General features: G+C 69.6%; 106 protein-coding genes and 1 tRNA gene (2 of these 107 cut by a window edge). 51 read left to right on the top strand and 56 right to left on the bottom strand.

All coding sequences use genetic code 11. The features are described from left to right. Positions 1-1,552 carry the 3' portion of a dipeptide ABC transporter ATP-binding protein gene (locus tag BLT43_RS02405; RefSeq protein ID WP_165612524.1) on the top strand. It extends 158 nt beyond the left edge of the window, so only the last 1,552 of its 1,710 coding nucleotides appear in the window; its start codon lies off the left edge, out of view; it ends in the stop codon at positions 1,550-1,552. A 49-nt stretch (positions 1,553-1,601) separates the two neighbouring features. On the opposite strand, the gene BLT43_RS02400 is transcribed toward BLT43_RS02405, so the two are convergent. Both BLT43_RS02400 and BLT43_RS02395 read right to left on the bottom strand, forming a co-directional pair. Next, positions 1,602-3,710, bottom strand: coding sequence for a S9 family peptidase (locus BLT43_RS02400; protein WP_090109740.1), 2,109 nt, complete (start codon positions 3,708-3,710; stop codon positions 1,602-1,604). Between the two features lie 158 nt (positions 3,711-3,868). Then, complete coding sequence (locus BLT43_RS02395) at positions 3,869-4,303, bottom strand: universal stress protein (RefSeq protein ID WP_090109738.1); 435 nt, start codon at positions 4,301-4,303, stop codon at positions 3,869-3,871. 365 nt (positions 4,304-4,668) lie between these two features. Here BLT43_RS02395 and BLT43_RS18825 point away from each other — a divergent pair, with 365 nt between their 5' ends. Further along, the gene (locus tag BLT43_RS18825; RefSeq protein WP_131802610.1) at positions 4,669-5,022 is read left to right on the top strand and encodes a hypothetical protein; all 354 of its coding nucleotides are present in this window, start codon (positions 4,669-4,671) and stop codon (positions 5,020-5,022) included. A 304-nt stretch (positions 5,023-5,326) separates the two neighbouring features. On the opposite strand, the gene BLT43_RS02390 is transcribed toward BLT43_RS18825, so the two are convergent. Next, a tRNA-Ile gene (locus BLT43_RS02390) sits at positions 5,327-5,402 on the bottom strand. 108 nt (positions 5,403-5,510) lie between these two features. On the opposite strand from BLT43_RS02390, the gene purM reads away from it, so the two are divergent. From purM to BLT43_RS02370, 4 genes are all read left to right on the top strand, one after another. Further along, a complete protein-coding gene (gene purM, locus BLT43_RS02385; RefSeq protein WP_090109736.1) occupies positions 5,511-6,551 on the top strand; it encodes a phosphoribosylformylglycinamidine cyclo-ligase in 1,041 nt (346 codons plus the stop codon). Then, positions 6,548-7,144, top strand: coding sequence for a phosphoribosylglycinamide formyltransferase (gene purN / locus BLT43_RS02380; RefSeq protein WP_090109735.1), 597 nt, complete (start codon positions 6,548-6,550; stop codon positions 7,142-7,144). The genes purM and purN overlap by 4 nt, the downstream gene beginning before the upstream one ends. Before the next feature lie 89 nt (positions 7,145-7,233). Beyond that, positions 7,234-8,406: a ribonuclease D gene (rnd, locus tag BLT43_RS02375; protein WP_090109733.1), complete on the top strand. Its 1,173-nt coding sequence runs from the start codon at positions 7,234-7,236 to the stop codon at positions 8,404-8,406. 95 nt (positions 8,407-8,501) lie between these two features. Further along, positions 8,502-8,912, top strand: a complete 411-nt coding sequence (locus BLT43_RS02370) for a SufE family protein (RefSeq protein ID WP_090109731.1) — start codon at positions 8,502-8,504, stop codon at positions 8,910-8,912. Here the strand turns inward: BLT43_RS02370 and BLT43_RS02365 are convergent, their stop codons facing one another. Both BLT43_RS02365 and BLT43_RS02360 read right to left on the bottom strand, forming a co-directional pair. Continuing rightward, positions 8,913-9,545 (bottom strand): DUF1638 domain-containing protein, encoded by a 633-nt coding sequence (locus BLT43_RS02365; RefSeq protein WP_090109729.1) that lies wholly within the window; start codon positions 9,543-9,545, stop codon positions 8,913-8,915. It lies immediately after the preceding gene. Positions 9,546-9,586: 41 nt separating this feature from the next. Then, positions 9,587-10,288, bottom strand: a complete 702-nt coding sequence (locus BLT43_RS02360) for a corrinoid protein (protein ID WP_090109727.1) — start codon at positions 10,286-10,288, stop codon at positions 9,587-9,589. Between the two features lie 216 nt (positions 10,289-10,504). Between BLT43_RS02360 and BLT43_RS02355 the strand changes: the two genes are divergently transcribed. Beyond that, entirely contained in the window at positions 10,505-10,933 is a 429-nt protein-coding gene (locus BLT43_RS02355; RefSeq protein ID WP_242652189.1) for a PaaI family thioesterase, read from the top strand. Between the two features lie 49 nt (positions 10,934-10,982). Here BLT43_RS02355 and BLT43_RS02350 read toward each other — a convergent pair whose 3' ends face one another. After that, entirely contained in the window at positions 10,983-11,210 is a 228-nt protein-coding gene (locus BLT43_RS02350) for a DUF1127 domain-containing protein (RefSeq protein ID WP_090109725.1), read from the bottom strand. Positions 11,211-11,299: 89 nt separating this feature from the next. Here BLT43_RS02350 and BLT43_RS02345 point away from each other — a divergent pair, with 89 nt between their 5' ends. From BLT43_RS02345 to BLT43_RS02320, 6 genes are all read left to right on the top strand, one after another. After that, a complete protein-coding gene (locus tag BLT43_RS02345; protein WP_090109723.1) occupies positions 11,300-12,697 on the top strand; it encodes an aminotransferase-like domain-containing protein in 1,398 nt (465 codons plus the stop codon). Between the two features lie 162 nt (positions 12,698-12,859). Further along, positions 12,860-13,321, top strand: a complete 462-nt coding sequence (gene rplM, locus BLT43_RS02340) for a 50S ribosomal protein L13 (protein ID WP_090110238.1) — start codon at positions 12,860-12,862, stop codon at positions 13,319-13,321. Beyond that, positions 13,321-13,812 (top strand): 30S ribosomal protein S9, encoded by a 492-nt coding sequence (gene rpsI, locus BLT43_RS02335; RefSeq protein ID WP_090109721.1) that lies wholly within the window; start codon positions 13,321-13,323, stop codon positions 13,810-13,812. The genes rplM and rpsI overlap by 1 nt, the downstream gene beginning before the upstream one ends. A 205-nt stretch (positions 13,813-14,017) precedes the next feature. After that, on the top strand, positions 14,018-14,890 hold the full coding sequence (locus tag BLT43_RS02330; RefSeq protein WP_090109720.1) for an ABC transporter permease: 873 nt from the start codon (positions 14,018-14,020) through the stop codon (positions 14,888-14,890). Beyond that, positions 14,890-15,702, top strand: coding sequence for an ABC transporter permease (locus tag BLT43_RS02325; protein WP_090109718.1), 813 nt, complete (start codon positions 14,890-14,892; stop codon positions 15,700-15,702). Before BLT43_RS02330 ends, BLT43_RS02325 begins: the two co-directional genes overlap by 1 nt. Then, positions 15,699-16,784: an ABC transporter ATP-binding protein gene (locus BLT43_RS02320; protein WP_090109716.1), complete on the top strand. Its 1,086-nt coding sequence runs from the start codon at positions 15,699-15,701 to the stop codon at positions 16,782-16,784. Before BLT43_RS02325 ends, BLT43_RS02320 begins: the two co-directional genes overlap by 4 nt. A 12-nt stretch (positions 16,785-16,796) precedes the next feature. On the opposite strand, the gene BLT43_RS02315 is transcribed toward BLT43_RS02320, so the two are convergent. The 11 genes from BLT43_RS02315 to guaA all read right to left on the bottom strand — a co-directional run bounded on the left by BLT43_RS02315 (position 16,797) and on the right by guaA (position 28,032). Further along, positions 16,797-17,306, bottom strand: a complete 510-nt coding sequence (locus BLT43_RS02315) for an acyloxyacyl hydrolase (RefSeq protein ID WP_090109714.1) — start codon at positions 17,304-17,306, stop codon at positions 16,797-16,799. Between the two features lie 64 nt (positions 17,307-17,370). Beyond that, positions 17,371-18,504, bottom strand: coding sequence for a helix-turn-helix transcriptional regulator (locus tag BLT43_RS02310; RefSeq protein WP_090109712.1), 1,134 nt, complete (start codon positions 18,502-18,504; stop codon positions 17,371-17,373). A gap of 145 nt (positions 18,505-18,649) precedes the next feature. Next, complete coding sequence (locus tag BLT43_RS02305) at positions 18,650-19,267, bottom strand: TetR/AcrR family transcriptional regulator (protein WP_090109710.1); 618 nt, start codon at positions 19,265-19,267, stop codon at positions 18,650-18,652. A gap of 1 nt (position 19,268) precedes the next feature. Next, positions 19,269-20,141 (bottom strand): polyphosphate kinase 2, encoded by an 873-nt coding sequence (ppk2, locus tag BLT43_RS02300; RefSeq protein ID WP_090109708.1) that lies wholly within the window; start codon positions 20,139-20,141, stop codon positions 19,269-19,271. 39 nt (positions 20,142-20,180) lie between these two features. Beyond that, on the bottom strand, positions 20,181-21,158 hold the full coding sequence (locus BLT43_RS02295) for an alpha/beta fold hydrolase (RefSeq protein WP_090109707.1): 978 nt from the start codon (positions 21,156-21,158) through the stop codon (positions 20,181-20,183). Next, positions 21,148-22,071: a homoserine O-acetyltransferase MetA gene (gene metA, locus BLT43_RS02290; protein ID WP_090109705.1), complete on the bottom strand. Its 924-nt coding sequence runs from the start codon at positions 22,069-22,071 to the stop codon at positions 21,148-21,150. Before metA ends, BLT43_RS02295 begins: the two co-directional genes overlap by 11 nt. A gap of 29 nt (positions 22,072-22,100) precedes the next feature. Further along, positions 22,101-22,985: an ATPase gene (locus BLT43_RS02285; protein WP_090109703.1), complete on the bottom strand. Its 885-nt coding sequence runs from the start codon at positions 22,983-22,985 to the stop codon at positions 22,101-22,103. Positions 22,986-23,022: 37 nt separating this feature from the next. Continuing rightward, the gene (locus BLT43_RS02280; protein WP_090109701.1) at positions 23,023-23,925 is read right to left on the bottom strand and encodes a DMT family transporter; all 903 of its coding nucleotides are present in this window, start codon (positions 23,923-23,925) and stop codon (positions 23,023-23,025) included. Positions 23,926-24,049: 124 nt separating this feature from the next. Further along, complete coding sequence (locus BLT43_RS02275; RefSeq protein ID WP_090109699.1) at positions 24,050-25,228, bottom strand: outer membrane protein transport protein; 1,179 nt, start codon at positions 25,226-25,228, stop codon at positions 24,050-24,052. Positions 25,229-25,333: 105 nt separating this feature from the next. Next, the gene (locus BLT43_RS02270; protein ID WP_090109696.1) at positions 25,334-26,218 is read right to left on the bottom strand and encodes a DMT family transporter; all 885 of its coding nucleotides are present in this window, start codon (positions 26,216-26,218) and stop codon (positions 25,334-25,336) included. Between the two features lie 245 nt (positions 26,219-26,463). Continuing rightward, positions 26,464-28,032 carry a glutamine-hydrolyzing GMP synthase gene (guaA, locus tag BLT43_RS02265; protein WP_090109694.1) on the bottom strand — a complete coding sequence of 523 codons (1,569 nt, stop codon included), beginning with the start codon at positions 28,030-28,032 and terminating at the stop codon, positions 26,464-26,466. A gap of 169 nt (positions 28,033-28,201) precedes the next feature. Here guaA and BLT43_RS02260 point away from each other — a divergent pair, with 169 nt between their 5' ends. Further along, positions 28,202-29,764 (top strand): trimethylamine methyltransferase family protein, encoded by a 1,563-nt coding sequence (locus BLT43_RS02260; RefSeq protein ID WP_090109692.1) that lies wholly within the window; start codon positions 28,202-28,204, stop codon positions 29,762-29,764. Here BLT43_RS02260 and BLT43_RS02255 read toward each other — a convergent pair. After that, complete coding sequence (locus tag BLT43_RS02255; protein ID WP_090109690.1) at positions 29,757-30,047, bottom strand: DUF6477 family protein; 291 nt, start codon at positions 30,045-30,047, stop codon at positions 29,757-29,759. The genes BLT43_RS02260 and BLT43_RS02255 overlap by 8 nt on opposite strands. 243 nt (positions 30,048-30,290) lie before the next feature. Between BLT43_RS02255 and BLT43_RS02250 the strand changes: the two genes are divergently transcribed. Continuing rightward, positions 30,291-31,316, top strand: a complete 1,026-nt coding sequence (locus BLT43_RS02250) for a DUF6456 domain-containing protein (RefSeq protein ID WP_090110237.1) — start codon at positions 30,291-30,293, stop codon at positions 31,314-31,316. A 54-nt stretch (positions 31,317-31,370) separates the two neighbouring features. Here BLT43_RS02250 and BLT43_RS02245 read toward each other — a convergent pair whose 3' ends face one another. Next, a complete protein-coding gene (locus tag BLT43_RS02245) occupies positions 31,371-32,876 on the bottom strand; it encodes a catalase (RefSeq protein WP_090109688.1) in 1,506 nt (501 codons plus the stop codon). A 101-nt stretch (positions 32,877-32,977) separates the two neighbouring features. Here BLT43_RS02245 and BLT43_RS02240 point away from each other — a divergent pair, with 101 nt between their 5' ends. Continuing rightward, positions 32,978-33,907, top strand: a complete 930-nt coding sequence (locus BLT43_RS02240; protein WP_090109686.1) for a hydrogen peroxide-inducible genes activator — start codon at positions 32,978-32,980, stop codon at positions 33,905-33,907. A gap of 4 nt (positions 33,908-33,911) precedes the next feature. Here BLT43_RS02240 and BLT43_RS02235 read toward each other — a convergent pair whose 3' ends face one another. Beyond that, positions 33,912-34,460: a peroxiredoxin gene (locus BLT43_RS02235; protein WP_090109684.1), complete on the bottom strand. Its 549-nt coding sequence runs from the start codon at positions 34,458-34,460 to the stop codon at positions 33,912-33,914. A gap of 190 nt (positions 34,461-34,650) precedes the next feature. Between BLT43_RS02235 and lipA the strand changes: the two genes are divergently transcribed. After that, on the top strand, positions 34,651-35,607 hold the full coding sequence (gene lipA, locus BLT43_RS02230; RefSeq protein ID WP_090110236.1) for a lipoyl synthase: 957 nt from the start codon (positions 34,651-34,653) through the stop codon (positions 35,605-35,607). A 22-nt stretch (positions 35,608-35,629) separates the two neighbouring features. Here lipA and BLT43_RS02225 read toward each other — a convergent pair whose 3' ends face one another. The 3 genes from BLT43_RS02225 to BLT43_RS02215 all read right to left on the bottom strand — a co-directional run bounded on the left by BLT43_RS02225 (position 35,630) and on the right by BLT43_RS02215 (position 37,254). Continuing rightward, complete coding sequence (locus BLT43_RS02225; RefSeq protein WP_090109682.1) at positions 35,630-36,514, bottom strand: c-type cytochrome; 885 nt, start codon at positions 36,512-36,514, stop codon at positions 35,630-35,632. Next, positions 36,514-36,984: a c-type cytochrome gene (locus tag BLT43_RS02220; RefSeq protein ID WP_090109681.1), complete on the bottom strand. Its 471-nt coding sequence runs from the start codon at positions 36,982-36,984 to the stop codon at positions 36,514-36,516. The genes BLT43_RS02225 and BLT43_RS02220 overlap by 1 nt, the downstream gene beginning before the upstream one ends. An 87-nt stretch (positions 36,985-37,071) precedes the next feature. Then, entirely contained in the window at positions 37,072-37,254 is a 183-nt protein-coding gene (locus BLT43_RS02215) for a hypothetical protein (RefSeq protein ID WP_090109679.1), read from the bottom strand. A gap of 96 nt (positions 37,255-37,350) precedes the next feature. On the opposite strand from BLT43_RS02215, the gene BLT43_RS02210 reads away from it, so the two are divergent. After that, on the top strand, positions 37,351-37,815 hold the full coding sequence (locus BLT43_RS02210; protein ID WP_090110235.1) for a type II toxin-antitoxin system RatA family toxin: 465 nt from the start codon (positions 37,351-37,353) through the stop codon (positions 37,813-37,815). Here BLT43_RS02210 and BLT43_RS02205 read toward each other — a convergent pair. From BLT43_RS02205 to BLT43_RS02195, 3 genes are read right to left on the bottom strand one after another with little or no spacing between them, the layout of a single operon-like run. After that, the gene (locus BLT43_RS02205; protein ID WP_090109677.1) at positions 37,812-38,279 is read right to left on the bottom strand and encodes a CinA family protein; all 468 of its coding nucleotides are present in this window, start codon (positions 38,277-38,279) and stop codon (positions 37,812-37,814) included. The genes BLT43_RS02210 and BLT43_RS02205 overlap by 4 nt on opposite strands. 1 nt (position 38,280) lies before the next feature. Next, positions 38,281-38,778 (bottom strand): phosphatidylglycerophosphatase A family protein, encoded by a 498-nt coding sequence (locus BLT43_RS02200; protein ID WP_090109675.1) that lies wholly within the window; start codon positions 38,776-38,778, stop codon positions 38,281-38,283. After that, positions 38,775-39,914 carry a bifunctional 2-C-methyl-D-erythritol 4-phosphate cytidylyltransferase/2-C-methyl-D-erythritol 2,4-cyclodiphosphate synthase gene (locus BLT43_RS02195; RefSeq protein WP_090109673.1) on the bottom strand — a complete coding sequence of 380 codons (1,140 nt, stop codon included), beginning with the start codon at positions 39,912-39,914 and terminating at the stop codon, positions 38,775-38,777. Before BLT43_RS02195 ends, BLT43_RS02200 begins: the two co-directional genes overlap by 4 nt. A 189-nt stretch (positions 39,915-40,103) precedes the next feature. Between BLT43_RS02195 and dusB the strand changes: the two genes are divergently transcribed. The 9 genes from dusB to hflX all read left to right on the top strand — a co-directional run bounded on the left by dusB (position 40,104) and on the right by hflX (position 51,906). Then, positions 40,104-41,102 (top strand): tRNA dihydrouridine synthase DusB, encoded by a 999-nt coding sequence (gene dusB, locus BLT43_RS02190; RefSeq protein WP_090109671.1) that lies wholly within the window; start codon positions 40,104-40,106, stop codon positions 41,100-41,102. Continuing rightward, positions 41,099-42,169 (top strand): two-component system sensor histidine kinase NtrB, encoded by a 1,071-nt coding sequence (locus BLT43_RS02185; RefSeq protein ID WP_090109669.1) that lies wholly within the window; start codon positions 41,099-41,101, stop codon positions 42,167-42,169. Before dusB ends, BLT43_RS02185 begins: the two co-directional genes overlap by 4 nt. Beyond that, positions 42,169-43,533 carry a response regulator gene (locus BLT43_RS02180; protein ID WP_165612521.1) on the top strand — a complete coding sequence of 455 codons (1,365 nt, stop codon included), beginning with the start codon at positions 42,169-42,171 and terminating at the stop codon, positions 43,531-43,533. The genes BLT43_RS02185 and BLT43_RS02180 overlap by 1 nt, the downstream gene beginning before the upstream one ends. Before the next feature lie 55 nt (positions 43,534-43,588). Continuing rightward, on the top strand, positions 43,589-45,907 hold the full coding sequence (locus tag BLT43_RS02175; protein ID WP_207497391.1) for a sensor histidine kinase NtrY-like: 2,319 nt from the start codon (positions 43,589-43,591) through the stop codon (positions 45,905-45,907). 8 nt (positions 45,908-45,915) lie between these two features. Continuing rightward, positions 45,916-47,310, top strand: a complete 1,395-nt coding sequence (gene ntrX, locus BLT43_RS02170; RefSeq protein WP_090109663.1) for a nitrogen assimilation response regulator NtrX — start codon at positions 45,916-45,918, stop codon at positions 47,308-47,310. A gap of 80 nt (positions 47,311-47,390) precedes the next feature. Next, complete coding sequence (gene trkA / locus BLT43_RS02165) at positions 47,391-48,767, top strand: Trk system potassium transporter TrkA (protein WP_090109661.1); 1,377 nt, start codon at positions 47,391-47,393, stop codon at positions 48,765-48,767. 4 nt (positions 48,768-48,771) lie between these two features. Next, complete coding sequence (locus BLT43_RS02160) at positions 48,772-50,292, top strand: TrkH family potassium uptake protein (RefSeq protein ID WP_090109659.1); 1,521 nt, start codon at positions 48,772-48,774, stop codon at positions 50,290-50,292. A gap of 100 nt (positions 50,293-50,392) precedes the next feature. Continuing rightward, positions 50,393-50,626 carry an RNA chaperone Hfq gene (gene hfq, locus BLT43_RS02155; RefSeq protein ID WP_017928544.1) on the top strand — a complete coding sequence of 78 codons (234 nt, stop codon included), beginning with the start codon at positions 50,393-50,395 and terminating at the stop codon, positions 50,624-50,626. Then, positions 50,623-51,906: a GTPase HflX gene (gene hflX, locus BLT43_RS02150; protein ID WP_090109657.1), complete on the top strand. Its 1,284-nt coding sequence runs from the start codon at positions 50,623-50,625 to the stop codon at positions 51,904-51,906. The genes hfq and hflX overlap by 4 nt, the downstream gene beginning before the upstream one ends. Positions 51,907-51,925: 19 nt before the next feature. On the opposite strand, the gene BLT43_RS02145 is transcribed toward hflX, so the two are convergent. Beyond that, positions 51,926-52,537, bottom strand: coding sequence for a class I SAM-dependent methyltransferase (locus BLT43_RS02145; protein WP_090109655.1), 612 nt, complete (start codon positions 52,535-52,537; stop codon positions 51,926-51,928). A gap of 108 nt (positions 52,538-52,645) precedes the next feature. Here BLT43_RS02145 and BLT43_RS02140 point away from each other — a divergent pair, with 108 nt between their 5' ends. Continuing rightward, positions 52,646-53,005: a VOC family protein gene (locus BLT43_RS02140; protein ID WP_090109653.1), complete on the top strand. Its 360-nt coding sequence runs from the start codon at positions 52,646-52,648 to the stop codon at positions 53,003-53,005. 4 nt (positions 53,006-53,009) lie between these two features. Here the strand turns inward: BLT43_RS02140 and BLT43_RS02135 are convergent, their stop codons facing one another. Further along, a complete protein-coding gene (locus BLT43_RS02135; protein WP_090109651.1) occupies positions 53,010-53,342 on the bottom strand; it encodes a DUF3140 domain-containing protein in 333 nt (110 codons plus the stop codon). Positions 53,343-53,401: 59 nt separating this feature from the next. Then, complete coding sequence (locus BLT43_RS02130; protein ID WP_090109649.1) at positions 53,402-55,867, bottom strand: penicillin acylase family protein; 2,466 nt, start codon at positions 55,865-55,867, stop codon at positions 53,402-53,404. Positions 55,868-55,979: 112 nt separating this feature from the next. On the opposite strand from BLT43_RS02130, the gene BLT43_RS02125 reads away from it, so the two are divergent. The 3 genes from BLT43_RS02125 (at position 55,980) to tsf (ending at position 58,750) form a co-directional block, all read left to right on the top strand. After that, the gene (locus tag BLT43_RS02125; protein ID WP_090109647.1) at positions 55,980-56,849 is read left to right on the top strand and encodes an NAD(P)-dependent oxidoreductase; all 870 of its coding nucleotides are present in this window, start codon (positions 55,980-55,982) and stop codon (positions 56,847-56,849) included. 174 nt (positions 56,850-57,023) lie between these two features. Then, positions 57,024-57,797: a 30S ribosomal protein S2 gene (gene rpsB, locus BLT43_RS02120; RefSeq protein WP_090109645.1), complete on the top strand. Its 774-nt coding sequence runs from the start codon at positions 57,024-57,026 to the stop codon at positions 57,795-57,797. Between the two features lie 77 nt (positions 57,798-57,874). After that, the gene (gene tsf / locus BLT43_RS02115; RefSeq protein ID WP_090109643.1) at positions 57,875-58,750 is read left to right on the top strand and encodes a translation elongation factor Ts; all 876 of its coding nucleotides are present in this window, start codon (positions 57,875-57,877) and stop codon (positions 58,748-58,750) included. A gap of 278 nt (positions 58,751-59,028) precedes the next feature. On the opposite strand, the gene BLT43_RS02110 is transcribed toward tsf, so the two are convergent. The 5 genes from BLT43_RS02110 to BLT43_RS19430 all read right to left on the bottom strand — a co-directional run bounded on the left by BLT43_RS02110 (position 59,029) and on the right by BLT43_RS19430 (position 68,804). Beyond that, positions 59,029-59,733, bottom strand: coding sequence for a helix-turn-helix transcriptional regulator (locus BLT43_RS02110; protein WP_242652186.1), 705 nt, complete (start codon positions 59,731-59,733; stop codon positions 59,029-59,031). A gap of 182 nt (positions 59,734-59,915) precedes the next feature. After that, positions 59,916-61,250 (bottom strand): HlyD family type I secretion periplasmic adaptor subunit, encoded by a 1,335-nt coding sequence (locus tag BLT43_RS02105; RefSeq protein ID WP_090109640.1) that lies wholly within the window; start codon positions 61,248-61,250, stop codon positions 59,916-59,918. Then, positions 61,247-63,283 carry a type I secretion system permease/ATPase gene (locus BLT43_RS02100; protein WP_207497403.1) on the bottom strand — a complete coding sequence of 679 codons (2,037 nt, stop codon included), beginning with the start codon at positions 63,281-63,283 and terminating at the stop codon, positions 61,247-61,249. Before BLT43_RS02100 ends, BLT43_RS02105 begins: the two co-directional genes overlap by 4 nt. A 116-nt stretch (positions 63,284-63,399) precedes the next feature. Continuing rightward, on the bottom strand, positions 63,400-65,706 hold the full coding sequence (locus BLT43_RS02095) for a hypothetical protein (RefSeq protein ID WP_090109636.1): 2,307 nt from the start codon (positions 65,704-65,706) through the stop codon (positions 63,400-63,402). Positions 65,707-65,843: 137 nt separating this feature from the next. Next, the gene (locus tag BLT43_RS19430; RefSeq protein WP_090109635.1) at positions 65,844-68,804 is read right to left on the bottom strand and encodes a beta strand repeat-containing protein; all 2,961 of its coding nucleotides are present in this window, start codon (positions 68,802-68,804) and stop codon (positions 65,844-65,846) included. A gap of 748 nt (positions 68,805-69,552) precedes the next feature. Here BLT43_RS19430 and BLT43_RS02085 point away from each other — a divergent pair. Continuing rightward, the gene (locus BLT43_RS02085) at positions 69,553-70,209 is read left to right on the top strand and encodes a response regulator transcription factor (RefSeq protein ID WP_165612520.1); all 657 of its coding nucleotides are present in this window, start codon (positions 69,553-69,555) and stop codon (positions 70,207-70,209) included. After that, positions 70,206-70,730 carry a hypothetical protein gene (locus tag BLT43_RS02080; RefSeq protein ID WP_090109631.1) on the top strand — a complete coding sequence of 175 codons (525 nt, stop codon included), beginning with the start codon at positions 70,206-70,208 and terminating at the stop codon, positions 70,728-70,730. The genes BLT43_RS02085 and BLT43_RS02080 overlap by 4 nt, the downstream gene beginning before the upstream one ends. A 3-nt stretch (positions 70,731-70,733) precedes the next feature. Here the strand turns inward: BLT43_RS02080 and phoB are convergent, their stop codons facing one another. From phoB to BLT43_RS02045, 7 genes are all read right to left on the bottom strand, one after another. Next, on the bottom strand, positions 70,734-71,423 hold the full coding sequence (phoB, locus tag BLT43_RS02075) for a phosphate regulon transcriptional regulator PhoB (protein WP_090109630.1): 690 nt from the start codon (positions 71,421-71,423) through the stop codon (positions 70,734-70,736). A gap of 4 nt (positions 71,424-71,427) precedes the next feature. Continuing rightward, positions 71,428-72,141 (bottom strand): phosphate signaling complex protein PhoU, encoded by a 714-nt coding sequence (gene phoU, locus BLT43_RS02070; protein WP_090109628.1) that lies wholly within the window; start codon positions 72,139-72,141, stop codon positions 71,428-71,430. A gap of 11 nt (positions 72,142-72,152) precedes the next feature. Then, positions 72,153-72,947, bottom strand: coding sequence for a phosphate ABC transporter ATP-binding protein PstB (gene pstB / locus BLT43_RS02065; protein WP_090109627.1), 795 nt, complete (start codon positions 72,945-72,947; stop codon positions 72,153-72,155). 19 nt (positions 72,948-72,966) lie between these two features. Beyond that, positions 72,967-74,325, bottom strand: a complete 1,359-nt coding sequence (gene pstA / locus BLT43_RS02060; protein WP_090109626.1) for a phosphate ABC transporter permease PstA — start codon at positions 74,323-74,325, stop codon at positions 72,967-72,969. Next, complete coding sequence (gene pstC, locus BLT43_RS02055) at positions 74,322-75,785, bottom strand: phosphate ABC transporter permease subunit PstC (RefSeq protein ID WP_090109625.1); 1,464 nt, start codon at positions 75,783-75,785, stop codon at positions 74,322-74,324. The genes pstA and pstC overlap by 4 nt, the downstream gene beginning before the upstream one ends. Before the next feature lie 159 nt (positions 75,786-75,944). Beyond that, entirely contained in the window at positions 75,945-76,985 is a 1,041-nt protein-coding gene (locus tag BLT43_RS02050; protein WP_090109624.1) for a substrate-binding domain-containing protein, read from the bottom strand. A gap of 165 nt (positions 76,986-77,150) precedes the next feature. Then, positions 77,151-78,191: a sensor histidine kinase gene (locus BLT43_RS02045; RefSeq protein ID WP_090110234.1), complete on the bottom strand. Its 1,041-nt coding sequence runs from the start codon at positions 78,189-78,191 to the stop codon at positions 77,151-77,153. Between the two features lie 179 nt (positions 78,192-78,370). Here BLT43_RS02045 and BLT43_RS02040 point away from each other — a divergent pair, with 179 nt between their 5' ends. After that, complete coding sequence (locus BLT43_RS02040) at positions 78,371-78,739, top strand: hypothetical protein (protein WP_090109622.1); 369 nt, start codon at positions 78,371-78,373, stop codon at positions 78,737-78,739. On the opposite strand, the gene BLT43_RS02035 is transcribed toward BLT43_RS02040, so the two are convergent. From BLT43_RS02035 to BLT43_RS02025, 3 genes are read right to left on the bottom strand one after another with little or no spacing between them, the layout of a single operon-like run. Further along, entirely contained in the window at positions 78,736-79,257 is a 522-nt protein-coding gene (locus tag BLT43_RS02035) for a gamma carbonic anhydrase family protein (RefSeq protein WP_090109620.1), read from the bottom strand. The two genes, BLT43_RS02040 and BLT43_RS02035, sit on opposite strands and share 4 nt — an antisense overlap. Further along, complete coding sequence (gmk, locus tag BLT43_RS02030) at positions 79,254-79,892, bottom strand: guanylate kinase (protein WP_423222112.1); 639 nt, start codon at positions 79,890-79,892, stop codon at positions 79,254-79,256. The genes BLT43_RS02035 and gmk overlap by 4 nt, the downstream gene beginning before the upstream one ends. Before the next feature lie 5 nt (positions 79,893-79,897). Continuing rightward, positions 79,898-80,788: a YicC/YloC family endoribonuclease gene (locus BLT43_RS02025; RefSeq protein WP_165612519.1), complete on the bottom strand. Its 891-nt coding sequence runs from the start codon at positions 80,786-80,788 to the stop codon at positions 79,898-79,900. 167 nt (positions 80,789-80,955) lie between these two features. On the opposite strand from BLT43_RS02025, the gene BLT43_RS02020 reads away from it, so the two are divergent. Further along, a complete protein-coding gene (locus BLT43_RS02020; RefSeq protein ID WP_090109616.1) occupies positions 80,956-81,540 on the top strand; it encodes a PAS domain-containing protein in 585 nt (194 codons plus the stop codon). An 85-nt stretch (positions 81,541-81,625) separates the two neighbouring features. Here BLT43_RS02020 and BLT43_RS02015 read toward each other — a convergent pair whose 3' ends face one another. Continuing rightward, positions 81,626-82,996 (bottom strand): class II 3-deoxy-7-phosphoheptulonate synthase, encoded by a 1,371-nt coding sequence (locus BLT43_RS02015; protein WP_090109614.1) that lies wholly within the window; start codon positions 82,994-82,996, stop codon positions 81,626-81,628. Positions 82,997-83,196: 200 nt separating this feature from the next. Between BLT43_RS02015 and BLT43_RS02010 the strand changes: the two genes are divergently transcribed. The 6 genes from BLT43_RS02010 (at position 83,197) to BLT43_RS01985 (ending at position 89,600) form a co-directional block, all read left to right on the top strand. Beyond that, positions 83,197-84,201 carry a GlxA family transcriptional regulator gene (locus BLT43_RS02010; protein WP_090110232.1) on the top strand — a complete coding sequence of 335 codons (1,005 nt, stop codon included), beginning with the start codon at positions 83,197-83,199 and terminating at the stop codon, positions 84,199-84,201. 255 nt (positions 84,202-84,456) lie between these two features. Then, complete coding sequence (locus BLT43_RS02005) at positions 84,457-85,653, top strand: ABC transporter substrate-binding protein (RefSeq protein ID WP_090109612.1); 1,197 nt, start codon at positions 84,457-84,459, stop codon at positions 85,651-85,653. A 99-nt stretch (positions 85,654-85,752) separates the two neighbouring features. Then, positions 85,753-86,538, top strand: coding sequence for an ABC transporter ATP-binding protein (locus BLT43_RS02000; protein WP_090109610.1), 786 nt, complete (start codon positions 85,753-85,755; stop codon positions 86,536-86,538). A 36-nt stretch (positions 86,539-86,574) separates the two neighbouring features. After that, positions 86,575-87,288 (top strand): ABC transporter ATP-binding protein, encoded by a 714-nt coding sequence (locus tag BLT43_RS01995; protein WP_090109608.1) that lies wholly within the window; start codon positions 86,575-86,577, stop codon positions 87,286-87,288. Between the two features lie 3 nt (positions 87,289-87,291). Next, entirely contained in the window at positions 87,292-88,305 is a 1,014-nt protein-coding gene (locus BLT43_RS01990) for a branched-chain amino acid ABC transporter permease (protein ID WP_090109605.1), read from the top strand. Then, the gene (locus BLT43_RS01985; RefSeq protein ID WP_207497389.1) at positions 88,302-89,600 is read left to right on the top strand and encodes a branched-chain amino acid ABC transporter permease; all 1,299 of its coding nucleotides are present in this window, start codon (positions 88,302-88,304) and stop codon (positions 89,598-89,600) included. Before BLT43_RS01990 ends, BLT43_RS01985 begins: the two co-directional genes overlap by 4 nt. A 76-nt stretch (positions 89,601-89,676) precedes the next feature. Here BLT43_RS01985 and BLT43_RS01980 read toward each other — a convergent pair whose 3' ends face one another. After that, a complete protein-coding gene (locus BLT43_RS01980) occupies positions 89,677-90,825 on the bottom strand; it encodes a HupE/UreJ family protein (protein ID WP_165612518.1) in 1,149 nt (382 codons plus the stop codon). Here BLT43_RS01980 and BLT43_RS01975 point away from each other — a divergent pair. The 4 genes from BLT43_RS01975 (at position 90,815) to BLT43_RS01960 (ending at position 94,255) form a co-directional block, all read left to right on the top strand. Next, a complete protein-coding gene (locus BLT43_RS01975) occupies positions 90,815-91,615 on the top strand; it encodes a DUF4198 domain-containing protein (RefSeq protein ID WP_090109600.1) in 801 nt (266 codons plus the stop codon). The genes BLT43_RS01980 and BLT43_RS01975 overlap by 11 nt on opposite strands. A gap of 31 nt (positions 91,616-91,646) precedes the next feature. Next, positions 91,647-92,543, top strand: a complete 897-nt coding sequence (locus BLT43_RS01970) for a PfkB family carbohydrate kinase (RefSeq protein ID WP_090109598.1) — start codon at positions 91,647-91,649, stop codon at positions 92,541-92,543. Next, the gene (locus BLT43_RS01965) at positions 92,540-93,448 is read left to right on the top strand and encodes a pseudouridine-5'-phosphate glycosidase (RefSeq protein WP_090109596.1); all 909 of its coding nucleotides are present in this window, start codon (positions 92,540-92,542) and stop codon (positions 93,446-93,448) included. The genes BLT43_RS01970 and BLT43_RS01965 overlap by 4 nt, the downstream gene beginning before the upstream one ends. Before the next feature lie 87 nt (positions 93,449-93,535). Next, positions 93,536-94,255 (top strand): DUF502 domain-containing protein, encoded by a 720-nt coding sequence (locus tag BLT43_RS01960; RefSeq protein ID WP_207497387.1) that lies wholly within the window; start codon positions 93,536-93,538, stop codon positions 94,253-94,255. Here the strand turns inward: BLT43_RS01960 and BLT43_RS01955 are convergent. Together BLT43_RS01955 and BLT43_RS01950 are read right to left on the bottom strand one after the other, a co-directional pair. Continuing rightward, positions 94,252-95,283 carry a patatin-like phospholipase family protein gene (locus tag BLT43_RS01955; RefSeq protein WP_090109595.1) on the bottom strand — a complete coding sequence of 344 codons (1,032 nt, stop codon included), beginning with the start codon at positions 95,281-95,283 and terminating at the stop codon, positions 94,252-94,254. The two genes, BLT43_RS01960 and BLT43_RS01955, sit on opposite strands and share 4 nt — an antisense overlap. Further along, positions 95,280-96,053, bottom strand: coding sequence for a 3-hydroxybutyrate dehydrogenase (locus tag BLT43_RS01950; RefSeq protein WP_090109593.1), 774 nt, complete (start codon positions 96,051-96,053; stop codon positions 95,280-95,282). The genes BLT43_RS01955 and BLT43_RS01950 overlap by 4 nt, the downstream gene beginning before the upstream one ends. A 364-nt stretch (positions 96,054-96,417) precedes the next feature. Between BLT43_RS01950 and BLT43_RS01945 the strand changes: the two genes are divergently transcribed. The 3 genes from BLT43_RS01945 (at position 96,418) to BLT43_RS01940 (ending at position 98,857) form a co-directional block, all read left to right on the top strand. Next, positions 96,418-98,289, top strand: coding sequence for an extracellular solute-binding protein (locus BLT43_RS01945; RefSeq protein ID WP_423222106.1), 1,872 nt, complete (start codon positions 96,418-96,420; stop codon positions 98,287-98,289). Then, positions 98,286-98,426, top strand: coding sequence for a hypothetical protein (locus BLT43_RS19065; RefSeq protein ID WP_165612517.1), 141 nt, complete (start codon positions 98,286-98,288; stop codon positions 98,424-98,426). Before BLT43_RS01945 ends, BLT43_RS19065 begins: the two co-directional genes overlap by 4 nt. 89 nt (positions 98,427-98,515) lie before the next feature. Next, positions 98,516-98,857, top strand: coding sequence for a hypothetical protein (locus BLT43_RS01940; RefSeq protein WP_090109589.1), 342 nt, complete (start codon positions 98,516-98,518; stop codon positions 98,855-98,857). A gap of 4 nt (positions 98,858-98,861) precedes the next feature. Here BLT43_RS01940 and BLT43_RS01935 read toward each other — a convergent pair whose 3' ends face one another. Then, positions 98,862-99,491: a helix-turn-helix domain-containing protein gene (locus BLT43_RS01935; RefSeq protein ID WP_090109587.1), complete on the bottom strand. Its 630-nt coding sequence runs from the start codon at positions 99,489-99,491 to the stop codon at positions 98,862-98,864. 100 nt (positions 99,492-99,591) lie between these two features. Between BLT43_RS01935 and BLT43_RS01930 the strand changes: the two genes are divergently transcribed. Continuing rightward, positions 99,592-100,242, top strand: coding sequence for a DsbA family oxidoreductase (locus BLT43_RS01930; RefSeq protein WP_090109585.1), 651 nt, complete (start codon positions 99,592-99,594; stop codon positions 100,240-100,242). Positions 100,243-100,244: 2 nt separating this feature from the next. Here BLT43_RS01930 and BLT43_RS01925 read toward each other — a convergent pair whose 3' ends face one another. From BLT43_RS01925 to BLT43_RS01905, 5 genes are read right to left on the bottom strand one after another with little or no spacing between them, the layout of a single operon-like run. Beyond that, a complete protein-coding gene (locus tag BLT43_RS01925) occupies positions 100,245-101,627 on the bottom strand; it encodes a glycosyltransferase family 39 protein (RefSeq protein ID WP_165612516.1) in 1,383 nt (460 codons plus the stop codon). Continuing rightward, positions 101,617-101,937: a lipid-A-disaccharide synthase N-terminal domain-containing protein gene (locus BLT43_RS01920; protein WP_090110228.1), complete on the bottom strand. Its 321-nt coding sequence runs from the start codon at positions 101,935-101,937 to the stop codon at positions 101,617-101,619. The genes BLT43_RS01925 and BLT43_RS01920 overlap by 11 nt, the downstream gene beginning before the upstream one ends. Next, the gene (locus tag BLT43_RS01915) at positions 101,934-102,641 is read right to left on the bottom strand and encodes a glycosyltransferase family 2 protein (RefSeq protein WP_090109581.1); all 708 of its coding nucleotides are present in this window, start codon (positions 102,639-102,641) and stop codon (positions 101,934-101,936) included. The genes BLT43_RS01920 and BLT43_RS01915 overlap by 4 nt, the downstream gene beginning before the upstream one ends. Before the next feature lie 29 nt (positions 102,642-102,670). Beyond that, positions 102,671-106,135 carry a transcription-repair coupling factor gene (mfd, locus tag BLT43_RS01910; RefSeq protein ID WP_090109579.1) on the bottom strand — a complete coding sequence of 1,155 codons (3,465 nt, stop codon included), beginning with the start codon at positions 106,133-106,135 and terminating at the stop codon, positions 102,671-102,673. Positions 106,136-106,181: 46 nt separating this feature from the next. Further along, positions 106,182-106,706: a component of SufBCD complex gene (locus tag BLT43_RS01905; protein ID WP_090109577.1), complete on the bottom strand. Its 525-nt coding sequence runs from the start codon at positions 106,704-106,706 to the stop codon at positions 106,182-106,184. A gap of 136 nt (positions 106,707-106,842) precedes the next feature. Between BLT43_RS01905 and hemB the strand changes: the two genes are divergently transcribed. Together hemB and BLT43_RS01895 are read left to right on the top strand one after the other, a co-directional pair. Continuing rightward, positions 106,843-107,844 carry a porphobilinogen synthase gene (gene hemB, locus BLT43_RS01900; RefSeq protein WP_090109575.1) on the top strand — a complete coding sequence of 334 codons (1,002 nt, stop codon included), beginning with the start codon at positions 106,843-106,845 and terminating at the stop codon, positions 107,842-107,844. A 119-nt stretch (positions 107,845-107,963) separates the two neighbouring features. After that, the gene (locus tag BLT43_RS01895; protein ID WP_090109573.1) at positions 107,964-108,521 is read left to right on the top strand and encodes a lipid-binding SYLF domain-containing protein; all 558 of its coding nucleotides are present in this window, start codon (positions 107,964-107,966) and stop codon (positions 108,519-108,521) included. On the opposite strand, the gene BLT43_RS01890 is transcribed toward BLT43_RS01895, so the two are convergent. Further along, positions 108,511-109,776 (bottom strand): DUF2254 domain-containing protein, encoded by a 1,266-nt coding sequence (locus BLT43_RS01890; protein ID WP_090109571.1) that lies wholly within the window; start codon positions 109,774-109,776, stop codon positions 108,511-108,513. The two genes, BLT43_RS01895 and BLT43_RS01890, sit on opposite strands and share 11 nt — an antisense overlap. Before the next feature lie 164 nt (positions 109,777-109,940). Further along, positions 109,941-111,766: the 3' portion of a Hint domain-containing protein gene (locus tag BLT43_RS01885; RefSeq protein ID WP_090109569.1), read on the bottom strand. Its footprint extends 559 nt past the window's final position; the window shows 1,826 of its 2,385 coding nt (coding positions 560-2,385); its start codon lies off the right edge, out of view; it ends in the stop codon at positions 109,941-109,943.

The raw sequence follows: 111,766 nt of genomic DNA, 5'->3' as shown, positions 1-111,766 counted from the left end.
GATCGGGCTTTTGCCGCATCCGGGCTACGTGGCCGAGGGCCGCCTGCGGCTGGGCGAGACCGACCTGCGCGCGCTGTCGCCGCGCGCCGCGCACCGGCTGCGCGGCGACCGGATCTCCATGATCTTCCAGGACCCGCAGACCAGCCTCGACCCGCTGATGACGGTCGAGGAACAGCTGATCGAGACCATGCAGGCGCATTCCGACATCTCGCGCCGCGCCGCGCGCGAGCGCGCCGTCGACCTTCTGGAAGAGATCGGCATCCGCGACGCCGAGAGCCGCATCTCCTCCTACCCGCACCAGTTCTCGGGCGGGATGCGGCAGCGCGTGGTGATCGCCCTGGCGCTGTGCACCGACCCGGAGCTGATCATCGCCGACGAACCGACCACCGCGCTCGACGTGGCGGTCCAGAGCCAGGTGCTGGCGCTGATCCGGCGCCTGGCCGACGAGCGCGGCATCGGCTTTTTGCTGATCACCCACGACATCGGCGTCATCGCCCAGGTCGCCGACCGCGTGACCGTGCTGCGCGGCGGCAAGGTGATGGAGAGCGGCGCGACGCGGCAGGTGCTCGGCCAGCCGGCGCATGACTACACCCGCGACCTGATGGATTCGGTGCCGCCGATCGACCGCCGGCTCGAGCGCTTCCGCGTGCCGGGCGAGGGCGGGGGCGGGGCGCGACACGCGCAGGACGACCGCCCGGCCGCCCAGGCCCGGCGCTGGCTGACCGCGGAAGGCGAAACAGAGCCGGTGGGTCTGTCGCTCGACGAGGTGACGGTGCGCTTCGCCGGGGCGCGGCGCGGCCTCTGGACCCGCGAGGCGCCCTTCGTCGCGCTCGACGGCGTGTCGCTCTCGGTGCGGCCCGGATCGGTGCTGGGTCTCGTGGGCGAAAGCGGGTCGGGCAAGTCGACGCTCGCCAAGGTGATCACCGGGCTGGTCTCGCCCGCCTCGGGCCAAATGTCCCTGGGCGGCGAGGCGCTGCCCGCCGCCAAGGCCCGGCCGCGCGGCCACGCGGCGCGGCGGCTGATCCAGATGATCTTCCAGGATCCGTTCTCGAGCCTGAACGCGCGTCACGACGTCGGCCGCATCCTGGGCGAGCCGCTCTGGCTCTACGGACTCGAACCCGATGCGAAACGGCGGCGCGCGCTGAGCGCGGCGATGCTCGACCTCGTGGGCCTGCCGGCGGACGCGATCGACAAGTACCCGCACCAGTTCTCGGGCGGGCAGCGCCAGCGCATCGCCATCGCCCGCGCGCTTCTGGCGCGGCCGCGCTTCCTGATCTGCGACGAGCCGACCTCGGCGCTCGACGTGTCGATCCAGGCGCAGGTGCTGAACCTGCTGAAGGACCTGCAGTCGCTGTTCGGCCTGACGGTGCTGTTCATCAGCCACGACCTCGCCGTGGTCCGCCAGCTCGCCGACGAGGTCGCCGTCATGCAGAGCGGCAAGCTGGTCGAGGCCGGGCCGACCGACCAGATCTTCGAGCGGCCGCGCGCGGATTACACGCGCGACCTGCTGCGGCTGACGCCGGTGATGCCGGCGGAATGGCGCGCCGCCTGACGGCGGAGGGGCGCGCCGGGCCACACCCGGCCGCGCGCCCGACCGGATCTCAGGCCGTCGCGGGATCCGCGCCCGTGACCTTCAGCGCAAAGGCATAGCTGCGCGCCGCGTCCTCCAGCGCCGCGAAGCGCCCCGACTTGCCGAAATGGCCGGAGGTCATGTTGGTCCGCAGCATCAGGATGTTGTCGTCGGTCTTGCTGGCGCGCAGGCGGGCCACCCACTTGGCGGGCTCCCAGTAGGTCACGCGCGGGTCCGAGACGCCGGCGGTCACCAGCATCGGCGGGTAGTCCTGCGCCGCGACGTTGTCATATGGCGAATAGCCCCGGATGTCTTCGAAGGCCTCGCGGCTCTCGATCGGGTTGCCCCATTGCGACCACTCGCCCGGGGTCAGCGGCAGGCTGTCGTCGAGGATGGTCGCCAGCACGTCGACGAAGGGCACGTCGGCGATCGCCCCGGCCCAGAGGTCCGGGCGCATGTTCAGCACCGCGCCCACCAGCAGCCCGCCGGCCGAGCCGCCCTGGATGACGATCCGGCCCGCGGCGCTGTAGCCGCCGCCGATCAGCGTCTCGGCCGCGGCGATGAAGTCGTGGAAGGTGTTGGGCTTGCCGCCGAACTTCGCGGCCTCGTACCAGCCGCGCCCCAGCTCCTCGCCGCCGCGCACATGCGCGATGGCATGGACGAAGCCGCGATTCACCAGCGACAGCCGGTTGGCCGAGAAGGCCGCCGGCATGCTCGCGCCATAGGAGCCGTAGCCGTAGAGCAGGCAGGGCGCGCTGCCGTCGAGCGGCGTGTCCTTGTGATGCAGGATCGTCACCGGCACCTCGGCGCCGTCATGCGACGGTGCCGTGATACGGAGGGTGACGTAGTCCGCCGGGTCGTGGCCCGACGGGATCTCCTGCGTCTTGCGCAGCACGCGCTCGCCGCTCGACAGGTCGTAGTCGAACACCTGCGGCGGCGTGGTGGGCGAGGAATAGGTGAAGCGGAAGACGTCGGTGGCGTATTCGGGGCCGGGATCGGCGGCCAGCGCATAGGCCTGCTCCTCGAAGCCGATCACCTGCGCCTCTTCCGGCGGGCGGCCGGCGGCGACGTAGCAGATGCGGGGCAGGGCGTTGCGCCGCTCGGTCCAGACCGTCCAGCCCTCGAAGGCGGCGAGGCCCACGATCATGCGGCCCGGCTCGTGCGGGATCAGGTCGCTCCAGTTGTCGCGCGAGGGCTGCGCGACCGGGGCGGAGACGACCTTGAAGTCGACCGCGTCGTCGGCATTGGTCAGGATCAGCAGCCTGTCGCCCTGGTGCTCGACCTCGTATTCGAGGCCGGTGCTGCGCGGCTCGACCACGTGCGGCACGGCCTCCGGGTCGGCCGTGGGGATCAGGTGGACCTCGTTCTCGTCGTTCATGCCCGTGGAGATCGCCACATAGGCACCCGAGCGCAGCCGCTCGACGCCGACGCCGTAGCGCGTGTCGCTCTCGGTGAAGACCAGCACGTCCTCCGCCGGGTCGCTGCCCAGCACGTGCTGGTACACCTTGTTGGGGTGGTGCCGCGCATCGACGCGCACGTAGAACAGCGTCCGCGCATCGGCCCAGGCCATCGAGGCCACGTCCGGGATCTCCTCGTCGAGATCCGCGCCGGAGGCGATGTCGCGAAAGCGCAGCCGGAAGAACTCGGAGCCGTTGACGTCGGCGCTCCAGGCCAGCGTCCGGTGATCCGGCGAGATCTGCGTCCGGCCGAGCTGGAAGTAGTCCTGCGCCTCAGCCTCGACATCGACGTCGAGCAGGACGTGCTCGTCGCCGCCCTCGCGCGGTGTGCGGACGACCCGGGGGTATTCGGCCCCGTCGGCGAAGCGCACGGCATAGGCGAAGGGACCGTTGCGGCGGGGCACGCTGCTGTCGTCCTCCTTGATGCGGCCGCGCATCTCCCGGACGAGGCGTTCCTGCAGCGCCGCGGTGTCGGCCATCGCCGCCTCGTAATAGTCGTTCTCGGCGGTCAGGTAGGCGGCGATGTCGGCCGGCAGCTGCCGCGGATCGCGCATCGCCTCCTGCCAGTTTTCGGCGCGCAGCCACGCATAGTCGTCATGGAGCGCCACGCCATGGACGCGTGTCGAAGTGGGGCGGCGCTCGGCCACCGGAGCGTCGGGCAAGGCCTTGAAGGGGTTCGGCATGTTGGTCCTTTGGATCCTGTCCCCCTCAGTGTGGGGACGGAGGGGCCGAATGACAACGTGCCGGTGCGGCCCGTGACCGGCAGGGCCGCGTTCGATTGGTCGGCACGCGCGACGCACCATCGCACGAGGTCGCTGCCGGCTCCGCGCGACCGGTCCGCTCAGCCGGAGAGTTCCACGTCCTCCCGCACCAGCATGACGGTCGCGGGCGCGTGGCTGGCGATGCGGCCGCCATGCGAGGGCCAGAAATAGTCCCCCACGCCCGGCCGATGGCTCGCCATGATGACGAGGTCGGGGTCGAGCGTCCTGATCTCCTCGAGCAGCGCGTGGTCGAGATCGCCGGTGGGGTCGTTCACGATGAAGCTGTGCGTCTCGGTCCGGACCGCGCCGTCGGGGAACTGCTCGGCGGCGAAGGCCTGCAGCTTCTGGGCGAACTGCTCCGGCGTCCGGGCGACCGAGCTGGGCGCCGAAGGCGTGGCCGACAGGTAGGTGATCGTCGCGCCGAAATGGCGCGCGAGATCGGCCCCCACGGCCAGCGCGCGCTGCATCTGGTCCAGATGCCTCAGATCGATCGGGATCGCTATGGACTTGAACATCTCGACGGCTCCTGTGCGGCTGCTGCAGCGATCATAACATGGTCGCGCCTTGCTCGACCGTGTCATGTTCTCACGGTCTACCGCCATTTCCCTCGAAACGGGTTCGAAGCCCGCTCGGATTGAACGCGTAGTCCCAACTTACAGACCAATGCCCGTGTGCAGCTTCGATCCGCATGTCGAAGAAGGAGGGCCAGTTCATTGCGAAAAATGTTGCCTGGCGGGCGAGGAGGGGTTTCTTCCAGCTTTGCCATATTTGCTCATATTGCGTTATGCGTACAAGCGACGGCGCTAGTTCATCTTCGGGTAGAGCTATTTGCGCCTTGTCAGCACGACACTAAGCAAGTGATCTGCTACAGGAGCAGGCGATGTATCAAGCCATGACCAGCCTACTTCTCTGCATCACCTCCACCGCGGTCTGCGCTGATGAGCTGACGTTCCGATGCAATTGGGGGCAAGGCGATCCGTTCGAAATTGTCATCGACCAAAGCAGTTCATCGGCAACACGTAGCGATGGCGGAAGCACCTATGACGTTCTGAAAATCCATCCTGAAGCAGTTTGGCTCAGGGTGCGGGCGCCGTTCTCTAACGATCTCGCCGTGCAAGTGATCGAACGCCGCGAATACGGTGCTGGTCGATGGGCAGATGTGGTGATTGCCGCTGACGGGACCGTTTCGTCGGTATCGGATGGGCAATGCCGAGAGGTAGCCTCCAGCAAATAAGTCAGGTGCTGTGACCAGACTTGGAGATTGTCCCCGCATGGATGGTACGCGAATAACGAGATTAGGACACGACGGCCGAGTGAGACGGATCACTGAATGGGATAAGGTAATACGTGTCGGTGTTTAGCGCTTTCGGGACCGCTCAGCCTCGCCCTCGGCGTGATATCTTTCTACCGTTGCCGCGCATCGCATCAGCACCGAAATCGTGTGTGGTCGGCCCGGCATGACATTATTACCGTTAGTAACGCATCTTACCCCGTGCGGGGCATGATGCGCTTTGAGTTCAGCGAATTAGATGTTGTTCTGGTAGGCCCGGAGGGATTCGAACCCCCAACCAAACCGTTATGAGCGGTCTGCTCTGACCGTTGAGCTACGGGCCCCCGCGCTCCTCCTAGCAGGTCAGGCCCCCCGGTCAAGTTGGCGCTGGCCCTTTGCCGGGTCCTGCGGTATCGCGGCGGCAATCTGGCAGACGGCATGCGGGGGACGCGATGACGAAGGACGGGCTGACCTACGCCCAGGCGGGCGTGGACATCGATGCGGGCAACGCGCTCGTGGAGCGGATCAAGCCCGCGGCCAAGCGCACCGACCGGCCCGGCACCATGTCCGGCCTCGGCGGCTTCGGGGCGCTGTTCGACCTCAAGGGCGCGGGCTTCACCGACCCGGTGCTGGTCGCCGCGACCGACGGCGTCGGCACCAAGCTGCGCATCGCGATCGACACCGGCCATCTCGACGGCGTCGGCATCGACCTCGTGGCGATGTGCGTCAACGACCTCGTCTGCCAGGGCGCCGAGCCGCTGTTCTTCCTCGACTACTTCGCCACCGGCAAGCTGTCGCTCGATCACGCCGCGCGGGTGATCGAGGGGATCGCGGCGGGCTGCGAGGCTTCGGGCGCGGCGCTGATCGGCGGCGAGACGGCGGAGATGCCCGGCATGTACCCGGCCGGCGATTTCGACCTCGCGGGCTTCGCCGTGGGCGCGATGGAGCGCGGCACCGCGCTGCCCGACGGCGTGGCCGAGGGCGACGTGCTCCTGGGCCTCGCCTCGGACGGCGTGCATTCCAACGGCTACAGCCTCGTGCGCCGCATCGTCGAGCGCGCGGGCCTCGGCTGGGACGACGCCGCGCCCTTCGCGGACGAGACGCTCGGCGCGGCGCTGCTCGCGCCGACCCGGCTCTACGTGAAGCCGGTTCTGGCGGCGATCCGTTCGGGCGGCGTGCATGCGCTCGCGCACATCACAGGTGGCGGGCTGACCGAGAACCTGCCGCGCGTGCTGCCCGACGGGCTGGGCGCGAAGATCGACCTCGGCGCATGGTCGCTGCCGCCGGTGTTCGACTGGCTGAAGCGCGAAGGCGGGCTCGATCAGGCCGAGATGCTCAAGACCTTCAACTCCGGCATCGGCATGGTCGTGGTGGTCGACGCCGCGCGCGCCGAAGCGCTGGAGACGCTGCTGAAAGGCGCGGGCGAGACGGTGCACCGGCTCGGCCATGTCGTGGCCGGGCAGGGCGTGGAGTACGAGGGCGCGCTGTCGTGACCGAGCCGGCCCGCGTCGCCATCCTGATCTCCGGCGGCGGCTCGAACATGCTGGCGCTGGTCCGCGACATGGCGGGCGATCACCCGGCGCGGCCGGTGCTGGTGGCCTCGAACGACCCGGCGGCGGGCGGGCTCGCCCGTGCCGCCGGTCTCGGCATCCCGACGGCCGCCGTCGATCACCGGCCCTTCGGAAAGGACCGCGCCGCCTTCGAGGCGGCGCTGACCGAGACGCTCGAGGCGGCCCGGCCCGACATCATCTGCCTCGCCGGTTTCATGCGCATCCTCACCCCGGGCTTCATCGCCCGCTGGGAGGGTCGGATGCTCAACATCCACCCCTCCTTGCTGCCGAAATACCGTGGGCTCCACACCCATGCGCGCGCCATCGAGGCGGGCGACGCCGAGCATGGCTGCTCGGTGCACGAGGTGACGGCCGAGCTCGACGGCGGGCCGGTGCTGGGGCAGGCGCGGGTGCCCGTGCGGCCGGGCGACACGCCCGACAGCCTCGCCGCGCGGGTGCTGGAGCAGGAGCACAGGCTTTACCCCATGGTGCTGCGCCGCTTCGCCCAGGGCGACCGGACGCCGATCCGGCTCTGAGCGGCGCGCTTTCCATCCCCCGGCACTTGGCCTAAGACGGACGGGACGGGCCGCCGCGCCCCCTTCCATCTCCGCAAGCCCGGGACGACATGCAGACCATCACCACCACCGAAGACCTCGCCGCCTTCTGCGAACGCGCCGCGAAATACCCCTATGTCACGGTGGACACCGAGTTCCTGCGCGAGCGGACCTACTACTCCAAGCTCTGCCTCGTGCAGATCGCCCATCCCGGCGAGGACGGCCCCGATGGCGGCGAGGGCAGCGCGGTGCTGGTCGACCCGATGGTCGAGGGGCTGAGCCTCGCGCCGCTCTACGAGCTGTTCCGCGACCCCGGCGTCATCAAGGTGTTCCACGCCGCGCGGCAGGATCTGGAGATCTTCCAGGTCGAGGCCGGGCTGATCCCGGCGCCGCTGTTCGACACGCAGGTCGCCGCGATGGTCTGCGGCTTCGGCGAGCAGGCGGGCTACGAGACGCTGGTGCGCAAGATCGCCAAGGCCGAGATCGACAAGTCCTCGCGCTTCACCGACTGGTCGCGCCGGCCGCTGTCGGAGGCGCAGAAGGCCTACGCGCTGGCCGACGTCACCCATCTGCGGGTGATCTACGAATGGCTGGCGGGCCAGCTGCAGAAATCCGGCCGCGCCCGCTGGGTGGCCGAGGAGATGGCGGTGCTGAACGACCCCGCCACCTACCGCGTCGATCCCGAGACCGCCTGGATGCGGGTCAAGACCCGCTCCAACGCGCCCAAGTTCCTCGCCGCGCTGCGCGAGCTTGCGAAGTTCCGCGAGGCCTATGCGCAGGAGCGCGACGTGCCGCGGTCGCGCGTCTTCAAGGACGACGCTCTGGTCGAGCTGGCCTCGACCCGGCCGGCCTCGGAAAAGGATCTCGGCCGCTCGCGGCTGCTCTTGCGCGAGGCCCGCAAGGGCGAGATCGCCGAGGGCATCCTCGCCGCGGTCGATCGCGCGGCCAAGACCCCGCCCGAGAAGATGCCGAAATCCGAGAAGCCGCGCGACCAGCTGCAGGTGAACCCGGCGCTGGCCGACCTCTTGCGCGTGCTGCTCAAGGCCCGCTCCGAGGCCGAGGGCGTGGCGCCGAAGCTGATCGCCAGCTCGGCCGATCTCGACATGCTGGCGGCGGGCGAGCGCGACGTGCACGCGCTCTATGGCTGGCGGCGCGAGGTGTTCGGCGAAGAGGCGCTGGCGCTCTGCGAGGGCCGGGTGGGCCTTGCCGCCAAGGGCGCGCAGGTGGTGACGGTCGAGCTCTGAGACCGCCGCCCGAGTGGCCGCAGGCGATGCCGCCCACTGGCAAATTCGCCAATGGTTCTTACCTAAGGGACACAGACCGAGCACAGGAGACGCAGATGGCCCAAGCCGCCTTCGAAGACATCGCCGACACCTTCGAGTTCCTCGACGACTGGGAGGACCGCTACCGGCATGTCATCGAGCTGGGCAAGGCGATGGCGCCGCTCGAGGACGCGCTGAAGGTGCCCGCGACCAAGGTGCATGGCTGCGCGAGCCAGGTCTGGCTGGTGCCCGCGCCCGAGAACGGCACCTTCCATTTCCGCGGCGACAGCGACGCGATGATCGTGCGCGGCCTGATCGCGGTGCTGCACGCGCTTTATGACGGCGTGCCGGTGCAGGACGTGCCGCGCATCGATGCCGGCGGCGAGCTGGCCCGGCTCGGGCTGAACGACCACCTCTCGGCGCAGCGTTCGAACGGCCTGCGCGCGATGGTCGAGCGGATCCGCGAAACCGCGATGGCCGCCGCCTGATCAGGCCCGCGCCAGCGCGCCTTCCAGCTCCCCATAGCCGGTCGCGCGGCGCTCGAATTCCAGCCCCAGACGCTCGGCGTGGCGGCGCGCCAGTTCGGTGAGCGCCTCATCGTCGGTCTGGGCCTGGTAGACCAGCGTCTCGTAATTGCCGAAATACATGTCCCGCAGATCCGGGTGCCGGTCGAGGCCGAGCGGCTGCCAGACGAAGGCGTCGAACTGCCGCACGAGGAAGTCGGTGAGGTAGAAGCTCGTCACCTCGCCGCGCGCGGCGAAGGCGTCGACGCCCTCGTAGAAGGCATAGCAATGCGGCCCCTCGACCATGCCGACGCCGAGCCGTTCGCAGGTGCGGGCGAGGTCTCCGCCGGTGCCGCAATCGGCATAGACCACGAAGACCCGGTCGTATCCCGCGCCGCGCGCCTGCACGGCGGCCTCGACCGCGGGCGCGATCTTCTCGGGGCGGTTGTGCAGGATCGCCGGCAGGCAGTGCAGGTCGAGATGGTCCCAGCCGTTGCGCCCGATCAGCGCGAGGACCTCGCGCGCCAGCGCGCCGCAGGCGATCAGCAGCACCCGGCCACGCCCCTCGGGCGCAAGGCCCGAACGCGTCAGCTGGTCGTCTGAGGGCAGGTCGGTCATGGTAGGGAAATGGTCGCGCCGCCGGGGCGGCGCAACCGGGGTCAGCCCGCGGCCATCTGATTGTGGCGGCGTGCGACGAAGTCCTTCGCCGTCTCCACCGCCACGGCGGCGTCGCGGCAATAGGCGTCGGCGCCGATCGCGCGGCCGAACTCCTCGTTCAGGGGCGCGCCGCCCACGAGAACGATGTAGTCATCGCGGATGCCCTTCTCCTTCATCGTGTCGATCACGACCTTCATGTAGGGCATGGTGGTGGTCAGCAGCGCCGACATGCCGAGGATGTCGGCCTGCTCGCGCTCCAGCGCCTCGAGGTAGTTCTCGACCGGGTTGTTGATGCCGAGATCGACGATCTCGAAGCCCGCACCCTCCATCATCATTGCCACGAGGTTCTTGCCGATGTCGTGGATGTCGCCCTTGACGGTGCCGATCACCATCTTGCCCATGCGCGGCGCGCCGGTCTCGGCCAGGAGCGGCTTCAGGATCGACATGCCGCCCTTCATGGCGTTGGCGGCCAGGAGCACCTCGGGCACGAACAGGATGCCGTCGCGGAAATCGTTGCCGACGATGGTCATGCCACCCACCAGCGCCTTGGTCAGCACCTCGTAGGGCTGCCAGCCACGCTCCAGCAGGATCTCGGTGGCCTCCATGATCTCGTCCTTCAGACCGTCGTAGAGGTCGTCGAACATCTGGGCGACGAGCTCCTCGTCGTCGAGTTCGGACAGGACGATATCGTCTTCGTCGGACATGCGGGCCTCCTCGGGCGGGCGATGCTGTATGAACCGGATCAACGCGCGGATCGGCGCGCGCGGCTCTGCCATTTCCGACACTGCCTGCCCCGCAACCGACTCTGATGCAAATGAAAAGCACGAAGGATCAGCATGAGCCGCGTTCAACTTCGCGGCTTGCGGCCGCGCGGCGGATCGGGAAGCTTACCTGCGGGGAAACGAGAGAGGGGGAAATCCATGCTGGCCATGGACCGCGGGACGCTGAACGCGTTTCTGGAGACGGACTTCGCCGAGGTGGCGCACCAGTTCCGGGTGGAGCGGGCCGACGAGGCCGGGCTGACGCTGCGGCTGCGCGCCGATCCGATGCATCTTCGCCCCGGCGGCACGGTGTCGGGCCCGGCCATGTTCGGCCTCGCCGACGTGGCGGTCTACCTCGCGATCCTGTCGCGGATCGGGCCGAGGGCCCTGACCGTGACCACCAACGCCTCGATCGATTTCATGCGCAAGCCGGCCGCCGGGGTGGACCTGCTGGCCGAGGTGCGGCTTCTGAAGCTGGGCCGGTCGCTGGCGGTGGGAGACGCGCTGATCTTCAGCGCCGGCTCGGAGGCCGCGATGGCGCGCGCCGCGCTGACCTACGCGATCCCGCCCGAGCGGCGCTCGGCATGAAAAAAGGGGCCGGACGAGGCCGGCCCCACAGGCAGGAAGAGCCGGGGAATCAACCCTTCCAGAACGGCAATGCGGCCTCGCGGCGGACATCGGCCTCGCTCAGGCCGAGATCGCGCAGGCGCGCCGGGTCGATATGCGCCAGCGTCCGGCGGGTGCGGGCCCGGCGTTCCCACAGCGCGACGCGGCGAGCCAGCGCCACCAGCGCCGCGGAGACGAGACCATGCGGCGCGAATTCGCGATCGGTCAGCGACGGGGCGGGGGCGACGAAGGTGGTCATGGCGGCACTCTTGTATTGACACAATGTGGTCGTTCAGGGATACGCAATAGATACAATCTGCGGCGAACGGCGTCGATAGGAGTTTTGTGATGGATACAACTTGGTGGCCGGAACTGGCCGAGGGCATCCCGGTCAAGCACCAGGCCATCAAGCGGTCGATCCAGCAGGCGGTGGGCACCGGGCGGATCGAGCCGGGCACGCGGCTGCCGCCGGTGCGCGAGGTGGCCTGGCGGCTCGGGGTGACGCCGGGTACCGTCGCCCGCGCCTACAAAGACCTCGTCGACCAGGGCGTGCTTTCGGCCATGGTCGGGCGCGGCACCTTCGTGGCGGTGCCCGAGACCCCGGCGCCGCTGCCGGCGCTGCTCGACCATCTCGGCCCTGGGCGCGACGGCACGATGCTGAACCTGCGCACCGCGCACGTGGCCGATGTCGGGCAGGGCGCAATGCTGCATTCGCTGTTGAAATCCCTCCCCGATCCCGGCCCGGGCGCCTATGTGACCTATCCCGGCCCGGAGCATGACCTGCGCCTTCGCGAGCTTCTGGCCGGCTGGTTCGCCGCACCCGGCCACGGCATCATCGCGCCCGAGGACGTGGTGCTCACCGCCGGGGCGCAGCACGGCATGGTGGTGCTGCTGCAAAGCCTGCTGCACGGGCCGCGGCCGGTGGTGCTGACCGAGGAGCTGGCCTATCCCGGATTTCGCCACGCCGCGGCGCTGGTGCGGGCCGAGATCAACGGCATCTCCTTCGACGGCGAGGGGCTCCTGCCCGACGCGCTGGCCCGGGCCTGCCGCGAGACCGGGGCGCAGGTGCTTTGTACCAGCCCGGAGGCGCACAATCCGACCACCATCCGCACCTCGCCGGAGCGGCGGGCGCAAATTGTGTCGGTCTGCCGCGAGTACAATCTGCAGATCATCGACGACGACTGCTTCCGTGCCGAGGGCGGCGAGGATGCCAGCTACCGCCGCCTCGCGCCCGAACGGTCCTGGGTGGTGACAACGCTGTCGAAGACGCTCAGCCCCGACCTGCGGCTCGGCGCGATCCTCGCGGCACCGGGGCAGGGCGGCCGCGCCCGACTGGCCGCGCAGCAGCAGTTCTTCGGCCTGTCGCGCCCGACCGTGGCGCTGGCCGAGGCGGCGCTGTCGAGCGGCGTCGCAGACCGGGTGCGCGACGCGGTGCTGGCGGTGCAGGCGCGCCGCGTGGCGATGGCCCGCGACCGGCTCGGCGGCTTCGCGCTGCGGCTGCGCGACGGCGTGCCCTTCGCCTGGCTCGAGATGCCGCGCGGCTGGCGGCCCTCCTCGCTCAGCGGCGCGGCCGAGGCGCGCGGCGTGCGGATCAAGCCGGCCGACGAGTTCGCGCTGATCGACGGGCGCGCGCCCTCGGCGGTGCGACTGGCCCTGACCGGGGAGCGCGACGACGCGGCCTTCGCCGCAGGGCTCGACCGTCTGGCCGAGCTGCTGGCCGCCCCGCGGCAGGAGGTGGAAGTGTGATTTGTTGGGGTATCTGGATACCTTATTTGCAAGCCACTGTTTTACATATATAAATTGCGGCACAATGCGCTTGACCTGACCGCGGCTTCGTTTAGAACCCGCCCATCGAATTTGCGCGGGCGGCCCCCGGGGCGGTGCGCGTTGCAGATCAAGGGCAAGACCATGAAAACCTTCACCGCTACTCCGGCGGATATCGAGAAGAAGTGGGTCCTGATCGACGCCGAGGGCGTCGTGCTGGGCCGCCTCGCCTCGATCATCGCCATGCGCCTGCGCGGCAAGCACAAGGCGTCCTTCACCCCGCACATGGACATGGGCGACAACGTCATCGTCATCAACGCCGACAAGGTGCAGCTGACCGGCAAGAAGCGCGAAGAGCACTTCTACTGGCACACCGGCCACCCGGGCGGGATCAAGTCGCGCACCAAGCAGCAGATCCTCGAGGGTGCGCACCCCGAGCGCGTCGTGATGCAGGCCGTCAAGCGGATGCTGCCGGGCAACCGCCTGTCGCGCACCCAGATGACCCATCTGCGCATCTTCGCCGGTGCCGAGCACGGCATGGAGGCGCAGAAGCCCGAGGTTCTGGACGTCAAGTCCATGAACAAGAAGAACACGAGGACCGCATAATGGCCGATCAGATCAATTCGCTCGAAGAGCTGGGCTCGGCCGTCTCGACCGAAGGCCAGACCGCGACCGAGACCCTGACCCCGCGTGAGCCGGTGCGCGACGAGCACGGCCGCTCCTACGCGACCGGCAAGCGCAAGGACGCCGTCGCCCGCGTCTGGATCAAGCCGGGCTCCGGCAAGGTCACCGTCAACGGCAAGGAGATGGACGTCTACTTCGCCCGCCCGGTGCTGCAGATGATCCTGCGCCAGCCGTTCCAGGTCGCCGGTGTCTCGGGCCAGTTCGACGTCTACGCCACCGTCGCCGGCGGCGGCCTCTCGGGCCAGGCCGGTGCGGTCAAGCACGGCATCTCGAAGGCTCTGCAGCTCTACGATCCCAGCCTGCGCGGCGCGCTCAAGGCCGCGGGCTTCCTGACCCGCGACAGCCGCGTCGTCGAGCGCAAGAAGTACGGCCGCCGCAAGGCCCGCCGCAGCTTCCAGTTCTCGAAGCGCTGATTTTTCGCACATCGCTGCGATCGGAAAGGGCGGCCCCTCGGGCCGCCCTTTCTGCATGCGCGCCACGGCGCCCGCGACGACACGGGCCTGCGCCGATTCCCCCTTGCGAGTCACACGGTTTGCGGAAAAAGCAGCGGCGCGTCTTCGCGGTTGATCTTTGCGTCGGCGCGGTGAAGCATCCGGTCGGGGGAACAGCGGGGCAGGCATGGGGCTGAGGGAATACGCAACCACCGAAGGGGGCCGCGCCGCGACGCTGGTCGCGCCGCCCTTCCTCTACGCGCTGGCGCTGCTGGCATTGCCGATCCTCGCGGTCGTGCTGTTCAGCTTCTGGACGCAGGACTTCATGACGGTGGACACCAGCTTCACGCTGGCCAACTACCGCGAGATCCTCGACAAGCCGATCTACACCATGCTGCTCGGCCGCTCGCTGATGGTCTCGGGCATCGTCACGCTGGTCACGGTGATCCTCGCCTTCCCGGTGGCCTATTACGTGTCGTTCCACGTCCAGCCCTCGAAGAAGTCGCTCTGGCTGTTCTTGATCACCATCCCGTTCTGGACCAGCTACCTGATCCGCGTCTTCCTGTGGAAGGTGATCCTCGGCTACAACGGCGTGATCAATTCCGGCCTCGTCGGCGCCGGCATCATCGACGAGCCGCTGAGCTTCATCCTCTACAACGTCAACGCGGTGATCATCACGCTGGCGCATGCCTTCGCGCCCTTCGCGATCCTGCCGATCTTCGTCGCGCTCGAGAAGATCGACCGCTCGCTGCTCGAGGCCAGCCAGGATCTCGGCGAGAGCCGCGTCACCACCTTCTTCCGCGTCACGCTGCCGCTGTCGATGCCGGGGCTGGTGGCCGCCGTGCTGATCGTCTTCATCCCCACGATCGGCGACTACGTCACGCCCGAGCTGATGGGCGGGGCCGGCGGCAAGCTGATCGCCAACATGATCCAGACCCAGTTCCTGCAGCTCAACAACGCGCCGCTCGGCGCGGCGCTGGCGCTCGTCGCCATGGTCTGCGTCACCGCGATCAGCCTCGTCTTCGTCGGGCTGAACCGCCGCTGGCTGAGGGGGCGGTGATGAAGAAGGGCCGTTCGCTCGGGACCTACGCGGTCCTCTACCTCGTCTTCCTCTACGCGCCGATCGTGCTGCTGCCGCTCTTCGCCTTCAACGACGCGACGATCATCGCCTTCCCGCTCAAGGGCTTCACCACCCAGTGGTTCGAGGCGCTGGCGACCAACGCGGCGCTGTTGCAGTCGCTCAGGAACTCGCTCTTCATCGCGGTGATGACCGCGATCTTCGCGACGCTTCTGGGGATGTGCGCGGCGCGCGCGGGCGCCATGGCCGAGTTTCCCGGCAAGAAGGGCATCATCGGCTTCGTCATGCTGCCCTTGGTCCTGCCCGAGATCATCGTCGCGGTGTCGCTGCTGATCGTGCTGCGACAGGTGCTGGGGCTCAACCTCAACAACTGGTCGGTGATCGCGGCGCACACGCTGATCTGCACGCCCTTCTCGATCGCCATCCTGAACGGCGCCTTCCAGAACCTCGACCCCTCGATGGAGGAGGCGGCGATGGATCTCGGCGAAAGCCGCTGGAGCGCCTTTCGCCTCGTGACCCTGCCGCTGGTGATGCCGGGGATCATCTCCTCGATGCTGATCGCCTTCACCATCAGCCTCGACGAGTTCATCATCGCCTTCTTCCTCACCGGGGCGAACCCGACCATGCCGGTCTACATCTGGGGCCTCCTGCGCTTTCCGGCGCAGCTACCCGTGGTGATGGCGCTCGGCACGATCCTCGTGACGCTCTCGGTGGTGCTCTTGGTGATCGCCGAATATTTCCGCCGCCGCGGCATGGCCCGCGCCGGCGTCAAGGATACCGGAGGCTTCCTGTGACCCCCCTCATCGAACTCAAGGGCGTCGAGAAACATTACGGCGACTACCACGCGCTGCGCGGCATCGACCTCGACATCCGGCAGGGCGAGTTCTTCTCGCTCCTGGGCCCGTCGGGCTGCGGCAAGACCACGCTGCTGCGCACCATCGCGGGCTTCGAGGCCGTCTCCTCCGGCACGATCCGCATCGACGGGCGCGACATGAAGGGCGTCGCCGCCAACCACCGGCCCACGAACATGGTGTTCCAGTCCTACGCGGTCTTCCCGCATCTTTCGGTGGCCGAGAACGTGGGCTTCGGCCTGCGCCGCGACCCGCGCTCGAAGGCCGAGAAGGCGCGCGCGGTAGAGCAGGCGCTGGAGATGGTGGGCCTGGGCGGCTACGGCCAGCGCCGGGCGCATGCGCTGTCCGGCGGCCAGCGGCAGCGCGTGGCGCTGGCCCGCGCGCTGATCCTCGAGCCGAAGGTGCTGCTTCTGGACGAGCCGCTCTCGGCGCTCGACAAGAAGATGCGCGAGCAGATGCAGGTCGAACTGATCCGCCTGCAGCGCCAGGTCGGCATCACCTTCATCCTCGTCACCCACGACCAGGAGGAGGCGCTGGTCATGTCCGACCGGATCGCGGTGATGTTCGAGGGCGAGATCGGCCAGATGGCCGACCCCGAGACGCTCTACCGCCGCCCGGCCAGCAAGCGCGTGGCCGAGTTCATCGGCAAGATGAACTTCCTGCCCGCCGATGTCCGCCGCGACGGCGGCGCGATCGAGGTCGATGTCGCGGGCCTCGGGCGCGGCGCCATCGCCGCCGAGCAGGCGCCGGGCGGCGTGCCCGTCGGGGCCGCCACGGTCGGGCTGCGCCCCGAGACGCTGGCGATCCTGTTCGAGGGCGAGGCCACCGACCGCCGCGTCGCCGAAGGCGTGGTCGACGAGGTCGTCTATTACGGCGACATGACCTATTACGACGTGCGCGTGCCCGGCGTCGACCGGCCGCTCAACATCGCGATGAAGAACCTGATCGGCCGGCCGGTGCTCGATGTCGGCACCAAGACCCGCGTCGCCTGGGACGAGCGGGCGCTGGTGCTGCTGCCGGGCTGATCGGGACGCCGCTCAGAGCGGCATGGAGAACCGGACCCCGAGGCTTTCGAGCCCGGGGTTGGTACCAGAGATGTCGGCGTTCGAGCGGTGGTCGTAATGCATCGACAGCCGCGCGCCGCCCCCGAACTCCACGCCGACGCCGATCGAGGAGCGGAACTCGACCGGGTGGCCCAGATCGGGCCCGTCGGCCTGCAGGTAGACCCCCGGCATCAGCGAGGTCTCGAGATAGCCGGGGCCGGGCAGGTCGCCGGTCCAGGCGACGCCGATCCCGGCCCAGACATCGCCATGCGAGCTAACGGAAAGGCCGGTCAGCGGCTGGAACGGGCCGTAGCGCCGCGCGAAGTGGTGCTGCAGGTAGATCTCCTCGCCGATCTCCTCTTCCTGGAACAGCAGGTTGCCGACCTGCACCGCCTGCCGCCCCTGCGCCGGCTGTAGGGCGAAGCAGCCGGCATTGGGACAATGCTCCAGCGCCATCTGGCCGAAGCCGGTGGCGGCGAAGAGAAGGGCGATTGCGGCGTCCATGCTGTGCTCCCGTGTTCCTGCCTTGGGTGAACTGGCCCGCGCGGCGGCGGTGGCAAGCGCCGCGTCAGACGCCCTGCCGGGCCAGTAGGGCCACCAGCTCGGCCTGGCGCGTGGTGCCGGTCTTGCACAGCACGCTGCGCAGCTGGTTGCGCACGGTGTTGACGCTGCAATCCCTCAGCGCCGCGATCTCGCGCAGGTTCAGCCCCTCGGCCAGCTCCTGCGCGACCGAGGTCTCGGCCGGGGTCAGCTGGAACAGCTGGCGCAGCGTCTCGGCATCCGGGCCGACCGGCGCGCGCGAATCGACCACGATCAGCGCCGCGACGGCCTCGCCGACCCCGAGCAGCCGGGTGACCGCACCGGGCGTCTCGCGTCGCGGCAGCGGCACCAGCCGCGCCAGCAGCGCGTTGCCGTCCCCGATCGCCACCCGGAAGCCGTTGCCGTTGCGGCCGCCCGAGGCGAGCTGCGCGTCGAGCGCGGCATTGGCGGGCGCGGCACGGAACCGCAGCCGGCGATCCGGCCCGAGCCGGATCGCCTCGCCGAGCGACAGAAGCGCCTCGCCGCGCGGGTCGGCCTGCAGCAGCCGCGACTTATGGTCGAGCATGAAGCAGGCGGTGCGGGAATTGAGCGCGGCGTGGATCTCGCTGCCGTGGCGCAGCGCGCTGCGTTCCGCCAGCCGGCTCAGGTCGAGTGCGCGGCGCAGATGCGGCGCGAGCCGCTGGATCAGCTCGCACGTGGTCCCAGCCAGCGCCTCTTCGTGGCGCGGCGCGAAATTGCTGGTCAGCAGCATGACCCCCTGCTCGCTGCGCTCGATCAGCGAGCCGACCGCGCATTGCATGTCGCCCAGCGGCAGCAGGAAATCGGCGTAGAAGCGGCCGCGCCGCAGGACCTCGGGGTCGAGCACGTCGGCTTCGCGCAGCAGATGCATCACCGGCGCCTGCATCAGCCGCGGCAGCCACGGGTTGATGCCGGCGAAATGCTCGGGGTAGCGCGACCACAGGTCGGGGTCGAAATTCGCGCCCTGTGCCACCGCCAGCGGCGAGGGGCCATCGCGCAGAAGCTGCAGGGCCCAGCCGCCGCCGCCCGCCGCGGCGCTGAGCCTTCCGGGCAATTCGAGCCAGAGCGACGGTTCGATCGCGCACTGATAGATCAGGTCGACAAGGGTCTCGATCGAGTGATCCAGATCATGTGAGGCGGTCACGGGCGGCCTGTTCGATGGGTCGGTTCAGTGTATCCGGACCCTCCGGGGTTGCAATGTTTTCAAACGGGATAGCCGGCCGAGGGTTCCCTAGGGTACCCACCGGCCCGTTCGATTTTTCCCGGTGCCGGTGGCCGCGGGTCCACACCTAACGGTCTGGCGGGATCAGCCCGAGGCCGCGCAGATACACCCCGATCCCGCTTTCGAGCAGGTCCTCGGGCGGAAAGGGCGCACGGGTGCCGGGCGATCCGCGGGCGAACAGCTCCACCACGCCGTGGCTCATCGCCCAGATATGCGCCGCGAACATCTGCGGCGGCGGCCGGCGGTCGGCCGGGATATGCTCCGACAACGCCTCGGCCGCGCGCTCCAGCACCCGCATCGCCCGCGACGACACGGCGGCCAGCTCGGGCGTCCGGTTGACCGAGATGCCGCTTTCGAACATCGCGACGTAATGACCGGGATGCTTGCGCGCGAAGGCGAGATAGGCCCGGCCCACCTTCTCGAAGGCCGAGAGCACGGTGGGCCGGCCCCCGTCATAGGCGAACTCCAGCAGGTCGGCGAAGATCTCGTAGCCCTGCCGCGCGGCCTCGGCGATCAGGTCCTCGCGCCCGGCGAAGTGGCGGTAGACGGCGGCCGGCGTCACGCCCGCCTCGCGCGCGGCTTCCGACAGGGTGAAGCCGGTCGGGCCCTTGGCCTCGATCAGCGCAAGGCAGGCCTCGACCAGCGCCTGGCGCAGATTGCCGTGGTGATATCCCTGCTTCGGCACGTCAGTCCCTTGGCCAGAGCGCGGTGGTGCCGGCGATCTTCGGGTCGATCCCGCCCACGGCATCGGCATCCTTGCCGTCGTAGTCGATCGCCGTCAGCACGCAGCGGATCGCGTTCACGCGCGCCCGGCGCTTGTCGTCGCCGCGCACCACCCGCCACGGCGCGAAGCCGAAATCGGTCCGATCGAACATCGTCGCGATGGCGGCGGTGTAGTCGTCCCACCTGCGCAGCCCCTCGACGTCGATCCGGCTGAGCTTCCACTGCTTGAGCGGGTCGCGCTCGCGCTTCAGCATCCGCTCCAGCTGGGTGGCGCGACCGACATTGATCCAGAGCTTGAAGAGCAGGACGCCGTCATCGGTCAGCAGCTTCTCGAACGGCTCGACCTGCGCGTAGAACCGCTCGACCTGCTCTGCGCTCGCGAAGCCGAAGACTGGCTCGACCACGGCGCGGTTGTACCACGACCGGTCGAAGAAGACGATCTCGCCGGCGGTCGGCAGCTCGCGCACGTAGCGCTGGAAGTACCACTCGCCGGCCTCGGTCTCGTCGGGCTTCGCGAGCGCCACGGTCCGCGCGCCGCGCGGGTTGAGGTTCTCGCGGAACCGCTCGATCGTGCCGCCCTTGCCAGCGGCGTCGCGGCCCTCGAACACCACCACCACGCGCTGGCCGGTGGCCTTCACCCAGGATTGCAGCTTGACCAGCTCGACCTGCAGCGCCGCCATGGCGTCGTCGTAGTCCTTGCGCTTCCATTTCGAGGGGTAGGGAAAGCGCGGATGCGCGATCTCGCCCTTGCCGTTGTCGTGCAGGATCTCGCGCAGCGCGTCGGGCGCCTCGTCGTCGTGGAACCGGCTGATCGCGCCGTCGAATGGCTTGGGCATCGTCACCTCCCGGGAACCAAGCATGGCGGGCGCGCGGGCTCAGAGCAATCCGGCGCGCCGCGCGGCCCGGTCGATCGCCGCGACGACATGCGCGGGCGCGACATGGTGCGGCATGTGCCCAACATCTTCCAGCACCGTCAGGTTCGCGCCGGGAACGAGGCCCTCGAGCCGGGCCGAATGCACCTCGAGCGGCACGATGGTGTCGATCTCGCCATGCACGATCTCGACCGGCACCGAGATCGCGCCGTAGCGCGCGCTCATCTCGGTCACCTGCGGCAGCAGCGACGTCACCTGCCGCGCGTTGACGCGCAGGCTCGACCGGCGGATCGCGAGGCCGGTGCCGACGAACTCGGCATAGCCCTCCGGGATCGGGTTGGGGCGGAAGATGGCGTCGAGCGTGTCGCCCACCGCCCGCTCAGAGGCGAAGGCGGTGATCAGCGGCGGCAGCACCGCGCCGCCCAGCGTCGTGCCGTTGAAGCGGTAGAGCGGCCCGAGACCGCTTTCCCACGGCATGGTCGCGCCCGAGAGGTTGACCAGCGCCGCGAGGTTGTCGGGCCGCTCCAGCGCCCAGGCCATCGCCACCGCGCCGCCATAGGAGTGGCCGACCACCACGGGCTTCTCGGCCCCGAGCTGCGCGGCCGCGGCCTGCAGCACCCGCGCCTGCGCCGCCGGGCTGTCGGCGCGGCTGCTCAGCCGGTCGTCGGCCCGCGGGTCGATCGGGTCGCTGTAGCCCAGGCCGGGCCGGTCGAAGGCGATGACCCGGTAGCGCTCCGACAGCCGCTCGGCGAGTTGGAAGGTCATGTCGCGCAGGTTGCCCGACGCGCCGTGGATCAGCACGAGGTCGGGGCCTTCGCCCGTCACCACGGCGTGCACCTTGCGGCCCGCGACCTCGACGAAGGCGCCGATCGGCGGATAGGCCTCGAGCGCGCGCGCCTCGCGCCGGTCGGCGCGGTGGTCGACCAGCGCGCAGCCGCCCAGGGCGGTCAGCGCGAGCAGGGCTGCGAGCTTAACGGCCAATGTCGTTCAGGTCGTAGGGGGTGGTCTGGTAGATCTCGTTGATCCAGTTGCCGTAGAGCAGATGCGCGTGGCTGCGCCAGCGGTTGGCCGGCGGCCGGGAGGGATCGTCGTCGGGGAAGTAGTTGCGCGGCACCGCGATGGCCGAGCCCGCCGCCACGTCGCGGTCGTACTCCTCCTTCAGGGTGTGGCTGTCATATTCGAGGTGGTTGAAGATGTAGAGCGTGCGCCGCTCCGGATCCTCCACGAGACAGGGGCCCACCTCGTCCGAGGCGAGAAGCGTCTTCAGCCCCGGCCGGGCGTCGATGTCCTCCTGCCGGATCTCGGTCCAGCGGCTGACCGGCACGGTGCAGTCGTCCGAGAAGCCGCGCAGATAGGGGCTGTCGGGCTTGAGGTTGCGGTGCCTAAAGCAGCCGAAGGCCTTGTCCTCGAGCAGGTGCTTGGGGATGCCGTGCTCATGCGCGATCATCGCCATGCCGCCCCAGCAGACCCCGAAGGTCGAGTGGCAATGCGTGCGGGTCCAGTCGAACACGCGGCGCAGCTCGTCCCAGTAGGTCACCTCGTCGAAGTCGAGATGCTCGACCGGCGCGCCGGTGACGAGGAAGCCGTCGAACTTCTCGCCCGTGGCCTCGACCTCGGAGAAGGGGCGGTAGAACTCCTCCATGTGCTCGGCGGCGGTGTTGCGCGCCTCGTGGTCCGACATGCGGATCAGGCTCATCTCGATCTGCAGCGGCCCCGCGCCGATCAGCCGGGCGAACTGCGTCTCGGTCTGGATCTTCTTCGGCATCAGGTTCAGAAGCCCGATCCGCAGCGGCCTTATGTCCTGCCGCGCCGCTTGGTCATCCGACATGACCATCACGCCTTCGCGCGAGAGCACGGAATAGGCGGGGAGGGTCTCTGGGATGCGGATCGGCATGGTCTGTCCTTTGCGGTGGAAGGGGTGATCTAGGCGGGCCGGGCGGCCTTGCCAAGCTTGCCGTCGAGCGCCTCGGCCACCACCGCCTCGAAACCGGCGGCCGAGGAGAGGTCCGACAGCGCCTCGGTCGGGATGCTGACGCCCCAGCGCGCGGCCATACTGGCATAGCGCGGCTGGCGATGCGCGAGCGCGCGGGCATAGGTCCAGCGGATGAAATCGTCGGGGTCGACCCGGTCGGGGGCGAGGCCGGTCTCGGCGAGGTAGCCCTCCCAGGCCTTCAGCAGGAAATCCGGGCTGTAGGCCATGGGCTTGGGCGCGCGGTCGAAGCGGCGCACCAGCTCGGCGGTGTGCGCCTCCGACCCCTCGATCCAGATCATCAGCATCTCGTCCGACAGAAGCCGCATCAACGGGTCGTCGGGGTCGTCGGGGTCGACCCATTCGCAGATCGAGCCGCCGGTGTCGCAGACGAAATGCGGGTAGCCGTAGAGCGCCTGCGCCCGCTCGATGAACCAAGGCGTGTCCTCGAGCGCGGCGATCTCGGCGCGGCGGAACTGCTCCTGCCGCTGGCGGTAGGTCTCGATCGGCAGCCCGCCCTTGGCCGGGTCGCCCGGCTTGCCGAGATAGGCCGAGACCGGGGCGAGGTTGTCGAAGGTGATGTTGGAGCCGATGTAGATCGAGTCCGACAGCAGCAACTCGCGCAGGAACGGCACCTTCATCGCCTCGCGCTTGGCGTTGTCGGCGATCAGCTCGCCCATGTGCCGCGTGCCGATCCGGTAGTCGATCGAGTAGTGGAACCAGTCGCCCGAGCCGCGCAGCAGCTTGGAGACATGGGTCTTGCCGAGGCCGGACATCCCGAAGAACAGGACGCGTTTCTGCGGAGCGGACAGCCAGTCCGAGGCGGAGCGATAGATCATGCCGGCATGGCTACAAGGCCCGTGCGGGGCGGTCCAGTCAGAACCGCTGCGCGAGCCTGCGCCGCCGGCGCAGCAGTCGCCCGTCGATCACCACCAGCCCGGCCGCGAGCAGGCCGAAGCCCGCGAAGGCCCGCGCCGGCAGCGCCTCGCCCAGCACCACGACGCCGAGCAGGATCGCCACCGGCGCCACCATCAGCGTCACCAGAAGCACGTTGCCGCTGCCCGCCACCGCGATCACCCGGTAGTAGAGGATGTAGGCCAGCGCCGTCGAGCCGAGCGAGACATAGGCCAGCCCGCTCCAGACCGGGGCCGAGAGCGTCAGGTCCGGCGCGCCCTCGAAGCCCCAGGCCAGCGGCAGCATGATCAGCGCGGCCCCCGTCGTCATGCCCGCCGAGGCGGTCAGCGGCGGCAGGCCGGTCAGCGCCTTGCGCGCCCAGACGCCCGCCAGCGCGTATGAGATGGTGGCGCCGATCACCGCGACCTGTCCCATCGCGCCGAGATCGAAGCCCGACAGCGCCGCGGGCCCGATCACCGTGACCACGCCGGCGAAGCCGCAGGCGACGCCGGTGGCCTTGCGCAGGCTCAGCCGCTCATCGGCAAAGAACAGCGCCGCGAAGAGCACGCCGAAGATCGCGGTCGAGGCGTTGAGGATCGCCACCAGACCGGTCTCGACATGCTGCTGCCCCCAGGCCAGCAGGCCGAAGGGGATGGCGTTGTTGAGCGCGCCCATGACCAGAAGCGCCGCCCAGACCCCGAGCCCGCGCGGCAGGGGCCGGCGCGCCAGGAGCGCCACCGGCCAGAGCGCCAGCGCCGCCCAGACCGCCCGGTGCCCGACGATCCACAGCGGCCCGACCTCGTCGAGCGCGACGCGGACCGAGAGGAACGAGCCGCCCCAGATCAGGGCGAGCAGGCCGAGCTGTCCCCAGGCGGCGTTGGTCATGGATTTCTGCGGTGTCATGCCCCGCACTCTGCACGCGGGCCAAGCGGGCGCAATCCGGAACCTGCGCCAAACGCGAAAGGGGCCGGCGCGGCGGCCGGCCCCTTCGATGCGGTGCAGGACGCGATCAGAAGCGCGTCGAGATGCTCATGCCGTAGGCCACGGCGGTGTTGTCGTCGAAACTCGCGCGCGCTGTGTCCGGCGTGCCGGTCTCGGGGAACGCGTCGCCGAGCCAGGTGTAGCGCACGCCACCCGAGATGGTGACCTGCTCGTTGGCCTTGTAGGCGCCGCCGAGGCTCACCCAGCGGCTGCCGTTGGTCGGCTGCAGCGGCGAGACGAGGTCGTCCTTCTCCGGCTCGTAGCCGATCGCGACCTGGCCCGAGAACATGTCGTTGAAACGACGGCCGACGCCGATCTGCGCCGAGTAGTTGTCCTCGATGTTGGTCAGGCTCTGGCCGCCGGTCGCCAGCGAGAAGAACTCGGGCGAGACCAGCGTCTCGGAGTATTCCGCGTAGCGGATGTTGGCGAAGACGAGGGTGTCCTGCGCCACGCCGGTCTGCATGTCGAGGTTCCACGCCGCCGGGGTCTCGACCTTGGTTTCGCCGATCCCGTCGAGGCCGCCGCTGGCGGTCACCGGCAGCAGGCCGATCGGCACGCCGCCGAGGGTCTCGGTGCTGTCGAAATCATGCTCGATCGAGGAGTTGTAGGTCAGCGCGACGCGCAGCGCGATCTCGGGGCGCTCATAGGCGGCCCCCAGCACGTAGCCGTAGGCGTCGTTCTCGTCGAGCATCACCTCGTAGCCGCTCAGCCCGCCATAGGCGAGGCCCTCGAGCCGGATCGAGCCTTCCAGCGTCTCGCGGCGCAAGCCGCCATGCACGCTGAAGTTCGGGTTGATCTTGTAGCGGCCGATCACGGTCGCGGCGACGCTGTCGAGCTCGGCGCTGGTGCCGCCGAGGTTGCTGCCGGGCGTCTCGGAATACATGATGTCGGCGCCGAAGGGCTGGTCGACGATCAGCGCCATCGACACGTCCGGGTTGACGTCGAACTTCAGGCTGCCCGAGGCGTTCAGGAAGTCTTCGCCGACGTCGTCATACTCCGCGTCCGAACCCGGGAAGAGCGCGAACTCGCCATCCTCGCCCGAGATGTCCGGCCAGACGCGGCCGAGGCTCAGCTCGAGGACGTTGCCCTCCTCGAAGATCGCCGTCACGTCCTGGTTCGAGCGGTCGAGGCCGACCGCTGCCGCCTGGCTGGCGGCGAGGGCGGCGGCAAGGGCGATGGCGCTGGCGGCGCCGTGGTGCAGTGTCATGTGTTCTCCCCAATCACGAAGATTTCCCTTCGGGGAAACCTGTCGAGATGCGGCGATTTGCGTCAATCTCTGACCCAACGTCAGCCGGGATACTGCGCCGGAACGTCACAAAACCGGCACGCGGCGCGGCCGGGCGCGGCGCAGGTTGATCCAGTTCGCCACGAGGATCAGCGCGCCGCCCGCCAGCGTCGCCGCCGCCAGCGGCTCGGCATAGAGCAGCCAGCCCAGCGCCGCGATCACCGGCAGGCGCAGGAAATCGACCGGCATCACCGCGCCGGCGGGCGCGAGCGACAGCGCCCGCGTCAGGCAGCCATGCGCGGCGAGGCCGCAAAAGCCGATCAGCGCGACGCCCGGCCAGTGCACGCCCGGCGCGGCGATGTCGCCGTCGAAGCCGGCGCAGGCGAAGCCGAACACCGTCTGCAGCGCGGTCAGCCAGACCAGCACCGAGACGACGCTCTCGTGCCGGGTCAGCCGCTTGGTGAAGACGGCCGTGGTGGCAAAGCAGACCGCGGCCGCGAGCGCGGCGAGGATGCCGGGCTCGATCGCCCCGGCATCGGGCCGGGCGACGAGCAGGATGCCGAGAAAGCCGAGGCTCACCGCGCCGAGCCGGCGCCGGGTTAGCGGCTCGCCCAGCGCCAGCGGCGCGATCAGGATCACCCAGAGCGGCGAGCTGAACTCGAGCGCGAAGACCTGCGCCAGCGGGATCGCGGTGATCGCCCAGAACCACAGGTTCTGCCCGGTGAAATGCGCGATGTTGCGCATCAGGTGCAGGTGCGGGCGCTGCAGGCCGACCGTGCGCCAGCGCCCGCTCGCCCCGGCGAAGGCCGCGATCAGGGCGAGGCCGACGAGGCTGCGCCAGAACATGATCTCGAAGGTGTCGAGCGCCGCGCCCACCTCGCGCCCGGCGATCGCCATGGCCGAGAAGGAAGCGACCGCGCCAAGCATCCAGAGCGCGCCCGCGAGAGGCCGGTGAGGGGGTTGGTCCGTCATGGCGCGACTGTCGCGGAGGTTGCGCGGGCTGTCCAGCGGGCGCGGGACCGCCGGGGGCGCTCAGTGTGGCAGGTCGGGCAGGGGCTTCAGGGCATGCCATTCGCCGACCGGCACAGTGACCGGCCCGCTTCGAGTGCTCGAAAGCGGAAACCTCTGCGCCGGCCCTCGGCGGGGGCCTCGGGCGTGAAAAGCTGAAAAGGCCCCACCGGGGCCTTTTCACCCCGGCCAGCGGCCGGGGTCGCTTTTCACTCCCACTCGATCGTGCCCGGCGGCTTCGAGGTCACGTCGTAGGTCACGCGGTTGATGCCGCGCACCTCGTTGATGATCCGCGTCGCGGTCTCGCCGAGGAAGTCGTGGCTGAACGGGTAGTAGTCGGCGGTCATGCCGTCGACGCTCGTCACCGCGCGCATCGCGCAGGCGTAGTCATAGGTCCGCCCGTCGCCCATCACGCCGACCGTGCGCACCGGCAGCAGCGCCACGAAGGCCTGCCAGATCTCGTCGTAGAGGCCGTGCTTGCGGATCTGGTCGATGAACACCGCGTCGGCGCGGCGCAGGATCGCCAGCTTCTCGCGGGTGATCTCGCCGGGGCAGCGGATCGCGAGGCCGGGCCCGGGGAAGGGGTGGCGGCCGATGAAGCTGTCGGGCAGGCCGAGCTCGCGGCCAAGCGCCCGCACCTCGTCCTTGAACAGCTCGCGCAGCGGCTCCACGAGCTTCAGGCCCATCTTCTCGGGCAGGCCGCCCACGTTGTGGTGGCTCTTGATCGTGACCGAGGGGCCGCCCGAGAAGCTGACGCTCTCGATCACGTCCGGATAGAGCGTGCCCTGCGCGAGGAACTCGGCGCCGCCCACTTCGCCCGCGTGCTTCTGGAACACGTCGATGAAGAGCTTGCCGATGGTCTTGCGCTTGACCTCGGGGTCCGAGACGCCCTCGAGCGCGTCGAGGAACAGGTCCTGCTCCTGCGCGTGCACCAGCGGCATGTTGTAGTGGTCGCGGAACATCGTCACGACCTGCTCGGCCTCGCCCTCGCGCAGCAGGCCGTGGTCGACGAAGACGCAGGTCAGCTGGTCGCCGATCGCCTCGTGGATCAGCACGGCGGCGACCGAGCTGTCGACGCCGCCCGACAACCCGCAAATCACCTTGGCGTCGCCCACCTGCTCGCGGATCTTGCGGATCGCCTCCTCGCGGTAGGCGCCCATGGTCCAGTCGCCGGTGAAGCCGGCGATGTGCAGGAAGTTCTCGAGGAAGGTCCGGCCGTTCGGGGTGTGGTGCACCTCGGGGTGGAACTGCACCGCGTAGAAGCGGCGGTCGAGATCGGCGGTGATGGCGAAGGGCGCGCCGGGCGAGGTGCCGCAGACCGCGAAGCCGGGCGCGAGCTTGGAGACGTGGTCGCCATGGCTCATCCAGACCTGCTCGCGCCCCTCGAGGAACCAGCCGCGCAGAAGGTCGGTGGCCTCGCCCTCGGGCTCGACATAGGCGCGGCCGAACTCGGCGGTGCCATCGCCGCGCAGCACTTCGCCGCCCAGCATCTGCATCATCACCTGCTGGCCGTAGCAGATGCCGAGAACCGGCACCTCCAACTCGAAGATCCGCATCGGCGGGCGCGGGCTGCCGGCGTCGGGCACGCTCGCGGGGCCGCCCGACAGGATCACCGCCTGCGGCTCGAAGCGGTCGAGGAAGGCCTCGTCCACGGCATTGAACGGGTGGATCTCGCAGTAGACGTTCAGCTCGCGCAGGCGGCGCGCGATCAGCTGCGTCACCTGGCTGCCGAAATCGACGATGAGAAGGCGCTGGTGGTGGGGGCTGTGCTCGGTCATGGGCAGCGAATAGGCCGGGTCCGCCCGCCGCGCAAGAGGCGCATTTCGCGAAAACCGGCCCCGGGCGGGACGCCATGTCGCTTTCGCCCCTCAGGTGGCGCAATCCATCCAATCCCGGCCGGACCGGACGGGTATCACGAGGGGCAGGCACCATGACGGGGAACGGAAGATGACGGATGCGGCAGAGGCGACGGCCGGGCGGACGGGGCGGCGCGGACGGTCTGGCGGCGGCGCGGCCCGGCGGGCGGAGCGCAGCGCGGTCAGCGTCGAGACCGCGCGCTACATCGCGCGCAACATCCCCGATTTCGAGGTGCTCGACGCCGCCGCGCTCGAGGTGATCGAGACCAATGCCGAGACCGTGCTGGAAGAGATCGGCGTGGTCTTCTCCGACAACCCCGAGGCGCTGGAGCTCTGGCGGCAGGCCGGCGCCAACGTCACCGGCGACCGGGTGCGCATTCCGCGCGGTCTGGCGCGCAAGCTCTGCGCCACCGCGCCCGCGCGCTTCACCCAGCACGCCCGCAACCCCGAGCGCAACGTCGAGATCGGCGGCCGCAACCTCGTGCTCGCCCCGGTCTACGGCCCGCCCTTCGTGCGCGACGCCTCGGGCGGCCGGCGCTACGCCACGATCGAGGATTTCCGCAACTTCGTGAAGCTGGGCTACATGTCGCGCTGGCTGCACCATTCGGGCGGCACGGTCTGCGAGCCGACCGACGTCGCGGTCAACAAGCGCCATCTCGACATGCTGCTGGCGCACATGACGCTGTCGGACAAGCCCTTCATGGGCTCGGTCACCGCGCCCGAGCGGGCGCGCGACAGCGTCGAGATGTGCGAGATCCTGTTCGGCAAGGATTTCGTCGCCGAGAACACGGTGATGACCTCGCTCATCAACATCAACTCGCCGCTCACCTTCGACGGCATCATGATGGGCGCGCTCGAGGTCTACGCCAGGGCCAACCAGGCCTGCATCATCTCGCCCTTCATTGTCGGCGGCGCGATGGCGCCGGTCACGGTCGCGGGCACGCTGACCCAGGTGCTGGCCGAGGTACTGGCGGGCGTCGCCTATTCGCAGCTGGTGCGCGAAGGCGCGCCGGTGATCGTCGGCGCCTTCGTCACCTCGATCGACATGAACTCGGGCGCGCCGACCTTCGGCACGCCGGAGGCCTCGCTGATCACCTACGGCATGGGCCAGATCGTGCGCCGCCTCGGGCTGCCCTACCGCTCGGCCGGCGGCTTCTGCGGCTCCAAGCTGCCCGACGCCCAGGCCGGCTACGAGAGCGCCAACAGCCTGCAGACCGGGCTGATGGCGGGGGTGAACTTCATGCTGCATGCCTGCGGCTGGCTCGAGGGCGGGCTGGTCGCCTCCTACGAGAAGTTCGTGATGGACGCCGACCAGCTCGGCGCGCTGCACCAGCTGGCCGGCGGCGTCGATGCCTCGACCACCGGCCAGGCGATGGACGCGATCCGCGAGGTCGGGCCGGGCGGCCATTACCTCGGCTGCGCCCACACGCAGGAGAACTTCAAGACCGCCTTCTGGCGCAGCGGCCTGTTCGACTACAAGCCGTTCGAGACCTGGGCCGAGGAGGGCGGGCGCGACACCGAGGCGCTGGCCCGCGCCAAGGTCGCGACACTGCTCGAGACCTACCGGCAGCCGCCGCTCGACCCGGAGATCGCGCAGCGGCTGACCGACTACGTCGAGGCGAAGAAGGCGTCGATGCCCGACAGCTTCAGCTAGCACGCGCCGCCCGCAGCGCCCGCGCCTCGCCCATCACGGCGATCAGAAGCTCGGTGTGGCGGGCGGCGCTGTAGTCGCCCTTGCCGCTGCGCCGCCGCCTGTCGAGCAGCGCCTCGCGCTCGAGAAGCTGCGCGAGGGCCGGCCCCGGCCGCGCCGGCGCGGCACTCCCCAGGGCCCGTCCGAGATGGCGGGCCCGGTCGTAGCCATCCACGCCGAACCGCGCCGCGCGCACCAGAAGCGCCGGGCGCGTCAGCCTCGAGACCTGCGTCAGTAGATCCTGCATCGGAAATCCCTCTGGGCCGGCATGGCCCGGCGGAGATCATCGCATGGATCAACCTGGCGTTGCGTGAGGGCCGCTTCGGGCGCACGCTGCGTTCAAGCTTGTTTCGGATTTTTCAACCAACATGAACAAGCCGTTGCGTGGTTAACGCTTCGGTAAGATGTGCAGTTGAAGGTCGATATCGTGGAACTTGGGCGAGGGGGGCGCGCGACCGGCGCGCCGGTCCGGGATGACGGGGGCGCTGGACTGCCGGGCTGGGTTCCGGACGCGGTCCTGCATTATCTGGAGCATGTCGAGCAGGGGACGGCGATCCGCGCGCTGGCGCGCCGGTCGCAGGTCCATGCCTCGACCGTGCTGCGCCAGGTCCGGCGGCTGGAAAGCCGGCGCGACGATCCGCTGGTCGATGCGGCGCTGCGACGGCTGGCCCGGCGGCTGAAGTCCGACCCGCCCGGCGAGGATGCGACCCGCGACAGGGAGGCGGAGATGCGCGAACGGGTCCGGGCCGAGGGGGCGCCCGCCGGGACCGGCAGCGAGGACGCGGCCCGGCAGGTGCTGCGGCGGCTGGCCGAGCCGGGGGCCGTGCTCGCCGTGGCCCCCGGCATGGCGCAGGCCGCCGTGGTGCATGACGATGGCGGCGGCGAGGCGCGCTGCCTGATCCGGCTCGACCGCGAACTGGCCGAGCTTCTGGCGCTGCGCGGCTGGATCGCGCCCGGGTGCGCCGCGGGCCGGGTCGGCCGGTACCGGCTCAGCCCGGCCGGGCGGGCGCAGCTGCGCCTGCCCGGTGTCGCGTCGCCCGGCGGGTTCGCCGAGGCGCCGCGCCCGTTCGCGGCCGGCGGGCCGCGACAGCCGCACGCGGCGGCCACAGACAGCCCGCTGGTGGCGCTGGCGCGCCGTCGCGACCGCGACGGGCAGCCCTTTCTCGGCCGCGAGCTGGTGGCCGCGGGCGCGCGGCTGCGGGAGGATTTCGAACTGGCGGAGGCCGGCCCGCGGCTGGCGCAGGACTGGGACCGGTTCCTGACCGGCCCGTCGCAGGGCACGGGAACGGGGCGCGCGCCGGACACGGCAAGGGACCGGCTGGCGGCGGCGCTGGCCGATCTCGGGCCGGGTCTGGGCGACGTGGCGCTGCGCTGCTGCTGCTACCTGGAGGGGCTCGAGAGTCTCGAAAAGCGCATGGGCTGGTCGGCGCGGTCGGGCAAGATCGTGCTGCGGATCGCGCTGCAGCGCCTGCGCCGGCATTACGATCACGTGGGCGGCAACGACATGATCGGATGAGCGGCGGCGGGTGATCCCGCCGCCGCAGGTCTCGTGGGTGGGCTCAGCCGTGCCTCACTCGGCGGCTTCGGTCGCCGTCTTGTCGGTGACCGGCACCGCGTTCACGTCCGAATCCATCCGTTCGTTGGCCTCGCGCACGCCGCGGGCATAGTCGGGATGCACCCGCTCCAGCACCGCGTACCAGCGCTCCTTCACCTCCTTCGAGCAGGGCCCCATCGCCGCGGCGTAGTTGGCGAAGAGCCGCGCCTTCTGGTCGGCGTCGAACATCTCGAACAGCTTGCGCGGCTGCACGAAGTCGATGTCGGACACCTCCTGCGGGTAGCGGTAGGCCTCCGGGTCGATCTTCAGCGGCGGCTCGGCCGCCGTCGCGTCCGCCACCGGCCCGCCATACTGGTTCGGCTCGTAATAGGCGTCGGGGTTGCCGAAGTCGTTCGTGAAGAACCGCATCGCCCCGTCCTTGTGGTAGTGGTTCACCTGGGCGGCGCGCGGCGCGTTGGCGGGCAGGGCCTCGTAATGGGTGCCGAGCCGGTAGCGATGCGCGTCGGCATAGGACCAGACCCGCGCCTGCAGCATCCGGTCGGGCGAGAAGCCGATGCCCGGCACGACGTTCGAGGGGCTGTAGGCCGCGTTCTCGATCATCTGGAAGTAGTTCTCGACGTTGCGGTTCATCTCCAGCTCGCCGACCTCGATCAGCGGGTAGTCGCCATGCGGCCAGACCTTGGTCAGGTCGAAGGGGTTGTAGTCCTGCTTGTCGGCGTCCTCTTCCGGCATGACCTGGATGTACATCGTCCATTTCGGGAAGCGGCCTTCCTCGATGGCGTTGTAGAGATCCTCCTGGTAGGCCTCGCGCGTCTTGCCGATCAGCGCCTCGGCCTCCTGGTTGGTGTAGTGCTTGTGGCCCTGCTGGGTCTTGAAGTGGAACTTCACCCAGAAGCGTTCGCCGTCCTTGTTCCAGAGCGAGAAGGTGTGGCTGCCATAGCCGTTCATGTGCATCGGGTTGGTCGGGATGCCGCGATCCGACATCAGGATCGTCACCTGGTGCACGCTCTCGGGCTGGGCGGCCCAGAAGTCGAACATCGCCTCGGGCGAACGCAGGTTGGTCTTGGGGTGGCGCTTCTGCGTGCGGATGAAGTCGGGAAACTTGTAGGCGTCGCGCACGAAGAAGATGGGGGTGTTGTTGCCCACCATGTCCCAGTTGCCGTCCTCGGTGTAGAACTTCAGGCTGAAGCCGCGGACGTCGCGCTCGGTGTCGGCGGCGCCGGACTCGCCGGCCACGGTCGACCAGCGCGACAGCACCTCGGTCTGCTTGCCGACCTGCGAGAAGATCTTGGCGCAGCTGTATTTCGTGATGTCGTGGGTCACGGTGAAGGTGCCGGCGGCGCCCCAGCCCTTGGCGTGCACCACCCGCTCGGGGATGCGCTCGCGGTTCTGGTGCGCCAGCTTCTCGATCAGCTGGTAGTCCTCGAGCAGGACGGGGCCGCGCGGACCGGCGGTCTTGGAGGTGTCGTTCGACGCGTAGGGCGCGCCGGCGGTGGTTGTCAGGCGGGGCTTGTCGGTCATGGTTGTCCTCCGTTGGCTCGCACCGAGATATGGAGCGCGGCGGCGAAAAGGAAAAATCGGATCTTCTGGCGCCTGCCAGTAGAAAACCTTATGGCAAGCGCATGAACCTATCACTCAAGCAGTTGCGCTACTTCGTCGCGCTGGCCGAGGCCGGCAGCTTCGGCCGCGCCGCCGAAAGCGTGCATGTCACCCAGCCGGCGCTGAGCCAGCAGATCAAGGAAATGGAGGCCGAGCTCGGCGTGCGGCTGGTCGAGCGGCTGCCGCGCGGGGCGCGGCTGACCCGGACGGGGCAGGAGGTGCTGGAGCGGGCCCGGCGGGTGCTGGCGGAGCTCGACGATCTCGAACGCGCGGCGCGGCTGTCGCGCGGGCTGTCGGGGCGGCTCAGGCTCGGGGTGATCCCGACCGTCGCGCCTTACCTGCTGCCGCTGGCCCTGACCCGGCTCAGGGCGCGCGACCTCACGCTCGACATCCGCGTGCGCGAGGCGCGGACCGAGACGCTGCTGGTGGCGCTGGAGCAGGGGCGCCTCGACGCGGTGGTGGTCGCGCTGCCGGTGCCGGGGGCGGGCTTCGCCGCCGAGCCGCTGTTCGAGGACCGCTTCGTGCTGGCGGGATCTGCCGCGCGGCTCTCCCGCTGGGCCGAGAGCGCCGAGAGCCTGAGGCCGACCGCGCTGGCGCCGGACCAGCTTTTGCTGCTCGACGAGGGGCATTGCCTGGCCGACCAGGCGCTGGAGGTCTGCGGTCTGAGGGGGCGGGGGCAGGTCGATCTCGGCGCGTCGTCGCTGGCGACGCTGACCGGTCTGGTGGCCGAGGGGTTCGGGCTGACGCTGCTGCCCGAGATCGCGCTCAGGGCCGAGACGGCGGCGGCGCCGACCCTGTCGCTGCTGCGCTTCGCCGGGCCCGAGCCGTCGCGACGGCTGGCGCTGGTCCGGCGGAAGGCCAGCGCCGACGACGGCTGGGTCGCGGCGCTGGCCTCGATCTTGCGGGACGCGGGCGCCGAGCTTCTGGGCGCGGCCCGCGCGGTAAGGCCCTAGCCGATCAGGCGGCCTGCTCGCGGGCGTCGGCCTCGAGCCACTCGAGCACGGTCTCGGGCGAGGAGACGCCGTAGGGATCCTCGGCGTGGTTGTCGCACAGGCCCGGCTCTTCGAACCACGCCTCGACGCGGCCGTCGTTGATGACGGCGGCATAGCGCCAGGAGCGCAGGCCGAAGCCGAGATTGTCCTTGCGCACCAGCATGCCGGCGCGGCGGGTGAACTCGCCCGAGCCGTCGGGGATGACTTCGACGTTCTCGAGGTTCTGGGCCTTGGCCCACTGGTTCATCACGAAGGCGTCGTTGACCGACATGCAGTAGATCGCGTCGATGCCATGCGCCTGGAAGGTCTCGAAGTTCTTCTCGAAGCCGGGCAGCTGGTAGGTCGAGCAGGTCGGCGTGAAGGCGCCGGGCAGCGAGAACAGCACGACGCGCTTGCCCGCGAAGTAGGACGCGGTGTCGCGCTCTTCCCAACGGAACGGGTTGGGGCCCTCGATGCTCTCGTCGCGCACGCGGGTGCGGAAGGTCACGTCGGGGATCTTGGCGCCGGGCTGCATGGGCAACTCCTGTCTGTTGGTGTTCGGGTCGGTTGCGGATTTAGGGGATCGACCGGCTCTTCGCAATGCTGCGTCGCGGCGCAGGCCGGAAACCGGGCGCGATTGCATGGCGGGGTTGCATGTCGCGGCAAGCCGCGTTGCGCCCGGCGGGGTGGCGGCCTATGTTCGCGGCAAGGCGACAAGGAAAGGCATCCCCGTGCGCGACCTGAAGATTCCCGGCGAGCGTCATCCCGAGAAGGCCCGCCGCGCCGACAGCGCGCCGCAGCCGAAGAAACCCGACTGGATCCGCGTCAAGGCGCCGACCTCGGAAGGCTACAAGCAGACCCGCGACATCATGCGCGAGCACAAGCTCGTCACCGTCTGCGAGGAGGCGGGCTGCCCGAACGTGGGCGAGTGCTGGAGCCAGGGTCACGCCACCATGATGATCATGGGCGAGATCTGCACCCGCGGCTGCACCTTCTGCAACGTTGCCACCGGCCGGCCCGACGCGCTCGACGTGTTCGAGCCGGGGCGCGTGGCGGATGCGGTCAAGAAGCTCGGCCTGAACCACGTGGTGATCACCTCGGTCGACCGCGACGACGTCGACGATGGCGGGGCCGCGCATTTCGCGCAGACCATCCGCGCCATCCGCCGCCAGTCGCCCGGCACCACGATCGAGATCCTGACGCCCGACTTCCTGAAGGCGAAGCCCGGCTCGCTCGAGGTGGTGGTCGAGGCCAAGCCGGACGTGTTCAACCACAACCTCGAGACCGTGCCCGGCCTCTACCCCGAGGTCCGGCCCGGCGCGCGCTACTTCCACTCGCTGCGGCTGTTGCAGCGGGTGAAGGAGCTGGACCCGTCGATGTTCACCAAGTCGGGCATCATGGTGGGCCTGGGCGAGGACAAGCAGGCCGTGCACCAGGTGATGGACGACATGCGCGCCGCCGACATCGATTTCCTGACCATCGGCCAGTACCTGCAGCCGACCAACAAGCACCACGCGGTCGACCGTTTCGTGACGCCCGAGGAGTTCGCCAGCTACGAGAAGGCGGCGCGCGGCAAGGGCTTCCTGATGGTCTCGGCGACGCCGCTGACGCGGTCGTCCTACCACGCGGGCGAGGATTTCGCGCGGCTGCGCGAGGCGCGTCTGGCCAAGCTGGGCGCCTGAGAGGGGCGCGGTGCGCCGCCGGTCACTCGGCCGGCGGCACCGCCTTGAGATAGGCCGCGATCGCGGCGCGATCGGCGGCCGGCAGCTTCGCCAGCTCGCGCACCACCACCGCCATTTCGCCCCCCGCCGTGTCGAATTCCGGCGTGAAGCCGGTCTCGAGGTAGTAGGCGATCTCGTTCTCGCTCCAGTCGAGACCCGACGGCGTGATGTCGGGGATGCGCCCGTCGCCAGAGGGGTTGGGCGCGCCGACGAGCCAGCGATCGCGGTCGAGGCCGCCCAATGGCCCGCGCGGCGTATGGCAGGCGCCGCAATGGCCGAGCGCCTCGACGAGATAGCGGCCGCGCGTCTCGGCCTCGGACAGATCGCCCGGCACGGCCCAGCCGTCCGGCATGTTCATGAGCTTCCATGCGCCGAGAGTGCGGCGGATCGAGAAGGGAAAGCCCACCTCGTTCGGCCGGTTTTCTTCCGGCGAGGGCGGCAGCGTCCGCAGGTGGGCGACCATGTCGCGCATGTCCTGCGGGTCGGCCAGCGCATAGGCCGTGTAGGGCAGGGCCGGGTAGTAATGCGCGCCGGTGGGCGAGACGCCGCGCATCACCGCCTGCACGATCTGCTCGTCGCTCCAGTCGCCCACGCCTTGCGGCGATGGCGAGATGTTGGGCGCGTAAAAGGTCCCGAAGCCCGAGACGAAGGCCCGGCCGCCGGCCAGCACCGGCGCCTCGCCCGCCTCGGTGTCGGGCGCGACGTGGCAGGAGGCGCAGCCCGCCGCGGCAAAGACCAGCGCGCCGTTCCCGGGGTCGCCGGGTGGCCCCTCGGCCACCGCGGCGAGCTGGCCGTCGGGCGCGGTCAGCACCCAGCCCGCGCCGCCGAGCGCGATGAGCGCGACCAGCCCTGCCGCGGTCCAGCGCATCACTCGTCCGGTTTGCGGAAGTCTTCGTGGCAGGTGCCGCAGGCCTTGCCGAGCGACCCCATCGCGGCGCGCAGCGCCTCGAGATCGCTGGCCGCCGCGCTTTCCATCTCGGCGGCGGCGGTGACGAGATCCTCCATCTGCCCGTCGAACTTCGCCATGTCCTCCCAGATCGCGGGCAGGGCGCGGCTGTTCTCGACCTCGTCGCTCGACGACCCCTCGACCCAGTAGAGGGGGCCCGCGGTCTGCACCGACTGCGCGAGCTCCGAGAGGGTCGCGGCGGCCGGGCCGGCGATGGCGGCGTCGAACTCCGCCTCGCCCTTGGCCATGGCGCCGAGCAGGCCGAGATGCGAGCCCATCAGATGCATGTGATGCTCGCGCGCCTCGTGCGCCTTGTCGGGGGCGAAGCCCTGCGCGGTGGCCAGCGTGGCGGTGAGGGCGAGCCCGAGGCCCATGGCGGTCGTCCGGATCATGATGTCGCTCCCTGCTGCGAATGGTCTTGCTTCACCCTAGCGACACGGCGTCGCAGGTCTACCGGATCGGCGCAGGGCGATGGTGCGTCAGCGCGGAATGACGCCGCGCCCGACCCGCTCCACGCCGAGCGCCTCGGGCCAGCCCCAGAGCCACTCGATGCCGCCGAGCAGCAGGCAGGCGGCGATCACCGCGAGGATCAGCCCGATCCGCCGGGGCGAGGGCGGGTGCCGCGCCCAATGCGTCAGCCTCAGAAGCCAGTGGACCGGCATCGCGGCTCCTTCCCGGGGGCAGTGCGAGGACACCGCGGGGTTGATCTCGCCGCCCGCGCGGACGACATGATGGGCCGGACCAAGGAAAGCGACGAGATGCCGAGCCATTCAGAGACCCGCACGCTGCCCTACAGCGCCCAGCAGATGTACGACCTCGTCGCCGATGTCGGCAACTACCCGAAATTCCTGCCCTGGACCGCCGCCGCCCGGGTCCGCTCGGTCACGCCGCAGGGCGACCACGAGGTGATGCTCGCCGACCTCGTCATCTCCTTCAAGGTGTTCCGCGAACGCTTCGGCAGCCGGGTGACGCTCTGGCCCGAGCAGAAGAGGATCCACACCGAGTACATCGACGGCCCGTTCCACTACCTCGAGAGCAACTGGACCTTCCGCGAGGTGGAGGGCGGCTCGGAGGTGCATTTCGACGTCGATTTCGAGTTCCGCAACCGCATCCTGCAAGGCGCGGCGGGGCTGTTCTTCAACGAGGCGATGCAGCGGGTGGTGCGGGCCTTCGAGCGCCGCGCGCACGAGCTCTACGACGCGCCGGGCTCCAAGCCGCGCTAGGCCAGCGCGGCGAGCAGAAGCGCGATGGCGTGGTCGCGCGACAGCGCGCGCACCGTGTCGCGGCCGCGCGCGCCGAACTCCACCGTCTCCGTGCGGCAGCCTTCCGCGGTGGCGAGGCCGAAGCAGACCCGGCCCTCGGGCTTGTGCTCCGAGCCGCCCGGCCCGGCGATGCCGGTGATCGAGACGGCGAGATCGGCGCCCGAGCGGGCGCGCGCGCCTTCGGCCATCTCGCGTGCGACCTCCTCGCTCACCGCGCCATGCGCGTCGAGCGTCGCGGCGCGGACCCCCAGAAGGTCGGTCTTGGCGCCGTTGGCGTAGGTGACGACGCCCCAGTCGAAGATGCTGGAGGCGCCGGGCACCTCGGTGATCGCGCTTGCCACCATGCCGCCGGTGCAGCTCTCGGCCGTGGCGAGCCTGAGGCCGCGTTGTCGCGCTTGCGTGACCAGCCGTGCCGCGTCGCCCATGTCAGCCTCCGAAGATCATTACGCCATGCGCCACCACCGCCAACAGCACCACGCCGATCGCGGCGAGGAAGCCGGCGGCCACGTCGTCCATCATCAGCCCCGTCGTGTCGCCGCGCCGGTCGAAGCGGCCGACGATCCAGGGCTTGGTGATGTCGAACAGCCGAAACAGCAGGAAGGCCGCGACCCAGCCCGGCCAGAGGTCGAGCACCGGCGCGCCGACCCGCGCGGCGCCGAACAATACCGGCAAAAGCGCGATCCACTGGCCGACCACCTCGTCGATCACGACATGCGAAGGATCGTGGTCGCCGCTGTCGCGCGCCTCGGCCTCGGCGGCGCGGTGGCCGATGGCGTAGGCCACGGCGATCAGCGCCACCACCAGCCACGGCCCGCCGATCCAATAGAGCGGCAGCGCCACGATCAGAGCGGCGAGCGAACCCCAGGTGCCGGGGGCGGGGCGGATCAGCCCGCTGTAGAAGAAGGTCGCGATCAGCCGGTTCACGACTTCACCAGAGTCGCGGTGGCGATGGCGGCGATGCCTTCCTCGCGGCCGGTGAAGCCCAGCCGCTCGGAGGTGGTGGCCTTGACGCTGACCCGGGCGGGCTCGATCTGCATGATCCGCGCCAGTTCCTCGCGCATCGCCTGCGCGTGCGGGCCGATCTTCGGGCGCTCGCAGATCAGCGTGACGTCGCAATGGGTGACGGCGAAGCCCTCGACCCGGGCGAGATCGGCGGCATGGGCGAGGAACACCTCGGAGCGCGCGCCTTTCCACTCGGGGTCGGAGGGCGGGAAGTGCTGGCCGATATCGCCATGCGCCATAGCGCCGTAGATCGCGTCGGTCAGGGCGTGCATGCCGACATCGGCGTCGGAATGGCCGACAAGCCCCTGCCCATGCTCGACCTTCACGCCGCAGAGCCAGACATGGTCGCCCGGCCCGAAGGCGTGCACGTCGAAGCCGTTGCCCGTTCTCACATCCATATCGGTCCCCAATATCCTCGCGGCGCGGGCGAAATCGCCGGGGCCGGTGATCTTCATGTTGTCCTCGTGGCCCGGCACGAGCGCCACGTCCAGCCCCGCGGCCTGCGCCACCGCCACGTCGTCGGCGGCGCTGGGTCCCTCATAGCGTCGATGCGCGGCGAGGATCGAGTCGAAGCGGAAGCCCTGCGGCGTCTGGGCGCGGACCAGCCCCTCGCGCGGGACGGTGCCGCCGACATGGCCGTCGGCCACCCGCCACAGCGCATCGGTGATCGCGAGCCCTGGCGCGGCGGCGGGGTGATGATCGAGCGCGGCGATCACGGCCTCGATGGTCTCGGCCATGACCAGCGGGCGGGCGGCGTCGTGAATCAACACCTTGCCGGGCGAAGTTGCCGCCAGCGCCTCGAGTCCGGCGCGCACGCTTGCGGCGCGGTCGGCGCCGCCGGGCACGATCATCTCGGCGCGCGCCTCGATCTCGGGCGCGCGGCCGATGTCGTCCGGATGCAGCACGAGGCAGACCGGGCCGAGACCCGCGAAGGCGTCGAGAGTGCGGGCCAGGACCGGCCGGCCGGCGAGGTCGCGCCATTGCTTGGGCACGCCGCCGCCCGCGCGCAGGCCGCGCCCGGCGGCGACGATCACGGTGGCGACGGTCTGTGCGGGCATCATGCATCCTTCACGCGGCGGTCGCGGTTGTGTAGGGGCTGCCGCGGGCTGACGCAATTCCGATCCTCGGCCCGATCCGATGCCCATTTTTTGTGCAGATGCGGTATGCTGAGGCAGATCCGCACCCGCAGCGATTGAGACACCCCTCCGGCCGCCATAGATCGGGCCGTAACGCACAGGTTTTCGGCAATGAGCACATCGCAGTTCACCCCCATCGATCTCGCGCCCGGCGTGACGCTGTCCTCGCCGGTGGCGCTGGCGCCGCTGGCGGGCATCACCGACCTGCCGTTCCGGCGGCTGGTGGCGGGCTTCGGCGCGGGCTGGGTGGTCTCGGAAATGGTGGCGAGCCAGGAGATGGTGCAGGCCAAGCCCGGCGTGCGCGAGCGCGCCGAGCTGGGCTTCGAGCAGGCCGACACGGCGGTGCAGCTGGCCGGGCGTGACCCGTACTGGATGGCCGAGGCGGCGAAAATGGTCGCCGACAACGGTGCGCGGATCATCGACATCAACATGGGCTGCCCGGCCAAGAAGGTGACGGGCGGGCTGTCGGGCTCGGCGCTGATGAAGACGCCCGACCACGCGCTGCGGCTGATCGAGGCGGTGGTCGGCGCGACCGGACTGCCGGTGACGCTCAAGACCCGGCTGGGTTGGGACGACGACCTGCTGAACGCGCCGGAGATCGCACGCCGGGCCGAGGGCGCGGGCGTGCGGATGGTGACGATCCACGGCCGCACGCGTTGCCAGTTCTACAAGGGCTCCGCCGACTGGGCCGCGATCCGCCGGGTGCGCGAGGCGGTGTCGATCCCGGTGGTGGCCAATGGCGACATCGTCGACGGCGCGACCGCGCGGCGGGCGCTCGAACTGTCGGGCGCCGATGCGGTGATGGTCGGGCGCGGGGCGCAGGGCCGGCCGTGGCAGCCGGCGCTGATCGCCGCCGCGCTGACAGGGCAGGCGGCACCCGACATCCCGATGGCTCATGATTTTCTGGACATGGTATCAGGACATTACGAGGCAATGTTGAGCTTCTACGGCGCCGATCTCGGCGGCCGCGTCGCGCGCAAGCACCTGGGCTGGTACATGGACGAGGCGGGCACGCCCGGCGCGCTGCGCCGCGAGGTGCTGACCGCCACGCCCGACCGGGTGCCGGGGCTGCTGCCGCTCGCACTCGACGGCGAAAGATGCGCGGCATGATCGGCGACGCGGCCCTCTGGAACTCCCTACCGGTGCCGGCGCTGCTGCTCGGGCCCGACGACACGATCATCGACGCCAATGCCGCGGCCGAGCTGTTCCTCAACCTGTCGCTGAAGGCGCTGACCGGCGCCTCGGTCTGGGACAAGGTCAGCATCGACGCGCCGCTGGAGGCGGCTTTCATCCGGGTCCGGACGCAATCGAGCCCGCTCTTTGTCAACGATGTCGATGTCGGGTCCGGCGAACGGGCTCCGGTGCAGTGCAACCTGCAATTCGCGCCTCTGTCGGGCAGCGAGGGGCAGATCCTTATGATGATCTCGCCGCGCGAGATGGCGGGCCGCATGGGCCAGCACAGCGCCTCGGGCAAGGCGGCGCGTTCGGCGATCGGTATGGCCGAGATGCTGGCGCATGAGATCAAGAACCCGCTGGCCGGGATCACCGGGGCGGCGCAGCTCCTGTCGATGGGGCTGAGCTCCGAGGATCTCGAGCTGACCGACCTGATCGTCGCGGAAAGCCGGCGCATCGTGAAGCTGCTCGAACAGGTCGAGCAGTTCGGCAATTTGCGCCCGCCGGCGCGGCGGCCGGTCAACCTGCACGACGTGCTCGACCGGGCGCGCCAGTCGGCCAAGCTGGGCTTCGGCGCGCATATGAGCTTCGTCGAGGATTACGACCCGTCGCTGCCGCGCGCGCTGGCGGATGCGGACCAGATCCTTCAGGTGGTGCTGAACCTGATCAAGAACGCCTCGGAGGCCGGCGCCGCCGGCGGCACGATCCGGCTGCGAAGCTTCTACGAGCCCTCGCTGCGGGTGCGCCAGCCCGATGGCAGCCACGCGCTGCTGCCGCTGCAGGTCGAGGTGCAGGATGACGGGCCGGGCCTGCCGCCCGAGATCGCCCAGGAGGTGTTCGAGCCTTTCGTCTCGGGGCGCGAGAACGGCACCGGCCTCGGGCTGGCGCTGGTCTCCAAGCTGATGGCCGAGAATGGCGGCCGCGTCTCGGTCGAGACCGTGCCGGGGCGCACCGTCTTCCGGCTGTCGTTTCCGCGCGCCCCCGAATCCGCAGGAGAGAACTGATGGACGGCACCATCCTCGTGGCCGACGACGATCGGACGATCCGCACCGTTCTGACCCAGGCGCTGACCCGCGCCGGCTGCAAGGTGCATGCGACCGCCTCGCTGGTGACGCTGATGCGCTGGGTCGAGGAGGGCAAGGGCGACCTCGTGATCTCGGACGTGGTCATGCCCGACGGCAACGGCATCGAACAGCTGCCGAAGATCTCCGAGGCGCGGCCCGGCCTGCCGGTGATCGTGATCTCGGCGCAGAACACGATCATGACGGCGATCCAGGCGGCCGAGGCCGAGGCCTATGACTACCTGCCCAAGCCCTTCGACCTGCCGGACCTGATGAAGCGCGTCTCGCGCGCGCTCGACACGCGGCGCCACGTGGCCCCGCGCCCGAGCGCCCCGGTCGAGGCGGCCGCGGCGAGCGACCTGCCGCTGGTCGGGCGCACGCCGACGATGCAGGCGCTCTACCGGCTGGTGGCGCGGGTGATGAACACGCAGCTGCCGGTGCTGATCACCGGCGAAAGCGGCACCGGCAAGTCGCTGGTCGCTCGCGCGATCCACGACTTCTCCGACCGCCGGACGCTGCCCTTCGTCACCGTCTCGGCCGCCGATCTCGAGGGCGCGGACGGCCCGTCGAGCCTGCTGGCGCGTGCGCGCGGCGGCACGCTTCTGTTCGACGAGGTCGGCGATCTCGGCGCCGAGGCCCAGACCCGCATCGTCCGGATGCTCGACGCGCTCGGCGAACACGCGCCGCGGGTCATGGCGACCTCGCAGGGCGCGCTGTCCGGACGGATCGATGGCGGCGACTTCCGGCGCGACCTCTACTACCGCCTGGCCGGGGTCGAACTTCAGGTGCCGGCGCTGCGCGAGCGGGTCGACGACATCCCGCTGCTGATCGAGCATTTCCTCGCGCGGGCCGAGCGCGAGGGCATGGGGCAGCGGCGGCTGGCCGCGCCCGCGGCCGAGCTTCTGCGCGCCTACAGCTGGCCGGGCAACGTGCGCCAGCTCGAGAACGCGGTGCGGCGGCTGGTGGCGACAACGGCGCAGGAGGAGATCGGCCGGGCCGAGGTGGAGGCGGTGCTGGGCGGCCAGCCGGCGGCCGAGCCGCTCAGCGGCGGCAGCGACCAGCTCTCGGCCAGCGTCGAGCGGCACCTGAAGCGCTATTTCGACCTGCATGGCGGCGAGCTGCCGCCGCCGGGTCTCTACCAGCGAATCCTGCGCGAGGTGGAACTGCCGCTGATCGAGATCGCGCTCGACGCCACCGGGGGCAACCAGGCGAGATGTGCCGACCTTTTGGGAATCAACCGCAATACGCTGCGTAAAAAGATCACGGACCTTGATATTCGCGTGACTCGCCGCCGCAAGTTGATGTAAAACCGCAACAGAACCGTGACCGCCCGGACGCAGATCCGGGCCAGGAATCGCGGCAATGTGGCGGGGAACTTGCGTTCCCACAAAGGGGCAGGGCGGTTTGCGACGTTTGACCAGTCCAAGATTCGCGCGCGTGGCCAAGTGGCGGCGGCAACGCCGGGTGCAGAACGCCGCGACGCTGGGCCTGGTGCTGCTCGGCCCGATCCTCGCCTTCGCGACCTACTGGGTGCTCGGCCCGCTCGACAAGGGTGCGAGCTCGCCCGTGCTGCGGCTCGTGCTGCTGGCCGACCTCGTCTATGCCATCATCGTCGCGGCGCTGGTGGCCTACCGCGTCTACGGCATGATCTCGGCGCGGCGCGCCCGCTCGGCCGGCTCGCGGCTGCACCTGCGGCTCACCGGGGTCTTCGCGCTGCTGGCGCTGATCCCGACCGTGCTGGTCGCGGTGTTCTCCGTGCTCACCATCAATGTCGGCCTCGAGGGCTGGTTCTCGGAGCGGGTGCGCGGCGTGCTCGCCACCTCGCTCACCGCGGCGCAGGCCTATGAGGAGGAGCACCGCCAGGGGCTGGCGCGGGACGGGCTGAGCCTCGCGGCCTTTCTCGACGCCGAGCGGCAGACCTCCTTCTTCATGTCCGACGGCGAGATCCGCCAGCTGCTGGGCCGTCAGCAGGGGCAGATCGAGCGCGGCCTGACCGAGGCCTTCGTGATCGACGGCGCCGGCGAGATCCGCGCTCGCGGCGCGCGCAGCTACGAGTTCGACTACGAGCGGCCGGAGCCACAGAACTTCCGCCGGGCGGCCTCCGAGGGCATCGCCATCATCGAGGACTGGACGAACAACGAGTTTCGCGCCCTGATCCCGCTCGAGGCCTTCACCGACCGCTACCTCTACGTCACGCGCGAGGTCGATGGCGGCATCCTCGCGCTGCTCGACGACACCCAGCAGACGGTCGAGCTCTACCAGCAGCTCGAGGCCGAGCGCGGGCGGCTGCTGTTCGAGTTCGGGCTGCTCTATCTCGGCTTCGCGCTGATCCTGATCCTCGCGGCGATCTGGCTCGGCCTGTGGTTCGCCGAGCGGCTGTCGAAGCCGGTGGGGCGGCTGGTCTCGGCCTCGCAGCGCGTGGGCGCGGGCGATCTCGACGTGCGGGTGGTCGAGGAGGAGGGCGATGACGAGATCGCCCAGATCGGCACCTATTTCAATCAGATGACCACCGAGCTGAAGGCGCAGCGCGACCGGCTGCTCGACAACACCCGCCAGATCGAGGCGCGCCGGCGGCTGTTCGACAGCGTTCTGGGCTCGGTCACCTCGGGCGTGATCGGGCTCGATTCCGGCGGCCGGGTCGCCTTTGCCAACCGCTCGGCCCGGCGGATGCTGGCGGTCGAGACGCTGCCCGAGGAGACCACGCTGCCGGAGCTGGTGCCGGAATTCGCGCCGCTCTTCGACACGCTGCGCGACGAGGAGCGCGACAGCGTGCAGGAGCAGCTGCGGGTGATCCGCTCGGGCAGCCACGAGAGCCTTCTGGTCCGCATGGCGCCGCGCCGCGCCGATGACGGCACGCTCGAGGGCTTCGTGGTGGCCTTCGACGACGTGACGGACCTCGTCAGCGCCCAGCGCATGGCCGCCTGGGGCGACGTGGCGCGCCGCATCGCGCACGAGATCAAGAACCCGCTCACCCCGATCCGGCTGTCGGCCGAGCGCATCCAGCGCAAGTTCCGCCGCAGCCTGTCGGAGGAGGAGCAGGCGACGCTCGAGCAGATGACCGAGGTGATCGTGCGCCAGACCGGCGACCTGCGCCGCATCGTCGACGAGTTTTCGAAGTTCGCGCGGATGCCCGAGCCCGACCGCAAGCACAACGACATCGCCGCGATCCTGCGCGATGCCGTGACCCTGCAGGAAGCGGGCCAGCCCGAGGTACGGTTCGACACCGACCTTCCGGCCGGGCCGGTGCCGGCCGATCTCGACGCGACGATGATCAGCCAGGCCCTGACCAACCTGATCAAGAACGCCGGGGAAGCCATTGAGAGCTTTAAAGAAAAAGGCGAAGTTCCCGCCGATTTCGAGGCCATGATCCGGGTGCGGATGGAGGTGCTCGGCGGCGAGGCGCGGATCACCATCGTCGACAACGGCATTGGCCTGCCCGAGGACCGGGCACGGCTGTTCGAGCCCTATGTCACCACCCGCGACAAGGGCACGGGGCTGGGGTTGCCGATCGTGAAGAAGATCATCGAGGAGCATGGCGGCACGCTCGCCCTGCTCGATGCGCCGTCCTTCGGGGACGGCCCGGCGCGTGGCGCCATGGCGGTTCTGACGCTGCCCGTCCGGGCGGCCGAGATGCCGCCCGACGACAAGACCGGGGAACCGGCAATGCAGGCAACAGCATGAGGACCGACATGGGCGACATCCTGATCACCGACGACGAGCGCGACATCCGGGAGCTGATCTCGGACATCCTGAAGGACGAAGGCTACAGCACGCGTCTCGCCGGAACCTCCGACGAATGCATGGACGCGATCGCCGAGGAGCCGCCGGCGCTGATGATCCTCGACATCTGGCTCAAGGACAGCCGGATGGACGGGATCGACATCCTCAAGACCGTCAAGCGCGAGCATCCGGGCATCCCGATCGTGATCATCTCCGGCCACGGCAACATCGAGATCGCCGTCGCGGCGATCAAGCAGGGCGCCTACGACTTCATCGAGAAGCCGTTCAACATTGACCAGCTGCTGGTGGTGATCAAGCGCGCGATGGAGACCTCGCGGCTGCGGCGCGAGAACACCGAGCTCAAGCGCGGCGACCAGCCGCCCTCCGAGATGCTGGGCGAAAGCGCCGCCTTTCGCAGCCTGCGCAGCCAGCTCGACAAGGTGACCCGCTCGAACGGGCGCGTCATGCTCACCGGCTCGCCCGGCTGCGGCAAGGAGATCGCCGCGCGCTACATCCACGCCAATTCGAACCGCGCGCAGGCGCCCTTCGTCGCGGTGAACTCGGTCAGCATCGAGCCCGAGCGCATGGAAGAGGCGCTGTTCGGCCGCGAGAGCGCCGAGAAGGGCGTCGAGAAGGGCCTGCTCGAGCAGGCCAATGGCGGGGTGATCTATTTCGACGAGGTGGCCGACATGCCGCTCGGCACCCAGTCGAAGCTGCTGCGCGTGCTGGTCGACCAGAGCTTCCAGCGGGTCGGCGGCACCGACAAGGTGCAGGTGGACCTGCGGGTGATCTCCTCGACCAACCGCGACCTGCAGGCGGCGATCCGGGCCGGCAGCTTCCGCCAGGAGCTGTATCACCGGCTCAACGTCGTGCCGGTCCACGTGCCCGGGCTCGAGGAGCGGCGCGAGGACATCCCGCTGCTGGCCGAGCATTTCATCGCCGAGCTGAACCGCGCCCAGGGCCTGCCGCTGCGCCCCTTGGGCGAAGACGCGCGGGCGCTTCTGCAGACCATGCTCTGGCCGGGCAACATCCGCCAGCTCAAGAACGTGGTCGAGCGGGTGCTGATCCTCGGCGACGGCAATGGCGAGATCACGGCGCGCGAGCTGCCGGGAGTCGACGACCAGAACCAGGACGAGGGCCGGGTGGTGCTGTCGGGCGGTCTGGCGACGCTGCCGCTGCGCGAGGCGCGCGAGCTGTTCGAGCGCGAATACCTGCTGACGCAGATCAACCGCTTCGGGGGCAACATCTCGCGCACCGCGGCCTTCGTCGGCATGGAGCGCTCGGCGCTGCACCGCAAGCTCAAGAGCCTGGGCGTGGTGACCTCGTCGAAGGCCGGGGCGCGGGTGGCGCATGTCGGCGGGTGATTGACCGGAGCGTCGCGCTCTGCCACTCCGGGGCGGTGTGACCGCCGCCCCGCGCGCGGTCCGGGCAAGGCGGAGCGAGGATGAAGGTCATCATCTGTGGCGCCGGGCAGGTGGGTTGGCAGATCGCCCGCCACCTGTCGGGCGAACGCAACGACGTGACGGTGGTCGACAGCAACCCCGACCTGGTGCGCCGCGCCACCGACACGCTCGACGTGCAGGGCATCACCGGTTTCGCGAGCTATCCCGACGTGCTCGACCGCGCGGGGGCGCGCGACGCCGACATGATCATCGCCGCCACCCATAGCGACGAGGTCAACATGGTCACCTGCCAGGTGGCCCATTCGGTCTTCGCGATCCAGCGCAAGATCGCGCGGCTCAGGGCGCAGTCCTATCTCGACGCGATCTATTCCGACCTCTACCGCCGCGATCACATGCCGATCGACGTGGTGATCTCGCCCGAGAAGGAGGTGGCCGACGCCGCGCTGCAGCGGCTGGCGGCGCCCTCGGCCTTCGACGCCGAGAGCTTCCTCGACGGGCGCGGCCACCTGCTGGGCATCTCGATCGACGAGGACTGCCCGGTGATCAACACGCCGCTGCGGCAGCTCACCGACCTGTTCTCGACGCTGCGCGCGATCGTGGTGGGCATCCGCCGCCGTGGCCGGCTCTTCGCGCCGAGCCCCGAGGACCAGATCTTTCCGGGCGACTCGATCTACGTCTTCACCGACACAGCCGACATGGAGCGCACGCTCGAGATCTTCGGCAAGCGCCCGGCCAAGCAGGACCGGATCGTGGTAATCGGCGGCGGCAATGTCGGGCTCGGCGTGGCGCGCGCGCTGGAAACCCGGGTCGAGCGGGTCCGGGTCAAGATGATCGAGCGCGACCGCGCCGCCGCCGAGCGCGCCGCGGACCAGCTCGACCGCACCATCGTGCTCAACGGCGACGGGCTCGATGCGGGCCTGCTCGAGGAGGCGCAGATCGGCACCGCCGACGCGGTGCTGGTGGTCACCGACGACGACAAGACCAACCTTCTGGCCGCGGTCCGCGCCAAGGCGCTCGGCTGCCCGCTGGCGATCTGTCTCGTCAACGACCCGACGCTGGTGCCCTTGATGCAGGCGATGGACATCGACGCCTACATCAACCCGCGCGCCACCACCGTGAGCTCGATCCTGCGTCACATCCGGCATGGCCGGGTGCGCGGCGTCTATTCGATCGGCGACGCCGAGGCCGAGCTGATCGAGGCGCAGGTGCTGGGCACCTCGCCGATCGCCGGGCAGCGCATCCGCGACATCGCCTTCCCCGAGGGCGTGCTGGTCGGCGGCGTGGTCAAGGACGGGCGGATGATGAAGATCCACGGCGCGCTCAGGATCGAGGAGGGCGACATGGTCGCGCTCTTCGCCATGGCCGACGACGTGCCCGAGGTCGAGCGCCTGCTCCAGGTCTCGATCGATTTCTTCTGAGCCCATGCACCACCGCCTGACCCGCATTCCCTTCTTCGTGCTGCTGATGGCGATCGGGGCGGTGGCGATGCTGCTGCCGGCGCTGCACGCGCTGGTGCTCGAGGATTTCACCACCTCGCGCACCTTCCTGTACGGCGCGATCCTGTCGGGCGTGCTGGCGCTGCTGATCGGGCTGGCCACCGCGAACTACCGGCCCGCCAGCGTGCCGCGCAGCCAGCTCTCGGCGCTGGTCGCGGCCTTCACCGTGCTGCCGGTGATGTTCGCCGTGCCGTTCCACGAGGCGCTGGGGACGACGAGCTTCCTCAATGCCTGGTTCGAGATGGTGTCGAGCTTCACCACCACCGGCGCCACGGTCTACGACAACCCCTACAGGCTGGACGAGAGCCTGCATCTGTGGCGCGCCACGGTGGGCTGGCTCGGCGGGCTCTTGGTCTGGATCACCGCCGTCTCGGTGCTGGCCCCGATGAACCTCGGCGGCTTCGAGGTGCGCAGCCCCTCGATCATCGGCGCGGGCGGCGCGCGGCTCTCGGCGATGGGCCGGATGGCCGACCCCTCGGAACGGCTCCTGCGCTACGCGGCCAAGCTGGTGCCGGTCTATGCCGGGCTGACCGGGCTCCTCTGGGCCGGTCTGGTCGCGGCCGGCGACCGGCCCTTCGTCGCGATCTGCCACGCCATGTCGGTCATGGCGACCAGCGGCATCAGCCCGGTGGGCGGGCTGCGCTTCGGCGAATCGGGGCTTCTGGGCGAGATGCTGATCCTGATGTTCCTAGTCTTCGCGCTGTCGCGGCTGACCTTCGCGCGCAAGATGTTCGGCGACACCGGCGGGCGGCTCCTGCGCGACCCCGAACTCCGGATGGGTCTGGCCCTGATGCTGATCGTGCCGGGCCTTCTGTTTCTGCGGCACTTCTTCGGCGCGGTCGAGGACCGGGCCGAGGCCGACCTGCCGCTGGCCTTCACCGCGCTGTGGGGCGCGCTGTTCACGGTCACCTCCTTCCTGACCACCACCGGCTTCGAGAGCCGGTTCTGGATCGGCGCGGCGGACTGGTCGGGGCTCGACACGCCGGGGCTGATCCTCGTCGGGCTCGCGCTGATCGGCGGCGGCGTCGCGACCACGGCGGGCGGGGTGAAGCTGCTCAGGGTCTACGCGCTGTGGATGCATGGCAAGCGCGAGCTCGAGCGCCTCGTGCATCCACATTCGATCGGCGGTGACGGCATCGAGGCGCGCCGCATCCGGCGCGAGGGCGCCTTCATCTCGTGGATCTTCTTCATGCTCTTCGCGCTGTCGGTGACGGCGGTGATGCTGGCGCTGTCCTTCACCGGGGTGCAGTTCGAGGTGGCGATGACGCTGACGGTGGCGGCGCTGTCGACCACCGGCCCGCTGGCCGAGATCGGCGCGCAATACCCGATCTCCTACGCCGGCATCCCCAACGCGGCGAAGATGGTGCTCGCCGCGGCGATGGTGCTCGGCCGGCTCGAGACGCTGGCGATCATCGCGCTGCTCAACCCCGCCTCCTGGCGCAGCTGACGCGGCGCGATTGGGGCTGGAATCTCCACCCGCACCGCTCCATACTCGGGCGCAAACGAGGGCAAGGCCGATCCGCGGCCGCAAGAACAAAGGGACGGTGATGGCCGGTGACAAGCAGAACCTTCAGGACGCCTTCCTGAATCATGTGCGCAAGATCAAGGTGCCGGTGACGATCTTCCTGATCAATGGCGTCAAGCTGCAGGGCGTGATCACCTGGTTCGACAATTTCTGCGTGCTGCTGCGCCGAGACGGCCAGAGCCAGCTCGTCTACAAGAGCGCGATCTCGACGATCATGCCCTCGCAGCCCGTGAACCTCTACGACGGTGAAGATTGACCGACTATTACATTCCCGAGAGACCGGACACCCGCGCCTGGGTGATCCATCCCGAGGTGAAGAGCGAACAGGACCGGCGCGAGCCGGTCTCTGCGCTTGAGGAGGCGGTCGCGCTCGCGGCCGCCCTGCCGGGGCTCGACGTCGTCGGCTCCGAAATCGTGCGCCTGCCCAAGCGCCATCCCGGCATGCTGTTCGGCACCGGCAAGATCGAGGAGCTGAAGACCCGGCTGCAGGCCAACGAGGTCGAGCTGGTGCTGATCGACGGCCATCTCGGGCCGGTGCAGCAGCGCAATCTCGAGAAGGAATGGAAGGTCAAGATCCTCGATCGGACCGGGCTGATCCTCGAGATCTTCGGCGACCGCGCCGCGACGCGCGAAGGCGTGCTGCAGGTCGAGATGGCGGCGCTGAACTACCAGCGCGGCCGGCTTGTCCGCGCCTGGACCCACCTCGAGCGGCAGCGCGGGGGCTTGGGCTTCGTCGGTGGCCCCGGCGAGACGCAGATCGAGGCCGACCGGCGCGCCATCGACGAACAGCTCGTGCGGCTGCGCCGACAGCTCGACAAGGTGGTGAAGACCCGCGCGCTGCACCGCGCCAGCCGCGCCAAGGTGCCGTTCCCGATCGTGGCGCTGGTGGGCTACACCAACGCCGGCAAGTCGACGCTGTTCAACCGGCTGACCGGGGCCGAGGTGATGGCCAAGGACATGCTCTTCGCCACGCTCGACCCGACCATGCGGCGGGTGGTGCTGCCGACCGGCGACGAGGTGATCCTGTCGGACACGGTGGGCTTCATCTCCGACCTGCCGACCGAGCTGGTCGCGGCGTTCCGCGCCACGCTCGAAGAGGTGCTCGACGCCGATCTGGTGCTGCATGTGCGCGACATCGGCCACCCGCAGACCGCCGAACAGGCCCGCGACGTGGAGACCATCCTCACCGGGCTCGGGCTGCCCGACGACACGCCGAAGATCGAGGTCTGGAACAAGATCGACGCCCTGGCCGAGGAAAACCGCTCGGCCGCGCTGGAGCGCGCCGCGCGCACCGAGAACGCCGCCGCGGTCTCTGCGCTCGACGGCTCGGGCATCGATGAGTTGCTCGGCGCCGTGTCCGAGGCGCTTGGCGGCGTCAAGCACCGCGAGGAGCTGACGCTCGACTTCGCGGATGGCAAGCGCCGCGCCTGGCTGTTCGAGCAGGGGCTGGTCGAGGCGGACGAGCAGACCGAGGACGGGCACCGCATGGAGGTGCGCTGGTCGGCCGCGCAGAAGGCCCGTTTCGAACGGCTCTGAGCCGACGCCCCGGCGGGGCTCAGAGCCGCCGCAGCACCCCGTAGTGAAAGCGCTGCACCACGCCGCCGGGCGTGGTGTGGGCGTGCCGCTCCGAGACCGCCAGTTCGAAGCCCGGACCGAAATGCGCCGCGAGGGCGGGCCCGTCCCAGCGCGCCACCGGCAGGCCGCTGCAGCGGTCGGGCCCCTCCGGGGCGAAGGTCGCGATCACGGCATGGCCGCCCGGCGCCAGCGCGGCGGCGAGGGTCTGCGCGTAGCGCCCCTGGTCGAACGGGTCGGTCAGGAAATGAAAGGCCGCGCGGTCGTGCCAGAGCGCGTATTGCCGCGCCGGCGCCCAGGCCAGGACGTTGCCGGCGATCCATTCGACCGGCGCGCCTTCGGGCAGGCGAGTCGCGGCCCGCGCCAGCGCATGGGGCGAGAGGTCCAGCACGGTCAGGTCGCTGTAACCTTCCGCGAACAGCGCCTCGGCCAGCCGCGACGCCCCGCCGCCGATATCGATGACCGGGGCCGTATGCGATACGCCCGCGTCCGCGATCAGCCGCAGCGAGGTCTCGGGCCGGGGCTCGTACCAGCTGACATCGGTTTCGGCGCGATCGCGGTAGACGCTATCCCAATGGCCGGTCTGCTCGGACATCGGCACTCCCTTCCGGTTGCGTAGCACCCTAGACCGGCCCTAGGTCGAAGTCACGGGGCAGGGCCCGCAACAGCGGCCCCGCCTGACGGCAACAATGGGAAACCGGCGATGATCTTCGATCTGCACCATGTGCAACTGGCTATGCCGCAAGGCGGCGAGGCGGCGGCGCGCGGCTTCTATGGCGACCTGCTGGGGCTGGAGGAGGAGGCGAAGCCCGAGGCGCTGAAGGAGCGCGGCGGCGTCTGGTTCCGTGCGCCCGGGCTGCGCCTGCATCTCGGGGTGGAGACGCCCTTCGTGCCGGCGCGGAAGGCGCATCCCGCCTTCCGCGTCGCCGATCTCGACGCCGCCGTCGCGGGGCTGGAGAAAGCCGGGGTGGCCTGCCGCCCCGACATCGACCTGCCGGGGCTACGCCGGGTCTACCTGGCCGATCCCTTCGGCAACCGGATCGAGATCTGCCAGGCGGTCTGAGGCTTCACTTCAGCGGGTCGTGGCCCCAGTTCATCAGCGAGTAGCGCCACTTGGAATGCTCGGCGTCATCCTTGGGGCCGCCCTGCGATTTGTGGCGCTTGATGTAGCCCACGACCTTCGCCATGTGGTCCCACTGGTCGTCGGTGAGGTCGCCCTTGTTGGTGCGCTTGATCTCGACGATGCGCCGGCCCGACTTGTGGCCGGTGCTCTCGCCGCTGTCGGAATCGCCCACCTCCTTGCTTTCCTCGGTCTCGAGCCACTCCTCGAGTTCCTTGGGCGCCATGTTCACCAGATCGCCCCACTCGTCCCAGATCTCGTCATGCGACTTGCTGCTCATCGCCTGCTCCTTTCCGTTGTCGGTGGGGCAACGGCGCGCAGGGCGCGACGGGTCCCGCGTCAGTTCGGCGCGGGCAGGAGCTGGGTGATGCCGACCGAGGCGCCACGCGCGAGCGAGGGGTCGAGCGACATCGGGATGTATTCGCCGCGGCGCCACAGCTCGCCCAGATCGTCGTAGTGGCGCGACAGCGGGTGGCCCGACTGGCCCGTTGAAATGACGAAGACCGAGCTGTCGGGGTCGGCGAAATCGTAGATCCCGCGATAGCCGGCGGCATGGACGTTGTGGAACGGGTTCGGCGCCCGCCCGTCGGTCAGGCCGCGCAGGAGCGTGTTGTCGCCGCCAGAGCTGCTCTGGCGGATGTTGACGAACCAGCTCAGGAGCGGCGTGCCGCCCAGCACCGGATGGTCCTGCCGCGCGACATGCGCGTCGCCCCAGCGCAGGCTCTCCAGCTCGCCGCCATAGGTCTCGGAGATCCAGATCAGCGCGTCGTCGAGCGCCATGCGCGCGATGTCGGCGCAGCTTTCCTCGACCGCGGATTGCTGGATGTCGCACCAGGCCGAGGCGCCGCCCTCGTCGCGGAACACCCGGTCGATGAAGAGCGGGCGCAGATGGCGGAACTCGGCCGCGAGCGGCCCCAGCTCGTCGCGGATCAGCCGGTCCTGCAGCGCCCGCATCCAGGCGGCGTAGATCAGCGGCTCGGGCAGGTGCTCGTTCATCTCGCCGTTCCACTCGCCGAGCAGTTCCAGCGCACGCTGGCGGCGGCGCTCGGTCGTGCCCTCGGCGGCCGGGGCGCCGCTGTACCACAGGTCGGCGCCGACCAGCGGCAGGAGCGCCCGCGCGGTCGGGCTGACGGCGTCGAGCTGCGCCTCGATGAAGCTTTCTCGGGTATGCACCTCGCGCGACTGCATCAGCCCGCGCCAGCGCGCGATGCGCTGCGTGTCACCCCAGTCGTGCGAGACGTGGTCGGGGAAGGGGCGGTCGACGGTCTTGTTGTTGGTGTTGCCGACCAGCCCGCCCACCGGGTCGACCTGTTCGGGCAGGGCGGCATAGGACATCCGGCCCTGCCAGCGGTTCACGGCTTCGTGGCCCAGCGTCGGCATCCGGCCCTCGCTGCGATGACCCGGGTCGCGCATCGGCGTCGCGCCGACGGTCTTCAGCGCGACGCGGTTGCGGTCGGCGAGGATCAGGTTCTGGTGCGGCGCGAGCTGCAGCCGGCCGGCGCGGATGCCTTCCTCGATCGAGCGCGCCTGCATCAGCCGCAGCCCGGCGGTCATGCTGGTGTCGTCCTCCGACAGGCCGGTCCAGGCCAGCGCCATGACGTGCCCGGGCGGGCGCACCGCCTCGAGCGCGAACTGCTCGGCCGGCAGGACGGGCCCGTTCTCGGTCCGCTGCAGGTTCAGGGTCAGCGCCGGGGCACCGGCGATCTCGACGATGCTGTCGCGGCTCTCGAAGGCGGCCCAGCCGCCGGGGGTGCGGTACTCGCCGGCGTTCTTCGGGTTCACCTCCTCGGCGTAGAGGTCGAGCGCGTCGGCGAAGGAAGCGGTGATGCCCCAGCCGAGATCGGCGCTGCGCCCGGCCAGCACCAGCGGGATGCCGGGAATGGTGGCGCCGATCACGCCGCCGGAGCGCAGCTCCAGCCGGGCGAGGTACCAGATCGAGGGCGCGCTCAGCATGCGGTGCGGGTCGTTGGCCAGAAGCGTCGCGCCGGTGGCCGAACGGCCCGGCCCGGCGGCCCAGGCGTTCGAGGCGCCGGCGAAGCCGGCCGGCAGGCTGGCGGAAAGCGGGTCGGGTTCGGCCGCGGCCACGGCGCGGCGCTGCGGGATCTCGGGGACCAGATCGGCGTAGCGGGGCAGGGCCATCAGGCCCGGGCCCGGCACGTCGGGCAGGACGTCGCGCAGCCGCTCGGGCTCGACCGCGAGAGAGACGCGCGCGCGCAGCACCTCGGTCTGCAGCTGGTCGGTCTGCTGCCAGGCCACCAGCTTGAGCAGCGCGAGGCTGTCGGCGGGCTGCCAGGGCGCGACCGGCTGGTTGAAGAACCACATCTCCGGCGCGCCGCGTCCGCGCGCGCCGGCATTCACCTCCTCGAGCCATGTGTTGACGCCCGCGGCATAGGCCTCGAGCGCGGCCCGGGTCTGGCCGTCCTGGTCCTCGACCGAGCGGATGGCGGCCTGGTAGAGGCCGAGGCGGCGCATCAGGACGTCGCTGGAGACCGTGCGCGGGCCGAACAGCTCGGACAGCCGCCCCTGAACCGTGCGGCGCAGCATGGTCATCTGCCACAGCCGGTCCTGCGCATGGGCGAACCCCAGCGCGAAGAACACGTCGCGGTCGGTGCGGCCGAAGACATGCGGGACGTTGGCGTTGTCGCGCACGATCTCGACCGGGGCCGAGACCCCCTCGACCCGCAGCCGGGCCGAATAGTCCGGCAAGGAGCGACCGGCGAACCAGTAGGCCAGCAAGAACAGGGCGAGGCCGAGCAGGATCGCCCCCGTGGTCAGGCGCAGAAGCCAGCGGAACAGAGCGGCCATTCATCCTCCGGGAGTGCGCGGGGCCGGACCCGCGCTTGACGGGCCCACGGGCCTTGGTGAGTATCGCGCCTCGGGGACGAGCGAAAGCCCCGTGAACGCAAGGGGAGATAAGATGGCGAAGCTGGCGTTTCTGGGCCTGGGCGTGATGGGGTTCCCGATGGCGGGCCACCTGGTCGCGGCCGGCCACGAGGTCACGGTCTACAACCGCACCGCGGCCAAGGCCGAGGCCTGGGTCAAGCAGCATGGCGGCCGGCATGCGGGCACGCCGCGCGAGGCGGCACAGGGCGCCGAGATCGTCTTCGCCTGCGTCGGCAACGACGACGACCTGCGCTCGGTCTGCCTGGGCGATGACGGGGCCTTCGCGGGCATGGGCGCGGGCGCGCTCTTCGTCGACCACACCACGGTCAGCGCCGCGGTGACGCGCGAGCTGGCGGCGGCGGCCGACGCGGCGGGGCTCGGCTTCGTCGATGCGCCGGTCTCGGGCGGTCAGGCGGGGGCCGAGAACGGCCAGCTTTCGGTGATGTGCGGCGGCGCGCAGGACCATTTCGACCGGGCCGAGCCGGTGATCGACGCCTATGCCAAGATCTGCCGCAGGCTGGGCGAGAGCGGCGCGGGGCAACTGGCCAAGATGGCCAACCAGATCGCAATCGCGGGGCTGGTGCAGGGCCTGTCGGAGTCGCTGGCCTTCGCCGAGAAGGCCGGCCTCGACGGGCGCGAGCTGGTCGAGGTGATCAGCCAGGGCGCGGCCGGCAGCTGGCAGATGGTCAACCGCCACGGCACCATGCTCGACGACCAGTTCGAGCACGGCTTCGCGGTGGACTGGATGCGCAAGGATCTGGGCATCTGCCTCGATGCGGCGGACGAGCTGTCGGTCAGCCTGCCGGTGACGGCGCTGGTCGACCAGTTCTACAAGGAGGTGCAGCAGATGGGCGGCGGCCGATGGGACACCTCGTCGCTGATCAAGCGGCTGCGCCGCGACTGACCCCGGGGCCGGGCAGGGCGGGGCTTGCCTTTTCGGCGCGACGGCGCTAATGGCCGGCCCACGTCAATCCCGCAGGCGGGGGCGGGCCTTCGGGGGGAGACATCCCCCGGGGTCCACCGGTTGGGGCAGCCGCCCTGATCCTCCGCCGAGGCAAAACCGGAAAGGTATAGAGACATGGCTCTTCCCGAGTTCTCCATGCGCCAGCTGCTCGAGGCCGGCGTCCACTTCGGCCACCAGACCGCGCGCTGGAACCCGCGGATGTCCGAGTACATCTACGGCGCCCGCAACGGCATCCACATCGTCGACCTGACCCAGACCGTCCCGATGCTGGACAAGGCCCTGACCGTGATCCGCGACACCGTCGCCAAGGGCGGCCGCGTGCTGTTCGTCGGCACCAAGCGCCAGGCCGCGCAGCCGATCGCCGAGGCCGCCGAGAAGTCGGCGCAGTTCTACATGAACCACCGCTGGCTCGGCGGCACGCTGACCAACTGGCAGACCGTCTCGCAGTCGATCAACCGCCTGCGCGCCATCGACGAGGCGGCCGATCAGGGCTTTGCCGGCCTGACCAAGAAAGAGCGTCTCGGCATGGAGCGCGAGCAGGCCAAGCTGCAGGCCTCGCTGGGCGGCATCCGCGAGATGGGCGGCGTGCCGGACCTGCTGTTCGTGATCGACGTCAACAAGGAAGACCTGGCGATCTCGGAAGCCAAGAAGCTCGGCATCCCGGTCGTCGCCGTGGTCGACACCAACTGCTCGCCCGAGGGCGTGGACTACGTGATCCCGGGCAATGACGACGCCGCCCGCGCGATCTCGCTCTACTGCGACCTCGCCGCCCGCGCCGCGCTGGACGGCATGAGCGCGCAGCTCGGCGCCGCCGGCGTCGACATGGGCGCGATGGAAGAGCTGGCCGAGCAGGAGCTCGCCGCCGCCGAGGACGCCTCGGCCGAGTAATCCTCGACCCGTCGCATGACGGTTACCGGGCGCACCGATGGTGCGTCCGGACCCCACCCAATTCAAGGAGAGACGTGATGGCGATCACTGCGAGCATGGTCAAGGAACTGCGCGACACCACCGGCGCGGGCATGATGGACGCCAAGAAGGCGCTGACCGAGACCGACGGCGACATGGAAGCCGCGGTCGACTGGCTGCGCACCAAGGGCCTGGCCAAGGCCGCCAAGAAATCCGGCCGTACCGCCGCCGAGGGCCTGGTGGCCGTCGCTGTCGAGGGTAGCCGCGGCATCGCGGTCGAGGTGAACTCGGAGACCGACTTCGTCGCCAAGAACGCCGATTTCCAGGCGATGGTGAAGAAGGTCGCCGACGCGGCCGTGACCGCCCAGGACCTCGAGGCGCTGAAGGCCACCGAGGTCGACGGCAAGCCGGTCGAGGCGCTGATCACCGACAGCATCGCCAAGGTCGGCGAGAACATGACGCTGCGCCGCATGGCCGCGATCGAGGGCGAGCAGGTCGTGACCTACGTCCACAACGCCGCCACCGACGGCATGGGCAAGATCGGCGTTCTCGTCGCGCTCACCGGCGGTGACGAGGCCTTCGGCCGCCAGATCGCGATGCACATCGCCGCGGCCAACCCCGCCGCGCTCGGCGAGGCCGATCTCGACCAGGAGATGCTGGCCAAGGAAAAGGCCGTGCAGATGGACATCGCCCGCGAGAGCGGCAAGCCGGAGCAGGTCATCGAGAAGATGATCGAAGGCCGGATGAAGAAGTTCGTCGCCGAGTCGACCCTGCTGGGTCAGGCCTTCGTGGTGAACCCCGACCTGACCGTCGAGCAGGCCGCGAAAGAGGCCGGCGCCACCATCACCGGCTTCGTCCGGCTCGAGGTCGGCGAGGGCATCGAGAAGGTCGAGGAAGACTTCGCCGCCGAGGTCGCCAAGGCCGCCAAGGGCTGAGCCCGGCACCGGCCGATCATCGAGGGCGCCCGCTGCGGCGGGCGTCCTTACATAAGTCGGCCCATCGCCACAAAAAAGCCGCGCCCGGACGGTAGGACGGGCGCGGCCATCTCATGCTGGATACCGACCTGCTGCTGTCGGTTTGGCAGGGTCCGCGGAAAGTCACGTCCTTTCGGGAAGCCGCCTTTGGTCGTACCGACCACACTCGCTAACACCCCGAGCGTCTCACGGATCGGCGGCTAGCGGTAGTCAGGTATTCCTGACTTGAGAGCCGCAAATCAGCTCTTCGGCATATATATTTGGTTGTATAAAGACGCGTGCAATACCGCTTGTGGTGTATTGCGGGCGTCCAACGCCTCGCGCGCCAAACGCAGGTGCTTTTCGATCGTCGCTTCGGTAAGGCCCAGAAGATCGGCGATCTCCCGCGTGGTATGCCCATCGGCCACGTGGCACAGCATTTCCCGCTGCCGGTCGGTCAACCTGTAGGGCCCGCAGGGCAGCGACATCAGCTTGAGATGAAAGACATCGTTCAATGCGGCGATTTCCTGGCCCTGGAGATCCCAGAGCCGGTCGACGTCGCGCTGGCTCATGCCGGGTCGGGCGACGAGATCGATCGCGCCGGTGACGCGCGAGACGGCATTGCGGAAGAAGATCGTGTAGCCGGCGTGGCTGTCGCCGTGATGACCGGGCCGCGACAGCGACCAGCTGCGCGGGCCGGGGCGGCCGTCGGACAGGCCGTCGTTGAACGTGTCGGAGGGCTCGGCACGGCCATGGGGGACGGTGCTGAGCATGACCCAGCCACGGGCACCACGCTCGATCTCGGCGCGGGTCAGGCGGGTGAAGGCGCAGAGCAGGCGCTCGAAGCCGTAGAGCGCCATGCGGTCGCAATGTGCACGCCAGAGCTGGTCGATATCCTGCGCCGACGCCAGCGCCGCCAGATGAGCAGAAAGCGCGGGGCCTTCGACTTCGGGCTTACTTGGCATGATGACATTGCCTCATAAGACAAGACCGTATCATCATGTTCGCGACAGGCGAATACTTCGTATAAGTTACATAATACTAGTTATGAGGCTTGGGTTATTCGGGTCTGCGGCGTCCCGCTCCCGACACCGGATATCGTTTTTTCCCGTCAACCACGGCTCGCGTGTGGTCATACCGCTCACACCTATCTCTCTCGGAACGCGCGGGTCATGCTGTCGCGGATCGGCTTCACGAGATACTCCACGAAGGTGCGCGACGCGGTCTCGATCATGATCTCGGCCGGCATGCCCGGCGTCGGCGAGAAGCCCGGCACGCGGTCGAGCTGCTCCGGCACGATCGAGATGCGCGCCACGTAGACCTCCTGCACCGTTTCGCCCGCCTCCTGCGCGACCGCGTCGGCCGAGACGTAGAACACCTCGCCATCGAGCACCGGCGTGGTGCGCTGGTTCAGCGCCGTCAGCCGGACGGTCGCCGGCTGGCCCCGGCGGACGCTGTCGATCTCGACCCGCGGGATCTGCACCTCGATGATCAGCGGCTCGTCGAGCGGCAGGATCTCGAGGATCGGCCGGCCGCTTTCGATCACGCCGCCGGCGGTATGGTAATGCAGCCGGACGACGGTGCCGGCGACCGGCGCGAGAAGTTCGACCCGGTCGCGCACGCCGCGCGCGGCGCGCCACTGTTCGCGGATGCTCTCGAGCTCGGATTGCACGCCCTGAAGCTCGTCGAGCGCCTTTTCGCGGTAGCGCTCGACCTCCTGGTCGATCTGGGCCGCGTATTTCTCGGCCACTTCCTCGATCTCGGCGATCTCGGCCACCAACCGGCCGATCTGGCCCTCGGCCTCCAGCTGCGCGCGCTCGACCGCCAGAAGCTCGGGCCGGCGCAGCAGACCGCGCGAGAACAGCGCTTCCTTGTCGGCATGTTCCTCGACCAGCAGCGCGTGCTGACGGCGATGCGTCTCGAGCTGGGTGTCGTAGCCGCCGGCGCGGATGCGCAGCGCCTCGATGTTGCGTTCGAGCAGCGCGAGATCGTTCTCATGCGCGCCGCGCGACACCCGGAAGGACAGCTCCTGCCCGTCGAGGATGCCCGCCACGGCGAAATCGCCGCGCGCGGCCTCCAGATGCGCCGGGAAGCGGATCGCCTCCAGCCCCTGTTCCTCGGCCAGCAGACGCGCCTCGGTCGCCTCGAGCCGCCATTGGCGCAGCTGCAGCTCGCGCTCGGCCGCCGCCGCCTGCGTGCCGTCGAGCCGCAGCAGAAGCTGCCCGGCCTCGACCCGGTCGCCCTCGTCGACGAGGATCTCCTCGATGATCCCGCCCTCGAGATGCTGGACGATCTTGTTCTGGCCGGTGGCGACGAAGCTGCCCGGCGCGATCACGGCGGCGGCCAGCGGTGCCTGGAACGCCCAGAGCCCGAAGCCGCCGAAGGTGAGGATCAGCAGCACGATCCCGAAGATCGCGTGGCCGCGCACCGAGCGCGGCACCTCGGCGAACCATTCACCGCTTTCGACCTGCTGCAGGCTCATGATTTCGGCCCTCCCTGCCCCGGATTCTTGCCCGGATCCTGACCCGGTCCCTGCCCCGGCACCTGGCTCGGTCCCGGTGCGCGCGGCGCCGGTCGCGGCGCCTTGTCACCCGCCAGCCGCTGCAGCACCTGCATGCGTTCGCCGAACATCTGGATGCTGCCATCGGCAAGCAGCATGATCTTGTCGACCACGGTGAGCAGCGTCGGTTTCTGGGTCACCACGACCACGGTGATCCGGTTTTCCTTGGCGTGCCTGAGCGCCTGCGCCAGCGCCTTGTCACCGGCGCTGTCGAGGTTGGAGTTCGGCTCGTCGAGCACCACGAAGCGCGGCTCTCCGAAGAAGGCCCGCGCCAGGGCGATGCGCTGCTTCTGCCCGCCCGAGAGCGGCGCGCCGTCGGCGGCCACCACCGTCTCGTAGCCCTGCGGCAGGTTGGCGATCATCTCGTGCACATCGGCGAGCCGCGCGGCCGCGTAGATCTGCGCATCCGTCGCGTCCAGCCGCATCCGGCCGATGTTGTCCTTGATGCTGCCGGGAAAGAGCTGCACGTCCTGCGGCAGGTAGCCGATATTCTCGCCCAGCTGCCGCGGATCCCAGTTGCGCAGGTCCATCAGGTCGAGCCGGACATTGCCCGAGGTCGGCAGGATCGATCCCACCAGCATCTTGCCGAGCGTGGTCTTGCCGGCCCCCGAATTGCCGATGATCGCGAGGCTTTCGCCGGGCGTGAGCGCGAAGCTGACGCCGTTCAGCACCACCTGCTTGGTGCCGCCCGGCACGTAGAGCAGCCGCTCGACATCGAGCCGGCCCTCGGGGTTGGGCAGGTTCAGCCGCTCGAACTGCAGCTTCGAGCCGGTCAGCAGTCCGGCGATACGGCCATAGGCGGCGCGGGCCTGCGCGTAACCGCTCCAGCCCTCGATCGCGCCCTCGATCGGCGCCAGTGCCCGGCCCGCGATGATCGAGGCGGCGATCACCATGCCGCCGGTGATCTCGCCCAAGATCGCCAGATAGGCGCCCCAGCCCAGCATCGCGACCTGGGTGAGCAGCCGCACCGCGCGCGAGGCGGCCGAGGCCGCGATGTTGCGGTCCTGCGCGTGGACCTGGGCGGTGAGCGAGGTGGCGGTGTCGCGGCCCCAGATCCGCACTGCCTCGGGGATCATCGCGAGCGCGTTGATGATCTGGCTGTTGCGCGACATGGAATCGAGGTGCAGGTTGGCCCGGCTCTGCGCGGCATTGGCCTCGGCGAAGGGCCGCGCGGTGAGCTTCTGGTTGATCAGCGTGATGACCAGAAGCGCCAGCGAGGTGCCGACCACGATGGTCCCCAGATGCGGGTGCACGAAGTAGATCGCGAGGATGAACAGCGGCGCGAAGGGCACGTCGAGGAAGGACAGGAGCGTGCCCGAGACGATGAAGCCGCGCAGCTGCTGCAGATCGCCCAGCGTCTGGTATTCGCGCCCCGTGCCGTGCAGCGCGGCGGCCGAGGCCGCGCTCAGGATCGGGGCGCCGAGCCGGGCGGCGACCTCGACGGCGGTGCGCATCAGCACGAAGCGCCGGACCGCGTCGAACACCGCCTGCAGCACCACCGCCGCCGCGATCACGATGGTCAGCATCACCAGCGTGTCGACCGATCGGCTGGTCAGCACCCGGTCCGAGATCTGGAACAGGTAGATCGGGATGGCGAGGATCAGCAGGTTTGTGGCGCAGGTCAGCACCATCACCAGCCCGAGATTGCGCCGCACCGCCTGCACCCCGAGCCGCAGCGCCCGGCCGAAATCCTCCGGCCCGACCGGCTTGTGGAAGCGTGGCGGCGCCGCGCCGCCTGCCCCGCCACCGCCGCCGCCGGGTTCGCGGCGCCGCTCCTCGGGCGGCGTCGGCGGCCGGCGGATCGGGCCGCGATCGGCCTCGATCACCGGGCCCGGCAAGGGGCTGGCGGGCGTGATGCGCCCCTGCGGCGCGGTGCCCGCCGGCGCCTCGCCCGGCGGCTCGGGCGGCCGGGGCCGCTCGGCCGCGATGCGGTGACGGGCCAGCCATCGCGCCATCGGCGACGGGCCGGTCAGGAAGCGCGGCAGGCGCACCAATCGGGGCGGCACGACCCTGTGCGCGGGAACGAGACGCAATGTGGCGGCGGAGTTATGCGGCGACATGTCGGCCTTTCTCAGCTCAGCATGGTCTGCAACAGGTCAGTCGGGCTGGCGGAGGCGGCGGCGATCCCCGCCGCGATCTCGGCCTGGGCCTCGGCGAGGGGTTCGGCGGCCGGGTCGATCATGCCGTCGGCCAGGAAGGCCACCGCCTCGCCGGCCAGATCGGTCAGGCCGACCCCGGTCGGGGCGGCATCGGTGTCGAGCAGCTCGGCCTGGTAGAGCAGGAGGTCGTCATAGACGCCCTGCCCGGCCGCGATCTGGCTGTCGACGCCGAGATCGGTCAGCGTGGCGTGGTTGGCCAGAAGGTTCGAGCCGGTCACGACCTCGGCCTCGGCGACGGCCTCCAGCGCCTCGGCCAGCCCCGTGATCCGGTCGGAATCGGCCAGCATGTTGAACTGGTCGAACCGGTTCAGGGTGATGAAGTCGCCCTCGATCAGCAGCACCTTGAGAAGCTCGATCCCGTCGAAGATGTCGAGACCGAGCAAGGCCTCGGGCAAGGCCTCCGCCCTCTCGGCGAGCGTGTCGTGCACGTCCCGCAGCATCTCCGGCAGCTCGGCCTCGACATCCCGTCCGACCGTCTTGAGCGTCGCGCCGTTGTAGAGAAGGTTGTCGCCGCCCTGCACGGCCGCCGGCGGCGACTGCGGCGCTGGCGCCGGCGCTGCGGCAGGTGCAGCGATGTCATCGGCCGGGGCCTGCGTGACCTTGGCCTGCGTGACCTTGGCTTGCGTCGGTTCGATCTCCTGCCCGCCCGCTGGCTCCACCTCTTCCGCAAGGGGCTCGCTCCGCTCGTCGTTTGGCAGCACCGGGTCGAGGCCGGAGAGCGGCGCGTCGGAGACGGCGACCCCTTCGGCGGTGGTGGCGGCCTGCTGCGAGGCGAGATCGACCGGCTGCACCGGGCCTTCCGCCTCGGCAAGCGACGGCACCGCCTCGTCGTCGTCGAGCAGCAGGTTGATCTGCCGCAGCATGGTCATGTCCACCATGTCGCCGCCGACGAAGACGAGGTCGAAGCGCCAGCCGAACGCGTCCATGAGCGCGAGGTTGCTGGCGCTGTTCTCGCCCAGCACGATCCGGCTGTCGCCGGCGGTGAAGCGCAGCGCCGCGTGGTCGGTGTCGTTGACGAGGTTCACCTGGCGCACGTCGTTGATCTGGACGAGATCCCCGCTGAGCCGCGCCAGCGCCCAATGCGACGGCCCGCCGCTATGCGCCGGCGCGTCATCGGCGTCGGGCGGCGGCGTGGCGGGCCGGGATTCGGTGACGATGCGAGCGGCGTTGACGGCGCGGGAGGCCTCTCCGCCCTCGCCCAGCCCGACATCGCGGTCAGACATCATGTTGAGCTGCGAGACGGCGTCGAGATGCCGCGCCGCGCCGCCGACCACGAAGTAGGACGCGTCGAGCCAGTCGCTGGTGACCACCACTTCGTTGACCAGCCTGTTTCCGCCCGTCACGAAGCCCTGCCCCTCGGGCCCTGCCCCGGCCGGCGCCGCGTCGCCCGCGGCCTCGGCCACGGCATCGAGCGCGCGCGCCATGTCGGCGTCTTGATCGTGGCCGGGCGGGTCCTCCGGGTCGGTATCGGCATCATCCTTGCCGTCGCGCAGCATCGCCGGCCACAGCGTCAGCCAGTCCGGCATCTCGTCGGCGGGCGCGCCGTCGACATGCACGCCGCCGGCCGCGGCACCCAGATGCAGCGCCGCGCCGGGGATGGCGGCGGCCACCGCCTCGGCGCGGGCCTGCAATTCCTCCGCTAGTCCGGCCCAGTCGGTCGGCAGATCGCCCGGCAGGCCCAATGGCGGGATGGCCGCAAGCATCTGCGCCTGCCCGGCCAGCTGCACCAGAAGCTCGCCCTGCGCCTCGGCGGCCGCGTGCAGCGCCGCGACCCCCGCCGCCCCGATCCCGAAGGCATCGGCATCCTCGAGCCTGTTGGTCAGCACGTGCAGCCCGTGCATCGCCGAGGGCGGCGGCATCTCGAGCGGCAGAAGCTCGGTTCTGAGGGATGCCGCGAGCAGGATCTCCTTCACCAGCGGCGGCTCTTCCGAGATGCCCGGCCAGGGCTTTGCCAGCGCCTCCGGCAGCCGCGGCTGCGACGGGATCGCAACGATGTCGTAATTGTTCGGTGGCAGGGGGTGGTAGTCGACCACCGGCGAGAGATCCTCGAGCCGATAGCTCTGCGATACCTGAAGCGGCGTGAAACGCAGCGCATCGGGCGATGCGTCGGCGTCCGGGTACGGCTCGAAGCCTTCGAACCCTTCCCTCAGACGCGCGGCCTCCTCGAGTTGTCCGAAGAGGCCGATGAAGTGAGCGATGGTATCGGTCGTACGGTCCATGGACATGATCGAAACGCCGCTCCCGAAATGCGCGCGGCACGGTCGCCCGGACCATGCCGGCGGGCCGATGCCTGCTCAGGGCAGGCGGACCCGAAATGGGCGGGGGCCGTGCGGCCCCCGCCCCTCCTGTCCGGCGATCACATACCGTCGCCGTCCTCACCCACGTAGTTCGAGCTGAACGAGCCGCCGACGACGTTCATGTCGACGGTGTTGCCCAGCACGTTGGCCCCCATCACGATCTCCTGCGTGAAGGCCTCCTGGTTCACGGCCGCGGCCGCGGAGGCGTAGCTCTCGCCGGTGATGTAGGAGTCGTCACCGTTCGAGGAGCCCCAGGTCCCGGCATTGCCGCCGGCCCCGCCGTCGCCGTTCATGGCAGCGCCGCCGGCGCCTCCCATGACGTCGCCATTGGTGCCTGCGCCGCCGGTGGTGTTGTCGACACTGGCCGCGCCACCCATGCCGCCGGTGGCCGTGGTCATCGTGTCGCCGGTCTCGCCACTGGTCGCCATGACGTCGCCCATGGCCGCGCCGTTGCTCGTGGCATCGGCCGTGGCCGTGGAGGCACCACCGTCACCGCTGGTCTGCGCGCTCTCCGCCTCGGCCATCGACTCGGCCAGGGCCTCGATCGCGATATCCGACATGCCGCCGTAACCACCGTCGCCGTCGGCATAGCCGTCGGCCATGCTGTCGGTGGTGGTGTCGGTGTCGGAGCTCGCCGCGCCGCCGTAGCCGCTGGCCGCGTCGGCGGCATTGGCGTCGGCGCTCGACGCGTCGGCACCCGACGTCCCGTTGCCGGCCCCGCCGTCACCCGAGGTCGCCGCCGAGTCGGAGGCGTTCGTCGTGGTGGCGTCGGCGTCGTTGGCGGCATCGGCCGCGCCGCCGGCCCCGGAGGCGCCGTCCGTGCTGCCCGTTCCGGTCGCCATCGCGTCGGTGTCGTTCGCCGCGTCGCCGTCACCGCCTTCGCCGGTGGTGGCCTCGTTGGAACCGGTGCCGCTGTTATCGGCCTCGTTGTCGGTCATGCCGGTTCCGGCGCCGGTCATGCCGGAGGTGCCGGTGCCGGTGCCCGTGGCGGCCGAGCTGTTGCTGTTCGGCCCGCCGGTCGCGTTGGCCGCACCGCCGTCGCCGGCCATGCCTTCGGCCATGCCGGTGCCCGTGCCGGTGCCGGTGCCGGTGCCTTCACCCGTGCCTTCACCGGTGCCTTCACCCGTGCCGGTGCCGGTCCCGGTTCCGGTGCCTTCACCCGTTCCGGTGCCTTCGCCGGTTCCGGTTCCGGTGCCGGTGCCCGTGCCGTCAGAGTCGGCGGTGGCGGGATTGTTGCCGCCCATGCCGCCCGTGCCGCCGGTCGCGGTCGAGGTGCCGGTCACGGCGCCCGGGCTGGCAGTGGCGGTCACGGTCGATTGCGAGTCGGCATTGGCATCGCCGCCATCGCCATCGGCCGTGGCGTCCGCGTCGGCGGTACCGTCACCATCGCCAGTGCCGTCACCATCGCCGGTGCCGTCACCATCGCCGGTGCCGTCGCCATCGCCGGTGCCGTCGCCATCGCCGGTGCCGTCGCCATCGCCGGTGCCGTCGCCATCGCCGGTGCCGTCGCCATCGCCGGTCGCGGTCGAGGTGTTCTCGCCGCCATAGCCGGCCTCGTTGGTGACGGCCGCCTCGGCCGCGCCTTCGGCCGCCGCGTCGCCAGCGCCATTGGCATCGCCGCTCTCGCCGCCATTGCCGTTGCCGTCGCCATCGGAGGTGGCATTGCCGTCGATGTCGTTGCTGGCCGCGATGTCACCGCCCCTGTCGCCGGCGGCTTCGACGTTGCTGTCATTGGCGGCCGCCGTATCGACCGCGGTATCGCCGTCCACCATGCCGGAATTGCCGCCTGTGGCATCTGCATCCGAGTTCGAGTCGGCATCGGCATTGGCGTCGGCATCGGAGTTCGCGTTGCCGCTGTCGCCGCCATCGGACTGGTTGTCGCTGGTCGCGTCGTTGTCGCTGTTCAGCGTCGCGGCCGCGTCGGCATTGCCGGAGTTCCCGGCGGTCGTGTTGTCGTTGACGTCGGAGTCGCTGTTGGCGTTGCTGTTGTTGGTCGAGTTCGAATTGCCGCCGTTGCCGCCGTTGCCATTGGCGTCGGTCGTGTTGTTGGCGTTGCTGTCGGCGTTGTTGTTGGCGGTGTTCTCGCCGCTGTTGCCGCCGGTGCTGTTGGCGTTCGAGTCGACGTCGCCGGCATCGACCTGATGGCCCGTGGCGTTCGCCGTGCCGGACTCGCCGCTGTTGCCGCCCTGCGCGTCGGCGTTGCCGCCATTGGCGCTGTTGGCCGTCGCGTTGGCCGTGCCGCCATTGGCCGTGCCGCCATCGGCGTTGCCGCCCAGGCTTTCGGCATTGCTGCCGCCGGTGCCGCCATTGGTGTCGACCGAAATGCCGTCATCGGCCGTGGCGGTGCCGCCCGTCGCGGTGCCGTTCTGGTTGAAGCTCGACTCGTTGGTGACCTCGGCGCTGTCGAGCGTGTCATTGTCATCGAGCACGTTCTTGAGCACGTTCACGAAGCCGGCGTCATTGCCCTCGCCGTTGAGCGACTCGGTGATGATGTCGCTCATGGTGAAGTCGTCGCCGGGATCGTAATGCAGATCGCCGCCGGCCACGGCGATGTCGCCGGTGGTCGAATTGTCGAGGTCGAAATCGGCGACGTCGTCGTCATTCGCGCCTTCGAGCGCCACGCCGACATCGACCTGCACCGCGACATCCACATCGACATCGCTGGCGCTCGAGCTGTCACTCGAGCTGGCGCTGTCGCTTGTGCTGATGCTGTCGGCCAGCGCCGCGGCTTCGGCCGCGCTCGCGCTGTCGCTGCCCGCGCCGCTGTCGCTTTGCGCCTGGCTCTGGCTCTGGTTCTGATTTTGGTTCTGGTTTTGGTTCTGATTTTGGTTCTGGTTCTGGTTCTGGTCCGCGTAGCCGTCGGCATCGCCGTTCGCGACCAGCTCCTCGGCCACCTCGACCTCACCGTTCTCGACGGCTTCGCCGTTGATGATGGTCTGTTCCTGGTTGCCGTTGATCTCGTTGACGGGGCCGCTTTCGCCGTCTCCCCAGCCAATGATGTTGTTGTTGCGCGTTGCCATGTCTCGATCTCCTGAACGAGCGCCATCGCCGCACCGCCATTCATCTCAAACGCGGTGATCATGCGATTGCATCGATTTGGGAAAAATTCGGTGCCGAACGGCACCTCCCCGGACGGAAAGCCCGGGGATCATCCATGGATTACGACCTCTCCTCCACCTGCAAACAACTGCCCGAGAGAGCCAATTCGCATTCCGGATCGTCGGATAAACGCGTGGTCCGAAAGGTGGCGAGTGGCTCGGACTTCGGGGTCAGCCAAGTCTGCGCGCTTGGCCGGAGGATTCAGCCCGGAAAATCGGATTACACCCAACCGGGGCCCGCGCCGGAGCGCCCGTCACGCTTGGGTAGAACCTCTTCGCGCCGCTTCTCTTCAACACTCTGTGACCCGCTGAAACATGAAATCAGGCCGGGGGGACGCCTGATCGGCGAATTGAGCGCAATGAAGCGACATTAACCTATTATTCATCCTTTGTTTCCTGGCGGGCAACGCAGTGTCATTGCCTTCAAGGACCGTACACACCCTTGCCGACCCGCTTCACGGCTCTCACCTTTCGGTCTATGTCACCCATCGGGTCGAGACCGTACTATCGACTCGTACAGGTTCTTTTCGCGCTCCTTTGTTTTTGTGTTTCAGGTGTTATCGTGACTCTAAGCGCCCGCCCCCCCGCAAATGGGCAAATCGAAAATCTGCCGATCTGCCAAGATGCCTCGGTTTATTTCATTGGCGACGAGTTCTGCTTTCCCGGTGGAATGCTGGATGTCTTCTCGGCGGAATTCCGAAGTCTGACATTCCTGCGCCTGCCCGATCTCGCCGCTTTGCGGATGACCGGGCCGGGTCAGGGCAGCTGCAAGCTCGCCGTGATCGACGAGCGGCAGCTCAAGGGCATGTCCGGGCTCAAGGAGCTGGCCGCCCAGAGCCGGGCCGACATGCTGGCGCTCGCCTACAGCTCGGCGCCGCCCGCGCGCGACCTGCTGGCGGGGCTGACCGGCAGCGCGACGCTGCCGCGGATCGGCCTGTTTCCCCTCAACGTGCAGATCGAGGTCCTGACATCGGTCATGCGCCTGCTGCTCTGCGGCGAGGTGTTCTATCCCGAAAGGCTGATGCGCGAGTTCCTGGCGTCGCAGGGGGCGGCCCCGGACACCACCGCGGCCGGCGGCCCCGCCCCGCCGGTGGACGAGGAGTCCCAGCAACTCGGTCGCAGCCTGACCCCGCGGGAATGGCAGGTGCTGACCCTGCTGGCCGAGGGCAAGCAGAACAAGATCGTCGCGGCCGAGCTCGGCCTGTCCGAGCACACCGTCAAGCTGCATATCCATCACCTGATCGGCAAGCTCGGCGTCTCGAACCGCACCGGGGCCGCGATCTGGTATCTGGCGCAGGTCGAGGCGGGCCAGGCGGATCCACCATGACCGGGCCGCAGCCGCATCCGGCCGACCCGGTGCAGGAGCTGGGCGAGTTCGACCGGCTGCTGCTGCTGGTCGGACGGATGAACTATTGCTGGACCAACACCGAGAGCCTGCTGATCCATCTCATCGCGGGACTCGCCGGCACCGGCACGCAGAACGCGACGATCATCTTCCTCACGCTGAACACCGCCCGGGCGCGGCTCGATCTCGTGGAGCGGCTGGCCAAGTCGCAGGAGATCGCGCCGGAGACGCTGAGCCGGTTGCTCGACATCACCGGTCGCATCCGGCGGCATCAGGCGCTGCGCAACCGCTACAACCACGCGCTCTACGCATTCGACGCAGAAGGCGGCGCGGCGCGCACGATCACCATGCGGATCGCGGATCGCAAGACCAAGGTGAAGATGGGCCAGAGCGCCGCGATCGACGACGCGGCGCTGGCCGAGATCAATGGGACGATCGCGGCGTTGCAACTGCTCAACCGCGACATCTGGTCCCTGATCGGCGACGAGGGCTACCCGGTCTGACCCCTATCCCAGCGCGTAGCCGGCGCCGCGCACGGTGCGCAGCGGATCGGCGCCGCCATGGGCGCGCAGCGCCTTGCGGAGCCGGCCGATATGGACATCGACGGTGCGGGTGTCGACATAGACCTCGCGGCCCCAGACCCGGTCGAGCAGCTGCTCGCGGCTCCAGACCCGGCCGGGCTTCTCGAGGAAGGTGGCGAGCAGCCGGAACTCGGTGGGCCCGAGCTTCACGTCATGGCCGTCGCGCCGCACCCGGTGGGTCTCGGCGTCGAGCTCGATACCCTCGAAGCGCAGCGTCTGGCCGACGCTGGCCGGGCGGGTGCGGCGCAGCTGCCCCTTCACCCGCGCCATCAGCTCGGTCACCGAGTAGGGCTTGACCACGTAGTCGTCCGCCCCGGTCTCGAGCCCGCGCACCCGGTCGACCTCCTCGGAGCGGGCCGAGAGCATGATCACCGGCACGTCCCGGGTCTCGGGCCGGGTCTTCAGCCGCCGGCAGATCTCGATCCCCGACACGCCCGGCAGCATCCAGTCGAGCACCACGAGATCGGGCGCCTCCTCGGCCACCAGCAACAGCGCCGTGTCGCCGTCCTCGGCCTCGGAGATCCGGAAGCCCTCGGATTCGAGGTTGTAGGCCAGCACCGCGCGCTGCGCGGCCTCGTCCTCGACGATCAGCACATGCGGCTGCAGCTCGGCCATGGTCTCACTCCGGCTGGGCGACGTAGGCGGTGGTGTCGCCCTTCGGACGGTCCTCGTCGGGCATCTTGCCGGTGGCGAGGTAGATCACCTGCTCGGCCATGTTGGTCACCAGATCACCCATCCGCTCGATGTTCTTGGCGATGAAGTGCAGGTGCATGCAGGCGGTGATGGCGCGCGGGTCCTCCATCATGTGGGTCAGGAACTCGCGGAACAGCGCGTTGTACATCTGGTCGACCTCCTGGTCGCGCAGCAGCACCTCGTGCGCGAGCCCGGGGTCGCGGTTGACGAAGGCGTCGAGCGTGTCGCGCAGCATGTTCTGCACCTCGCGCGCCATCCGCTTGAGCGCCGCGTCCGAGCCCTCGATCGGGTGCAGCTCGGCCAGCACGCTGGTGCGCTTGGCCATGTTCTTGGCGTAGTCGCCGATCCGCTCGAGGCTGGCGGCGAGCCGCAGCACCGACAGGATCACCCTGAGGTCGCGGCTGACGGGCGCGCGGATCGCGATGACACGGGCGGCCTCCTCGTTGAGCTGCTCCTCGAGCGCGTCGATCGCCTTGTCGCCGCGGCGGACCTTCTCGGCCGCCTCGACGTCGCGGTCGGCGAGGCTCTGCGCGCCGTCGAGGATCGCGGCCTCGACCATGCCGCCCATCTTCAGGATCAGCGCCTGGATCGATTCGAGGTCGCGGTCGAAGGCCGAGGCGATGTGCTGCTTTTCCTGCATGTCCCTGCTCCTTACCCGATGCGGCCCGAAATGTAGCTTTCGGTGCGGCTGTCCTCGGGGTTGGTGAAAATCTTGCCGGTCTCGCCGAACTCGACGAGATGGCCGAGATGGAAGAAGGCGGTGCGCTGGCTGACGCGCGCGGCCTGCTGCATCGAGTGGGTCACGATCACCACCGAGAAGTTCTGCTTCAGCTCGTCGATCAGCTCCTCGACCTGCGCCGTGGCGATCGGGTCGAGCGCCGAGCAGGGCTCGTCCATCAAGAGGATCTCGGGCTCGGTCGCCACCGCGCGGGCGATGCAGAGCCGCTGCTGCTGGCCGCCCGAGAGGCCGGTGCCGGGCGCGTGCAGGCGGTCCTTCACCTCGTCCCAGATCGCGCCGCGGCGCAACGCCTTCTCGACGATCTCGTCGAGATCGGCCTTGTTCCTGGCCATGCCGTGAATCTTCGGGCCGTAGGCGACGTTGTCGTAGATCGACTTCGGGAAGGGGTTCGGCTTCTGGAACACCATGCCGACCTTGGCGCGCAGCTGCACCGGGTCGACCCGCGGGTCGTAGATGTCGGCCTCGTCGATCTTGATCTCGCCGGTGACCAGCGCGCCGGGGATGGTGTCGTTCATCCGGTTCAGGCAGCGCAGGAAGGTCGACTTGCCGCAGCCCGACGGGCCGATGAAGGCGGTGACGGTGCGGTCGGCGATGTCGACGTCCACGCCCTTGATGGCGTGGGTGGTGCCGTAATGCACGTGCACGTCGCGCGCGGTGATCTTGGTGTCGTGGTTCACGGCGTTGTCCATGGTTCGCATGTCGTTCATGTCGGTCTGTCCTTTCCGCTTACCAGCGGCGCTCGAAGCGGCGGCGCAGCAGGATCGCCAGCAGGTTCATCGCCAGCAGGAACACCAGCAGCACGATGATCCCGCCCCAGGCGCGCTCGTAGAAGGCCGGGTCGGCCCGCTTGGCCCATTCGTAGATCTGCGCGGGCATCGCCGAGTTCGGCGCGAGGAAGCCCTCGGCCACGCCGTCGGGGTAGTTGGTGGCAATATAGCCCACCATGCCGATCAGGAGCAGCGGCGCGGTCTCGCCAAGCGCCTGCGCGAGGCCGAGGATGGTGCCGGTGAGGATGCCGGGCATCGCCAGCGGCAGCACGTGGTGCATCACCGACTGCATCTTCGAGGCGCCCACGCCGAGCGCCGCGTCGCGGATCGAGGGCGGCACCGCCTTCAGCGCGGCGCGGGTCGAGATGATGATGGTGGGCAGCGTCATCAGCGTCAGCACGAGGCCACCGACCAGCGGCGCCGATTGCGGCAGGTGCATGAACTGGATGAACACCGCGAGGCCGAGGATGCCGAAGACGATCGAGGGCACGGCCGCGAGGTTGGAGATGTTCACCTCGATCAGGTCGGTCAGCCGGTTCTGCGGCGCGAACTCCTCGAGATAGATCGAGGCGGCGACGCCGATCGGCAGCGACAGCACCAGCACCACCAGCATCATGAAGAGCGAGCCCAGCATGGCGACGCCGATCCCGGCCTGCTCGGGACGGGAATCGGAGGCGTCGGCGCCGGTGATGAAGGCCCAGTTGAAGCGCTTTTCCACCGCGCCGGTCTGCTGCAGCGCGTCGATCAGGTCGAGATGCTCGGCGTCGAGGTTCTTGTCGCGCGCCAGGCTCTCGCGGCTGACGCGGCCCTTGAGGTAGCCGTCGACCCGCGAGGAGGCGAGCACCTCGAAGCTCACGGTCTGGCCGATCAGCTCGGGATTGGCGAGCACGCGATCGCGGATGTCGGCGGCGGCGGCGCCCGAGAGCATCTTGGTCAGCGCCTTCGGCTCCAGCTCGGTCTCCAGCCCCTCGCGTTCGACCAGTTCGACCAGCGCCTGCTCGATCAGCGGGTTGTAGCCGAAGGTCGAGACCTTGGCGATCTTCGCCGGGTCGCGGTCGCCGTCCTTGTCGAGCTTCTCCTCGATCAGCGGCACGTCGAGCTGAACGTAGGTCTGTGTGAAGGCGGTGAGGCCGTTCGACAGGATCGCCCAGAGCAGCGCGATCAGGAACAGCCCGCCCACGCCGAGCGCGGCGATGCCGTAGGCCTTGAACCGGGTCTCGGCGCGGTTGCGTTTCTTGGTGCGGGCGTCGGCCTCGAGGATGGAGCGGCCGGTTTCGCGGCGCTCGGGCTGCGCCGCGCTGTCGGTGATGTCGGTCATTCGTACTGCTCCCTGTAGCGGCGCACGATCCACAGCGCGACGACGTTCAGCGCCAGGGTGATCACGAAGAGGGTCATGCCGAGGGCGAAGGCGACCAGCGCCTCGGGCGAGGAGAAATCGGCGTCGCCGGTGAGCTGGCTCACGATCTTGGCGGTCACCGTGGTCATCGCGTCGAACGGGTTCATCGACAGACGCGCCGCGGCGCCTGCGCCCAGCACCACGATCATGGTCTCGCCGATGGCGCGCGAGGCGGCCAGCAGCACCGCGCCGACGATGCCGGGCAGCGCCGCGGGCAGCACCACCTGGCGCACCGTTTCCGAACGCGTCGCGCCGAGGCCGAGGCTGCCGTCACGCAAGCTCTGCGGCACGGCATTGATGATGTCGTCCGACAGCGAGCTGACGAAGGGGATCAGCATGATGCCCATGACGAGACCGGCGGTCATCACCGCGGTGCCGCCCTGCATCCAGTTCACCCCGAGCGCGCCATTGCGGCCGAACAGGTCGACCAGCAGCGGGCCGACGGTCAGGAGCGCGAAGAGGCCGTAGACGATGGTCGGGATGCCGGCGAGCATCTCGAGCATCGGCTTGGCCCAGCTGCGGACGTTCTTGTGGGCGTATTCGGCGAGGTAGATCGCCGCGAAGAGGCCGATCGGCACCGCCACCAAGAGCGCGATGATCGAGATGTAGAGCGTGCCCCACAGAAGCGGCAGGATACCCAGCTCGGAGCCGCCGCCGAAGCTCGGGCTCCATGTGGAGCCGAAGAAGAACTCGGCCGCCGGGTAGAGGCGGAAGAACTCGATGGTGTTGAAGATCAGCGCCAGCACGATGCCCACGGTGGTCAGGATCGCCAGCAGCGCCGCGCCGATCAGCGTGCCGCGCATCGCCGTCTCGACCGCGTTGCGGGCGCGGAAATCAGGCTTGGCGCGGCTGACGCCGAAGGCCGCCCCCACGAGCGCGAGGCCGATCACGGCGAGGGTGCGGGCCAGATCGCCACCCGCGCTCAGCCCGCGCCAGCGCAGCGCCGCCTGCCGGGTCGCGGGGGTGACGTCGCTGCCCAGGGCCACGCCCTGCCCGGCCATCAGCTCGCGAAGCTCTTCGGCCGGGATGTCGCCGGCCTCGGCGGCCGGAACGCGCCCGGACGCGACCGCGGCGTCGATCCCCGCGGCGAGCCGCTGCACGTCGGCCATCAGCAGAGCCGGCTGCGCGTTCGGCGCGGCCTCGGCCTCGAGCACCGGCCAGACCGCCATGCGGGTGGCGACGGGCTGGGCGACCAGCCACACGGCCAGCAGCAGCAGTGCCGGGCCCGCGGCGTAGAGCGCGCCGGTCCAGCCGTAATAGTTCGGGAGGGAATGCAGCCTGCGCCCCTCTCGCGCGGCGGCGCGCTGGGCGCGACTCCGGGCAAGCAGATAGGCGGCGACGGCGATGGCCAGGACGATCAGGACGATCGGGAGCGTGGGCATGGCAGTGCCTTCAATTGTCGAAGCCCGAGGCGGCGAGGTGCGCATCGGGCCGGATCGGTATTGCGTCTGTGTCGCGTCGGGTTCGCGTCGGTGTCATGGCCGGTGCGCTCCGAGGCAGGTTCGGGAGGCGGCACGGGCCGCCCCCCGATAGCGTGTCGATCACATGGCGTCCATGGTCGTGCCGTTGGCGACGGCTTCCTGGGTCGCGGCCAGTTCCGGGTCGGCGACGAGGCCGTAGGCCGAAAGCGGGCCGTCGGGGCCGGCGATCTCGTCGGCGACGAAGAACTCGGCGAACTCCTGCAGGCCCGGGATCACGCCCAGATGCGCCTTCTTGATGTAGAAGTAGAGCGGGCGCGAGACCGGGTAGTCGCCCGAGGCGATGGTCTCGGTCGAGGGCTCGACGCCCGACATGGTCGCGACCTGCAGGCTGTCGGTGTTGTTCTCGTAGAAGGACAGGCCGAACACGCCGATGCCGTTCGGGTTGGCCTCGATGCGGGCCAGCGTCTCGGTGTAGTCGCCGTCGATGTCGACCGACACGCCGTCGGTGCGGGTGTCGATGCAGGCCTCCTCGGCGGCATCCTCGTCCATGCCGGCATCCATCATCGCCTGCATCGCGCCGGTCTCCTCGCAACCCGCGAGCAGTACCTTCTCCTCGAACACTTCGCGGGTGCCGTGCTTGGTGCCCGGGATGAAGGCCAGGATCTCCTGGTCGGGCAGGTCGGCGTTCACTTCGGCCCAGCTGGTGTTCGGGTTGGCGACCATCTCGCCGTCGACCGGCAGCTCGGCGGCCAGCGCCTGGTACCAGTCGGCGGGCGTGAAGGCGAAGGTCTCGCCGTCGATGTCGGAGGCGAAGACGATGCCGTCATAGCCGATCCGGACCTCGATGATCTCGTTGACGCCGTTGGCGGCGCAGGCCTCGATCTCGCCCTCGCGGATCGCGCGGCTGGCATTGGCGATGTCGATGGTGTTCTCGCCGACGCCCTCGCAGAAGCGCGCCAGACCGGCCGAGGAGCCGCCCGACTCGACCACCGGGGTCGGGAAGTCGAAGTTCTCGCCGAAGGCCTCGGCGACGATCGAGGCGTAGGGCAGCACGGTCGAGGACCCCGCGACCTGCACGTTGTCGCGGCCCTGGGCGGCGGCGGCGCCGGCGGTGGCGGCGAGGATCGCCGCGGTCGAGGCGGTCATCTTGACGAAGGACATGGATCGCTCCTGTTGTTCATTCCCCCGAAGGCCCTCCGTCCGGGCCCCCGTTGCCGCCCGTCTAGGCGTCTCGGGACTCGGTTTTGTGACAGTCATGTAAAAGTTTCATGACAAGCCGCGATCTAGGGCGGATGACCACAGGGCAAGCCCCGGCGGGGCATCGGCCTAGCGGGTCGGCAGGATCACGGTGAAGCGGCTGCCCTGCCCCGGCGCGCTCTCGATCCGCAGCCGGCCGCGATGGCGGTTGACGATATGCTTGACGATCGCCAGCCCGAGCCCGGTGCCGCCGACCGCACGGGAGCGATGGCTGTCGATCCGGTAGAAGCGCTCGGTCAGCCGCGGGATGTGATGCAGCTCGATGCCGTCGCCATGATCCGCGACGCAGAGCCGGACGCCTTCGGCCCGCAGCATCGCCTCCTGCGCCGGCGCGGCCAGCGTGATGTCCACCGGCCGCTGCGCGCCGCCATACTTGATGGCGTTGCCGATCAGGTTGCTCAGAACCTGCCGGATCTGCTCCTCGTCGCCCGGCACCACGATGGGCCCCTCGGGCCGCGAAACCCGCAGCGCGACGCCGTCGCGTTCGGCCGTTGGCTGAAGCAGCGCGACGACCTGCTCGACCAGTCCGCACAGCTCGACCGGGTCGGTCGGTCGCCGCCGCTCGTTCTGCTCGACCCGGCTCAGCGACAGCAGGTCGGAGACCAGCTGCGCCATGCGGACGACCTCGCGATCCATGATCGACAGGAACCGCTCGCGCGCCTTCGCGTCGTCCCGCGCCGCGCCGCGCAGCGTCTCGATGAAGCCCTGCAGCGCGGTGATCGGGGTGCGCAGCTCGTGGCTGACATTGGCGACGAAGTCGCGGCGCATGGCACCGGCCTCCTCCACCGCGGTCACGTCCTCGAAGCTCAGCAGAACGCCGCGGCCGCGCTCGAGATCGACGGCGCCGACGCTGACCGTCCAGGTGGTGTCGCGCCCGCCCTCGCGGCCCAGATAGCGCGACTGGCGAGACCGGCCGTCTCGCAGGGTCGCCTCGACCGCATCGAGGACACCGGGCTGGCGCAGCGCGGTGATGTAATGCCGGCCGAGCTGCGCGGCTCCGAGCAGCCGCCGCGCGGGTTCGTTGGCCGCCTCGATCCGTTCGGCGGGCCCGACCAGCAGGACGGGGATCGGCAGGGCGGAGACGAGGCTGTCGAGCGGCGAGCTGGTCATGTGCATGGCGTAGCGCGCGTCGGCCGCCCTGCCCAGCCCCAATGCTAGGATGCCTGCAACCCGCCCGACCTGTACTTTCGGGCTAAATGAAAGGGCTATACAATTTCAGTCCGAGGTTGTATCAATTCTGGCAGTATCGTTCTCAAGTTTAGCTAGTATTGTTGTTCTGGAGGTCCGGCATGCCCTTGCTGGAGATGGCGCCCATCATCGGCGCCACCGCTTCGCTTACCCTCATGGTCGGGCGTTTTCCGACATATATCCAACACAAGGCTCTGCCCCTGCCGGAACCGGATCTTCAGATCCGGTGCTGCACCTACGCCGATTTCGGCGAGGCGTTGCAAGCGGGGCCGCAACTGGTGATCTCGCCGCTGGTGGCGTCGGATTTCGACGCGCTGGAGCTGGCCTGCCGCCTGGCCGAGATGCGCTATGGCGGCCGTTACCGGGCCTTGAGCCCCCGGCATCCCCACGCCGCGATGATCGAGCGTGAAGTGCGCACCGCCGCGCCCGGCATCGACTTCGAGATCCTGCAGATGCCCTGGGACGGCTAGAGCGGCTTCAGGCCGGCCCGGAACCGGTTGGCGTTGTCGCGGTAGCCGATGGCCGAAGCCTTCAGCTTCTCGATCGCCGCCTCGTCGAGCTCGCGCACCACCTTGCCCGGCGCGCCCATGACGAGGCTGCCATCCGGGATCTCCTTGCCCTCGGTGATCAGCGCGCCCGCGCCGATCAGGCAGTTCCGGCCGATCTTCGCGCCGTTCAGCACGGTCGCGCCCATGCCGATCAGGCTGTTGTCGCCGATCGTGCAGCCATGCAGCATCGCCTTGTGGCCGACCGTGACGCCCGCGCCGATCTCGAGCGGGAAGCCCATGTCGGTATGCAGCACGCAGTTCTCCTGCACGTTGGAGTTCGTGCCGACGACGATCCGCTCGTTGTCGCCGCGGATCGTCGTGCCGAACCAGACCGAGGCCCCGGCCTCGAGCGTCACCTTGCCGATCACATGCGCGCCCGGCGCGACCCAGGCCGCGTCGTCGATCTCGGGGGCGATGCCGTCCAGAGCATACAGGGTCATGCGGTCTCCTCGAACTCCGATTGCAGCGCCCGGACGTGATCGACCAGGCCCGGCTGCTGGCTGCGGCGCAGCCGCTCCGCCTGCACGATGGTTTTCAGACGGGCCTCCGTCTCGTCAAGGTCGTCGTTCACCAGCACGTAGTCGTAGCCGTCCCAATGGCTGATCTCGTCCCAGCTTTTCTGCATCCGCCGCTCGATCACCTCGGCCGCGTCTTGGCCGCGTCCGACCAGGCGGCGGCGCAGCTCGGCGATCGAGGGCGGCAGGATGAAGATCGACAGCACCTGCTCGGCCATGCGCGAGTTCGAGATCTGCTGCGCGCCCTGCCAGTCGACGTCGAACAGCACGTCGTGGCCGGCCTCGGTCGCCTCGGCCACCGGACCGGCGGGCGAGCCGTAATAGTTCTCGAAGACGCGGGCATGCTCGAGCATGTCGCCCTCCGCCACCATCCGCTTGAACCGGTCCTCGCCGACGAAATGGTAGTCGACCCCGTCCTGCTCGCCCGGGCGCGGCGCGCGGGTCGTGGCCGAGATCGAGAAGCTCAGGCTCGGATCCCAGGCGCGCAGGCGCCGGGCCAATGTCGATTTGCCCGCGCCCGAGGGCGAGGAAAGGATGATGAGAAGGCCGCGCCGATGCATGTCCGTCATTCCACGTTCTGAACCTGTTCCCTGACCCGTTCGATCACCGCCTTGAGTTCGAGCCCGGCCCGGGTCAGCCGCTCGGACCCCGATTTCGCGCACAGCGTGCCGGCCTCGCGCTGGAATTCCTGCACGAGGAAGTCGAGCCGCCGGCCGCTCGGCGCATCGTCGGCGAGAAGCGCGCGCGCCGCATCGAGATGCGCCTCGATCCGGTCCAGCTCCTCGGTGACGTCGCTGCGCGTGGCCAAGAGCGCCAACTCCTGTGCGAGACGGTCGGGCTCGACCCGGGCGCCGGCACCGGCCACGCGGGCGATCGCCGCCTCCAGCCGTTCGGCCGCGCCCGCGCCGCGCTCGGCCGCGGCGGCGCGCGCCTCGGCCAGAAGCGCCGCCACCTCGTCGAGATGGCCCGACAGGATGCGCGCCAGCGCCGCGCCCTCGGCCTCGCGCATCGACAGGAAATCCGAAAGCAGCGCCTCGGCCTCGGGCATCATCGCCTCGGTCAGGCCGGCCTCGTCGGTATCTGACTCGGCACCGCGCATCACGCCGCGCGCGGCGAGGATGTCGGACGCGCTGGACGGGGCCAGCGGCAGCCCCCGCTGCTGCGCCCGGGCGGTCACCCGGCCGATCGCGGACAGGACCCGGTCGAGCTCGGCCTCGTCGATCTCCCAACCGCCCAGGGCGGGATCGCGGGAGACCTTCAGCGACATCGTCACCGCCCCGCGGGTCAGCCGGGCGGAGAGCAGCCGTCGCAGCGGCTGCTCCAGCCCGTGCAGGCCGTCGGGCAGCCTGAGCCGCAGGTCGAGGCCGCGCGCGTTCACGCCGCGCATCTCAAGGGCCCAGTGCTGCGCACCGCGCCGGCCGCTGCGGCTGGCGAAGGCAGTCATGGAGCGGATCATCAGGCTCTCCCGTCTGGCGCCCCCGGCGGACGGGGTTCGAAGGGGTTAGGAAAATAGCGGCGTCGGGGCAAGCGGCCTTGCCGCGATTAACGAGTTTACCCGGAATAAACCTATTCGCCCGCCGCGTCACGTTATGGTCACATTGCGGACAAGATCGGAGGCGGGACATGAACGGAAGCGGCATATCGATCCTCGGCGGTCCGGTTGGATCGGCCGCCCGCGATGTCCCGGCTCTCGTCCAGCTCGAGCGCTACTGGCGCAGCCTCGCAGGCGCAGGCCGCCGGCCGGCGCGCCACGACATCGACCCGGCGCGGATCGAGGCCGTGCTGCCTTGGGCCTTCCTGATCGAGAAGCAGCCCGGCGCGCTGCGGATGCGCGTGGCGGGCCGGGCGCTGTCGGGCTGGCTGGGCGCTGAGGCCCGGGGCGCCGATTTTGGTGACCTCTTCGCCCCCGCGTCCCGGCACCGGCTGGCGGGTTGCGTCGCGACGGCCTTCGGGGCCCCGGCGCTTGTCGCCTGCCCGGTCGCGATCGGCCGGTCGCCCGGCCACGCGCCGCGCGAAGGACGGCTGCTGCTGCTGCCGCTGCGCGACGCCGGGGGCACGCAGCTGCTCGGCGCGCTCGCCATCGACGGGCCGGCGCAGGCCATTCCCGGGGGCATCCACCTCGGCCCGGCCGAACGGATCGAGCCCCTGCGCCCGGCGCGCGCCCGGAGCGGGCGCCCCGAGCTGCGGCTCGTGGTCGACAACGCCTGATCCGCTTCTCCGCTGCCCGGCCCTTGGCCGACATGCAAAAAGGGCGGCCCACGGGCCGCCCTTGATGCGTGATATCCGATCGCCGTCAGACGGCTTCGGCCGTCTCCAGCCCGGCGCGGCGGGCCGAAAGCTCCTCGGCCACGAGGAAGGCCAGTTCCAGCGACTGCGAGGCGTTGAGACGCGGGTCGCAGGCGGTGTGGTAGCGGTCCGAGAGATCCTCGTCGGTGACGGCGCGCACGCCGCCGGTGCACTCGGTCACGTCGGCCCCGGTCATCTCGAAATGCACGCCGCCCGGCACGGTGCCTTCGGCGTTGTGCACCGCGAAGAACTCGCGCACCTCGCGCAGCACGCTGTCGAAGGGGCGGGTCTTGTAGCCCGAGGAGGACTTGATGGTGTTGCCATGCATCGGGTCGCAGGACCAGGTGACCTTGGCGCCCTCTTCCTGCACGGCGCGGATCAGCCGCGGCAGGTGCTCGCCGACCGAACCGGCGCCGAAGCGGGCGATCAGGGTCAGGCGACCTTCCTCGTTGTTCGGGTTGAGCTTGGCCATCAGCGCCTTGAGATGGCCCGAGGTCATCGAGGGGCCGCATTTCAGGCCGATCGGGTTCTGCACGCCGCGCGCGAACTCGACATGCGCGCCGTCGGGCTGACGGGTGCGGTCGCCGATCCAGATCATGTGGCCCGAGCCCGCCAGCCACTTGCCCGACGTCGAGTCGACGCGGGTCAGCGCCTCTTCGTATTCCAGCAGCAGCGCCTCATGGCTGGTGTAGAACTCCACCGTCTGCAGCGCGTGCGCCGCCTCGTCACGGATGCCGGCGGCCTCCATGAAGTCGAGCGTGTCGGTGATCCGGTTCGCCATGTCGCGATACTTCTCGGCCTCGGGCGCGCCGGTGAAGCCGAGCGTCCAGGCATGCACCTTGTGGACGTCGGCATAGCCGCCGGTCGAGAAGGCGCGCAGCAGGTTCAGCGTTGCCGCCGCCTGGGTGTAGGCCTGCAGCATGCGCTCGGGCTCGGGGATGCGCGCTTCAGCGGTGAAGTCGAAGCCGTTGATGATGTCGCCGCGGTAGCTCGGCAGCTCCTGGCCGCCCACCGTCTCGGTCGGGGCCGAGCGCGGCTTGGCGAACTGCCCGGCCATGCGGCCGACCTTCACGACCGGAACCTTGGCGCCGTAGGTCAGCACCACCGCCATCTGCAGCATCACCTTGAAGGTGTCGCGGATATGGTCGGCGTTGAAGGCCGCGAAGCTCTCGGCGCAGTCGCCGCCCTGCAGCAGGAAGGCCTCGCCGCGGCCGGCCGCGGCGAGCTTGGCCTGCAGCTTGCGCGCCTCGCCGGCAAAGACCAAGGGCGGATAGGAGGCCAGGCGCGCCTCGACGGCGGAGAGGCGCTCCGCGTCGGTATAATCGGGCATCTGCACCCGGGGCTTGGCACGCCAGTCGGCCTTCTTCCACTCGGTCATGGTCTCGCTCCAATGGAGGCTTCGGAAATATCGGCGGGTGTATAACGCGCAATCGCCGGAGGGCCAACGGCAAATGGCCGGAGCTGTTTCGAAAACGACCCGGCCCGCGTCGCGAAGAGACGCTATTGCGGCCCGCGCGCAAACCTGTTTCGGTCGAAAACATCGCGGCCAGCGGCGCCGTGTGCGACGATGGTTACGCCATGACAGACGACTTCCAGCCCGTTCCCCTGCCCGGCGGCGACATCCGGACCCGGCGCTTCGTCTTCGTGCTTCTGCCGCGCTTCACCATGCTGTGCTTTTCCTGCGCGGTCGAGGCGCTCAGGATCGCCAACCGCATGGCCGGACGCGAACTTTACAGCTGGGTGCTGGCCGGCGAAGGCGGCGAGACCGCCGCCTGCTCGAACGGGGCGGTGTTCAATCTCGACATGGATCTCGGCGAGCTTGCGCGCGAGGACACGGTGCTCCTGTGCGGCGGCCTCGACGTGCAGGCGGCCAGCACCCGCAAGCTCCTGAACTGGCTCCGGCGCGAGGCGCGGCGCGGCGCGGTGATGGGCGGGCTCTGCACCGCCGGCTACACGCTGGCCCGGGCCGGCCTGCTCGACGGCAAGCGCGCCACGATCCACTGGGAGAACCAGGACAGCTTCGCCGAGGAGTTCGAGGAGGTCACGCTGACCAAGTCGGTCTTCGTGATCGACGGCAACCGCATCACCACCGCGGGCGGCACCGCCTCGATCGACCTGATGCTCAAGCTGATCGCCGACGATCACGGCGAGGATCTCGCCAACGCGGTCGCCGACCAGCTGATCTACTCGACCATCCGCACCGACCAGGACACGCAGCGGCTCTCGACGCCGACCCGGATCGGCGTCCGTCACCCCAAGCTGGCGCAGGTGATCCAGGCGATGGAGAAGGCGATCGAGGACCCGGTGAGCCCGGCGATTCTGGCCGAGCGCGTGGGCATGTCGACCCGCCAGCTCGAGCGGCTGTTCCGCCGCTACCTGACCCGCAGCCCCAAGCGCTACTACATGGAGCTGCGGCTCAGCCGCGCCCGCAACCTGCTGATGCAGACCGACATGAGCGTGATCAACGTGGCGCTGGCCTGCGGCTTCACCAGCCCGTCGCATTTCTCGAAATGCTACCGCGCGCACTACCACACCACCCCCTATCGCGAGCGCGGCAGCCGCGGGTTGCGCCGCGCCGAGTGACCGCCGCGCAACTTCCTGTCGCCCCGGACGCCTCTCGCGCAGCCTGAGCGCGCGGGTCTTCGCCGTGCGCCGCCGGGCTGGCCGCGCGAAAGGCTCGGCGCGCAATTTCATGGCGCGGAATCGAGGCCGCGCAATCCTATGATGCGCCCGATGGCGCAGCCACGTAACGCCGCAACGCCATTCAGCTTTGTCTTTTCTTTCACACGGGCCGCGTCTAGCGTGGCCCCATAATAATCACGCGTCAGGGAGACGAAGATGAAGAAACTGCTGCTGGCCAGCGCGGCCACCGCGCTCGTGGCCGGGGCCGCCACGGCCGAAAGCCACGGCGAAACCGTCAAGATCGGCATCATCCTGGGCTTCACCGGCCCGCTCGAGTCGATCACGCCCGACATGGCGGGCGGTGCCGAGGTCGCGATCAACGAGATCAACGAGACCGGCCAGTTCATGGACGGCGCCATGGTCGAGGCGGTGCGCGCCGACTCCACCTGCATCGACGCCGCCGCCGCGACCGCCGCGGCCGAGCGCCTTGTGACCACCGACGGCGTGGCCGGCATCATGGGTGCCGACTGCTCGGGCGTGACCGGCGCGATCCTGCAGAACGTCGCCCGCCCGAACGGCGTGGTGATGATCTCGCCCTCCGCCACCTCGCCCGCCCTGAGCGAGGCCGAGGATGACGGCATGTTCTTCCGCACCGCGCCGTCGGACGCGCGCCAGGGCGAGATCATGTCGAACGTGCTGATGGATCGCGGCATCAGCGAGGTCGCGCTGACCTACACCAACAACGACTACGGCAAGGGCCTTGCCGACAGCTTCCAGAGCGCCTTCGAGGCCGCCGGCGGCAGCGTCACCATCTCGGCGGCGCATGAGGACGGCAAGGCCGACTACTCGGCCGAAGTCGCCTCGCTGGCCTCCGCCGGCGGTGAAGTGCTGGTCGTGGCCGGCTACACCGACCAGGGCGGCAAGGGCATCATCCAGTCCTCGCTCGACAGTGGCGCCTTCGACACCTTCGTGCTGCCCGACGGCATGATCGGCCAGCAGATCGTCGACGATCTCGGCGCGGGCCTCGAGGGCTCCTTCGGCCAGCTGCCCGGCTCGGACAGCGAAGGCGCGACCATGTTCCAGGAGATGGCGACCGAGGCCGGCATCAACCCGACCGGCATCTACACCGGCGAGAGCTACGACGCCGCCGCGCTGATGCTGCTCGCGATGCAGAAGGCCGGCTCGACCTCGGCCTCCGACTATGCCGGCGCGATCATGGAGATCGCCAACGCCCCGGGCGAGCCGATCCTGCCGGGCGAGCTGGGCAAGGCGCTCGAGCTGATCGCCGCGGGCGAGGACATCGACTATGTCGGCGCCACTGCGGTCGAGTTCATCGAGCCGGGCGAGAGCGCGGGCTCCTTCCGCGAGATCGAGATCCGCGACGGCGCCATCGAGACCGTCGGCTACCGCTGATACCGCCGCGCCGCGCCCTTCGGGGCGCGGCGCATCCCGCAACAAGAACACGGGCCAGACCCCTGAGATGACAGGGAAACTGGACCGCACGGGGACCACATGATCACCGTCGAGAACCTCCACCGCCATTTCGGCGGTTTTCACGCCGTGGACGGCGCCTCACTGAAGATCGAGACCGGCTCGATCACCGGGCTGATCGGCCCGAACGGTGCGGGAAAAACCACGCTCTTCAACGTCATAGCCGGCAGACTTCCACCGACCTCTGGCCGCGTCACCATGGATGGCGAGGACATCACCGGCCTGCCGCCGCACGAGCTGTTCCACAAGGGCCTGCTGCGCACCTTCCAGATCGCGCACGAGTTTTCCTCGATGACGGTGCGCGAGAACCTGATGATGGTCCCCGCGAGCCAGACCGGCGAGACGCTGTGGAACGCCTGGTTCGGGCGCGGCAAGATCCGCGCGCAGGAACGCGCGCTGGCCGAGAAGGCCGACGAGGTGCTCGACTTCCTGACCATCTCGCATCTTGCCGACGAGCGCGCGGGCAACCTGTCGGGCGGGCAGAAGAAGCTTCTGGAGCTGGGCCGCACCATGATGGTCGACGCCAAGGTGGTCTTCCTCGACGAGGTCGGCGCCGGCGTGAATCGGACGCTGCTCAACACCATCGGCGACGCGATCGTGCGGCTCAACAAGGAGCGTGGCTACACCTTCTGCGTGATCGAGCACGACATGGATTTCATCGGCCGCCTCTGCGACCCGGTCATCGTCATGGCCGAGGGCAAGGTGCTGGCCGAGGGATCTGCCGCCGACATCATGAAGAACGAGCAGGTGATCGAGGCCTATCTCGGCACGGGTCTCAAGAACAAGCAGGCCGCGGAGACGGCATGAGGGGACAACTGTTGAACAAGACACGGGGAGCGGCGCATGGCTGAGCCGCATCTGATCGGCGAAGGGATGACCGGCGGTTACGGCCGCGGCGCGGACATCCTGCATGGCTGCACGCTTTCGGTCGAGAAGGGCAAGATCGCGGTGATCGTCGGCCCGAACGGCGCCGGCAAGTCCACCGCGATGAAGGCGGTGTTCGGCATGCTGAACCTGCGCCAGGGCGCGGTGCGCATCGGCGGCGAGGACATCACGCATCTCTCCCCGCAGGATCGCGTCGCCAAGGGCATGGCCTTCGTGCCGCAGACCTCGAACATCTTCCCCTCGATGACCGTCGAGGAGAATCTCGAGATGGGCGCCTTCCTGCGCCGCGACGACATCCGCCCGACCATGGAGCAGGTCTACGACCTGTTCCCGATCCTGCGCGACAAGCGCCGGCAGGCGGCGGGCGAGCTCTCGGGCGGCCAGCGCCAGCAGGTTGCGGTCGGCCGGGCGCTGATGACACAGCCCTCGGTGCTGATGCTCGACGAGCCCACGGCCGGCGTCTCGCCGATCGTGATGGACGAGCTGTTCGACCGCATCATCGAGGTCGCGCGCGCCGGCATCACCATCCTAATGGTCGAGCAGAACGCGCGCCAGGCGCTCGAGATCGCCGACACCGGCTACGTGCTGGTGCAGGGCGCCAACGCCTATACCGGCACCGGGGAAGAGCTTCTGGCCGACCCCGAGGTGCGCCGCACCTTCCTGGGGGGCTGAGCCATGACCGATATCCTCAACGCGCTGGTGGCGCTGTCGAACTTCGTGCTGATCCCCGGCGCCGCCTACGGCGCGCAGCTGGCGCTCGGCGCGCTCGGCGTGACGCTGATCTACGGCATCCTGCGCTTCTCGAACTTCGCCCATGGCGACACCATGGCCTTCGGCACCATGGCGACGATCCTCGTCACATGGGGGCTGCAATCCGTGGGCATCAGCTTCGGCTTCCTGCCGACCGCGCTGATCGCCCTGCCCGTCGGCATCGCCATCACCGGCCTGCTGCTGATGGGCACGGACCGGACGATCTACCGCTTCTACCGCAAGCAGAAGGCCGCGCCGGTGGTGCTGGTCATCGTCTCGATGGGCGTGATGTTCGTCTACAACGGCATCGTGCGCTTCATCATCGGCGTCGGTGACGTCAACTTCGCCGACGGCGCGCGTTTCGTCATCACCGCCCGCGAGTTCAAGGAGATGACCGGGCTCGACGAGGGCCTGGCGATCCGCTCGACCACGCTGATTACGCTGGTCACCGCCGCGATCGCGGTGGCGCTGCTGTTCTGGTTCCTGAACCGGACCCGCACCGGCAAGTCGATGCGCGCCTTCTCCGACAACGAGGACCTCGCATTGCTGTCGGGCATCAACCCCGAGAAGGTGGTCGCCGTGACCTGGCTGATCGTGGCCGCGCTCGCGACCACGGCGGGCGTGCTCTACGGTCTCGACAAGTCGTTCAAGGCCTTCACCTACTTCCAGCTGCTGCTGCCGATCTTCGCCGCCGCCATCGTCGGCGGCTTGGGCAACCCGCTCGGCGCGATCGCCGGCGGCTTCGTGATCGCCTTCTCGGAGGTGCTGATCACCTATGCCTGGAAGAAGGTGCTGGAATACGCGCTGCCCGAAAGCCTCGAGCCGTCGAGCCTCGTGCAGCTGCTCTCCACCGACTACAAATTCGCCGTGAGCTTCGCGATCCTGATCATCGTGCTGCTGTTCAAGCCCACCGGCCTCTTCAAGGGACAATCGGTATGAGCCTGCGCGCCCCTCTTCTCTTCGTGGCGATGGCGCTGCTGATCGTGGCCACCGGCCTCGTGCAGGGCTGGAACCTCGCCCTGACCATCCTCAACATGGGCCTGATCTCGGCGATCATGTCGCTGGGCGTGAACCTGCAATGGGGCTTCGCCGGCCTGTTCAACGTCGGCGTCATGGGCTTCGTGGCGCTGGGCGGCCTGGCCGCGGTGCTCGTGGCCCTGCCCCCGGTGCCCGACGCCTGGAACGCAGGCGGGCTGCGGCTTCTGGGCGCGCTGGCGCTCGGCGCGGCGGTTCTCGTGGCCGCGGTCATGGCCTGGAAGCGCAAGGTCGGCGGCCGGGCCCGCGCGCTGGTGCTGCTGGCGCTGCTGATCGGCGGCTTCTTCCTGTTCCGCGCCGCGCTCGACCCGGCGGTGCAGGCGATCGAGGCGGTGAACCCCTCGCTCACCGGCTATCTCGGCGGCCTCGGACTGCCGGTTCTAGTGTCCTGGCCGGTCGGCGGCCTGCTGGCCGCCGGCGCGGCCTGGATCATCGGCAAGGCGGCGCTGGGCCTGCGCTCGGACTACCTCGCCATCGCCACGCTCGGCATCGCCGAGATCGTGATCGCGGTCCTGAAGAACGAGGACTGGCTGTCGCGCGGCGTCAAGAACGTGATCGGCATCCCGCGCCCCGTGCCCTACGAGATCGACCTGCAGCGCTCCGAGGGCTTCGCGGCTCAGGCGGCGGGCTGGGGGCTCGACCCGGTCACCGCCTCGACGCTCTGGGTCAAGGTGCTCTATGCCGGCCTCTTCGCGGCCGTGCTTGCGGTGATCCTAGTGCTGGCGCAGCTGGCGCTGGCCTCGCCCTGGGGCCGGATGATGCGCGCGATCCGCGACAACGAGGTCGCGGCCTCGGCGATGGGCAAGAACGTCACCGCGCGCCACCTGCAGGTCTTCATCCTCGGCTCGGCCGTTTGCGGCATCGCCGGGGCGATGATGACCACGCTGGACGGCCAGCTGACGCCGGGCTCCTACCAGCCGCTGCGCTTCACCTTTCTCGTCTGGGTGATGGTGATCGTCGGCGGCTCGGGCAACAACTACGGCGCGGTGCTGGGCGGCTTCCTGATCTGGTGGCTCTGGGTGATGGTCGAACCGCTCGGGCTCTGGGCGATGGAGCTGATCACCTCGGGCATGGCGGCCGACAACTGGCTGCGCGGCCACCTGACCGACGCGGCGGCGCATATGCGGCTGATGACCATGGGGATCATCCTGCTGCTGGTGCTGCGCTTCAGCCCGCGGGGGCTGGTGCCCGAACGCTGAGGCGGAACACACCGTCGCAACAAACGAAAACGGCGCCCCTCGGGGCGCCGTTTCTCGTTCAGTACGGGCGTTCGAGTCAGAGCATCGTCCGCTCGACCACCCAGTAGGCCCCGATCAGCGCGATCGCCGCCGAGGCCGGGATCGCGATGACCTGGCGGTACCAGTCGCGCTTCCACGCCAGCCCGACCACGATGAAGGCCATGGCGATCACCGCGAGCTGGCCCAGCTCGACGCCGATGTTGAAGCCGATCAGCGCCGGGACGAAAGCGCCCGCCGGCAGGCCGAACTCGCCCAGAACGCTGGCGAAGCCGAGGCCGTGCAGCAGGCCGAAGCCGAAGACGATGGCCGGACGCCAGACGCCGAGGCGCGGGAAGAAGATGTTCTCCAGCGCGACGAAGGCAATCGAGGCGGCGATCAGCGGCTCGACGATGGAAGCGGGCACCGAGACGTAGCCGAGCGCGGCCAGCGCCAGCGTCACCGTGTGCGCCAGCGTGAAGGCCGAGACCTGCCACAAGAGCGGCCTGAGCCGGTCGCTCAGGAAGAACAGGCCGAGCACGAAGAGGATGTGGTCGAGCCCCAGCGGCAGGATGTGCTCGAAGCCCACGGGGATGTAGTCGACGAAGACCTGCCACGGCCCGGCCTGGTCGCCGCCCGCCAGCCGGATCGGGTCCGAGGTCGCCCCGGCTTCGAGATAGCCGTCATAGGGCGCCTCGACCCCCTGCTGGCGCAGCACCAGCGTGCCGAAGGCCTCGTCCCAGCCGACCTGCACGGTCTCGGCCCCTTCGGGCAGCGGCGCGGCGAAGGTGAAGGTCGCGGGGCGCGGCAGCTCGGTGTCCGTCACCTCGGGCACCGCGACGGCGCGCAGTTCCGGCGCGGCCGGCGCGCCGTCGACGCGGATCTCGATGCGCTCGGCCATGTCGGGCCAGAAGTCGCGGAAACGCGCGTCCATCTCGGCCGGCGGCAGCGCCCGCAGCGCGTCGTAGGTTTCGGCCTCCGGCGCGGCATTGGTGTCGTCCACCGCGCCGAGATCGATGCCCGCGACGAAGCCTTCCAGCGGCGCCTCGACGGTGAAGACCAGCTCGTTGCCCTGCCGCTCCATGTCGGCGATGGCCGGCAGCACCTCGTGCGCGGCGGCCGAGGCGGCCCAGAGCGCGGCCATACTTGACAGCAGGGCTGCGAGGATCACCCTCGCGCCCAGCCCCAGGAGTTCGTGAATGCGCGCCATAGCCCTCTGCCTCGCTCTGTTCGCCCCGCCCGCGGCGGCGCATGAATTCTGGATCGAACCGCTCGAATGGCAGATCGAGGCGAACGATATGGTCCGGGCCGACCTTGTCAACGGATCGGACTTCGAGGGTCCGCGCTTCGCCTTCCTGCCGCAGCGCTTCGAACGCTTCACCCTGCACGCGGGCGGCGAGGCCTTCGCCGTCGAGAGCCGGCTCGGATCCCGCCCGGCGCTGGACATGGCGGCCCCCGCCGAGGGGCTGCTGGTCGCGGCCTATGTCTCGGTGCCGAGCGTCGTGACCTACGATGAGCGCGAGACCTTCGACAGCTTCGTCGCGCACAAGGATCTTTCCGCCGTGGCCGGGGCGCATGACGCGCGTGGGCTGCCGGAGGCCGGGTTCAAGGAAGTATTCACACGTTATTCCAAGGCGTTGATCGGCGTAGGTGACGCAGAGGGAAAGGACGAGCGGCTGGGGCTCGAGACCGAGCTGGTGGCGCTCGACAACCCCTATGCGGGCGACCTCACGAATGGCATCCGCGTGCAGCTCTACTACGGCGACGCGGCCCGCGCCGACGCGCAGGTCGAGCTGTTCGCGCGCGACGCGGACGGCCATGTCGAACTGACGCTGCATCGCACCGACGCAGAGGGCGTGGCGGTGCTGCCTGTCGCGCCGGGACACGACTACCTCGCCAACGCGGTGGTGCTGCGCGAACCCGCGGCCGGGGTCGCGGCCGAGACCGGTGCCGTGTGGGAAAGCCTCTGGGCCGCGCTGACATTCGCCGTGCCGGATTGACCGGGGCGCGGGCGCGGGGCAAACCGCCCGCATGACAGACAGACAGCCCGACATCCTCTGCATCGGATCGGTCCTGTGGGACGTGATCGGCCGCACCGCCAGCCACATGCGGGTGGGCTCCGACGTGCCCGGCCGCATTCATCGCCTGCCCGGCGGCGTCGCGATGAACATCGCCATGACGCTGGTGCGTTTCGGGCTGCGGCCCGCGCTGCTCAGCGCCGTCGGCCGCGACGCCGAGGGCGAGGAGCTGGCCGCCGAGGCCGCGAAGATGGGCATGGAGACGGCGCATCTCTACCGCTCAGACGACCTGCCCACCGACATCTACATGGCGATCGAGGGCGCGAACGGGCTGATCGCGGCGATCGCCGACGCGCATTCGCTGGAGCAGGCCGGCGCCAAGATACTGCGCGCGCTCGAGGACGGGCGGCTCGGCACGCCCGACAGCCCGTGGTCGGGCCTCGTCGCCCTCGACGGCAACCTGACGACGGATCTTTTGACCGAGATCGCGCGCTCGCCGCTCTTCGCGCGGGCCGATCTGCGCGTGGCGCCCGCCTCGCCCGGCAAGGCCGAGCGGTTGCTGGCGCTGATGGGGCACCCGACCGCGACGCTCTACGTCAATCTCGAGGAGGCGGGGCTTCTGTGCCACCAGCCCTTCGACAGCTCCGAGACTGCCGCCCGCGCGCTGGTTGCGCGCGGCGCGCACCGGGCGCTGGTCACCGATGGCGGCCGCGCCGCGGCGCTGGCGACGGCGCAGGACTGCATCACCCGCACCCCGCCCGAGGTTCTGGTCACCCGCGTGACCGGCGCGGGCGACACCTTCATGGCGGCGCATATCGCGTCCGAGGCCGAGGGCATGGCGCCCGACGCCGCGCTGGAACGCGCCCTGCACGCCGCCGCCACCTACGTATCCGGAGACACCCCGCTGTGATCGACATCGCCTATTCGCCCGAAGTCGCCGAGGCCCGCGCCGAAGGCCGCCCGCTTGTCGCGCTCGAAAGCACGATCATCACCCACGGAATGCCCTTCCCGCAGAACGTCGAGACCGCGCGCCGGGTCGAGGCCGAGATCCGCGCCCATGGCGCGGTGCCCGCGACCATCGCGGTGCTGGGCGGCCGGCTGCATGTGGGCCTGACCGACGCGCAGCTCGACCGGCTCGGACAGGCGCAGGACGTGGCCAAGCTGTCGCGCGCCGACTTCGCGGCCTGCCTCGCGCGCGGCGGCGACGGCGCGACCACCGTGGCCGCGACGATGATCGCCGCGCGCCTCGCCGGCATCGAGGTCTTCGCCACCGGCGGCATCGGCGGCGTGCATCGCGGCGCGGAGCAGAGCTTCGACATCTCGGCCGACCTGCAAGAGCTGGCCAAGACGCCGGTCACGGTGGTGGCGGCGGGCGCCAAGGCGATCCTCGACCTGCCCAAGACCTTCGAGGTGCTGGAGACGCTGGGCGTGCCGGTGATCGCCTACGGTCAGGACGTCCTGCCGGCCTTCTGGTCGGCGACCTCCGACATGCCGGCGCCGCTGCGCATGGACAGCGCCGCCGAGATCGCGCGCGCGCAGCGGATGCGCGGCGCGATGGGGCTCGAGGGCGGCCAGCTCGTCGCCAACCCGATCCCGGCGGCCTCGCAGATCCCGGCCGAGGAGCTGCGCCCGGTGATCGATCAGGCGCTCGCGGAGGCCGAAGCGCAGGGCATCGCCGCCAAGGCCGTCACGCCCTTCCTGCTGGGCCGCATCTTCGAGCTGACCGAGGGCCGTTCGCTCGAGGCGAACATCGAACTGGTGCTCAACAATGCGCGCCTCGGCGCGGCGATCGCCGTCGAACTGGGCAAGCTTTGAGGCTGGCGCGGGCGGCCGGGCTGCGCCATTGTCGCACCCGCCGCCCCTGCCTAGATTGGCGGTAGACCCCTTCGAGGACCGTTCCAAGTGAGCCGCCAGCCGATCCTGCCCCCCAACCCGCCGGAGCCGCCCAAGCGACGCAGCCTGATCGGCGTGCTGCGCAACAACTTCATCGCCGGCGTGGTGGTGATCGCGCCGATCGGCCTGACCGTCTGGCTGATCTGGACGATGGTCGGCTGGATCGACAGCTGGGTGCTGCCCTTCGTGCCCGACCGGTTCAATCCCGAGCAGTATATCGGGATCAACCTGCGCGGCGTGGGCGTGATCTTCTTCATCCTGTTCACCTTCCTCGTCGGCGCGCTGGCCAAGGGCTTCGTCGGGCGCAGCCTGCTGCGCTTCGGCGAGGGCATCGTCGGCCGCATGCCGGTGGTGCGCTCGATCTATTCGGGGCTAAAGCAGATCGCCGAGACGGTCTTCGCGCAGTCCGAGTCGAGCTTCGATCAGGCCTGCCTGATCGAGTATCCGCGCAAGGGGCTCTGGGCGCTGGCCTTCATCTCGACCCGGGCCAAGGGCGAGGTGGCACGCAAGCTGCCGCCCGAAGGCGACATCGTGACGGTGTTCCTGCCGACCACGCCGAACCCGACCTCGGGCTTCCTGCTGTTCCTGCCGCGCGCCGACGTGATCCTGCTCGACATGAGCGTCGAGGAGGCCGCGAAACTGGTGATCTCGGCCGGCCTCGTCACGCCGCCCGACCGCGAACGCCCGGTCGAGGCCGAGCCGTTGCGTACCGGGACCTCGGGCCGCTAGGAGAACATCTTTCGCAGATCGACCGTGTCGCGGCGGCCCAGATCGGCCTTGTGGTCGCGCAGGAAGCGGTCCATCGCCATCTCTCCGGCTGCGCGCAGCCGGGCCAGGATCACCGGCGCGGGGATCGTCTTGGTGGCGACGTTGAGGTCGTTCATCAGCGCGTCGTCGCCCACCATGTGCACCAGCACCCGCTTCATCGCGCCCTCGGGCAGGCGGTGATCGGCGAGCAGGCGGCGCACGAAGTCCACCGCCCTTAGCTCGCGCAGCAGCGACGAGTTGAAGCTGATCTCGTTGATCCGGTTCTGGATGGCGAGGCTGTCGCCCGGCACCTCGTCGCGGTGCAACGGATTGATGTTCACGATCACAACATCATCCGGCAAGTCCTTGTCGTACAATGGAAACAGCGCCGGATTACCTGTATATCCGCCGTCCCAGTAGGCCTCGCGCCGCCCTGTCGCCGGGTCGTCGATCTCGACGGCGCGAAAGAGCGTCGGCAGGCAGGCCGAGGCGAGCACGGCCTCGGCCGTCAGCTCGTCTCCGGTGAACACGCGGATCTTGCCCGAGCGGACATTGGTCGCCCCGACGAAGAGCCGCGGCCCTGCAGGGTCGCGCACGTCCTCGAAGCGGATCTCGCCCAGGACGCGCGCCAGCGGGTTGCGCAGCATCGGTCCGTAGGCATAGGGCGACATCATCCGTGTCGCGGCCTCCAGCGCCCGGAAGGCCGGCGACCATTCGATCGCGCGGGCCATCGCCGGCGCGGTAGGCGCCAGTGCCGAGATCCAGTCCGACCAGCGCGCATCGGTCACCGCGCCGATCCGGCCCCAGAACCATTCGAGATTGGCGCGCGCGGCGTCGCGGCCGCCGCGCACCAGCCCGGCCTTCAGCACGGCGGCGTTCATCGCGCCGGCCGATGTGCCCGAGATCGCCGCGATCTCGATGTCCCGTTCAGCCAGCAGCCGATCCAGCGCGCCCCAAGTGAAGGCGCCATGCGCGCCCCCGCCCTGAAGCGCGAGGTTGATCCTGATCACAGCGCCGTCCAGCCGCCGTCTACGCTGATCGTGGTGCCGGTGATCTGCGCCGCCGCGTCCGAGCACAGGAACACGCAGGTGCCGCCGAGCTGCTCGGTGGTGGCGAACTCCTTGGAGGGCTGGCGCTCCAGCATCACCTCGCGGATCACCGTCTCGCGGTCCATGCCATGCGCCTTCATCTGGTCGGGGATCTGCGCCTCGACCAGCGGGGTCAGCACGTAGCCCGGGCAGACGGCGTTGCAGGTGATCGGCTCGCGCGCGGTCTCGAGCGCCGTGACCTTGCTGAAGCCGACGATGCCGTGCTTGGCCGCGACATAGGCCGACTTGTAGGGCGAGGCGGTGAGGCCGTGGGCGCTGGCGATGTTGATCACCCGGCCCCAGCCGGCCGCGCGCATCATCGGCAGCGCCGCGGCGGTGGTGTGGAAGGCCGATGAGAGGTTGATGGCGATGATCGCATCCCACTTCTCGGCCGGGAAGTCGTCGATCGGCGCGACGTGCTGGATGCCGGCGTTGTTGACGAGGATGTCGCAGCGGCCGGCCCGTTCGACCAGCCCGCGCGCGGCCGCCGCGTCTGACAGGTCGGCCGCGATGTAGCGCGCGCTCACCCCATGCGCATCGGCAATTTCCTGCGCAAGCGCATGGTCTTCCTCGCGGTCCGTGAAGGAGTTGAGAACCACGTCGGCGCCGGCACGGGCGAGTTCGCGGGCGATTCCCAACCCGATGCCGGAGTTCGAACCGGTGACGATCGCGGTCTTGCCTCGTAGATGCATGGCACTCTCCGATACTGCCTGTTTGTGCGACACAATGGCCGCGACACCCGAAGCTGACGAGTCCCTTTCGCGCCTAAACGCTTGAAAAACGCGGTTTCACTGCGTATCGGAATCGAGCTCGCAGGCCTCGGCCAGGACGCCGCTCCGCACAGCCTCAAGCCCAAAAAAAACGCCCGCCGAAGCGGGCGTTGAGTTATGAGGCAGGTTTCATACAGGCAAGAAACCTATCGAGCAGTGAGTCCCTTATAAGCCTTTCCCCGCCGTCGTCCAAGCATAAAGTTTGATAATGATCGGGGGGGACTATACGATTTTCTTCAACCGTAACCGGTCAAAGAACCGAACCACTCAGGGGGCTTCGAGCAGAATGAATTCACCTTACGTCAAGCTGTTGGGAACAGCGAGTTTTCTCGCCGCGCTCGGCGCCGGGGCCGCGATGGCCGAACCGCAGCACGGGATCGCCATGTATGGCGAGCCCGCCCTGCCGGAGGGGTTCGAGGCGCTGCCCTATGCCAACCCCGACGCGCCCGAGGGCGGCCGCATGGCCACCGCCGAGGTCGGCGGCTTCGACAGCCTCAACCCCTACATCCTCAAGGGCTCGGTGCCCTGGCAGCTGAGCTTCCTGATCGGCGAGAGCCTGATGGGCCGCTCGCTCGACGAGCCCTTCACGCTGTACGGCCTGCTGGCCGAGAGCGTCGAGACGGCGCCCGACCGCAGCTGGGTCGAGTTCACCCTGCACCCCGAGGCGGCGTTCTCGGACGGCAGCCCGGTCACCGTCGAGGACGTGATCTGGTCCTTCGAGACGCTCGGGACCGAGGGCCATCCGCGCTACCAGGGCTTCTGGTCGAAGGTGGAGAAGATCGAGGAGACCGGCGAGCGCAAGGTGCGCCTGACCTTCAACACCGCCGACCGCGAGCTGGCGCTGCTGGCCGGGATGCGGCCGATCCTCAAGAAGGCGCAGTGGGAGGGACAGGAGTTCGGCGAAAGCGGCCTCGACACCATCCCGATCACCTCCGCGCCCTATGTCATCGACGACTACGAGGCCGGGCGCTTCGTGTCGCTGAAGCGCAACGAGGACTACTGGGGCGAGGACATCCCGTTCCGCCGCGGCACCGCCAATCTTGACGAGATCCGGCTCGAGTTCTTCGGCGACGAGACGGCCGCCTTCGAGGCGTTCAAGACCGGCGAGACCAACTTTACCCGTGAATTCAACGTCGCGCGCTGGGACAGCCAGTACGACTTCCCGCGCGTGCGCTCGGGCGAGGTGGTGCTCGAGGAGCTGCCGCATGCCCGGCCCTCGGGCATGACCGGCTTCGTGATGAACTCGCGCAACCCGCTCTTCGAGGACTGGCGCGTGCGCCAGGCGCTGATCGAGGCGTTCAACTTCGAGTTCATCAACGAGGCGATGACCGGCAGCGCGCAGCCGCGCATCACCTCCTATTTCTCGAACTCGCCGCTCGGCATGGACGAGGGGCCGGCCGAGGGCCGGGTGAAGGAGTTCCTCGAGCGCTGGGAGGGCGACCTGCCGCCGGGCGCGCTGGAGGGCTACGCCCTGCCCGTCTCCGACGGCACCGAGCGCAACCGCAAGAACATCGCCTCGGCGCTGACGCTGCTGTCGAGCGCGGGCTGGGTGGTGCAGGACGGCGTGCTCACCAACGAGGAGACCGGCGAGCCCTTCCGCTTCGAGATCCTGCTCGAGCAGGGCAGTTCCGAGAACGCGGCGATCATCGACATGTACGTGCAGTCGCTCGAGCGGATCGGCATCACGCCGGAGATCTCGACCGTCGACAGCGCGCAGTACAAGGAGCGCACCGACGCCTACGATTTCGACATGACCTATTTCCGCCGCGGCCTGTCGCTGTCGCCCGGCAACGAGCAGTATCTCTACTGGGGCGCCGAGGCCGCCGACACCCCCGGCGGGCGCAACCTGATGGGGGTCAAGAACCCGGCCGTGGACGGGCTGATCGACCTTCTGCTCACCTCCGAGTCGCAAGAGGATTTCCTCGCCGCGGCCAAGGGGCTCGACCGGGTCCTGACGGCCGGGCGTCACGTGATCCCGATCTACCAGTGGAACATCAGCCGCATCGCCTACGACGCGGATCTGAAGCATCCCGAGGTGATCCCGATCTTCGGCGACTGGCCGGGCTGGCAGCCCGATGTCTGGTGGCACGAGGCGGGCGGCGCCGACCCGCAGGCCGAGGCAGGTGCTGAGGACAAGGCCACGGAGGCGGCGGAGTGAGCCGCCCCCTGCGCCGCCTCGCGGCACTTGCCCTTCTGGGGGCGGTGGCCGCGGGCTGCACGCCGGTGCGGGTGGTCGGCGACGCCGCCGTCGGCACCGCGCAGGTCGGGCTCGCCGTGGTCGATGTCGTGATCTGATCGCGGTCTCGGGAGCGGGCGGGCCGGAACCCGGTCCCCCCGCTTGCCGTTGCCGGATCAAGTGATCGGGCAGCATGAGGAGACCCGCGATGAAATGGAGCCACGTCGCCAATCACTGGCACGCATTCGTACCCAACATCCTGACGGAATGGCCGGATCTCGATCCCGACGAGGTCGAGGCGACCGAAGGCGAACTCGGCCCCTTCCTCGATCATCTCTGCGAGGCGACCGGCATGACCCGCGAGGATGCGAGGGACGAGGTATCGGAATGGCTCGAGGGCACCGACCCGGCCGACGCGATGATGGACGAGAGCCGCGACAACGAGCGGATCATCGCCTCGGCCCGCTCGATGCACCCCTCGGAGGACGTCTACAGCGACGACGCCGCCTATGGCGACGACGACAGCAAGGACGGCCGCGACGACAGCTAGTCGGTCAGTCCAGCGAGGTGACCCAGAGGATGGTCGCATCCTCGGGGCTGGTCGAGATCACGTTATGGCCCATCGCGGCGTCGTAATAGGCACTGTCGCCACGCTTCATGTCGACCGGCTCGTAGAACTCGGTCAGCAGGCGGATCGTGCCGGTCAGCACGTAGAGGAACTCCTCGCCGTCATGCCGGACCCAGCCGTCGAACTCCGCGAAGGAACGGGCGCGCACGCGCGCCCGGTAGGGCAGCATCTTCTTGGCCCGCAGCCCCTCGGCCAAAAGCTCGTGTTCGTAGGTCGCGGTGATCTGCGCGCGCCCCTCGCCGGCCCGGACATGCACCATCCGGCCGGTGATGCGCCCGTCGCGCGGCGGCGTGAAGAGCTGCGGCACCGAGATGCCGAGGCCCGTCGCCAGCTTCTTCAGCGCGTCATAGGTGGGCGACATCTGGCCGTTCTCGATCTTCGAGAGCGTCGAGCGCGCCAGGCCCGCCTGGCCTGCCGCCTGTTCCAGCGTCCAGCCCTGCGCCTTCCTGAGTTCGCGCACCCGCGCGCCCAGATCGAGCGGCGGCGCGGATTCCTGCGTGCCGTTCTCGCGGGCGATGCGCACGAGGGAGCCGGGGCGAAGATCGGAGGTGGTCATGGCGCATGCCATACGACGTTGCCCATCCGACTTGCAACATCGCCGCGCAGCGCGTAGCCCTCAGCCCCTGTCCCAGCACTCATCACCGAAGGGCCCGGCCATGGTCAAACTGGACATTCTCTCAGACCCGATCTGCCCCTGGTGCTGGATCGGCAAGGCCAATCTCGACCGGGCGCTGGCCGACCATCCCGACCACCCCTTCACCATCGAGTGGCACCCGTTCCAGCTCAACCCCGACATGCCGGCGGGCGGCATGGACCGGCGCGCCTATCTGGAGGCCAAGTTCGGCGGCCGCGAAGGCGCGACCAAGGCCTATGCCCCGATCGTCGAACGGGCCGCCGAGGCCGGGCTCGAGCTGAACCTCGACCGGATCGCCAGGACGCCCAACACGCTCGACGCGCACCGGCTGATCCACTGGGCCGGCATCGAGGGGCGGCAGACGGCCGCCGTGAGCGCGCTGTTCAAGGCCTACTTCACCGAAGGCCGCGACATCGGCGACCACGACGTGCTGGCCGATATCGCTGACAGCCTCGAGATGGACGCCGCCGTGGTGCGCCGGCTGCTGGAAAGCGACGCAGATGCCGAGACCATCCGCAACCGCGACGCCCACAGCCGCGAGATGGGCGTGCAGGCGGTGCCGACCTTCATCGTCGGCCAGCGCCACGCCGTGCCCGGCGCGCAGCCGCCCGAGCTCTGGGCCCAGGTGATCTCCGACATCCGCGCGCAGATCGCCGCGGAGGGCGAGGGCTGAGCTCAGCGGCTGACCGCCAGCCCGAAGACCTGGTCGCGCCGGCCGCGCGTGGTGAGGTACGCGCCTAGCGGCTCGGCGGTGCGCCCGGCGCTGCGGGCGACGTCCTCGCCCTGCCCGTCGCGCGAAACCCACAGCACGGGGCCGCCGTCCCGCGGCATGTCCGCGAGCGTCCAGACCTCGCGCCCCGGCAGCGCCAGCCGCAGGTTTCCGGCCACCCATGTCGCGTCTGTGACGATCGTCGCCTCCGGCGCGTGGCTCTCGATCCAAGCCGCGAGGCCGGGGAAGCCCGTGTCGCGGTAGCCCGGCTCGACCCGGCCCGAGACCGGCAGGAGCAGGATCGCCACACCCCACAACCCGGCGAGGCCGAGGGCGAACCGCCTGCGGCCCACGGGGCCGAGCCTGTCGAGCATCCACAGCGCCGCCACCGGCGCGGCGAAGATCGCCACGGGCAGGAGCCAGCGGTCCTTCACCTCGGTCGCCCCCGTGGCGACGAGGCCGAGCGCCAGCAGGAGCGTGCCCGCGACCATCGTGTCGATCATCAGCCGCGCCTGGCCATCCGGCCGCCAGCGCGGCGCGGCGCGAGTGCCGAGCCGGACGCCGACGGCCACGAGGATCACCAGGCCGCAGAACGCGGCCCATGCCGCAGCAAGGCTGGCCAGCGCCTCCAGCGCGCGCGCCAGCGCCCCGCCCGTCTCGATGCCCAGCTTGTGGACCGAGCCTGACGCCAGGGCCGGGTTGTCCAGCACCCAGCGCAGCGGCCCGATGACGACCGCGGCCAGCGCCAGCGCGGCCAGCAGCAGCCCGCCCGTCGAAAGGGCGGCGCGGCGCGGCCGCCGCCACAGCGCCGCCACCAGCAGCGCCGCGGGCAGCAGCGCCACGTTCCACTTCGAGATCGTGCCAAGACCGGCCAGCAGGCCGAGCGCGATCCAGTCCGGCGCCGAGGCCCGGCCCGGCGCCCGCAGGATCCGGTCGGTGAGCGCCATCAGCATCAGCGCGACCGCGGTCGCGAGCACCGAATGGGTGAGCGCCCGCTGTGCTTCCCACAGGATCTGCGGCAGCAGGCCGAGCGCCGCGACGGCGAGGCCCGCCTCGAGCGGCGGCCGCAGCCGGCGCAGCATCGCGTAGAGCGACAGCGCGCCGCCCGCCAAGAGCGCGTTCTTCAGAAGGGCCAGCGCGAAGACGTTCCCGCCGACAAGCTGGAACACGCCCCATTGCAGCCAGAAATACAGCGGCGGCTGGGCGTTGTAGCCAAGCGCCAGCTCGCGCGCGTGGTAGAAAGCCTCGGCTTCGTCCAGTTCGAGCGCCGGCCCCTGGGCATAGCGCCACGCGATCTGCAGCGCCGCCCAGCCGAGGATCAGGCCGATCCAGGCGCGGTCAGTTCTCATGCCCCGGCTCGCCCGCCCGGCGCTCGATCCAGATGAAATAGATGTTGCGCGCATAGACCATCAGCCCGAAGGCCTGGCCCATGATGAAGACCGGGTCGCGCCGGTAGATCGCGTAGGCCAGCAGCATCGCCCCTCCCGCGAAGGAGAAGTACCAGAACGTCTCCGGCACGATCGAGCGGCGGACCTTCTCGCTGGCGATCCACTGCACGAGGAAGCGCGCCGAGAACATCGCCTGCGCCATGAAGCCGACGGTGAGCCACAGAAGCTCGACCCAGGTGGTTCCCGCGAACCATTCGACGAAGATGCTCATGCGACCTCCTCGGCCCGGGCTGGCCGGGCCCGCATCACCAGCCAGCGCACGCCGATCAGGTCCGGCACGCCCTGCAGGCCACGCTTCCAGTTGGTGTAGTGCGAGGCGCCGTGCTGACGGGCGCGGTCGCCCACGGCGATATAGGCGGTGCGCGCCCCGTAGGCGCGAAACAGCGCCGGCAGGTAGCGGTGCTGGCCGTGGAAGAACGGCAGCGCCAGATGCCGGTCGCGCTCGAACACCTTCAGGCCGCAGCCGGTGTCGGGGCAATCATCGTTCAGCACGCGCCGCCGCAGCCCGTTGGCCAGACGCGAGGCGATCCGCTTGGAGCGGGTATCGCGGCGTTTTTCGCGCACGCCTCCGACAAGCTGCGGCCCGTCCGGGTCGTAGGCCGCCACCAGCGCCGGGATGTCGCCCGGCGGGTTCTGCCCGTCGCCATCGAGCGTCGCGACCAGCGGATAGCGCGCCGCGGCGACCCCGGTGCGCACGCTCGCGCTCTGGCCGGCGTTGCGGGCATGGCGCAGCACCCGCAGGCGCGGATGGGTCTCGCGCAGCGCGACGAGTCGCGCCACGCCGTCATCGGTCGAGCAATCGTCGACCACGATCACCTCGCCAAGCAGGTCCGCGGGCAGAAGCTCGAACGCCTCGCGCACCAGCGCCTCGATGTTGCCGGCCTCGTTGTAGGCCGGAATGACAAGCGAAATCATTCGCTTGCGATCTGAACTTGATGTTTGTGTCATTGTGCGACGGCCTTGGCCTTCTTGGCGTCCTTCACCTTCTCGGCCAGCGATTTGGCGATGGAAAAGGCGCCGCGGATCTTGTCGGCCTCCTTGCCCCAGTCGCGCATCACCACGATCTTGTTGTCCTTCACCTTGGCCTGACCCTTCTGGTCCTGGATGAATTCGACCAGCCCCTCGGGCGAGGCGAACTTGTCGTTGTGGAAGCGGATCGTCGCGCCCTTCGGTCCGCCGTCGAGCTGGCTGATCCCGGCGCGCAGGCACATCGCCTTGATGCGCACCACGAGCAGCAGCGTGTTCACTTCCTTGGGCAGCGGGCCGAAGCGGTCGATCAGCTCGGCCGCGAAGCCCTCGAGCTCGACCTTGGTGGTCAGCTCCGAGAGGCGGCGGTAGAGGCCGAGCCGCACGTCGAGATCGGGCACGTAATCCTCGGGGATCAGCACCGGCACGCCGAGATTGATCTGCGGCGCCCACTGGCCCTCGTCCTGGATGCCCTCGACTTCGCCCGACTTGATCTTGGAGATCTGCTCCTCGAGCATCTGCTGGTAAAGCTCGAAGCCCACCTCGTTCATCTGGCCCGACTGCTCTTCGCCCAGCAGGTTGCCGGCGCCGCGGATGTCGAGGTCCTGGCTCGCCAGCGTGAAGCCGGCGCCGAGGCTGTCGAGGCTGCCCAGCACGCGCAGCCGCTTCTCGGCCCCTGCCGTGAGCGGCGCGCGCGGCTTGGTGGTGAGATAGGCATAGGCGCGGGTCTTGGAGCGCCCGACCCGGCCGCGGATCTGGTAGAGCTGCGCGAGGCCGAACATGTCGGCGCGGTGCACGATCATCGTGTTGGCGGTCGGGATGTCGAGGCCGCTCTCCACGATGGTGGTCGCCAAAAGCACGTCGTAGCGCCCGTCGTAGAAGGCGTTCATCCGGTCGTCGAGCTCGCCCGCCGCCATCTGGCCGTGGGCCACCACGTAGGAAACCTCCGGCACCTCGGTCTTCAGGAATTCCTCGATCTCGGGCAGGTCCGAGACGCGCGGCACCACGAAGAAGCTCTGGCCGCCGCGATAGCGCTCGCGCAGCAGCGCCTCGCGCACGGTGACGGTGTCGAATTCGCTCACATAGGTGCGGATCGCGAGACGGTCGACCGGCGGGGTGCCGATGATCGACAGGTCGCGCACGCCGGTGAGCGACATCTGCAGCGTCCGCGGGATCGGCGTGGCGGTCAGCGTCAGCACGTGCACGTCGGTGCGCAGCGCCTTCAGCCGCTCCTTGTGGGTCACGCCGAAATGCTGCTCCTCGTCGACGATCAGCAGGCCCAGCTCCTTGAACTTCACCGACTTCGACAGCAGCGCATGGGTGCCCACCACGATGTCGACCGTGCCCTTGGCGAGCCCCTCGCGCGTGGCCGAGGCCTCTTTCGCCGAGACGAAGCGCGACAGCGGCTTGACGTTGATCGGGAAGCCGCGGAAGCGTTCCTCGAAGTTCTTGAAGTGCTGGCGCGCGAGCAGCGTGGTCGGCGCGATCACCGCGACCTGCACGCCGGACATGGCGGCGACGAAGGCGGCGCGGATCGCCACTTCGGTCTTGCCGAAACCGACGTCGCCGCAAATCAGCCGGTCCATCGGGTGGCCCGACTCGATGTCGTTCAGCACGTCCTCGATCGCCTGAAGCTGGTCCTCGGTCTCGTCATAGGGGAAACGGGCGAGGAACTGCTCCCAGATGCTGTCATGCGGCACGAGCTTGGGCGCCGAGCGCAGCGCCCGCTCGGCGGCGATGCGGATGAGCCGGTCGGCGGCCTGGCGGATGCGTTCCTTGAGCTTGGCCTTCTTGGCCTGCCACGCGCCGCCGCCGAGCTTGTCGAGAAGGCCCTCTTCGTGGCCGTAGCGACTGAGCAGCTCGACATTCTCGACCGGCAGGTAGAGCTTCGCGTTCTCGGCATATTCGAGCGCGAGGCATTCATGCGCGGCCCCGGCGGCCGTGATGACCTCGAGCCCGTGATAGCGGCCGACGCCATGGTCGACATGCACCACCAGATCGCCGGGCGAGAGGCTTTGCGTCTCGGTCAGGAAGTTGTCGGCGCGGCGCTTCTTGCGGGCGCGGCGGATCAGCCTTTCGCCCAGCACGTCCTGCTCGGAGATCACGGTCAGGTCGTCGGTCTCGAAACCGTGCTCGAGCGGCCAGACCGCGAGGTGCAGGCCGCGCTTGCCCACGCCCTTCCAGTCGCGGACATGGATGGTCTCGGCCAGCCCCTCGTCCTCGATCAGCCCCGAAAGCCGCTCGCGCGCGCCTTCGGAATATGAGGCGATGACCACCGGCCCGGTCTTCATCCGGTCCTTCACGTGCTTGGCCAGCGCGGCGAAGAGGCTGATGCTCTCCTGCTGGCGCTCGGGCGAGAAGTTGCGCCCGATCCGGCCGCCGGCATCGGTCACGCCCGGCCCGGTCGCCTGCGGCAGCGGCGCGAAGCGCAGCACTCGGCGGCCGGCGGTAGCGGCCTGCCAGCCGTCTTCGTCGAGATAAAGGGACTCGGGCGGCGCGGGCTTGTAGATCGAGTCGATCCGCCCCATCTGGCTCATCGCGTGGCGGCGGGTCTCGTAGGCGTCCCTGACCAGCGTCCAGCGCGCCTCGCGCTGCGGCCCGGCCTGATCGTCGAGCGTGACCGGCGCGCCGGGCAGGTATTCGAACAGCGTCTCAAGCCCGTCCTGGAAGAAGCCCAGCCAGTGCTCCATCCCGGCATGCTTGCGGCCGTTCGTCACCGCCTCGTAGAGCGGGTCGTCGGTGCCGGCCGCGCCGAACTCGATGCGGTAGTTCTGCCGGAAGCGGGTGATCGCGTCGTCGTCGAGGATCACCTCTGAAACCGGCGCCAGCTCGACGCTGTCGAGCTTGTCGGTGGTGCGCTGGCTCGCCGGGTCGAAGCGGCGCGCGCCGTCGAGCACGTCGCCGAACATGTCGAGCCGCACCGGCCCGCCCTGTCCGGGCGGGAAGATGTCGATGATGCCGCCACGGATCGCGTAGTCGCCGGGCTCGGTCACGGTGGGGCTCTGGGTGAAGCCCATCCGCACGAGGAAGTGGCGCAGCCCGGCCTCGTCGATGCGATTGCCGACCTTGGCGCTGAAGGCGGCGCCGCGCAGCAGCTCGCGCGCCGGCACGCGCTGGGTGGCGGCGTTGACGGTGGTGAGCAGCACGAAGCGCTCGGGCATGTCGTGCAGAAGCCCCGCCAGCACCGCCATGCGCGCGGCCGAGATCTCGGCCGCGGGCGACACTCGGTCATAGGGCAGGCAGTCCCAGGCCGGGAAGGTGATCACCGGCATGTCGGGGGCGTAGAACTCGATCGCGGCGCGCATCGCCGCCATGCGCTTGTCGTCGCGGGCGACGTGGATCACGGGGCCCTTGGCCCGCTCCGTCTCCTGAAGGACGAGTCGCGCGTCGAAGCCTTCGGGCGCGCCCGAGACGGTGATCCTGCTGCCGGTGTTCCTGGTCATCTGCGCTCACCTACCTTCAGGGGTGGCACTGTCAAGCGCCGGGCGGTCAGAACCCCGGCACCACCGTGAGGTTCCGGTACATGCCGAACATCGCGGTCACGAAGATCGAGACCATGCCGATCGCCTGCGTGGCGAAGCGATGCCGGGCCAGCCGGCGGCGCAGCGCGTCGCCCTGCGGCGCCTCGGCGGCAATCCGCCGGGCGAGGCGCAGCGACAGCGCGCCTACGAGGCTCATCGGCACCGCGATCAGCGCCACTGCCTGGGCGAACTCGACCCAGTACCAGAAGCCCAGCACCACGAGGGACGACAGCACGAAGGTCAGCGCGGCCAGCAGGACCGTCCCGGCCACATGCGCCACGTGCAGCATGCGGTTGACGTTGATCCGGACCATGTCGTGCAGGTCGGTCTCGGCCTGCCCGCCGAACCGCCGGGCGCGGGCCACCATGTCGAAGGGCACGCCCAGGACCCAGTGGCTCGCCGTCGACCAGATCACCGCCAGCATGATCCAGAACCACAGGTTCGAGAAGGATCGCATGTCGATCACTTCGAAGAGGGTCTTGGTCAGGTCCACGCGTGTCCGGTCCGGCGAATGGGTCGTCCGGCGGAGCCTAGCCCCCCGCCCCGGGGATGCCCAGACTTGTGACCGGCCCTGAACCGTGCCACCCCGTCGCATGTGATATGAATACACCGCCGCCGGAGGTCGCCCGATGCCGCAGTTCCCCACCGCCAGCTACCCGCTCGCCCGGCCGCGCCGACTGCGCCGCACCCCTGCCCTGCGCGCCATGGTGCGCGAGACCGCGATGACGCCCGACAACCTGATCTGGCCGATCTTCCTGCAGGCGGGCCGCGACGAGGAAAGCGCCATCGCCTCGATGCCCGGCGTCACCCGCCGCACCGTCGACCGCGCGGTCAAGGCGGCGCGCGAGGCGCGCGATCTCGGCATCCCGGCGATGTGCCTGTTTCCCTACACCGGGATCGAGAGCCGCACCGAGGACTGCGCCGAGGCGTGGTCGGACGACAACCTGACCAACACCGCGATCCGGGCGATCAAGGACGCGGTGCCCGAGATGGCGCTGATGACCGACATCGCGCTCGACCCCTACAACATCAACGGCCATGACGGCTTCGTCGAGGATGGCGAGATCGTCAACGACCGCACGGTCGAGGCGCTGGTGAAGATGGCGCTGGCGCAGGCGCGCGCCGGCGCCGACATCCTCGGGCCCTCGGACATGATGGACGGCCGGATCGGCGCGATCCGCGCCGCGCTCGAGGCCGAGGGGCACGGACATGTCTCGATCCTGAGCTACGCCGCGAAGTTCGCCTCGGCCTTCTACGGCCCGTTCCGCGACGCGGTGGGCGCGAGCGGCGCGCTCAAGGGCGACAAGAAGACCTACCAGGTCGACCCGGCGAACCCGCGCGAGGCGCTGCGCATGGTGGCGCGCGACATCGCCGAGGGGGCGGACATGGTGATGGTCAAGCCGGGCATGTCCTATCTCGATCTGTGCCGCCGCGCCAAGGACGAGTTCGGCGTGCCGCTCTTCGCCTATCAGGTCTCCGGCGAGTACGCGATGATCGAGGCGGCGGCGCAGAACGGCTGGCTCGACGGCGACCGGGTGATGATGGAGAGCCTCCTGGCCTTCCGCCGCGCCGGCTGCGACGGGGTTCTCACCTATTTCGCGCCGCGGGCGGCGCGGGCCATGGCGGGCTGAGACCCGCCGAACGGGACATGGCCGGCCGTCGGCGGATGACAGCCGGCGGCGGCTCGCCTATCGTGCCGGCGATCGCCCGGCGACAAGGGCGACGGACACATCACTTGAGGGGCAGAGACATGACGACGACCACGAGACGCGGGCTGATGGCGGGCCTGGGCGCGACGGGCCTTCTGGCGGCCTGCGGCAACGGTGTGGGCAGCGACGGCGCCTCGCGCATCGACGCGCGGGTGCAGAGCACGCTGAACTTCATGTACCAGAACTATCCCGGCACGCGCGACCTCGCGCGGCAGGCCAAGGGCATGCTGGTGATGCCGCTGGTGACGGAGGTCGGCCTCGGCTTCGGCGGCTCCTACGGGCGCGGCGCGCTGCTGGTCGGCGAAAGCGTGGTCGACTACTACTCCGCCGCCACCGCCAGCGCCGGGCTGCAGATCGGCGCGCAGCAGTTCAGCCACGTGCTATTCTTCATGACCGAGCAGGCGCTGTCGGATTTCCGCCGCGCGCCGGGCTGGGCCGCCGGCGCCGACGTGGAATACGCGGTCAACGACCGCGGCGAGATGCTGCGCGCCGAGACCACCACCTCGCTGTCGCCGGTGATCGCGGTGGTCTTCGCGCAGACCGGCCTGCGGGTCGGCGCGACGCTCGAGGGCACCAAATACAGCCGCATCATTCCCTGAGCGACCGGACGATCTCGAGCGGCACGGCACGTTCCAGCCGCTCGAGATCCGGCGCGAAGCCGAGACCGGCGCGCGCCCTGAGCAGCGCGATCCGCGCCATGTCGCGCGCGGCCTCGGCGATCTTGCGGTCCGGGTGGTCCTGCAGCGCGGCCAGCGTCTTCTGCAGCGCGATCTGCACCTCGGCCAGTTCCCGCCCGTCCCGCGCGATCGCGCCGAAGCCGTCCTGCATCAGGTCGGTCGGGTCGAGCGGCGGCACCCAGAGACGGTCGTGGATCGCCGTGTCCCGCCCGCCGCCCAGCTCGTCTCGGACCGAGTTGAGCACCCGCCCGATCCGGCCGATCACGTCGATCGCGGTGCCCGGATCGTTGATGCCGGGCGACAGCGCCTTGGAGCCGATCTCCGACAGCATGATCAGCCCGAAGCGCGGATCCTGCTCGACCGTCCGCAGCGCGCCCATGCGGATGTTCTCGTGGAGGGCGCCCTCGATCTCATCGCCGCCGCCCGCGACGCGGGCGACGATCTCGCCCTCGTGGACGAAACGGCCGACCGGGGCCTCGAAATAGATCCGGGCGTCATGCTCCTCGGCCGCCTCCTGCAGCGCCGCCTCGAAGATCGCCTGGATGTATCCGGTGCCCCGCGCCCGGACCGGCCGGGCGTCGCGCGGCACGTCGCCGGGGCTCAGCGCGTGACCGCCTAGACAAGGCCTCTCGGCGCGTTCGCGAAACGCCCCGAGCGCCTCGCTCTCGATCCGGGCGGTGGTGTCGACGAGACTGCCGAGCGCCTGCAGGTGGAGGATCCAGCGCAGGATCACGAAGACGATCAGCACCAGCACCACCAGCGTCGCGATGTAGAGCGTGACGATCTCCTTCTCGCCGTAATAGGGCGTGGACAGCAGGATGATCGCCGCGAGCGCGTAGATGTAGGCGCCGACGAAGGTGGCGAGCACCGTCTGCGTGGTGGTGTCGGCCAAGAGCATGCGATGCGCCCGCGGCGTCCAGCGCGACGAGGCCGACTGGTGCACGCTGACCATCACCGACAGCGAGAAGGTCGTGACGGCCAGCATCGAGGTCGAGATGATGTCGAGCAGCCGGTTCAGCGCGTCGGCGCCGATCGCCTCGGCGAAGCCTGCCGGGATCATCGGCCCGAACAGCTTGGCGGCGCCGAGCGCGACGAAGAGCAGCCCCGAGATCAGGGCCACCCGAACCCAGAGCCGGCGCGACAGGCGGCGAAGCTTGCGCAGGATGGTGGAGAACATCTGACCTCGCGGGCTGGCTGGACCGGTCGGGACGCGCACCCGCCCGCGGGCGCCCGACCCCGTCCGCCACGCGGTCCGGCCCGGACCCCGTCATCCAACGCCGCCCCCGGCGGATGGTTGCGGCACCGCTGCGCGCCGCCCCAACCCCGGCCGGGATCTTCCGATCAGACCACCATCAGCTGCGCCTCGTGGCGCTTGAGCGCCTTGCGCGCCGCGCGGTAGGCCTGCACGCCCTCGGGCGTGGCCAGTTCGGGAAACAGCCCGCAGATCTCGCCGCGCTGGGTTTCGCCGATGCCGTTCAGCGTGTGGTCGCCCGGCTGGAAGCTCTCGGTCCAGGCGCCGTTCGACAGCACCACCTCGTGCTGGTCGAACAGCATGTGGATGTAGCTGGTGCGCGAGACGTCGACCCGGTGGATGCCACGGCTGCCGACCAGGTGCTTGGCCGCGGCCAGCACCTCGGTCTCGCCGAAATAGAGCTCGGCCCGCGCTCCGCTCAGCAGCAGGCGGTGGTTGGGCGACACCATCATGTCGCGCTCGGGCAGGCCGCCGCCAAGCGCGCCGGCGCGGATCATCACCGGCTGCAAATGCGGGCTGGTGAGCATGTGGCGCGGCCCCAGATCCTTGCGGCCGAGCCAGCGGATCTCCTGGATGCCGTTGTCACGGGTGATGATGCGGTCGCCCTCGCGCAGCTCCTCGACCAGCCGTTCGCCGCGCGGGGTGGCGATCAGCGTGCCGGGGGTGAAGCAGGGCACGACGTTCTCGATCTCCTCGAACCGCATGGTCGAGCCGTCCTTGAAGTAGACGATCCCGTCCTCGCGGTCGTCCGAGGTGTAGACGATCCGGTCAACCTGGTCGGTGCCGCTCAGGTCGAGCACGTCGTAGTCGTCGCCGCCCGAGCCGCCATCGACTTCGTCGCCGGCATCGCCGCCGATGAAGCTGTCGCGGTCGTCGCCGCCATAGAGCCTGTCGGCGCCCTGCCCGCCTGTGATGGTGTCGTTGCCGGTGCCGCCGTAGATCTTGTCGTCGTCGATGCCGCCATCAATGGTGTCGTTTCCGGCGTCGCCCCAGATCCGGTCGTCGTCGTCCTGGCCGAAGATGACGTCGTCGCCGTCACCGCCGCGGATCACGTCGCGGCCGTTGTCGGTGACCTTGTCGCCCTGGTCGTCGCGGATGTTGAGCGCGTCGGGGAAGCGCGGGTCGAGGCCGCCATAGATCGTGTCGTTGCCGGCGCCGCCATCGATCCTGTCGTTGCCTTCGCCGCCGACGATGTAGTCGTCGCCATCGCCGCCATGCACGTAGTCGTCGTCGATCCCGGCATCGATCCGGTCGTTGCCGCTGCCGCCGTAGATCCTGTCCTGGTCGTCGCCGGTGCTGATCCGGTCGTTGCCGGCGCCGCCATAGACGACGTCGCGGTCGTCATAGGGGTCGGGGTCGCGGTCGAGGCCGGGATAGGGATTGTCGAAGCGCGCGGTGTCGGCGTGGCGGTCGCCGTCGCCGGCCTCGATCACGTCATCGCCGTCGCCGCCGCTGATCTTGTCGTTGCCGAGACCGCCGGTGATGGTGTCGTCACCAGCGCCGCCATGCAGGCGGTCATCGCCCTCCTCGCCGAAGATGGTGTCGTCGCCCTCGCCGCCGAAGACGAGGTCGTCGCCGCGGCCGGCCTTGATCGTGTCGTCGCCTTCGAAACCGTAGACCCGGTCGTCATCCGGCGCGTCGTCGCCGAGGATCGCGTCGCCCGCGTCGATCCGGTCGCCCTCGGGGTCGCCGGTGTAGTCGAGGTCGATCAGGTCGGCCGCCGCAGTGCCCTCGACGATCCCGTCGAGGCCGGGCTTGCCGCAGCCCACCTCGACCGCGACCCGGGCCGTGTCCGTGCCGCCCTGGCCGTCGCTGATCTCGTAGTCGATGAACACGTTGCCGTTGAAGCCGGGCTCGGGCTGGAAGGTCAGCGAACCGTCGTCGTTGATCCGGACCGAGCCGCTCGACGTGGTGG

It is taken from the genome of Limimaricola pyoseonensis (genome assembly GCF_900102015.1).
Taxonomy (GTDB): domain Bacteria; phylum Pseudomonadota; class Alphaproteobacteria; order Rhodobacterales; family Rhodobacteraceae; genus Limimaricola; species Limimaricola pyoseonensis.
The sequence above is the reverse complement of the archived record's forward strand: the minus strand, read 5'-3'. Positions and strand labels throughout refer to the sequence as shown.

Coding starts and splice junctions, on each gene's coding strand:
- BLT43_RS02400 (WP_090109740.1), bottom strand. CDS start 3,710: ATGCCGAACCCCTTCAAGGCCTTGCCCGACGCTCCGGTGGCCGAGCGC.
- BLT43_RS02395 (WP_090109738.1), bottom strand. CDS start 4,303: ATGTTCAAGTCCATAGCGATCCCGATCGATCTGAGGCATCTGGACCAG.
- BLT43_RS18825 (WP_131802610.1), top strand. CDS start 4,669: ATGTATCAAGCCATGACCAGCCTACTTCTCTGCATCACCTCCACCGCG.
- purM (WP_090109736.1), top strand. CDS start 5,511: ATGACGAAGGACGGGCTGACCTACGCCCAGGCGGGCGTGGACATCGAT.
- rnd (WP_090109733.1), top strand. CDS start 7,234: ATGCAGACCATCACCACCACCGAAGACCTCGCCGCCTTCTGCGAACGC.
- BLT43_RS02370 (WP_090109731.1), top strand. CDS start 8,502: ATGGCCCAAGCCGCCTTCGAAGACATCGCCGACACCTTCGAGTTCCTC.
- BLT43_RS02365 (WP_090109729.1), bottom strand. CDS start 9,545: ATGACCGACCTGCCCTCAGACGACCAGCTGACGCGTTCGGGCCTTGCG.
- BLT43_RS02360 (WP_090109727.1), bottom strand. CDS start 10,288: ATGTCCGACGAAGACGATATCGTCCTGTCCGAACTCGACGACGAGGAG.
- BLT43_RS02355 (WP_242652189.1), top strand. CDS start 10,505: ATGCTGGCCATGGACCGCGGGACGCTGAACGCGTTTCTGGAGACGGAC.
- BLT43_RS02350 (WP_090109725.1), bottom strand. CDS start 11,210: ATGACCACCTTCGTCGCCCCCGCCCCGTCGCTGACCGATCGCGAATTC.
- BLT43_RS02345 (WP_090109723.1), top strand. CDS start 11,300: ATGGATACAACTTGGTGGCCGGAACTGGCCGAGGGCATCCCGGTCAAG.
- rplM (WP_090110238.1), top strand. CDS start 12,860: ATGAAAACCTTCACCGCTACTCCGGCGGATATCGAGAAGAAGTGGGTC.
- rpsI (WP_090109721.1), top strand. CDS start 13,321: ATGGCCGATCAGATCAATTCGCTCGAAGAGCTGGGCTCGGCCGTCTCG.
- BLT43_RS02330 (WP_090109720.1), top strand. CDS start 14,018: ATGGGGCTGAGGGAATACGCAACCACCGAAGGGGGCCGCGCCGCGACG.
- BLT43_RS02325 (WP_090109718.1), top strand. CDS start 14,890: ATGAAGAAGGGCCGTTCGCTCGGGACCTACGCGGTCCTCTACCTCGTC.
- BLT43_RS02315 (WP_090109714.1), bottom strand. CDS start 17,306: ATGGACGCCGCAATCGCCCTTCTCTTCGCCGCCACCGGCTTCGGCCAG.
- ppk2 (WP_090109708.1), bottom strand. CDS start 20,141: ATGCCCAAGCCATTCGACGGCGCGATCAGCCGGTTCCACGACGACGAG.
- metA (WP_090109705.1), bottom strand. CDS start 22,071: ATGCCGATCCGCATCCCAGAGACCCTCCCCGCCTATTCCGTGCTCTCG.
- BLT43_RS02285 (WP_090109703.1), bottom strand. CDS start 22,985: ATGATCTATCGCTCCGCCTCGGACTGGCTGTCCGCTCCGCAGAAACGC.
- BLT43_RS02280 (WP_090109701.1), bottom strand. CDS start 23,925: ATGACCAACGCCGCCTGGGGACAGCTCGGCCTGCTCGCCCTGATCTGG.
- BLT43_RS02275 (WP_090109699.1), bottom strand. CDS start 25,228: ATGACACTGCACCACGGCGCCGCCAGCGCCATCGCCCTTGCCGCCGCC.
- BLT43_RS02270 (WP_090109696.1), bottom strand. CDS start 26,218: ATGACGGACCAACCCCCTCACCGGCCTCTCGCGGGCGCGCTCTGGATG.
- guaA (WP_090109694.1), bottom strand. CDS start 28,032: ATGACCGAGCACAGCCCCCACCACCAGCGCCTTCTCATCGTCGATTTC.
- BLT43_RS02260 (WP_090109692.1), top strand. CDS start 28,202: ATGACGGATGCGGCAGAGGCGACGGCCGGGCGGACGGGGCGGCGCGGA.
- BLT43_RS02255 (WP_090109690.1), bottom strand. CDS start 30,047: ATGCAGGATCTACTGACGCAGGTCTCGAGGCTGACGCGCCCGGCGCTT.
- BLT43_RS02245 (WP_090109688.1), bottom strand. CDS start 32,876: ATGACCGACAAGCCCCGCCTGACAACCACCGCCGGCGCGCCCTACGCG.
- BLT43_RS02240 (WP_090109686.1), top strand. CDS start 32,978: ATGAACCTATCACTCAAGCAGTTGCGCTACTTCGTCGCGCTGGCCGAG.
- BLT43_RS02235 (WP_090109684.1), bottom strand. CDS start 34,460: ATGCAGCCCGGCGCCAAGATCCCCGACGTGACCTTCCGCACCCGCGTG.
- BLT43_RS02225 (WP_090109682.1), bottom strand. CDS start 36,514: ATGCGCTGGACCGCGGCAGGGCTGGTCGCGCTCATCGCGCTCGGCGGC.
- BLT43_RS02220 (WP_090109681.1), bottom strand. CDS start 36,984: ATGATCCGGACGACCGCCATGGGCCTCGGGCTCGCCCTCACCGCCACG.
- BLT43_RS02215 (WP_090109679.1), bottom strand. CDS start 37,254: ATGCCGGTCCACTGGCTTCTGAGGCTGACGCATTGGGCGCGGCACCCG.
- BLT43_RS02210 (WP_090110235.1), top strand. CDS start 37,351: ATGCCGAGCCATTCAGAGACCCGCACGCTGCCCTACAGCGCCCAGCAG.
- BLT43_RS02205 (WP_090109677.1), bottom strand. CDS start 38,279: ATGGGCGACGCGGCACGGCTGGTCACGCAAGCGCGACAACGCGGCCTC.
- BLT43_RS02195 (WP_090109673.1), bottom strand. CDS start 39,914: ATGCCCGCACAGACCGTCGCCACCGTGATCGTCGCCGCCGGGCGCGGC.
- dusB (WP_090109671.1), top strand. CDS start 40,104: ATGAGCACATCGCAGTTCACCCCCATCGATCTCGCGCCCGGCGTGACG.
- BLT43_RS02185 (WP_090109669.1), top strand. CDS start 41,099: ATGATCGGCGACGCGGCCCTCTGGAACTCCCTACCGGTGCCGGCGCTG.
- BLT43_RS02180 (WP_165612521.1), top strand. CDS start 42,169: ATGGACGGCACCATCCTCGTGGCCGACGACGATCGGACGATCCGCACC.
- BLT43_RS02175 (WP_207497391.1), top strand. CDS start 43,589: ATGTGGCGGGGAACTTGCGTTCCCACAAAGGGGCAGGGCGGTTTGCGA.
- ntrX (WP_090109663.1), top strand. CDS start 45,916: ATGGGCGACATCCTGATCACCGACGACGAGCGCGACATCCGGGAGCTG.
- trkA (WP_090109661.1), top strand. CDS start 47,391: ATGAAGGTCATCATCTGTGGCGCCGGGCAGGTGGGTTGGCAGATCGCC.
- BLT43_RS02160 (WP_090109659.1), top strand. CDS start 48,772: ATGCACCACCGCCTGACCCGCATTCCCTTCTTCGTGCTGCTGATGGCG.
- hfq (WP_017928544.1), top strand. CDS start 50,393: ATGGCCGGTGACAAGCAGAACCTTCAGGACGCCTTCCTGAATCATGTG.
- BLT43_RS02145 (WP_090109655.1), bottom strand. CDS start 52,537: ATGTCCGAGCAGACCGGCCATTGGGATAGCGTCTACCGCGATCGCGCC.
- BLT43_RS02140 (WP_090109653.1), top strand. CDS start 52,646: ATGATCTTCGATCTGCACCATGTGCAACTGGCTATGCCGCAAGGCGGC.
- BLT43_RS02135 (WP_090109651.1), bottom strand. CDS start 53,342: ATGAGCAGCAAGTCGCATGACGAGATCTGGGACGAGTGGGGCGATCTG.
- BLT43_RS02130 (WP_090109649.1), bottom strand. CDS start 55,867: ATGGCCGCTCTGTTCCGCTGGCTTCTGCGCCTGACCACGGGGGCGATC.
- BLT43_RS02125 (WP_090109647.1), top strand. CDS start 55,980: ATGGCGAAGCTGGCGTTTCTGGGCCTGGGCGTGATGGGGTTCCCGATG.
- rpsB (WP_090109645.1), top strand. CDS start 57,024: ATGGCTCTTCCCGAGTTCTCCATGCGCCAGCTGCTCGAGGCCGGCGTC.
- tsf (WP_090109643.1), top strand. CDS start 57,875: ATGGCGATCACTGCGAGCATGGTCAAGGAACTGCGCGACACCACCGGC.
- BLT43_RS02110 (WP_242652186.1), bottom strand. CDS start 59,733: ATGCCAAGTAAGCCCGAAGTCGAAGGCCCCGCGCTTTCTGCTCATCTG.
- BLT43_RS02105 (WP_090109640.1), bottom strand. CDS start 61,250: ATGAGCCTGCAGCAGGTCGAAAGCGGTGAATGGTTCGCCGAGGTGCCG.
- BLT43_RS02100 (WP_207497403.1), bottom strand. CDS start 63,283: ATGGCGCGATGGCTGGCCCGTCACCGCATCGCGGCCGAGCGGCCCCGG.
- BLT43_RS02095 (WP_090109636.1), bottom strand. CDS start 65,706: ATGGACCGTACGACCGATACCATCGCTCACTTCATCGGCCTCTTCGGA.
- BLT43_RS19430 (WP_090109635.1), bottom strand. CDS start 68,804: ATGGCAACGCGCAACAACAACATCATTGGCTGGGGAGACGGCGAAAGC.
- BLT43_RS02085 (WP_165612520.1), top strand. CDS start 69,553: ATGCTGGATGTCTTCTCGGCGGAATTCCGAAGTCTGACATTCCTGCGC.
- BLT43_RS02080 (WP_090109631.1), top strand. CDS start 70,206: ATGACCGGGCCGCAGCCGCATCCGGCCGACCCGGTGCAGGAGCTGGGC.
- phoB (WP_090109630.1), bottom strand. CDS start 71,423: ATGGCCGAGCTGCAGCCGCATGTGCTGATCGTCGAGGACGAGGCCGCG.
- phoU (WP_090109628.1), bottom strand. CDS start 72,141: ATGCAGGAAAAGCAGCACATCGCCTCGGCCTTCGACCGCGACCTCGAA.
- pstB (WP_090109627.1), bottom strand. CDS start 72,947: ATGAACGACATGCGAACCATGGACAACGCCGTGAACCACGACACCAAG.
- pstA (WP_090109626.1), bottom strand. CDS start 74,325: ATGACCGACATCACCGACAGCGCGGCGCAGCCCGAGCGCCGCGAAACC.
- pstC (WP_090109625.1), bottom strand. CDS start 75,785: ATGCCCACGCTCCCGATCGTCCTGATCGTCCTGGCCATCGCCGTCGCC.
- BLT43_RS02050 (WP_090109624.1), bottom strand. CDS start 76,985: ATGTCCTTCGTCAAGATGACCGCCTCGACCGCGGCGATCCTCGCCGCC.
- BLT43_RS02045 (WP_090110234.1), bottom strand. CDS start 78,191: ATGACCAGCTCGCCGCTCGACAGCCTCGTCTCCGCCCTGCCGATCCCC.
- BLT43_RS02040 (WP_090109622.1), top strand. CDS start 78,371: ATGCCCTTGCTGGAGATGGCGCCCATCATCGGCGCCACCGCTTCGCTT.
- BLT43_RS02035 (WP_090109620.1), bottom strand. CDS start 79,257: ATGACCCTGTATGCTCTGGACGGCATCGCCCCCGAGATCGACGACGCG.
- gmk (WP_423222112.1), bottom strand. CDS start 79,892: ATGCATCGGCGCGGCCTTCTCATCATCCTTTCCTCGCCCTCGGGCGCG.
- BLT43_RS02025 (WP_165612519.1), bottom strand. CDS start 80,788: ATGATCCGCTCCATGACTGCCTTCGCCAGCCGCAGCGGCCGGCGCGGT.
- BLT43_RS02020 (WP_090109616.1), top strand. CDS start 80,956: ATGAACGGAAGCGGCATATCGATCCTCGGCGGTCCGGTTGGATCGGCC.
- BLT43_RS02015 (WP_090109614.1), bottom strand. CDS start 82,996: ATGACCGAGTGGAAGAAGGCCGACTGGCGTGCCAAGCCCCGGGTGCAG.
- BLT43_RS02010 (WP_090110232.1), top strand. CDS start 83,197: ATGACAGACGACTTCCAGCCCGTTCCCCTGCCCGGCGGCGACATCCGG.
- BLT43_RS02005 (WP_090109612.1), top strand. CDS start 84,457: ATGAAGAAACTGCTGCTGGCCAGCGCGGCCACCGCGCTCGTGGCCGGG.
- BLT43_RS02000 (WP_090109610.1), top strand. CDS start 85,753: ATGATCACCGTCGAGAACCTCCACCGCCATTTCGGCGGTTTTCACGCC.
- BLT43_RS01995 (WP_090109608.1), top strand. CDS start 86,575: ATGGCTGAGCCGCATCTGATCGGCGAAGGGATGACCGGCGGTTACGGC.
- BLT43_RS01990 (WP_090109605.1), top strand. CDS start 87,292: ATGACCGATATCCTCAACGCGCTGGTGGCGCTGTCGAACTTCGTGCTG.
- BLT43_RS01985 (WP_207497389.1), top strand. CDS start 88,302: ATGAGCCTGCGCGCCCCTCTTCTCTTCGTGGCGATGGCGCTGCTGATC.
- BLT43_RS01975 (WP_090109600.1), top strand. CDS start 90,815: ATGCGCGCCATAGCCCTCTGCCTCGCTCTGTTCGCCCCGCCCGCGGCG.
- BLT43_RS01980 (WP_165612518.1), bottom strand. CDS start 90,825: ATGGCGCGCATTCACGAACTCCTGGGGCTGGGCGCGAGGGTGATCCTC.
- BLT43_RS01970 (WP_090109598.1), top strand. CDS start 91,647: ATGACAGACAGACAGCCCGACATCCTCTGCATCGGATCGGTCCTGTGG.
- BLT43_RS01950 (WP_090109593.1), bottom strand. CDS start 96,053: ATGCATCTACGAGGCAAGACCGCGATCGTCACCGGTTCGAACTCCGGC.
- BLT43_RS01945 (WP_423222106.1), top strand. CDS start 96,418: ATGAATTCACCTTACGTCAAGCTGTTGGGAACAGCGAGTTTTCTCGCC.
- BLT43_RS01940 (WP_090109589.1), top strand. CDS start 98,516: ATGAAATGGAGCCACGTCGCCAATCACTGGCACGCATTCGTACCCAAC.
- BLT43_RS01935 (WP_090109587.1), bottom strand. CDS start 99,491: ATGACCACCTCCGATCTTCGCCCCGGCTCCCTCGTGCGCATCGCCCGC.
- BLT43_RS01930 (WP_090109585.1), top strand. CDS start 99,592: ATGGTCAAACTGGACATTCTCTCAGACCCGATCTGCCCCTGGTGCTGG.
- BLT43_RS01925 (WP_165612516.1), bottom strand. CDS start 101,627: ATGAGAACTGACCGCGCCTGGATCGGCCTGATCCTCGGCTGGGCGGCG.
- BLT43_RS01920 (WP_090110228.1), bottom strand. CDS start 101,937: ATGAGCATCTTCGTCGAATGGTTCGCGGGAACCACCTGGGTCGAGCTT.
- BLT43_RS01915 (WP_090109581.1), bottom strand. CDS start 102,641: ATGATTTCGCTTGTCATTCCGGCCTACAACGAGGCCGGCAACATCGAG.
- mfd (WP_090109579.1), bottom strand. CDS start 106,135: ATGACCAGGAACACCGGCAGCAGGATCACCGTCTCGGGCGCGCCCGAA.
- hemB (WP_090109575.1), top strand. CDS start 106,843: ATGCCGCAGTTCCCCACCGCCAGCTACCCGCTCGCCCGGCCGCGCCGA.
- BLT43_RS01895 (WP_090109573.1), top strand. CDS start 107,964: ATGACGACGACCACGAGACGCGGGCTGATGGCGGGCCTGGGCGCGACG.
- BLT43_RS01890 (WP_090109571.1), bottom strand. CDS start 109,776: ATGTTCTCCACCATCCTGCGCAAGCTTCGCCGCCTGTCGCGCCGGCTC.